We start from the raw sequence: 112665 nt of genomic DNA on the forward strand, positions 1-112665 counted from the left end.
GCCGCGGCGGCCTCGGCCGGGGCGTCCGCCTCATCGATGGTGCGCGGCGCGGGCAGGGCCGGTACGGGCGCCACCCGGGCGACGGGTCCGGCCACGCTCCCGCCCGCCTACCCCGATACCGGTCAATATTGCGGCAGTCACCGCTGCTCCTCGGCATCCAGGTCACGGGAGACCAGGGCGGCCAGCTCCGCTATCGCCGCTTCCGCGCCGTCGCCCTCGGCGGCGAGAAGCACTCGGTCGCCGTGCTGGGCACCCAAGGCGAGCACGGACAGCAGACTGCGGGCGTCAACCGGGGCTCGGCCGTCGCGGGCGACGGTCACCTTGACCGGTTGCCGGGCGGCGGCCTGGACGAACAGCGAGGCCGGACGGGCGTGCAGCCCGCTGCGGGAGCCGACAGCGACCGTGCGCTGAGGCATGAGATCAACTCCTCTATGAGGGGGTGGTGGCCAGGGGCTGACCGGAGTGGTGGGGCGGCTGAGGGCCTCTTGCCGCCTTCGTCCGTCGACACTTTCAGGCGACGGGCTGGTCCCGCAGCGGGCGCAGGGGTGTGCCGTTGGCGAGGGCGGTCGGGTCCAGGCCGAGGGCGGCTGCGGCGGTAGCGCCGATGTCGGCGAGGCTGTGCGCGTCCGGCAGGTGCTGGAGACTGTCGGCTTCCGGACGGTGGACGAGCACCGGGACGTATTCGCGGGTGTGGTAGGCGTGGCCGATGGTGGGGTCGTTGCCGTGGTCGCCGGTGACGATGAGGCGGTCGCCAGGGGTGTCGAGAAGGGCGATCAGTTCGGCCAGACCCGCATCGACCTGCTCCAGCAGCCTGCCGTAGCGGGCGGGGTCTTGCTGGTGGCCGGCCAGGTCGGTCTCTTGGACGTTGGCGACGACCAGGGCGTCACCGTCGGCCCGCGAGGCTTGGAGGGTGTGGGCGAGGACGTCGGCGGTCGGCACCGCGGGGCGTCGTACGGCCGCGTCGCAGGCGAGGATGTCGGCGGCTTTGCCGATCAGGGTGACCGGGATGCCCGCGCGGGCGGCGAAGTCGGGCAGTTGCCGGGTGTGGTCCAGCGACGCGCCCAAGTGTTGCACCTGCAGCCCTGCGTTGCGATAGAAGCCGGTGGCTGGAGTGTCCAGGCCGACGACGCCGCCGTCGCCGTCACGCACGTAGCGGAGCAGCGGGCCGTCTGCGTGACCGCCGACAGCGATAACGCGGGCGATGGGCGCGATCTGGCGGACGGTGCGGGCGATGGCGAGGATTTGCTCGAACCGCAGGTCCTCCAGGCGGCCGGAGGCGTTCCAATTGATGCCCGGGTCGGCCTCCAGGTTGTCGTGCACGAGGACCGCTTTGTCCACCAGAAGCAGCGGTCGGCCGTCGAGCCGCTCGACGCTGTGTCCGGCCGCGGCCAGTGCGGCGGCCACCTGATCAAGGCACTCGCCGAGCCGGGAGACGGTCACCTGGCTGAAGTCGGCGCCCATCATGGTCTGGTGGCCGGCGAAGGTGTCGGCGCCTGGGTAGCCGAGGGCAGCCCGGCCAACGGCGACGGGCAGCCGGGTGTGGCTGGCCAAGTCCGGATGCGGGCGCAGAAGGCCCAGTCCCAGCGCCCCGAGACTGGGCAGTCGCAGTGGCCGCCCACTGACGGTGTGACAGCGGTCGAGTGTGTGCCCGAGAGTGTCGGCGTACAGGTCGCCGGGGCGCAGCGCGCCCGCGTCGGGCATGGCCCCGACGCCGAGCCCGTCGACGACGACGATGACGGTCTTGCTCATAGCTGACTGCTCCTCACACGGCCCGGCCGAGCGGGTCGTACAGGCCGTTCAGTTTCGGTTGGCCGGTGGAGAGCCCGCTGACGACAGCGACGTTGCTGCGGGTGACAAAGATCTGGGTGCGGAAGGCCAGGACGGCGGTGTCGCCGACTCGTGCCGCCTGCGGGTGGTCGGGTCTGGCCAGCAGCCGGTAGTAGTCGATGTTTTCGGCCGGGGCGTGCTGTAGCGGCAGCCTTGTCCCCGAGCGCGGCAGGTAGGCGCCGGTGATGGCACCGCGCGGGTAGAAGCCGCCGCCGAAGAGGGCCGGGCGGCCATCGGCGAGAATGTGGGCGACCTCGCTGATGTAGACGTAGGCGGGCTTCTCGGGCTGGTCCACGTCGGTGGCGTGCAGCGGCGTGGTACCGGTCAGGGCGTGGCCCGGCTCGCCGTGCGTGGCGCCCAACTGGGCGAGCAGCGGTAGCGTGGCGGTGGAGGTGGCGCTGGGCGCGCTGAGCTTGAGGCGGGTGTGGCCGCGCTCGGCCAGCAAGGCGCGGGCCGCCAGGGCGCGGTCGAAGTTGGGGGTGGGCTGCGCCTTGCCGCTGACGGGGTCGCACAGCACGCAGGGGAACGCAGTGACGCCGGCGATGCGTACACCGGGTAGCTGCTCGATCTCGGCGGCGAAGGCGTCCAGTCGCTCCGGGGCGACGCCGCCCTCCTGCCCGGGGTAGACGGAGCCGGGCGCCCCTTCGATCCGCACCAAGATGTCTTGGACCATGCCCTGGCGCGCGGCGGCGTCGGAGACGGCGCGGGCGTTGGCGGTGTCGAAGACGGTGACAGCTTCCGGCCGCCAGGCGAGCATCTGCGGCAGTGCACGATGCGGGATCTGCACCAGGTGCCCCAGGTTGCCCGCCTGTGCGCCTGCCGCGTGCAGGATGCGGGCCTCGGGCGGGTCGATGGCTGCGAACTTCGGGATGTGCCGGGCGATGGCCTTGATCAGCTCAGGGTTGCGGCCGACTTGCTTGATGACGAACCACAAGGTCAAGCCCAGCCGATCGGCCTCGCGGGCCAGCAGTTGGGCATTTTCCTCGATGGCGTCGAGGTCCATCACGTACGTGTCGGGCGGGATGTGCCCGTCGCAGTGGAGTGCGGCGGCGGTCTCGGCGAGGCGCGAGTTGCGCGTGAGGACGGTGTCGAGGAACAACGGTCAGTCCTTGAGGGAACGCGGGCGGTCAAGGTCGCGTAGCGTGCGGCGCAGGATGTCCAGCACGAGGTCGGGACCGGACCGCATCGGGTTGATGCGCACCGTCCAGTCAGCCAGGTGGGGGGCGTCGGCCAGCGATGAGCTGGACAGTCGGTAGAACAGCGGGGCGATCTCGTAGCGGGAGTTGGAGCCAATGGGGTAGGGGGCGGCGCCGTGCCGGGCAGCAGCTCCCGGCACGGCGCGGGCGGTGGGCCGGTCGAGTCGGACGAGCACGCAGCGGTCTTGGGCGTTGGCGATGCGGACCTCGGCGACGCCGTCGACCTCGCCGGCTGCCAGCCGCTCGGCTATTTCCGTGGAGACCTGGGACTGCACCGACCACAGCACCGGCACATGGGTAAGGGCGCGTAGCGCATCCAGCGCCTGGTGGCCTTGGACCTGCCCGCCCCCGGAGTAGTTGTCGCGATGGATGAGTTCGACGAGGTCCGCGTCGCCGACCACGACACCGACGCCCTCGGGACCGTGCAGCTTGAACAGCGAGAAGCAGGAGGCGCCCGCGCCCAGTTCGACCCCGCAGGCCGGAACGCGAAAGGCAGCGTAGTTGTCGTCGACGATGGTGCGCACATCCGCGGCGCGGCAGGCCGCCAGCACCGCGGCTGGGTCGTAGGAGTCGGTGAGCCGCTGCCGGGTGTGCTGCACGTAGGCCCACCGAAAGCGGCCACTGGCCAGGGCCTGGTCGAGTGCCGCCGGGTCGTTGAAGTCGACTTCGACGGTCTCGACGCCCAGGCCGCGCAAGGTGGTGGCGGTGGTGCGGTAGACCGGGGCGCGGTGGATGAGCAGCGGGTCGCCCGGCTCGAGCGCCGTGGCCAGTGCGGCCCGGATGGCGCCGGTGCCGGCGCCTTGGACGAGAGCTGCGGCCTGAGCGCCGAAGAAGTCGGCGAGGACCGCTTCCACCCTCGCGGTGGTGCGGGGACGTCCGAGGTCGGGGACCACGCCGACGTCGGTGGCGAACAGTTGCCGGCCCTCGAAGTGGGCAGCGGTGCACTCCAGCAGCCTGAACTGCCGCGCCAGTGCCTCGGGCAGCGCAACAGTCGCCAGCGGAAACGTCTCCGGAAGCCGAACCTCCATCAGATCTCCCCTCCTTGGGAACCGGTCAGGAAGCGCAGCGGGTTGCGGCGCGTCAGCATGTCGACGAGGTCGTCATCGATGCCGGCTGCCCGTGCCTTGGGAAGGAACGAGCGGAACAGGTGCCCGTAGCCGTGGCCGCCTTCGTGGCGCAGATAGGCATGGCGGGAGATGTCGCAGCTAAGCAGCACCCGCTCGGCGTGCCCGGCATCCAACAGCGCCAGCAGCAGCCGCAGCCGCCGCTCGTCGCTTTGGTAGCCGTCCTTGCCGATGGTGTCGAAGGCGACGTACGCGCCCGCCGCCGCGAGCTTTCGGTGCACGTCCGGGTCGTCGAGCAGGTCTTGGTGCCCGATGCAGATCCGGTGCGCGGGCAGGCCCGCGCCAGTCAGCAGCTCTAGCTGGACCAGTCCGCCGCGGCCGAGGTGGGCGTGAGTGGCCAACGGAAGGCCCGCCTCGGTTGCGGCGCGGGCGGCGGCGAGCAGAGCCCGGCGCTCCGGCTCACTGGGCCGCTCACCGTGGCTGCCGACTTCCCCGATCAGCCCAGGGCGCATGCCCGTGGCGTCCAAACCACCCTCGATCTCCGTCAGTAGGATCTCGGTCAGTTCCTCGACGCCGGCCGCGGCCACCTCGGCGAGGTGGAACGGCTCGTAGTACCAGCCGGTGGACGCGACCACGGCGACCTGCGACCGCCGGGAGATCCGGGCCAAGGCAGCAGCGTCGCGGCCCATGCCCCGGCAGGTCTGCTCCACCACCAGTGACAGCCCGAACTCCCCGCGCAACTCAGCTAGTTCAGAGGTGACGGCACTGTGGTGGGTGCCGGACAGGACCGCTTCCTGGTCGCTGTCGCGGCGCAGGTCGAGCGCCAAGTGCTCGTGGGTGAGCACCGGTCCGGTCACTCGGTGAGGGGACAGGAGTCCGGTGACAGTGTGCACGTGGTTCATGAAAGTGCCTGCCTTCCCGGCGGGTCAGCTCTTGACCGGCGTGAACAGGTCGAGCCAGTACAAGACATTGAGGACGATGCCGCCCACGATCACCGCGGCCGGGGCCGCGGCCATGCGGACCACCACCCGGCCCATCACCTCGTTGAGCAGGTACAGACCGCCGACGATGAGGATGCCGAGCCCGCCGCCCATGGTGTTGGCGGCCATCAAAGAACCGAACAAGATCGCCAGACCGAGTGTGTCGGTGATCGCGCTGCGCAGGTGCTCGGAACAGTCCCGCACCGACGGCAGCCGACCCAGCAGCCGGCCGATGGACGACAGCGTCAGCACCTCACCGGCGAACACCAGCGCGCCGCAGATCACCGCGAGGTAGGGGTTCGGCAGCAGGTACCCGATCGGGTAGACCAGTGTGAACCCGGCGATGGCGTACGCGCCGGAGGCCAGCGCGGTCGTCGCGATCAGCGGGATGAAGCCGAACACCCGATAGAAGTCGACCTGGGCCGCCCCGCTGTAATCGCCCTTGGCTATCAGGAAACTGGTGGCCTCGCCGCCACCGAAGATGTGCATCTGCGCCAGCAGGCACACGCCCGCGCCCAGCAGCATGAACAACGGCAGGTGCTTACGCAGCCGCAGGGCACTGGAGCTGAACAACGACGCCATCGGGTCATCCGCATCCGGCGGGTCGGCCGCAGCCTGCATGGCAGAAGCCGCCGCCCGCTCCTCGCGGCGCTGCTTGACGTCCCTCGCCACGGCGAAGCCGATGAGCATCAGCACGCCCACCGCCATGGCCAGCGCACCCGCGAACATATTCGGCCACAGCTTCATCGTCATCACCACGAGCACCAGCTCGATGACAGCGGCGAGGCCGCCGCGTGCCCGCCCGAACTGCTTGGTGATGGCGAGCGCCGGGAACAGCGCGAACAAGAACAGGATCGGCGTCGACATCTGCTGCATGGCCGTCAGGAAATCGACCGGCAGCTTGTGGGCGGCGCTGTTGGCACCGCCCAGAGCGAAGACGACGACCGCGCCCCACGCCGCACCCAGGAGAGGCGCGAGCCACTTCTTGGGCGAGACGATGCCCAGGATGTCGGTGGGCAGGAACACCAGCCACGGGTTGAGGACACCGGTGGACAGTGCCATCGGCGCGCCCAGGCCGAAGATGAACCCGGCCGACAGCCCGAACGACACCGCCGTGGTGGCGTTGCGTGTCGACCGGCCCTGGATGAAGTCGAGCATGAAGGGGCGCACACCGTCGTTGAAGACGGCCAAGGCCAGGTGCGAGATGAACGCGGTGAGCGCACACAGGACGATGACGGTCAGCTCCTGCGGCAGCGTAAAGCTCAGGCTGCCGCCCGCTGCGAGTGTCGTTGAGCTCATGGCTTGTTCCTCAGTGGGGCCATGCCGGCGTTTCAGCCGGCGTGCGCGGCGATGGCTCGCGCGATGACGGGGGTAGCGGTGTCGATCTGGTCGATGGCGAAGCCGAAGACCTTGGTGCCCTCGGCCAGCAGAGCCTTGACCTCGGCCTCGGTCGGAACGGACCGCCCGAAGGTGTGGCAGGCCGCCTTCCCCATCAGACCGACGAGAACGCCGAGAGAGGCGCCGGCTCCGGTGTGGCAGGTGCCGAGGAAGTAACTGGCCTGCCCCGCGCGCAGCTTCATCGCCGCATCCATATCGCTACTGAGCGCAATCTCGACGCCGTCCAGCGCAAGCTGCTCGACGGTGCGCGCAACCTCGGCCTTGCCGACGCCACCGGTGAGGATCTGGATCATCGTGAGCTCTCTTTCGTGGGTAAGGGTGGGTTCAGCAGGCGGTCGGGCGCTGCGCCAGGACGGCAAGGTGCATGGCCAGGAAGTTGATCTCCGAGTCGGGCAGGGCGGCACCGAGCTGCCGCTCGGCCCGTTCGGCCACGGCGCGGGCGCCGGCGACAGCCTCAGGGTGGCTGTCGAGTTCGGCGGCGATCTGCTCATCGGCGGACGTCTTCTCGATGGACTCGCCGTCCAGCAACCGGGTCAGCGCCATCATCAGGTGACTGGTGAGCATCCCTGCGCTCTCCTCGGTGACGGGGCGGCCGTCGGCGGCCAGAGCCTCGAGCTCCGACGCCACGAACTCGGCGACCTCCCACCGCACTTGGCCGCTCTCGGTGAACAGCCGGATCCGCTGAGCGAGCTGGGCTTCCATGGGCATCCTTTCGACAAAGTCAGCCGTCACCAGGCGCCTGGCTGTCGTGCTGGCGATGCGGTTACGGAACAGATCAGTAAGAGGGCAGGCGCTCCCCGCACAGCACCTGGCGCTGCACTTCGGAGATCACGGCCACATCCAGGGCGTCTCGCACAGCCGCCAGTTGCCCGGCCCCATCGGCCCGCGTCAACAGCGCCGCGCTGGAGTTGCGCAGCGACAACTCACGGTTGATCTCATCGCGGAGCGGCAGTACTTGAACGCCCGGTCCGAGGCGGTCTTGGACCTCGTCCAGGTTCCACACGGTGGCGTCCACGTCCCCGCGCTCGAACAATTCACGCAGTTGCATGTATGACGCCTCGACCCAGACAACGTCGTCCTCGCGGTCGGCGAACGCGCGCTCGGCGAGCAGCCGCTGGTCCTGTGAGGCGGAGTCGACGGCTACCCGCAGACCGGGAGTGTCCACGGTCACACCATGCCGCAGCAGCAGGCCGTGCGCTCCGACATAGGTGGCCGGCCCCAAATCCGCCACTAGTTGAACGGGTTGGCTCGCGATGAGCCGGTCGGCGGCGAACCGCGAGGCCACGACCAGGTCGACCTTGCCTTCCAGCAGCGCGGCCGCCCGCGTCGCAGCACCCCGCATGAAGGTAATCGCGAACGGGACCCCGGCTGCCTCACACGCCTCGCGCAGCCCGGAGGCCAGGCCCTCATAGCGCCGCGAATACGGCAGCGGCATCGCCGCCAGCAAGGTGCCCAGGCCCGCCAGCCGCCACAGCGCGGCACGGTCCGCCCGCACCAAAAACGTCCCCAGGTGGCCGCGGGCGACCGTCTCGATCGCCCCAGCCTCCTCCAACATCTGAAGCGCGGACTGCACGGTGCCGTTACCCACGCCCAGCTTCTCGGCGAAGTCCCTCAGGCGCGGCAGCCGGGCATCCACCGCCTGCCCCAGAAGCACATCAGCCAGCCGTCGGGCCGCCAGCCCGTTGCTGGTCAAGAACCGCTCATCGATACCGTCGTCCATATCGAGACAGTAACCAGGATCCTGGATATTGCGCAATGCCCTACGTGCATATCGACGACACAAGAACCACCCACCTGTGCCGTTCGGAACCCGTCGCTGGCGGTCAGGCAGCGTATCTGTACTCGTTGATCACGCCGCCGAGTATTCGGGTGGGTAGGAGCCGGTGAGCAGTCGGGGCGCTCATGGGCTTCGGGCGCTCGTGGGTGAGGGGAGGGAGCCGTGCCCGAGCCTGGTGCGGGCGGTGTTCGTTGTAGAAGGCCTCGTACTCGCGCAGAGTGTGCAGGAGGTGGCTCTGGTTCCGGACCGGGGTCCGGTCCAGGAGTTCGGTGCGGCAGGTTTGTATCCAGCGCTCGATGAGGAGTTCATCCGGGGTATCCGAATGCCGGTGGTGACAACCTTGAGACCGGCATCGGTCATCAGGGCGTCGAAGGCGGTCAGGGAAGTGCAGGGGACGTGGACTGTCTCGCGGTGTACGTGCTCAAGTACCTCGGAAAGGACAACAAGCGCACTCCGCAGGAGCGGGTCACCAAGTGGATGCGAGCAATGAACGGCCTGTCTGCCGCAGGGCAGGCATGGGTGGAGGACGCCACCCGGACTGCATGGACCTTGGTCAAGCGCTATCAGCTTGCCACGCTGGCGGGCCTCCCGGAACACGCCCGGTGACGCCTGGCGCACAGCCTGACGACTGAGCCGCGAGACCTGCTCCGCGGACGCGGCCCGAGCGGATGGCGTCGTTCACCGGAGAATCCGGTACCGGCGCCTATGTTGGGTCGGTGAGCAGTTCTCCGGCCCCGGCGGGGCGACCCGCGCGCAAGGAGCGGGCCCGCACTCGTCGGACGGACTATGCGGGTGCGGTCTATGGTTCGCTGCTCGCGGCATCGGTGGTGGCCACCGCCGGTGCGGCCGGCGACTTCCCGCGGCTTCAGCTGATCGTGCTGCTGCTGGTGACGGGCGTGGTCTTCTGGGCAGCGCACGTGTACGCGCACGTAGCCGGTGAACGGATCGTCGGCAGGCCGATCAGCCGCCGGGAGGTGCGGCGCGTGGCCCGGCGCGAGTGGCCCATCGTGGAGGCCGCGGTGCTGCCTGCGGTGGCGGCGGCGCTCAGTCCGGTGCTCGGCCTGGGCCTGTCCGGCACGGCCTGGCTGGTGCTCGCCGTCGCGATCGCCCAGCAGGTGGCCTGGGCGACCCTCGGCGCGATCAACGCGGGCGCGTCCCGCCGGATGGCGGTCGGCGAGGGCGTCGTCAACCTGCTACTCGGTCTGGTCATCGTGGCCGCCAAGGCCGCTCTGGGGCACTGACCCCCGCCCGGTCTCAACGGCCATTCAATCTCGGCGGCACTTCCTCTACTGCAACTACTCACACCCGGCTATCGGGGCGGCCCCTCCCGCGACAGTGGAGCGGGGGTTGCGGTTCAGGCGGCGCTGGTCGACCGCGAGCGTGGCGCCGAGGCCGAGGATGCGGTCGACCTTGGGGCGGTTGCGCTGGGTGATGTACTGGCGTACGAAGGGCGAAAGGCCCTCCGGGTACCGCAGTTGGGCCTCGCTGTGCAGGGTGTCGATGGCGAGTGAGGTTTTGCCGCTGCCGCTGCCGCTGCCCCTGGTAAAGCTGCCGCTGGTAAAGGCGACGAGCCGGTCTTTGGGGATGCTGACGGACACGTCGCGCAGGTTGTTGGTGCGGGCACCCACGACGTCGATGGTGTCGCGGGTCTTGCCGGCCCCGGCGGCGTGTGGGGCCGGGAAGCGCATGTCCGGTGTCACGCCTCGTCCGCCTTCCCGCCGAGCTTGGCGAGATCGGGGGCGAACACGGCCATCCACTGCGGATGCAGCCGGTAGAAGACCACGTCGTTGTCCCAGTCGAAGGCGTCGTCGCCGTAGAAGTCCCGGAAGTACGCGAGCAGGTCCGGCCAGTCGGCAGCCGGTTCGCCGCCGTGGGGGTTGAGGGTCTCCGCGGTGCCGTGTGTGAACACGCCCAGGTCCTCCCCGCGCATGTGCGCGGCGCTGACGGCGGGCCGGGCGGCGAGGTGCCGGGCCTTGGCGGCGCCGCGCGCGGTGCCGAAGTGCCATTTTCCGTGCAGGAAGTGCCCGTCCACGCCGCTGATCCGCGGCTCGCCCTTCGCCGTCACGGTGGACAGCGCGAGCGTGCACATGCCGGTGAGCACGCGAGTGAGCTGCTCGGCGGTGAGTGTGCGCTTGCTGCTGATGATCGACCGCAGGTGCGCCGTGGAGCGGGAGAGCGAGGCGTCAAGGAGGGCTTGGAGCCGGTGGAGGTCGTCGGGTGTTTCGCGCATGAGGGTCCTTGTCTGTCCGTTGTCCCGGCCCGCGCCACCACGACACCGACCGGCGCCCCCACTGTCTCCACAAAAACCGACATCTTCTGTCGTATTTCTTGCGGTGTCCTCTACACCCTGCCGCCAAGCGACGACCGGCTGCGTACGCCGCGCCCCTACGCCGCGCCGGTGGGGGCCATTTCTGGACGCGGGCACCGGCCCCGGGACTGGTGAGCTCGCATGTTGAGGTGTCGCGTATTCGCGGCCGCTGGACGCCCCGCACACGGTGAGTGATCGATTCGGGCAACGTGGCAATAGGGCACTCCCAGGGCGTGAGCGCCGTATCGGGCTGTACGGCGCGGTCGTGAGACGGTCGGCTGGAGGGTCGGCTGGAGGGTCGGGGTGATAAATAGTGTGCCAACCATCGACCGGTGACTGGTCCGCCGCAGCGGGCACATGACGCTTCACAGTAGATCGACCGGTGGGGGCGCCGTGTCTCGGATCTCCTGGACCGGGCCGCAAGCTGCTCTGAGGCAGCACGCTGGCGGTGGTGATGCTGTGGGTGCCGGAATCTGTGTCACCCTATGCGACCTGCGAGTATTCGTGGATGAGGCCGCCGAGTCGATCGTGTCGACTGATGCGAGTGTGGTCCCTGGCGATGGGCGGCTTGGGGTCGGTGAGTCGGTCTGGTGCCCGTTGTCCGAGGGATCGATGCGGCCGGTGTCTGTTGTAGTGCTCCGTGTACTCGCCGACGCCAAGGCGCAGGTGGCGCTCTCCGGTGATCAGGACGCGGTCGGTTGCCTCGCGTCGGCATGATCCGGTCCAGCGTTCCGCGATGGCGTTCCGCGCCTGACCAATGGCCAGGGCCGTCTACGGCTGTCTAGAGCGGAAGCGGCGGCCACGCACCCCAGGGCTGGGACCACGTGTACGTGCGTTCCGCGTTGTCCGTCCGCCAGCGGCGCGGGGCCGTGGTCCCGAGCCAGTCCAGCGGTTCGACGCCGCCGGGCGATCCGCCGTCCAGCGCGAGCCGGACGGCCGCGCCGAGGTCGGCATCGGTCTGCGGGGTACGGGCGGCCGGGGCGACGGAGACGAACAGCGCGGTGCCGGAACGGGCCACCAGGTCCAGGAACTGACGGTTCAGGGGCCACTCGGTGGCCGGGGTACAGGGCACGCAGTCGGCATCCACCGCGTAGAAGCGGCTGTGCTGGGCCAGCCGGAAGGCGAGGGTGTTGATGCCCATCCGTCGGGTGCGCTCCCAGTGACGGCCCGAGGTGTCGTCACCGGTTCGCTGCACCTGCACCAGACCCGCCGCCAGATGTCCGACGGTGTTGCAGCCAAGCACCACGGCGTCCCCGGCCGCCTTGGCGATGGTCCGGTAGAGGCCCACCAGCACCTCGGCGGTGGTGCGGGTGCGGTCGGCGAGCCGCCATCCGGCACCGGCCATTTCGTGCGGTGTGTCGGGGTGGAAGCGGCCGAAGACGTCGTACGTGCTGAAGTCGTGCTTGATCAGCTCGAAACCCCAGGAGCGGAAGCGGGCGACATCGGCGGCGACGGTCGCCAGCGTCGCGTCCAGCGACGGGTCCAGGGGGATCCGGCCGGGAGCGCCGGTGTCCGTGCGCATCCCCTCCGTCGGCACCCGGGACAGCAGCGGCCGGAACCACAGGTCTGGCCGGGCGCCACGGTCGGCGATGCCCGCGGCCAGGCCCGCCATGTCGTCGAACAGCCCGGGCAGGCCGGTGTCCCACGGCCCTCCCGGGGCGCTTCCCCCGCCCTCCGTCCAGCCGTCGTCGACGACACAGAACGGCCGCACTGGATGGTCCCCGGCGAACTCGGCGATGGTGGCCGCGTCGCGCAGTACGGCGTCCGGGCCGAAGTCCTGGCCGTAGGCGTAGTACCAGTTGTTGCAGCCGACCACCGGCTGCGCGGGCAGCAGCGGATCGGGGGACATGGCGGCGCACAGCTCCTGGAGCGCCGCGTACGGGGTGGTGTCCGCAGCCGTCGCCACCCCGACCACCGTGGCGGCGGCGATCTCCCGGTCGCCCGGCAGCGCGGGCAGGCCGCCGGAGCGTACGTCCAGCCACAGCGTGGTGCCGTCCTCGTCCACCGTCCAGCAGCACAGCGCCCCGGCGCGGGTCCGCACGCCCAGCCCGGCACTGGTCCCGGTGGCCGGGTCGGTGCCCAGCCAGTACCAGGGCAGCGGGCGTTCCGGCTGGATGCCACGCCACTGCAACTCGCCGTACGAGCGCTCCCACGCATCGCCGAGCACCAGGGCGGGGCGGTGGCCGCCGGGGTGGTGGCGCCGGCGCAGCGCCACGGTCGACAGGCCCTCCGGACCCGGCGCGGCGAGCGTCAGCCGCAGGGCGCCGTACGGATCGTGTCGCGCCGTCACCTCGGCGCCGGGCACGGTCCAGCGGCCCGTCCCTGCCGGTGCGGCGGTGCGCGGGTCACCGGACGGACCGGTGAGCACATGGACGGAGTCGGGCAGCGGAACGTCGATCGTGGCCATCGCCCTCACCCCTTCACGGCGCCGGAGGTGAGCCCCTGCACGATGTGGCGGCTCGCGAAGGCGAAGAGCACCATGGTCGGCAGGATCGTGAACACGGCCGCAGCCGACATCGAGCCCCAGTCGATGTTGAAGCTGGAGATGAATCCGTTGAGGGCCGTGGGAACGGTCTTGTTGGCGTCGCTGTTCATCAGGGTCACCGACAGGAACAGCTCGTTCCAGCAGTTGACGAAGTTGAAGATGAACGCCGCCACGATCCCCGGACGCATTACCGGGAGCAGTACCCGGAACAGCGCCGAGAACCGGGAGAGGCCGTCGATCATCGCTGCCTCCTCCAGCGCGTCGGGGATGTTCTCGAAGAAGCCGCGGAGCATCACCGTGCAGAAGGGGATGCACACGGCGATGTAGACGAGGATGAGCCCGAGCCGGTTGTCGACCAGCTTCAGGTCGGTCATCAGCAGATACAGCGGGCCCAGCGCGATGAAGGCCGGGATCATCTGGGTGACCAGGGCGGCCGTCAGCAGCGCGGACTTGGTGCGGAACTCGAAGCGCGCCAGCACATACGCCGACAGCATCGAGATGGCGGTGGCGACCGCGCCCGCGACGGTCGCGACGATGAGGCTGTTGGTGAGATAGGTCCCGAAGTCGGCCTTGTTGAACAGCTCGCGGTAGTTCTCCAGCGAGAAGTGCTCGGGCCAGTAGGCGAGGGGGAAGGAGAAGATGTCGCCCGGCGCCTTCAGCGAGGTGATGAGGATCCAGTACAGCGGGAAGACGGTGAAGGCCAGCCACAGCACCAGGAAGACGATCCGGACGGCCCGGCCGGCCGCGGTCTCTTTGCCGATCACGACCTCACCTCTCGCTTCTCGCGCGTGGCCAGCAGGAAGAACACCGTGAACAGCAGCAGCCCCGCGATCACGAGGAGACCGAGCGCCGACGCCTTGCCGTAGTCGCCCTGCTGAGTGATCTTGATCATCCAGGTGGTCACGATGTGCGTTTCGTTGTTCGGCCCGCCACCGGTCATCCCGAAGATCAGATCGGGGAAGTTGAAGATCCAGATGACCCGCAGCAGCACCGTGAGCACCAGCGTGACCCGGATATAGGGGATGGTGATCTGGAAGAGCGTGCGCGCCTTCCCGGCCCCGTCCAGCGCCGCGGCCTCGTACAGTTCGTCGGGGACCGACTGGAGCGCGGCCAGGATCATGATGGCGAAGAAGGTGACGCCGTACCAGGTGTTGGCGATCAGCACGGCGATCATCGCCTTGTGCGGATCGGCCAGCCACGCCACCGGCTCGTCGATCAGCCCCGCCTTCTGGAGCAGGTCGTTCACGACGCCGAACTCGCTGTTGAACATCCAGCGGAACAGGATGCCGATGAGGAACCCGGAGATCGCCCAGGGGAAGAAGATCAGCGCCTGGTAGACGCCGCGGAAGCGGAACCGGCGGCGCAGCCACAGGGCGAGCGCGAAACCGATCACGAGCTGGGGCACGATCGATCCGATGACCCAGGTGCCCGTATTGCCCAGCACGGTGCCCCAGTTGGGGTCGGAGAAGACACGGTGGAAGTTGTCCAGGCCCACCCAGGAGGTGTCGGTGAGATCGTTCAGATCCCAGTGGCGGAAGGCCATCTGGCTGCCCGCGATCATGGGGTAGTACGTGAACACCGCCACGAAGATCGCGGCAGGCGCCATGAAGGCGGCGATGAGCAGGCCCCGGCGGGTCGTGAACTCCCGCTTCCGGCCGCCCCGCGGCCCGTTCCGGGCCCGTGGGGCGGCTTGCTTCCGGACGGGGCGCGAAGTCTTCGGCCCGGTCGTCGTTGCGGACGTGGCGGGCATCCCTACTTCTCCTGCTCCCACTTCTTGCTCCAGTACGCGTCCCAGCTCGTCAGCAGCTCCTTGGGCGACATCTTGCCGATCACCATCTTCTGCACGTCGGCGTCGGACTTCTGCTCCCACTCGCTCCACCAGGTCACGCCGCGCGGCTGGCTGACGTTGAGATAGGTGTCGGGGTGCTTGGTCATGGTGACGTAGGACGACCACGGGCCGGTCTTGTAGAACGGGTCCTCGGTCGCCGACTTGAGGATCGGCACCAGGCTGTTCTTCTTGGTGAAGTCCGTCGACGCCTTGCCCTGGGACAGGAACTCGATCAGCTTGACGGTCTCGGCCTTGTGCTTGCTGCCCTTCGCGATGCCCCACCCGGCGGTGGCCAGCGGCTGGACGGTCTTCCCGCTGGGTCCGGCCACCAGCGGAGCGGTGTCCCACTGCTCCTTCGAGATCGACTTGGACTCGGAGACCGTGGCGATGACTTCCGGATCCTGGAGCAGGAAGGCCGTGGAGCCGTTGGAGAACGCCTCGACCATCTCCGGATAGCCCCAGGACACGGACGACTTGGGCGATGCCTTCTTGAAGAGTGTGAGGTAGGTCTTGAGGGCGTCCAGGGCCTCGGGCGCGGAGAAGATCGTGCGCCCGTTCTTCAGCTTGTAGCCGTTGGTGAGGTCGACCTTGTCGGCCACGTACGCCTCGATGATGGCGGTGACGTTGCTGTTGGCGTTGGCCCCGCCGCGGAACGCGTAGCCGTAGCGGCGCTTCGCCGGGTCGTTGATGGCGGACGCCTGCTTCAGCAACTGGTCCCAGGAGGCCGGGGGCTTGCTGAACCCGGCGTCCTTGATCAGGTCCTTGCGGTAGAAGAGGCTCAGCCCGTAGAAGCCGTAGGGGACGAAGAAGGTACGGCCCTTGGCGTCCTCGGACGCCTTGACGGCGTTCTCCGTCATGGCGTTCCAGCCCTGCCAGCCCTTGAGGTCCTTCCCCATGTCGTACAGCCAGCCGTTGTTCGACCACGGGCCGACCGTGATGTCCCGTACCTCGAGCGCGTCCACGCCGCTGCCGGACTGGAGCATCTGCTGGATCTTCTGATCGGCCTGTTCGGTGGGCGGCGAGATCAGGTTGACCTTGATCTTGGGGTTCTGCTTCTCGAAGTCGGCTATGAGCCCCTTGAGCAGATCGGTGCGGGCGGGGTTGGTCAGGCTCTCGACCATGTTGAGCGTGACCGTGCCGTTCGCGTTCGAACTCATGGCGGAACAGCCGGTCAGGACCATCGCCGCGGCGGTGCCGAGGGCGAGGGCTGCCGTCCTTCTCCTCATCGTGCTGACCTCTTTCTTGGGTGCGGGCCGCGCTCGGAGCGGCTTGGGGAGTCGGGGGTGGGGAGGGGAGTACGGTGTCGCGCCGCTATGGCGTGCCGTGCCGCCCGCGAGCCGCGCGGGCCCACTCGGCCAGGACGGGGACGCAGGTCTCGGCGAAGTACTCGTAGTCGGCGGCGGTGTTGTAGACGTGGGCGGACACCCGCAGATAGCCGATGCCGCCGAAGCTGGTGAAGGCCGCCTCGACACCCAGCTCCCCGGCGACCCGGTCGCGCAGCGCGTCGGCCTCGACGCGGGTGGCGCCGAGCCCCTCGGGCAGCCGCACCAGACGCATCCCGGGGACCGGCATGCCGACGTCGACGCTGCTGTCGGCGCCGGTCAGCTCGGTGAACGCGGCACCGATGACCTGCGCGGCGTAACCGGCCAGGTGGTCCATATAGCGGCGGGCGCGCCTCCAGCCCCAGGTGTGCTCGATGAAGCCGAGCGCCGTCGGTGCCGCCAGATAGCAGGTGGCATCCACCGTGCCCTGCTGGTCGAAGCGGTCGGGGTACGGGTCCTCTGCACCCCATGAGTCGATCGGTGGGTAGAGCCGCTCACGCAGCGGACCACGGGCGACGAGCGCTGCGGTGCCCCGGGGCGCGCATCCCCACTTGTGCAGGTTTCCGACCCAGAAATCACAGGTCAGCTCCGAGAGCGGGGCGGGGAGCAGACCAGGTGCGTGCGCACCGTCCACGAGCAGCGGGATCCCGCGCCGCCGAGCCTCCGCGCCGATCCGCTCCACCGGCAGCCGGCGGGCGGTCGCCGAGGTGATCTGGTCCACCACGATGAGGTCCGTCGCCTCGGACAGTTCGGCGAACACGGCCTCGCACGCCTGCTCCTCATCCGCGTCGAGGGGTACCCGCGCGGTGCGGACCTCGCCATCCCAGCGGTCGCGCGCCAGCCGCTCGGCGCCCATGGTCACGGCGCCGTAACCGTGGTCGGTGACGACGATCTCCCCGCCGCGGCGGCGGTCGAGGGCGGCGTACACGGTGCTGATGCCCGCGCTCGCGTTCGGCACCAGGGCCAGGTCGTCGGCGGCCACCGCCAAGAAGTCGGCGATCTCGACCCTGGTGTCGGCGATCCGCTGAGGCAGCGCCGGGAACCACACCACCGGGGAGCACTCCATCTCCACCCGCAGCCGCTTCTGCCGCTCCTGTGCCACCAGGGGAACCGCGCCGAAGGAACCGTGGTTCAGGTGTCTCATGGCGGGGTCCAGCGTCCACGCCCGGTCGGCGGGACGGCCGTCGGCCAGCAACAGGGGGCGTGGCGCCGCGATGACATCGGTCTCGCTCACATGTGTCCCGATCTGCCGGGGTCCGGGTGTTCCGAGGGGCGTCAGAAACGAGAGAGATCTGATCGCAACCAGAACACGTATGATGACTCGGCATCCTGCATGACGGATCCCAGGCAATCAAGGGGTGTGGCAGCGTGGATCATCAGATGACTTCCGATCGATACCTCTGGCATGTCTGATGAATCGGTACAGTGCGGCGAAGGGCGTGGGATCGCGCCCCGCCCGTTCGGGAGGAATCGGATGTCCGCAGTCGACAAGGCGTTCCACGGCCTGCGCCACATGATCGCCACCGGGCGCCTCAGCGCCGGAGGGCGCATTCCGCCCGAGGGCGAGCTGTGCGAGGAACTCGGCGTGTCCCGGGGGTCGTTGCGCGAGGCCGTACGGATGCTCGCGGCCCTGGGGGTGATCGAGCCGCGGCACGGCTCCGGTACTTATGTCTCCCAGCTCAGGCCGGAGGACATCATAGGCAGCCTGTCGCTCACCCTGGAACTGCTGCCGCTCTCCGGTCTGCTGGAGGTGTACGAGATCCGGCGTGTCCTGGAGTCCCACGTCGCGGCGCAGGCTGCGGCCCGCAGCACCCCGGAGACGGTGCGGGAACTCTTCGCGCTCATCGAGGCCATGGACGCCACCGACGACCCCACCGAGGCATCGGACCTCGACCACCGCTTCCATGCCGAGATCGCCACCGCGGCCGGAAACCCCGCCGTCGGCTCCCTGCTCTCGGTCTTCCGCGCCCGCTCCCGCAAGTACCAGATCTTCACCCTCCCCGAGGGCGAGCAGATGCGGCGCAAGAGCGACGAGGATCACCGCGTGCTGGCCACCGCGATCGCCGACCGCGATCCGCGCGCCGCCGCCGGAGCGGCCGAGGCCCATGTCGCCCAGACGGAGCGATGGCTGCGCGCCCTCATGCCGCCCATGGAGGAGGACTCCCCGGCCTGACGCGTTGCGTTGCGTTTGACGCGTCAGACCATTGCGCGTTCGCAATGCGCCGAGCACTGCAACGCCGGACGAGCCCACCGCAGCCTGGGCCTACGTGCCCCAGTCGACGACCCGAACGTCATCCCCCTACCTGCTGGTGCAGTCAGACGCCGACAGGTACTTGGTGGACTGCTCGACGAGTACCACACCACGTCCCTCCGACTGCCTCACCATCTACAGGGAAGGCCCAGCTCAGCAGCCTGATCGGAATATTGACACCCTTCAGGCCGGGGAACTTCCGCAGGTCTGGAGCAAACCGGTCGCGCGCGGAAGGTTCAGGTCACGCCCGCAATCCGTCCACCGCCGTGTCGATCGCCGTCAGCGCCGAGCTCTGGTCGAGCCCCGCCCTCGATACGAGTGACAGGCCCTGGACGATGTAGAGCAGGAGCTGCGCCTGGGCCTCGGGGGAGGAGGCGTCCGTGACCTCGCCGGCGGCCTGTGCGCGGCGGAGTGCGCCGGCGACGATGTCGGTGAAGCGGCGGTACGAGCGGGTGACGATCTCCGTGGCTTCGCTGTCCTGGGGGACGAGTTCGGCGGTCGTGTTGCCGACCAGGCAGCCCTGCGGCACGCCCCTGTCGGAGATCAGCTCGTCCAGTCGCGCCGGATGGGTCAGGATCTCGCGCAGGGCGGGCAGCACCGGGGCGGTGTCGAGCGCGGCGGTCAGGTGCCGCTCGTACACCTCCCAGTAGAGCCTGACGGCCTCCAGGTAGAAGCGGCGCTTGTCGCCGAAGGCGCCGTAGAGGCTGCCACGCTCGACGGCCAGCGCTTCGACCAGGTCCTGGATCGACGTCGCCCCGTATCCCCGGGACCAGAACAGTTTGAGTGCGCGCTCCAGCGTCTGTTGTCTGTCGAACTCGCGGGGGCGTCCGGTTCGTGCCATGCGTCCAAGACTACGACTTCTTGACTCGACGTTCAAAAAGTCGTAGCTTCCGTTGCGGAACTTCTTGAACGGTCACACGGAAGTCGGTCGCTCACTGGCCGTCACAAAAGGCGAAACGATGGAATTTGCGGGCAAGACGGCGCTCGTCACCGGATCCGGCGCGATCGGCGGACTCGGGCACGCGACGGCCAGGGTGCTGGCCGCGGGCGGAGCCGACCTGATCCTGACCGGCACCGATCCGCAGCGCGGAGCCCAGGTCGTGGAAGACCTCCGCGCGGCCGATGGCGAGTCCATCGGGGTGGTGCGCTTCGTCGCGGCCGACGTGTCCGACCCGGCGAGCGTGCGGCAACTGGCCGAGGACGCCGGAGCCGTCGACATCCTGATCAACAACGCGAGCGTGATGACGTTCTCCCCGACCACCGAGCAGGGCCTCGCGGGCTACGACGCCGCCTTCGCGGTCAATGTGCGTGCCCCCGCCTTTCTCGCCAGTGACCGGGCCGGCTACATGACCGGGGCGATCGCCGCCGACGACGGTGGCCGCACCGCAATCTGAGGAGACAGAACAATGGACCGTCTTACGGGAAAGCACGCACTGATCACCGGAGGGACGAGCGGCATCGGCCTGGAAACGGCCCGCCAGTTCCTCGCCGAGGGAGCGACCGTCGCCATCACCGGCCGCTCACAGGAGAAGCTCGACGAGGCAGCCCGGCAGTTGGAGGGCCCGCTGCTGACCATCGCCAGCGACGCCGGCGACGTACCCGGCCAGGCGGCGCTCGCCGCGCGGCTGCGGCAGGAGTGGCCGAAGCTCGACATCCTGATGAGCAACGCCGCCGACATCACCCACCTCCCCGTCGAGGCATGGACCGAGGAGGCGTTCGACAGGCTCCTCGCGACCAATCTCAAGTCGCCGTTCTTCCTGATCAAGGACCTGCTGCCGCTCTTCTCACAGCAGTCCTCGGTCATCCTCGTCGGCTCGGTCTCCGCCTACATCGGACACGAGAACGCGACGGTCTACGGCGCGGCCAAAGCGGGCCTGCTCTCCTACACGCGCGGGCTGACCTATGAGCTGAAGGACCGGGGCATCCGCGTCAACGGACTGAGTCCGGGCCCGACGATCACCAACGCGTTCGCGCCCCTCGGCCCCGAGCGCCGGGCAGCCCTCTACGAGGAACTGCGGCAGACCGTGCCTCTCCATCGCCTGGGAACCGCTACCGAGCTGGCGAAGGCGGCGGTCTATCTCGCCTCGGACGAGTCCGCCTATACCGCGGGGACCGTGCTGCGCGTTGACGGGGGCATCGGGCAGCTCGCGTACTAACGGGATGAACCGGCCTGCCTGGTGCCACCGGCCGTCAGCATGATGCGTCGCTGAACGCCAATCACTATTTACGCCAACTGCGGGTAGTCGGTGTAGCCACGGTGGTCACCGCCGTAGAAGGTGGTGCTGTCGGGCTGGTTGAGCGGGGCCCCGGTCTGCCAGCGCTGTACCAGGTCGGGGTTGGCGATGAAGGCACGCCCGACCGCGACAAGGTCGGCCTGTCCGGTGGTGACCAGTTCCTGTGCGGCGGTGACGTCGGTGACGGGGTCCCAGCCGTTGCTGACGATGTGGGAGCCGCCGAAGCGCTCTGCGAGGTCGGTGAGCAGCGGGGAGGCGGGGTCGCCGATGGCGTGCAGGTAGGCCAGGCCCATCCCGGACAGCGCGTCGACGAGGGTGCGGTACGTGGCCGCGGTGAGGTGGGGGTCGGTCTCCAGCGCGCCGTGGAGGTTGATGGCGGGGGAGATGCGGATGCCGACGCGTTCGCTGCCGATGGCGTCGCTGACGGCCTGTGCCACTTCGATGACGAAGCGGGCACGGGCCTGGGGGGAACCGCCGTAGTGGTCGGTGCGCTGGTTGGCGGAGGGAGCGAGGAATTGGTGCAGGAGGTAGCCATTGGCGCTGTGCAGTTCGATGCCGTCCAGGCCGGCGGCAATGGCGGCAGTGGCGGCGCGGGTGAATTCGTCGATGACGGCAGGAATGTCCTCGGTGGCCAGGGCGCGCGGGGTGGGGTGGGGCTGGGGGCCGGCCGGGGTGAACATCTCGCCCGGTGCGGCGATGGCGCTGGGGGCGATGGTTTCGGCCTGGTGCTTGTTGTCGGGGTGGGAGATGCGTCCGGCGTGCATGAGCTGGGCCACGATTCGGCCGCCTGACTGGTGCACGCCGGCGGCGACGGTGCGCCAGGCTTCGATCTGTTCGCTGGTGTGCAGGCCGGGCGAGTTCATGTAGCCCTGTCCGACCGCGCTGGGCTGCACCCCCTCGGTGACGATCAGCCCGGCGGTGGCCCGCTGAGCGTAGTAGGTCGCCATGAGGCTGGTGGGGACACCGTCGGGGGTGGCCCGGTTGCGGGTCATGGGGGCCATGACGATGCGGTTGTTCAGCGTCCACTTGCCCACCGTGACGGGCGCGAAGAGGTCAGTCATGAAGGTAACTCCTGAAGCGGGGTTGTGAAGTGTGCGTGGGGTGCGGAAGGTCAGGCGAGGCGGCGTACGGCAACGACCGTGTCGGTGACGGTCGCGGTCTGACCACCGGGGCCGGTGGCCACCCGCTGCGGGGTGGCCAGGCGCTGGGGTGTCCACCGCGCCGTGTCACTGCTCTCGAGGCCGTTTCGGGCGGCGAGCCGGCTGGTGCGCTGCAAGGCGGTGGGGGCGATATCGACTGCGGTGACGTGCCATTCGTGGGTGGCGAGCCAGCGGGTGTCTCCGCCTTCGCCGCAGCCCAGGTCGAGGGCGTGGCCGGGTGTGAGGTGCCGGGCCGTCTCGGCGAGCAGAGGATTCGCGGTGTCCTTCCAGACGCTGCCCTTGCGGCGGTGGAGCTGCTCCCAGAAGCTGGCGGCATCGTTGGCGGCATGGATTTCGCGGATGCACTCGTCCATCGCGTGTGCCTCTCCTTCGGATAACTTCGGGGCGGATTGGGGCCGGGGCTCGGGTGAGCTCAGTGGCCCGGGTCGGGTGCGGCCGTGTCGCCGGCCGTGCTCTTGGGCGTCTTCACCAGGGCGAGTAGTGCGACCACGGCGGCGGCCAGGAGAGCGCCCGCCACGATGAACGCGATGCGGTAGCCGTGGAGGTAGGCCTCCAACCGCATGGCCTGGGGGGTCTGCCCGGGGCTTTCGCCGCGGGAGGTGAGGTAGCTGGTGACGGCGGAGACGTAGAGGGTGTTGAGCAGGGCGGGGCCCAGGGCAGCGCCGATCTGCTGGCTGGTGCTCAGGGCGGCGCTGGCGACACCGGCGTCGTGTGGATCAACGCCGGACAGGGCCACGTTGGGGCCGGCCAGGAAGAACAGGCCGACGCCGACACTGACGAGGATCTGGGTCGGGAGGACTTCGCCCGCGTAGCCGGACGCGGTGTCGAGCCGGGTGAGCCAGAACAGTCCCACCGTGGCCAGCGTGCTTCCTGCCGCCATCAGGGTCTTGGGGCCGAGGCGGATGACCAGCGGGGCACCGAGGGTGGTGGTGGCGATGATGCCGACGCTGAAGGGCAGGAAGGCGCAGCCGGCCTGCACGGGTGTGTAGTGGAGGTTGACCTGGAGGAAGTAGGTCATGAAGAGGTTCATGCCGAACATGCCGGCACCGATGAGGAGGTTGGCCAGGAACACGCCGGCACGGGATCGGTCGAGGATCACGCGCAGCGGGAGGAGCGGGTGGGCGCTGCGGTGCTCGACCACGACGAACGCAGTCAGAAGAACCACGGCGGCGGCCAGGAGCAGCAGTGTTGCCGGGGCGGCCCAGCCACCGCCGTCGGCGGCCCGGGCGAAGCCGTAGACGAGGGCGACGAGTCCGCCGGTCACCAGCACGGCTCCGGGGACGTCGTAGTGACGGTCACCCGCGGCGCGGCTTTCACGGATGTAGGGGAGGGTGGCGAGGGCTGCAACCAGGGCGATGGGGACGTTGATGTACATGCACCAGCGCCAGCCCGCGTATTGCGTCAGCACACCGCCCAGCAGCAGCCCGACGGCACCGCCCCCGCCCTGGAACGCGCCGAAGACGCCGAAAGCCCTCGCGCGTTCCTTGGGGTCGGTGAAAGCCACGGTGATCAGGGAGAGGGCGGCCGGGGCCAGGAGGGCGGCGAAGGTTCCCTGTAGGGCGCGGGCTGCGAACAGCATGCCCGGGTTGAGAGCGAGGCCGCCGAGCATGGAGGCGGCGGCGAAGCCGAGCAGGCCGATGAGGAGGATCTTCTTGCGGCCAACGAAGTCGGCGATGCGACCGCCGAGCAGGAGCAGGCCGCCGAAGGCCAGTGCGTAGGCGGTGATCATCCACTGGCGGCTGGCGTCACTCATGCCGAGATCGCTCTGGGCCTGGGGCAGAGCGATGTTCACGATGGACACGTCGAGGACGACCATCAGGGTCGCCACGGACGCCACGATGAGCGTCATCCACCGATGGGGATCCGGCGTGGTAGGGCCGGGCGCCCTCTGGGCGCGGTGGGCGGGGCTGGTCATTGAAATCTCTCCTGAGCCGGAACCGAAGATGGGGCGACGAGGCGGCGTGCGCCGTTGCATGGCCCGGAGGCTGAAACAAGTCGTGCCGAAGGTGCAAACCCTCATGCTCTTTTGGCAAGGTGGATGTCATGACGAATATCGATCGGGTCCTGACGGCGATCGGACCGAGACTGCGGGCGCTGCGCCTGCAGCGCGGTATCACGCTGGCCGCCCTCTCTCAGACCACAGGGATCTCCGAAAGCACGCTCTCCCGGTTGGAGAGCGGCGGCCGCAAAGCGAACCTGGAGCTCCTGCTCCCCCTGGCCCACGTCTACGAGGTCCCCCTGGACGAGTTGGTCGGGGCGCCCGAGACAGGCGATCCGCGTGTGCATCTGCGGCCCGTCACCCGCGACGGCATGACCTATGTGCCACTGAGCCGCCGCCCCGGCGGGCTGCACGCCCACAAACTCGTCATCAGCCCCAGCAGTGGCGAGCCTGAGCTGAACATCCACGAGGGCTACGAGTGGATCTACGTGCTGGACGGCCGGCTGCGCCTGCTCCTCGGCGAGCGCTCCCTGCTCCTCACACCAGGTGAAGTGGCGGAATTCGACACCCATGTGCCGCACTGGCTAGGCGCCGACGACGATCAGCCGGTGGAACTGTTGGTCATCTTCGGCAAGCAGGGCGAGCGGGCCCACCTCAGGGCCCGCCCGACCTGACCGCATCGCGGTCACCCCGTACCGGGCAGCAGGGAGTCGAGGCCATGCCGCCGTTCGCCCAGCACATGCTCGGTGACCTGCGCCTCGATTGCGGCACTGAAGTCCTCACGCGGGGCAGCGCGCCGGCGTACAAGGGCCTCGTCAGTGTCGGCGTTGACGAGGTCGGCGTTGATGGCCGCCGCGGCCGTCGCACCGCCGGCCTGCGCCTGGACGAGCCCGGCCATCACATCGGCAACATTGCCGGCCACCCAGACGCCGGGGACATCCGTTGCGCCGCCGGCATCGGATGGCACATAGGTGCCGACGCCCATTGGGTGCGGCGCCGGGCCTACGCCGAGGCCGGCCAGGACTTCGCCCTGCGCGAGAAACTGCGGGGCCACCGCCAGAGAATGCACGGGGACCACCAGCTTCGAGGAGAGCCGGACGCCTCGGAGCGTGTCGTCCACGACCTCCAGGCCGGTCACCTCTCCCTGCACAACCTCGATGTCACGGGCCGCCAAACGCTCCCACTGCTCCTCTTCAGGCTCCGGCCCCGTGTGCAGGAAGAGCGTCACCAGGCTGGACCACTGGCGAAACAACAGCGCCTGATGCACTGAGGCCGCACTTGTGCTGAGCACGCCGATCGGCGCGTCCCGCACTTCCCACCCATGGCAGTAGGGACAGTGCAGCACGTCTCTTCCCCACCGCTCGCGTAGCCCCGGCACTTGCGGCAACTCGTCCACCAGGCCCGTGGTCACCAGCAGCCGCCGGGCCCGGAAGCTTGCACCGCTCTGCGTGCCGACGACGAAGAGCCCTTCCACGCGCATGGCGTGCGTGGCACGGTCGGAGAGCACCTGCCCGCCGTACCGGCTCACCTCGGCCCGCCCAGCACGCAGCAGGTCCAGCGGCGCCACCCCGTCACGCGAAAGCAGGCCGTGAGCCGCAGCGGCGGGGGCGTTGCGAGGCTCCCCCGCATCCAGCACCAGCACCGAACGTCGGGCCCGCGACAGGGTCAGCGCCCCTGACAGACCGGCCACACCGCCGCCGATCACGACTACATCGAAAACGCCGGAATCCAGTTTGTCGTTCATGCGGCACACGGTGCGGGGCTCCGGCAGAGGAAGCAATCCCTCTTGCCGATCCGGCAAGGCAAGAGCCATCTTTCGCGTCTATATATTTTCAGCCAGCGCGGCTGCCCTTGCCGGAAACCTCGTCCGTGCAGGTCACGCTGCACGTTGGTATTCGTGGAGGATGCCGCCGAGGCGATCGTGTCGGCGTATGTCGAGGCGGGCACCATCGTCGGCGGTGCCTACGGCGCCGCCGACGATGGATTTGCGATGGGGCTGCTGCTCGGCTCATGTGGGGTAGGCGGTGAGCCGGGTCAGACTGCGGAACGGCCGCCGTCGGCGGCGACGATCGCCCCGGTTGTGAAGCTGGCCCGGTCACTGGCCAGGAAGGCGACCACCTCGGCGACTTCGGTCGGGTCGGCCACCCGGGCCAGCGGCACCGTGTCGCCGTATCCGCCGACATCTTGGCCGAGTGACTCGACCGCCTTCGCCGAGCGCATCGGACCCGGCGAGACGGCGTTGACGCGGACGTTCGCCTGGGCGAACTGGGCGGCCCAGGCACGGGTCAGGGACTCCAGCGCCGCCTTGGTCGCGCCGTAGGCGGCCATGGCGGCCATGCCGATGCCTGCGGGCCGACCGCGTCGGCGAGCCGCCGCACGTCCTCGACCTTGCTCAGATCAGCCAGCAGGAAGCGGAGTCGCCCGCCGAGATTCTCAACCACCTGGGCACCGCGCCGCGGGTCGCGTCCGGTGACCGTGACATCAGCACCGCCGGAGGCGAGGCTCCGCGCCACCGCGTACCCCAGCCCACCGATGGCACCGGCGCCGGTGACCAGTGCGTTCTTTCCCTTGAAATCCATGAGCGTGGCCTTCGTCGGGTCAGCGCGCCGCGGCGGCCGCGTTACGGATCCAACTGCGGAATTCGATCGCCAGGTGCTCGCAGTGACCCTCGATCATCGAGTCCGGGGCGGCCGACGGATAGACGACGCGCACCACCACGTTCGCGCCGGTCTCGGTGTCCCGCGCCTGGTGCAGGCAGTACGCGAAGGGAGTAGCGTCGTCCAGGCTGAGCAGGGCGTTCATCAGCGTCACCGGGTAGGACGCGTCGAGGAATGCGCTGACAGCGGCGGGCAGTTCGCGCGCTACCGAGACCTTGAACCGGGTGAGGTGGCCGCCGATCGTCTCCACCATGCCGCCCGTGTAGGTGGGCGGTTCGACGTAGTGCTCGGGGTGGGCGTTGAGGAGCAGTGACTTGTCCTGGAAGCGGCCGGTGCCGGCTTGCGCGGCGAACCAGTTGGCCAGGTCGGTGCCGCTGAGCCCGCGGACGGTGAACTCGGTGCGCGACTCACGGAAAGTGCCTCCTGAGGCCGCGACGAGCTCCTTGTGGTAGCGGTCGCCGGCGGCGATCTGCTCGGCGAGCAGGTCCATCATCACCTGGCCGCCTGCCACGTTCTTCAGGTTCATCAAGGCCCGGCGTGCGGCCTTGAGCTCCCACCGGTCGACTTCGGTCTCGTCGAAGGTGCGGCCCATGGTGTGCACATCGACGGTCACGAGGGTGGTCTGCCGTGCTTCGGTGTGGGTGTTCACGTGTGTTTCCTCATCAGTTTGGGGAGTCGGCCATCCGGCAGACTCCAGGTGGTAGCCAGCGGCAGGTGAGCACTCCTGGTTCCTGGACCGTTGAGTCCTGATGAAGGACCGTGCCCCTGCCGTTCGGCCCGGAGAGTTGATCGCTGATGGGATGTCGTGCCCGCCGCTGGCCGGCGTGAGCACTGCTTGATCAGGTCGCTGATGGTTCTCCGGCAGGCCGCTGAAGGTGATCGGCATCGAGAGCGGAGGACCGTTGCGACTGTTCGTGGGAGATGACTGGGCCGAGGACCATCACGACATCGAGGTGATGGACAGCGCCGGCGGACGGCTGGCCCGGGCCCGGCTGCCCGAGGGCGTGACGGGCATGGCCCGGCTGCCCCCGATCGTGGGTGAGCCGGCCGGGGAGGACGCCGACAAGGCCGAGGTCCTGGTGGGGATCGAGACCGGCCGCGGCCCGTGGGAGCGTGCCCTGGTCGCCGCGGGGCACACGGTGCTGGCCGTCAACTCGTCGCAGGCCGCCCGGTTCCGTGACCGGCTGGGGGCCTCCGGGGCCAAGAGCGACCCCGGGGACGCGCACGTGCCGGCCGACATGGTCCGCACCCACGGCCACGAGCTGCGGCCCGTCGCCGGGGACTCCGCCCAAGTCGAGGCGGTCAAGGTCATCACCCGTACCCACAAGACCCTGATCTGGGAGCGGACCCGGCACCCCCAGCGGCTGCGGCATGCCGGGTCCGCCCAGGCCCTGCTCGCGGTCCTGAACGTGCTGAACACCCAGATCAAGACCCTGTAAGGGCAGGTCGAAGCGCATTTTGGCCGGCACCCGGCCGCTGAGATCATCCTCTCCCAGCCGGTGGGCGTCGTCCTCGGTGCCCGGGTGCTCGCAGAGTTCCGCGACGACCCCGCCCTGCGCCAGCTCGCCAACCGGCTCGTGGGCATACTCCACGGATGCCTCAAAACTGGCACCCGCTACGACGAGGCAACCGCCTGGTCGCATCACGCGGAACTGGCTACGGGGTGACATCTACGCTCCTGGGATGTCTTTCATGGCAGGAGACGGGCAATGCAGATGCGGCGACGGTCCAGATGCGTACACGGAATGCGCCAGCCTGTTTGCTGCCCGCTCAAATCCACAATAAGGTGCAGCCATGCACCTTGCAAGCCCGGAGTCCGCCCCCCGCCGCCGTCGGCGCGGCGCAGAATTGCAGGCCGCTCTACTTGACGCCGCCTGGGAAGAGCTGATGGAACGCGGCTACGCGGGCCTCACCTTCGCCGCGGTAGCGGACGGCGCCGGCACCAGTCGCGGGGTCGTCAACCGTCACTGGGCGACCAAGGCCATGCTGGTCCGTGATGCCATCGGCCGTGCCAGCGACAAGTTCACGCTCACCGATCCCGACACCGGATCGCTGCGCGATGACACCATCGGGCTGCTCGAACAGCTCAACGGGGCGTTCACTGTGTTCGCTGTCGCCATGACCGCACAGTTGGCCGCCTACTTCGAAGAGACGGGAACAACACCCGCCGAGCTGCGTGCGTCCCTGATCGATGAGAGGTGGGCGCTGATCGAGTCCGTCGCGCAGCGCGCCGTCGAGCGAGGAGAGATCGATGGTTCGAAGCTGACTCCGCGAATCACACGGTTGCCCTTTGACCTGCTCCGACACGAAGTGCTCATGGACCTGGCGCCAATGTCCGCGCACGCCATCCAGGAGATCGTTGACACGATCTTCATCCCCCTGCTCACATAAGACCCTGCGCAGGGCGTGCAGATCTTTAACTCGTGGCTTTCCATTCGGTGGTTCGTTGGTCTGGCATGAGCGGGTTGGATGGGCAACGGGCCGTGCTGGCAGCCAATTCGAGGCGATTCTGCCGCACCTCGACGAGGGGCGGCGTCGCCTGCTGATAGGGGCGGAGGCCCAGTCCCTCGGCCACGGCGGGATCGGAGCAGCCGCCCGTGCCGCCGGTGTCCGTGAGGCCACCCTGTCTGGCGGAATGCGGGAACTCGACTCCGGAGAAGCCCCGTTGGGACGCATCCGCCGGCCCGGTGCCGGCCGCAAACGCGTGGTCGACCGGAGCCCGGCCGTTCGGGAGGCACTCCTCGCACTGGTCGAGCCCGACGTCCGCGGAGATCCCATGTCGCCGCTGCGCTTGACCTGTGCCGTTCGGAAACTCGTCGCGGCAGGTCAGGCCGCGTACCTGTACTCGTTGATGAGGCATCCGAGGACGCGAGTCCGGAGTAGTCGTCGCGGAGTGCTCGAGCTGCTGGGCTGCTTCCTCTTGCTGGGCCGGTCGACCGCCGCGAGCAACGCCGAGATCCTTGCCCTTCGCCATGAGGTCGCCGTTCTGCGCCGTCAGATGGAGCGCCCGCGGCTCTCATGGGCCGATCGTGCCGTGCTCTCCGCTCTCGCGCGGCATCTTCCACCCGTCTTGCGCCGCCACCGGCTGGTCACCCCAGGCCCGGGACAGCAAGTTCACCGCCGCGTTCGACGCCGTCTTCGTCGGCAACGGCACAGCCGTCATACGGACTCCGCCGCAAAGTCCCCGGTCCAACGCGTTCGCCGAACGATGGATACGCACAGCCCGCGCCGGATGCACCGACCGCCTCCTCATCACCGGCGAACGACACCTGCGCACGGTCCTCACCACGTACGCCGAGTACTACAACGCGGGACGGGCCCACCGCAGCTTGGACCTACGGGCGCCCGACGAGGCTCCGTTGCTACAGGTTGACGCCGCCGGTGACGTCGATCTTGGCACCGGTGATCCAGCGAGCGTCGTCGGAGGCCAGGAAGGCGACCGCGTCGGCGATGTCCGGGACCTGGCCGATCCGGCCGAGGGCGGTCAGGCTGATGTTGCGCTCCAGGTTCGCTGGGTCGGCCAGCACTCCGGCGGTCATGTCGGTGCGGGTGAATCCGACGACGACGGAATTCACGGTGATTCCGCGGGGGCCTAGGTGCTTGGCCAGGGTGTGGCTGAACACGTCGAGCGCGCCCTTGGTGAGTGGATAGCCGATGCCGTGGGAGGAGGCGATACGGGTGGAGACGGATGAGATGTTGATGATCCGGCCACCGTCGCGCAGTCGTGGCAGCAGCCGCTGGGTGAGGAAGAACGGTGCCTTGATGTTGACCGCGACCATCTGGTCGAACTCCGCAGGGGTGAGAACCTCGATCGGTCGCCCCATGAGGTTGAGCCCCGCGTTGTGAACCAGGATGTCGATCATCGATTCCCCGTGTGCGCGCAGTCCGGCCTCCAGGCCGGCCATGAGCGTGTCCACGTCGTCGGGAACGCCCAGTTCGGCACCCACGATGAACGCCCCACCACCGGCCTCGGTGATGGTCGCGGCAGTCTCCTTGGCCGCCGCCTCGTCACTGCCGTAGTGCACGGCTACCAGAGCGCCGTCCCGGGCCAGGCGTTCGGCGATGCCTCGCCCGATGCCCCGGCTGCTGCCGGTGACCAGCGCGACCTTTCCACTGAGGGTTCCCATGTTCACTCCTTGATCGTGTTCCGCAGGGTTCCACCTACCCAATCAAGCAAGGTTAGCCTAGCCTAAGTTCGCTGTTCAGTCGGTCGCCGGGGTTGGGTGCCCTTCTTGGCCATGGACGCGCCCACCTCTGGGTAGAGTCGGGGCCGTATGACGAGAGATCGTCACGTACGGATTGTGAGGGTCGAGGGGTGAAACTCCCCTCGGTACTCGGCGATCTTCCTGTCACCGACGACTTTCTGGGCCCAGCCGGAGATCCTGGCGCGGGTGGTCTTGCCGAAAGTGAACGGGCGGGGCTGGGTGGGCAGCAGTGTGGGGACGATGGTGGCGGTGGGGTTCCTCGGGGCGGGAGGCCGTCACCTCGGCGACGGTGCCGGGCAGGCGCAGTCGGCCGTGCCCTTGCCGGAAACCTCATCTGTGCAGGTCAAGCCGCATTCCTGTACTCGTGGAGGATGCCGCCGAGGCGATCGTCGACGTATGTCGAGGCGGGCTGACGCGTCGGGATCGTCGATCGGCGGAGGCAAGGGCTGCTCCGGATCCGCAGCGCTATCGATGTCGCCGTGGCGCTGGGCGGCGCTGATCTCCGTCCGCAGCAGGGTCAGCAGTGCCCTCATGGTCTCGGCCGACCGTCCGGCGACCGTCGGATCATGCTGGGCCAGTTCCGCCGCGCCCTTGGCCAACAGGCATCCGCGGCGCTCGGTGTCGGAGGCGGTGTTCTCCGCCATGAGGCGCACGTAGCGGCCGCGGCCCGGTGGCCGCGGCCGCGGTCGGCTCGGCGGCCCGTCGACGATCTGCCCGGCCGTCCGCCCCGCGGCCGGGGACGACGGCTCGGCCGCGCTCGTCCAGGGTGGTCGGTCCGGGCAGGCGTGAGCGTTTGCGCAGGCTCAGGGGGACGTGGTCCAGCGTGGCGCGGTCTCGGCCCACTTGGCGTCCCACTGGGCGAGATTGCGCCGACGCAGGACCACGGCGACGCCGCGGTAGGCGGCGGCACCGGCGAGGGCCACGGTCAGGAAGCCGACGAGCGCCCAGCCCATGGTCCGGCTGCGGATCTGCTCGGCGGGCATGGGCGGCTCGGCGATCGCTCCGTCCGCGTCGACCCACACGTCGACGGAGCTGCCCGCGCTGAGCCCGGGCAGGACGTCGGTCTCGGCGGTGCGGATCCGTCCGTCCGGGTCGGTGTAGCGGACCGTGGCCGGATAGCGGTTCTCTCTCGCCTCCGCCGATCCGGGCTCCGGATGGTCCGGGGCGTCGTGGGTGAGGACGGCGGCGGTGAGGCGCAGGGTCTGCCTCTGGTGCTCGGCGGCCGCGCGGTAGTGCCGGTGGGCGGCGTCACCGATGGCGAACATGGCACCGAGCCCCAGGATCGGTACGAGCAGCAACATGGCCAGGGCGATCCGGCCCTGGAGGCGGTCGGTGCGCCGGTACAGCGGATTGTGCCGCCAGCGCCACAGCGACAGGGGGTGCACGAGCTCGTGGTGCGGGGGATCCGGGGGCTGTGCGGGTGGTGGCACGCCGGACACAGGTTCTCCTTTCCGGGGCAGGGGGGTGGCGTACAGCAGACCCCGGCCGGTGAGGTGGCGGGGTCAGGGGGCAGCGAGGTCAGCGGAAGAGCTGGCCAGGCCCGGGTGGGGACGTGCCCCTGGCCGACGGATGTCCGTGCGCGGCCCGCAACATCGTGGCGGCGCCGCGGATCGCCGCGGTATGCGGTGTGGGAACCGCCCGCAGGGGCGCGTGCGTGCCGCCGGCGAGCCGGTGAGTGAGGTCGGGGCGCAGTGCGCCGCCACCGGCCAGGAGGGCACCCCGGCTCAGGGCCTCGGCGGTGAGGGACGTGCGGTCCTGCCGGAGCATGGAGGTGAACATGGTGCTGATGGCTTCGCTGATCTCCGCCGTGGCGTCGGCGTCTGCGAGGTCGGTGGTGCCGGGGAGGTCGGTGGTGCCCAGGGCGGTGCGGCGGGCGTCGAAGACCAGGCCGTCGACGAGGAGGACCACCTCGGTGAGATGGGCGCCGATGTCCACCACGAGCAGCGGCAGGGAGAGGTCGGCGCCCGCGGCCAGGGCGATGGCGCGCGCGGTGGGGACGGTCAGGACCGCGCGGGGGCGGAGCACTTCCACGGCGGCGCGGGCCCGTTCCCGGTAGGCGGGGCCGTCCAGTACCGGCGCGGTGACCACCACCAGCGGGCGGGTGAGGCGGGGCAGGCGGTGGCTGAGGAGCCGGTCGAGCATCCGGGCCGTTCCCGGAACGTCGACGATGGCGCCGCGCTGGACCGGATACACCGCCCCAGCACCGGGGAAGGTGATGGTGGGTACGTCGAGGACCATCCCGCGGCCGGCTATCCAGGCGCGGGTGCGGGCGCTGCCCAGGTCCAGGGCGAGGCCGCAGCAGTGCCGGCACAACGGCCAGGGCCGGTGCCGGTGCCCGGCGGGGGAGCCGGACCGGAAGCGGCGGCGGACGGTCATCGTCCGGCCTCCCGTACCTGCTGGCACCGTGCGCAGTAGCGGGCCTGTGGAACGATCATCAGCCGGTCGCGCTCGACCGGGCGACGGCACAGGTGGCACGTGCCGTAGCGGCCCTCGGCGATGCGTCGCAGCGCCGCCTCCACGTCGGCGAGGACCATGCGCGCGGAGGCGGCGACTTTGACGTGCACTTCGGCCTGTGCCGCGGAGCGGCGCCGGAGCAGGTCCTCGGCGCGGGGCGGCGCGGCGATCTGCCGTAGCTGTTCCTGGCGGAACAGGTGCTGTTCGTGGAGGTTCTCCCGCAGCGCGGCGAGGTCCTCGGGCGACAGGTGCGTGGCACGGTCGCCGATGGTCTGGTGGTTCACCACTTCACCCCTTTGAGCAGGGCGGAGACGAAAACAGGAGGCGGACGGGGCGGGTCAGGCGGTGGCGCGGCCCTGGCAGGCGACGCAGTACCGGGTGTAGGGGAGGATCTCCAGGCGTTCGGGGGGGACGGGCTTGGCGCAGCCCTGGCAGATGCCGTAGGTGTCGTCCTCCACGCGGGCGAACGCCTCGTCGATCTCGGTGAGGACTCGCTGGATCGCCTCCGTCTGCGCGGACACCAGATGGGCGTCCGTGCTCTGGGCGCTCTCGTCGAGGGCACGGAGCTGAGCCAGGCGGCTGTTGCGGGCGTGTTCGAGGCGCTGACGGGTTTCATGAGAGGTCAGCCGCCCGGGGCGGGGGCCGGTCTGGGCGGTGTCGAGCGGCACGATGAGGTCCTTTCGCGAAAGCGCGCCAGGCGCGGCAGTAGCCGCCCGGTTCCGCCGGCCGCGGTCTCCACGACCGCGCGCACTGGCCGTACCGGACGGCTCGAGCACCTTCGACTCTGCTCGACCCGGCGTCGGAAGCCCATCGGGCGCGGACCCCATTTGCCCGGGGCAGCGGTGACCACGGGGCGATGGCGGGGAAGGGCGCGTGGGTACCCGATGACCTCGGATATGGGTGACGGGCCCCATCGACCGCGCGCGGTGCGGGAGGCAGGCTGTGTCAGGCTCGGTCGTGATCGGTTGTGGCGGCTCCGCCGGGGTGTGATGGGCGACAGTAGAGCTGATCACACGCGGAGCGCAGAAGGAGGAACTTCCCCGGTGTCGTTGTTCTGGCGGATCTTCGGGCTCAACGCCCTGGTGCTGGGCACCGCTACGGCGCTGCTGCTGTGGGCGCCGGTGACCGTCTCCGTGCCGGTGGTGCTGACCGAGGCGATCATCCTGGTCGGCGGTCTCGCCGTCATGCTGGTCGCCAACGGCACCCTGCTGCGCTGGGGCCTGGCCCCGCTGGACCGGCTGACCAGGCTGATGACCACCGTCGACCTGCTGCGCCCGGGCCAGCGGCTGCCCGTGCCCGGCGCCGGCGGCGGTAGCGAGGTGTCCGAGCTGATCCGCACCTTCAACGCCATGCTCGACCGGCTGGAGCACGAACGCGCCACGTCCAGCGCCCGGGCGCTGCTGGCCCAGGAGGCGGAACGCCGCCGCATCGCCCAGGAACTGCACGACGAGGTCGGGCAGAGCATGACCGCGATCCTGCTGGTGCTGGGGCGCGCCGCGGACGACGCCCCCGAACCGCTGCGCGAGGACCTCCAGCAGGCCCAGGAGATCACCAGGGAGAGCCTGGACGAGGTCCGCCGCCTGGTGCGCCGCCTGCGGCCCGGCGTCCTGGACGACCTGGGCCTGGTCAGCGCACTGACCTCGCTCACGCAGGACTTCGCCACCCACACCGGGCTGCGGGTCGTGCGCCGCCTCGATTCCGATCCGCCCACCCTCGACCCGGAGAGCGAGCTCGTGCTGTACCGGGTGGCTCAGGAGAGCCTGACCAACGCGGCCCGCCATGCGGACGCGCGGCGGGTCGAGGTGAGCCTGCACCGGGTGGGCGAGGCGGTGGTGCTGGAGATCGCCGACGACGGCCGCGGCATCGAGGCCGCCTGCGAAGGCGCCGGGATCCGCGGCATGCGCGAACGGGCCCTGCTCGCCGGGGCCACCCTCGACATCACCTCGACGCCTGGCACCGGTACCCGGATCCGCCTCATCACACCCGCCCCCAGGAAGCAGCTCTGACCATGCCCGATCCGACCCCGCCCGGACCCACCACGGCCTCGGCACCGTCCGCCACGGCCGGGAAGCCGATCCGCATCCTGCTCGCCGACGACCACGCTCTCGTACGCCGCGGCGTACGCCTGATCCTCGACAGGGAACCCGACCTGGAGGTCGTCGCCGAGGCCGGGGACGGTGCCGAGGCCATCGAGGCGGCCCGGAGCCAGGAGATCGACCTGGCCGTGCTGGACATCGCCATGCCGCGCCTGACCGGTCTTCAGGCCACCCGGGAGCTGGTGGCGCTCAAGCCGGGTCTGCGCATCCTGATGCTGACGATGCACGACAACGAGCAGTACCTGTTCCAGGCACTCAAGGCCGGGGCCTGTGGCTATGTGCTGAAGTCGGTTGCCGACCGCGACCTGGTCGCCGCCTGCCGGGCCGCGATGCGCAACGAGCCGTTCCTCTACCCCGGCGCGGTCACCGCCCTCATCCGCAACTACCTGGAGCGCGTCCGCCACGGCGAGGAAGACCCCGACCAGTTCCTCACCCCTCGTGAGGAGGAGGTCCTCAAACTCGTCGCCGAAGGGCACTCCTCCAAGGAGATCGCCGAGATCCTGTTCATCAGCGTCAAGACCGTGCACCGCCACCGGGCCAACCTCCTGCACAAGCTCGGTCTGCACGACCGGCTGGAGCTGACCCGCTACGCCATCCGCGCAGGTCTCATCGAACCCTGACGCCCGCCCCGCACCGACGTCCGGGGCTCTGGTCGTCCACTCCCCGGCCGGAGCCCCGGACCGGCACCCCACGCCGAGCACACGGCAGGAGTCGAGCACCCCGCAGGAAGGGGACGGTGCATGCGCCCAGCACCCCGCAGCACCCCGACGGCAGTTCACCCGCTCGCGGGGACGCTCATCGCGCTCCTCGCCGTTCTGCTGGGGTTGGTTCCCGCCGATGCCGCGCGCGCGGCTTCCGTTCCGGTGCCCGCGGTTTCCGTTCCGGTGCTCGCGGCTTCCGTTCCGGTGCTCGATCCGGCCCCGGCGGCCACGGGCGCCGAGCGCCCCGACACCGGTCCCCACGCGGACGACCCGTGTGCCGTCGGCTGCGCGGCCCAGGCCAGGGTCCGCCACGACCACCTCGGCGAGCGCCCGTGCCCACCGGATCACCACGCCACCGACCCCCCTGACGCGGATGCCGGCCCGGCTGTCGGTACCCGTGCTTCAGCGCCTTCCGCGTGCGCACCCGCCTCTCCCGGCCGGTCGGCCCACGACCGCGGCCGGGCCCCTCCGGCACCCGCAGGTACCTGACGCGACCCATCACCCTTTCCTCCGTCGCGGCCGCGCGGGCCGCTGCCGCGGCGTGCCTGCCGGAGGCTCGTGTTGAAACGCCGGAACAACCGCCGGAACAACCGTCAGAACAACCGCCGGAACAACCGCACCAAGTCCTTGCGCGTGCGTGCGCTACTCGCCCTCGCCGTGATCGCCGGATCGCTGGCCATCGCCCTCACCACGCCCGTCCGCCTCGGCCTCGACCTGCGCGGCGGCACCCAGATCATGCTGGAAACCCGCTCCACCCCCACCACCGACGCCGACGCCGCGGCCACCGACCGCACCGTGGAAGTGCTGCGCGGCCGCATCGACGCGCTCGGCGTCGCCGAACCGACCCTCGTCCGCTCCGGCGACCACCGCATCCTCGTCGAGCTGCCCGGCGTGTCCGACCCGAAGAAAGCCGCCGACGTGCTGGGCCGCACCGCGCAGCTCACCGTCCACGCGGTCCTCGGCCCGGCCCGGACCGCCGACGGCGCCACCGCCCCGGCGACCGATCCGGCCAAGGAGCGCGTTCTGCCGGACGAGTCCGGACAGCCTCTGCGCCTGCGGGCCGCCGATCTGACCGGACGGGACGTCGAAGGCGCCGACGCCCGCTTCGACCAGCAGGGCGGTGCCGGATGGCACGTCGCGGTCGACTTCTCCAAGACCGGCCAGGACCAATGGCGGCAGATCACCGCACGGGCCGCCTGTCACCCGGCCGGTGACCCGCAGCGCCGGGTCGCCATCGTCCTCGACAACAAGATCATCTCCTCGCCGCAGGTCGACCCCTCCGTACCGTGCGGGACCGGCATCCCGGGCGGCACCACCCAGATCACCGGCTCCTTCGACGACACCGAAGCCCGCGAACTGGCCCTGCTCATCTCCGGCGGAGCCCTGCCCGTACCGGTCGAGACCGTGGAACAGCGCACCATCGGCGCCACGCTCGGCGATGCGGCCATCGAGGCTGCGGCCTGGGCCGCCGGCATCGGCACCGCGCTGACCGCGCTGTTCATCATCGCCGTCTACCGGCTCATGGGCCTGCTCGCGACCGCGGCCCTGGCCTGCTACGCCCTCGTCTCCTACGCCGCCCTGGCCGCGCTCGGCGCCACACTGACCCTGCCGGGCCTCGCCGGGTTCGTCCTGGCGATCGGCATGGCCGTGGACGCCAACGTCCTGGTCTTCGAACGGACCCGCGAAGAGTACGCGGCCCGCAGCCGCCCCACCCCCCGATCGGCACTGACGGCCGGGTTCCGCGGAGCCCTCAGCGCGATCGCCGACTCCAACATCACCACGTTGATCGCCGCGGCTCTCCTGTTCGCCTTCGCCTCCGGCCCGGTGCGCGGCTTCGGCATCACCCTCGCCGTCGGCGTCCTCGCCTCGATGGTCAGCGCCCTGGTGATCAGCCGGGTGCTCGCCGAGTACGCGGCCAACCACCCCGCGGTCTTCCGCCGGCCCCGCGTCACCGGCATCGCGAGCACCGGCTGGGTCCGCGACCGGCTGCTGCGCCGCGACCCGTTCCTGATGCGCCGTCCGCGCCGCTTGCTGGCCGCCTCCGCCGCACTCGCCGTCATGGCCGCGTCGGGCATCCTCGTCCGCGGCCTGGACTTCGGCATCGAGTTCACCGGCGGCCGGCTGATCGAGTACGCCACCAGCACCTCCGTCGACCCCGACCGGGCCCGCACCGCCCTCACCGACGCCGGATTCCCCCGCGCGGTGGTGCAGTCCTCCGGTGACACCGGGCTCACGGTGCGCGCCGAGAACCTGACCAACGCCGACGAGGCCACCGTCACCGAAACCATCAGCGACCTCGGCGGCGAGACGAAGAAGATCCGCGACGAGCTGATCGGCCCCAGCATGGGCGACGAACTGCGCCGCAACGCCCTCATCGCGCTCTCCCTCGCACTGGGCGCCCAACTGCTGTACCTCGCGGTGCGCTTCCGCTGGTTCTTCGGGACCGCGGCCGTCGTCGCGCTCGCCCACGACGTGGTGATCGTCATCGGCGCCTTCGCCTGGCTCGGCAAGCCCATCGACGGGGTCTTCCTGGCCGCCCTGCTGACCGTCATCGGCTACTCGGTCAACGACTCCGTCGTCCTCTTCGACCGCGTCCGCGAACTGCTCGACCGCGACCGCACCACACCGCTTCCCCGCCTGACGAACCGGGCGATCCTGCAGACCCTGCCCCGTACCGTCAACACGGGCATGGGCGCGGCACTCATCCTCACCGCCCTCGCCGTCCTCGCCGACGACACCCTCGCCGACTTCGCCCTCGCCCTGCTCATCGGCCTGGCGGCCGGCACCTGCTCCTCCGTCTTCACCGCCGCCTCACTCACCATCGAGCTGCACCCGCCCCGGAAGGCGTCGCGGCCGCGGCCGTCGCGGTTCACCCGGCGGCACTCCTCCTCGGGGCAGAACGTGGTGAGTCCTGGTGACCAGCGGTGACTGGTCCGGAGACGCCGACGGGCTCGTGTTCCGGAACACCGGGTCCCGCGCCGTCGACGTGGAATACACCACGTACACGAACGACGGGACCGTCCCGGTGGACGGCACGGTGTGCGTCACGATGAGCAAGGCGAGCAGACAGTGCTTCTACAACCCGACCACCGTGCACACGGTCACCTGGCGCGCCGACAACACGGGCTGACATGACCGCACCGCGGGCGCTTCCGGACCGGAGGCGCCCGCCTTTCCGTCAGCCCCGGCCGCCCGGCCACTGTGGTGCCTCATCGATTTCCGCTGCTCACGGGGCCGGGCTGAGTTCTGGAACCCCACAGGCCACGGGCACTGGCTCGGCCTATGTCATGACGACGTCCCGGTCGTAGCGCTGTCGCGCAGGAAGCCCGCGAAGGCCCCAGCGGCGGGGGTGAGGGCGTGGTCGGCCATGCGGACCAGGAGGATGCGGCGTACCGGGGCGGGGGGTTGCAGTGGCAGGACGCTGACGCCGCCTCGGGTTCCTTCCAGCGCCAGGGTGGGGGCGAGGGCGACGCCGATGCCGGCGGCGACCATGGCCTGCGCCTCCTGGTAGTCGTGGGCCTCGTAGGCGATCTGCGGCTCGAAACCGGCTGTGTGGCAGCTACGGGCGAGAGCCTCGGCCACCGGGTGGTTCTCGGCGCGGGTGATCCAGGGGTCGTTCGCGAAGTCGGCGAGGGCGGCCGAAGGGCGGCCGGCGAGGGGGTGGTCCTTGCTGACGAGGAGGGCCGGGGGATCGTCGACGAGTGAGGTGACGACGATGTCCTCGCGGTCGATGCGGTTCCAGTCGTAGTCCCACATCAGGGACATCTCGATTTCCCGGTTCTCCAGCATCGCCCACAGGCCCGCGATGCGGGCGCTGCGCACCGTCAGCCGTACGTCGGGGTGGGCTTTCCGGAAGGCGATCACGGCCCGGGGGAGGAGGGAAGCGCCGACGGTGGGGAAGGTGCCGATGCGGAGGATGCCCGCGCGTAGTCCCGCGAAGTCGGCGAGTTCGTTCTCGGCGGCCGTCAGTTCTCGCTCGATCCGCTCCCCGCGCTCGGCCAGGGCGCGTCCCGCGTCAGTGAGCGTGACACCCCGCGCATGGCGCTCCAACAGCGGCTGCCCAGCCTCCGCCTCCAAGCGGCTGACCTGCTGGGACACCGCTGAAGGCGTGTAGCTGAGAGCCCGCGCGGTCGCGGTGACCGAGCCCCGGCGGGCGACTTCGGTGAAGAGCAGGATGCGCCGCACATCGAGCACCGCGCCACCTCCAGCATTAATTCCAACTTAATACCCATGCAGATTTCCGAGATTGTACTTCATGCTCTCCGCGCCCACCGTGGATCACACCACGCACGGAAGAGCCGGCGGGGTTTCCACGAGGAGTCTGTTGTGTTGCGTCTCCAGGGCGAGATGATCCGCGGAGGAACCAGCAAGTGCTGGATCTTCGACCACCACGAGGTGGTCGCGACCGGCGTGGACGCCGACACCCTGCTGCTCGCCGCCTACAACGCCGCCGACCCCCGCCAGATCGACGGCGTCGGCGGTGCCTCCTCCACCACCTCCAAGGCCGCGATCGTCCGGAGACCGGCCGAGCCGGGCATCGACGTCGAATACGCCTTCGCGCAGGTCGGCATCGGTGACGAGCGCGTGGAATGGACCAGCAACTGCGGCAACTGCGCCACCGCCGTCGCCCTGTACGCCGTCCACAACGGCCTGGTACCGATCACATCGGACTCCACCACGGTGCGGATGCTCAACGTCAACACCGGGGCCCGCCTCACCGGCACCATCCCCACCCCGGGCAGTACGGCCCCCGACGAGGGCACGGCCGCGGTGCCCGGCACCGCGGCGCTCGGAGTGCCGGTCCTTCTCGGCTTCGAGGACCCGGCGGGTACGACCACGGGGCGCGCCCTGCCGACCGGCCGCGCCCTGGACACCCTGATCGGGCCCGCCGGTCCGGCCGAGGTGTCCCTGGTCGACGCCGGCGCCCCGGCCGCGCTGTTCGAGGCCAAGGCGTTCGGCCTCGACGGCACCGAGTCGCTCACCGAGTTCGCCGAGGCGGTGCCCGCGCTCACCGTGCTGCGCCGCGAGGCCGCCCTGGCCATGGGCCTGGCCGACCGGAACGACCCGGTCAGCCATGCTGTGCCGAAAGTCGGCGTCGTTGCCCGGGCCGCCTCATATCGCACCACTCATGGCACTCTGATCAGTCAGGACGAGTACGACCTGGCCGTACGCATGGTCTCCATGCACGCACCCCACCCGGCGATCGGCCTCACCTCGGCCGTCGCCCTGGCCACCGCGGCCGCCATCCCCGGCACGCTCGCCCACAGCGTCGCCCGGCAGACCGCCGACGGCACGCTGCGCCTGGGCACCCCGGCAGGTGTCATCACCGCCCAAGCCGTCCCCGCACCGGACGGCGCGTCCCCCACGGTGCTGCTGCACCGCGCCGCCCGCCGCATCGCCCGAGCCGAACTTCTCGTTCCCGTCCTGGAAGGACGCCCCGCATGAGCCGCAACGATGCCGCCCCGGGTACCGTCACCGCTCCACCACGCCGCACCCGTCGGCTGCTGTCCCTGCTCTACGTCCAATGCCTGATCGGTGTTCTCGCCGGTGCCGTCGTCGGCTGGCTGTGGCCTTCCTTCGGCGCCGAGCTGAAGCCTCTGGGCGACGGCTTCATCGCGCTGGTGCGTATGATGATCGCGCCGGTCATCTTCTGTACCGTCGTCCACGGCATCGCCTCCATGGGCAACGCGCGTGCCGTCGGCAGGGTCAGCCTCAAGGCGCTGCTCTACTTCGAGGTGCTGACCACCGTCGCCATGGTGATCGGCCTGGTCGTCGTCAACGTCGTCCAGCCCGGCAGCGGACTGCACGTCGATCCCTCCACCCTCTCCACCAAGGGGTTGCCGCCCGAGGCGACCGCGAGCCACGAGAGCTTCTCCGCCTTCGTCCTCGCCATGATTCCGGACACCCTGCTCAGCGCCATGACCGGCCACGAGATCCTGCCGGTGCTGGTGGTCTCGGTGTTGTTCGGCTTCGGCCTCAACGCCGGCGGCGAGGCGGGCGCGGGGATCGCCCAGGGCATCGAGAAGCTGTCCAGGATCCTGTTCACACTCATCCGCTGGATCATGCGGCTGGCCCCGATCGGCGCCTTCGGCTCCATGGCCTTCACCATCGGCAACTACGGCCTGGACACCCTGCGGCACCTCTTCCTGCTGATCGGCTCCTTCTGGCTCACCGCCCTGTTCTTCGTCCTGGTCGTCCTCGGTACGGTCATGCGCGTCAACGGCCTGCGCCTGCTGCCCTTCCTCCGCTACATCAAGGAAGAGCTGCTGATCGTCCTGGGCACCTCGTCCAGCGAGCCAGTGCTGCCGCGCATGATGGCCAAGCTCGAGCACGTGGGCGCCGCCAAACCGGTCGTCGGTATCACGCTGCCCGCCGGGTACTCCTTCAACCTCGACGGCACCGCGATCTACCTCACCATGGGCTCGGTCTTCCTCGCCCAGGCCCTCGGCATCGACCTCAGCCTCACCGAGCAACTGTCGATGCTCGCCATCATGCTGCTCACCTCCAAGGGCGCCGCCGGGGTCACCGGGTCCGGATTCGTAGCGCTGGCCGCCACCCTCAGCGCCGTTCCCCACGTACCCGTCGCCGCCCTGGCGCTCATCTTCGGCATCGACCGCTTCATGTCCGAGGCCCGCGCCCTGACCAGCGTGGTCGGCAACGGCGTCGCCACTCTGGCGGTGGCCAAATGGGAGGGACAGCTCGACGAGGACCGTGCCAAGGCCGTCCTCCGTGGCGATATCCCGTACACCTCCGCTCCCGAGCCCGGCCACACCCCCGAGCCGCAGGTCGATCCCGTACCTGGCGAGAAGCCCGCGGAAGCCGACCCGAAAGCAGCGGCCGGAGCGGACCGTGGCCCCGTGCCCGCCGTCGGCTGACGCACCGCACACAGCCGGTCCGGAGCCCGTGCTCCGGACCGGCCCTTCCCGTGATCAGGAGCACCCGCACTCATGGCAGCACCCTGGGACGTCATCGTGGTCGGCGGCGGAAACGCCGGCTTCTGCGCAGCGCGGTCCGCCCGGCAAGCGGGCGCCCGAGTCCTCGTACTGGAAAAGGCGCCACGGCGGTGGGCCGGTGGCAACTCCTACTTCACCGCCGGCGCCATGCGCACCAGCCACGGCGGATTCGCCGACCTCAAGAACCTCCTGGAACCGACACGAGATCCGCCGGGTTGTGCGCTCCTGCGTGCGCGGGTGCTGAACCGTCTGAGCGCCCGGCGCCAGCGGTCGCCCGGCCGAAGCGGCGGTCTTCTCGATCGATGCCCTGCCGGGCAGTATCGGTTGCATGCCCGTTTTCGCAGAGATGTCAGGACAGGGCGGTACGGGGCCGGTGGTGACGGTGGGCACCGACTCCGTCCCGGAGCCGGAGCGGTTTGGCTGGTGGTCCGAGATGGTCGGCCACGAAGTCATGCCCGTGACGGTACGCAGCGCGCACACGGCCGTCTTCCGGGGCCGGGCAGAAGCCGTCGAGCTGCCGCACAGCCAGGTGGCAGCCTTCGATTTCTCCCCGATGACAGCCCGCCGCTCGCCGGTCCACATCCGCCGTCACGACCCCGAGAACTACTACCTGTTCCTGGTCCAAGACAGCTCGGTCCGGCTGGAGCAGGCGCGCGGCGTCGCCTGCCTCCAAGCCGGCGACATGTCCCTGTTCTCCACCTCGCATCCGCTGGCTTGCGAGTTCCTCGACCACGGCTGCCAGACCCGCCTGACGCTGATGCGGCTGCCGCGTCCCATCCCGTCGCTCGCCGGCGGCCGGGCTGACCAACTGCTGGCCGAGCCGTTGCAGCCCCAGGCCGGGGCGGCAGCCCTGCTCGGCCTGTACCTGGCACAGATGCCGCAGGCCGCCCGCACCTGCTGCCCGACGGAACTGGCCCGGCTCGGCGCCATCGGGGTGGACCTGGCCGCCACCTTGCTGGCCGTCCGGCTCGGAGTCCAGGACACCCTGCCCGCCGAGACACGCAATGCGGTGCTGCTGGCCCGGATCAACGCCTTCATCGACCACCACCTGGGCGACCCCGAGTTATGCCCCACGGCCATCGCCGCCCACCACCACGTCTCCGTACGCACCCTCCACCTGCTGTTCCAAAGCGAACCGGAAACCATCAGCGCCTCGATACGCCGACGCCGCCTGGAACGCTGTCACGCCGACCTCACCAACCCACGGCTGCGGCGGCGGTCTATCAGCGCCATCGCCGCCCGGTGGGGGTTCCTGCGCCCGGCGGACTTCAGCAGGGCGTTCCGCGCCGCGTACGGCGTGACACCCAGAGAGCTCCGGCAGGCCGCACTGCGCAGCCTGCCGGATACGCAACGGGCTGCGCTGAGCGACAAGTAACACCGCACGCATCGCCAACTCCCAGCCCACGGCCCGCGCCACGATGTGAGGGCACCGAAGAGGAACACGGGGGCGCCAGCGCTACCGGAGGCGAAAGATGAAACCGCCTTCCGCTCGACGTTCACGCCGATTCTGCTGGCGGCCCTCACTGAAGGAATCTCGGCAGCTCGCGCTCAGGCTAGAGGGGAACAGATCATGAAACTTGCCAAGAAACTGTTGATGGTTGGCGCAGCCGTCGCAACCACCGCGGGTCTGAGCATCGTCCCGGCCGAAGCCAGCTCCAGCACCGCTGCGGCCTGCTGGACCTTCGGAAACTCGCCCAGTTTCGGCACGTACGGCGGCCAGGTCTGCGACAACAGCCACGTCATGGGCTGGGTCAAGGACACGAAGGCCGACGGCTACTGCGTCTTCTTGCGAGTGCACTACCCGAACGGGTACGCCGACGGCCCGTGGGCATGCCCGAAGAACGTACAGAAGAACTGGGACTGGTGGGCCCCGCAGGGCATTTCCAGCGTGAGTATCGAGAAGATCTATGCTCCGTAACAGATCGTAACCGCTCGCGCACCTGATCACGCGTGAGCGGGCGATAGCCAGATCCACCAATGAACAGGTCGCGGAGGACGAGCAGGGAGCTACCGAACGGAGCCCGGTCGACCGCGGTCGACCGGGCTCCGTTCGGTAGCTGATCTGCGATGTCACCGGCATCCCGCTCGCAGCCAGGCTCACCGGAGGCAACCGCAACGACATACGCCGATGTCGTCCGCGAGCCGCTTCGGCGACTTCAGCGACCGCTCGACCGTCCAGCGTCGCTCCGCCGACCCTATGCCGTTCAGGAATGCGTCGCTGCAAGGTCGTAGGTGGTCTGGCGGGGTCTGCGGACGTGCTGGGACCCATGTCCAGGTGATCGTCTCACTGGTGTATCAGGTCACACGGAAGCTGCTCTCGGTTCCAGCGGTGTTGCTGCGTCGGCAGACGGCCAGAGACGCTGAGTTGCTCGTGCTCCGGTACGAGAACGCGGTGCTGCGCAGGCAACTTGCGAGTCCGGTGTGGTTGCACTTGCCGAAAATATCATCCGCCCTGGTGGGAGGCGGTGTGCGCGGTGCACGGGAGGTCGACCGGCGCAGTCGCCCGGGCGGGCGCTCTCGCGAGGCTGGCGCTCGCGGCGGCAAGATGATCGACCGTGTTGTGGGTGGCACAGGCCGCGAAGAACCTTGTCATGGATCTTGAGGACGTGGGCTGCCGAGCGCGGTTCGTGATCAGGGACCGGGACGGGAAGTTCCCCGACCCTGTTCGATGCCATTCTGGCGGATGCGGGGATCGAGGTCGTCCTGAGCGGCGTTCAGATGCCGTGAATGAACTCGCTCATGGAAGGGTGGGTGCAGACCTGCCGACGGGAACTCCTGGACCGCACCCTGATCTGGAACCACCGGCACCTGCTCCACGCCCTGCGCGAGTTCGAGCAGTTCTACAACGGACACCGGCCACACGAGGGCATCGCCAACGCCCGCCCGCTGCACCCGTTACCGCCAGCGATCGCCGATCCGGAGAAGATCACCCGCCTCAAGATACGACGTCGTGATCGCCTCGGCGGCATCCTCCACGAATACCGACATGCCGCATGACCCGGGCGGATGAGGTTTCCGGCAAGCGCAAGGCCGTCTGGCGCCGGCTGGACAGTGCAGCGGGCTCATGATCTACGCGCCATCGATGACAGAGTTCCATCACCTGGTCCGCCAGGTCCACGAAAGAATCCGGCAAGGTTGAGGTCAGAGAACATGAGCCCAGATGGCAGGGGCGCCCACAGCAGGCGTTGGCTGATCCTGGCAACGGTCGCGGGGTGTTTTCTCCCGGTAGCGGCGGACGCGACGATCCTGAACGTCGCCGTGCCGTCGTTGACGGAGGCACTGGGAGCATCAGCCCGGGAACTGCTGTGGATCGTGGACGTCTACTCCCTCGTCATGGTGGGGCTGGTGCTGGTCACCGGCCCCCTCGGGGACCGGGTGGGGCACCAGCGGCTGCTCCTGGCCGGGCTCGGTGTCTTCGGCGTGTCCTCCGGGCTGTCCGCCCTGTCCACGGTCCCCGCCGCGCTGATCGTCGGGCGCGCCGCTCTGGCAGTCGGAGCGTCGATGATCATCCCTGCCACCCTGGCCATCATCCGGCAGGTCTTCCACGACCCCGGGGAGCGGGCCTTCGCTATCGGTGTCTGGAGTGCGATCGCCGCGAGCGGCGCCGCCGTGGGGCCTGTGGCGGGCGGTCTGATCCTGGCGCACTACTGGTGGGGCGCCGTCTTCCTGATCAACATCCCCCTTGTCGCAGCAGCCGTATTCCTCGTGCTCTCGCTGCTCACCAATCAAGTTCCCGAGGACAAGGACCCCTGGGAAGCCGCTTCCCCTGCTCTCGCGGTGGTGGGGACCGTCGGCATCGTGTACGCGGTGAAATCAGCCACGCACCAGGGGTCGGCGCTCGTCGAGACCTGGGTGCCCGGAGTGATCGGACTCGCCGCCACGGCATTCTTCCTGCGACGCCAGCTCCGCTCCGAACATCCCACGCTGGACCTTGCCCTGTTCCGTGAACTGCACTTTCGTATCGGTGTCATGGCGGCCACCCTCCCGGTCTTCGTACTCGTCGGCTTCGAACTCCAACTGGTGCAGCACCTGCAGTTCGTGACCGGTAAGTCACCCTGGGAGGCAGGCGTCTTTCTGCTCCCCATGCCGATCGCCGCGTTCGCCGCCGCGCCTGTGGCCGGTCTGCTCTCCTCCCGGTACGGAGTGTCGGTCATCATTCCCGCCGGTCTCGGGCTGGCAGCCCTGGGGTACGTGGGTATCGCTCTGTGGGCCGGCGGCAGGGCCTCACTGGCTCTCACCGGCTGTCTGATCCTGATCGGTGCGGGTCACGGAGGGGTCCAGGCGGTGGCCTCCGACGCGATCATGACCGGTGCCCCGCCAAACCGGGCCGGGGCCGCGGCCGCGATCGAATCGGTGTCGTACGAACTGGGTGCCGGGTTCGGCATCGCACTGCTCGGCAGCCTTATCACCGCGGTGTACGGCCACGCCTTCGCCCTGCCACCCACCACCGACGCAGCCGTCCCGGACAAGGCGTCGGACTCCATCGGCGAGGCCGTTTCCCTTGCTCACAAGGCCCAACCCGACGTGGGCCAGGCCATCACCGCCGCCGCCAAGGACGCCTTCATCCACGCCTACCGCCTCACAGCGGTCACCGCCGCGGTTATCATCGCCGCCACAGCGGTGGCGATCACCCTCATGCTGAAGCGGAGTACCTCTGTACAGGGCGAAGAAGAACAGTCCACCCACCGATCTGTTCCCGCGCCCGACAATCCTCGCTGATCCGTGGCACATCCCAACTGCCCAGTGTCTTCATACTGACTCCCATGGGCTGGTGTGCCCGGCAGTGAGCCAGTGGCTCGGCTCGCATCGTTGGCCGGGTCATCGACGTGCTGCTCGTCGGCCAGCAAACTGTCTCCAAGTCCTGATCTTGGAGGTGATCATGGGGCGTCGACCGAGTGCGTTCGTCAGGCCGGTTCGTATGGAGGAGGGCCGGAAGCTGTAGCAGATCAGCCGAACCGCCCAAAACCCGGTTCGGCTGCGCCGGGCGGTCGTGCTGCTGATGTCTGCCCAGGGCCAGACGGTCAAGGACATCACCACGCTGATGCAGGTCGGCGAGGACTACGTCCGCGATGTCAGCCACGCTTTCAGCGAGCGGGGGTTCGACGCGCTGGACCCGAAATGGAGCGCGGGACGACCCAGGACGATCAGTGAAGAGGTGCGCGAGCACATCTGCCTGATCGCCCGGACGTCCCCCGCCGGGGTAGCGATGGACTGCGCAGGGTCGTACACCATGCGGGCCCACCGCTCCGGATCGTCGTCCCGGCGGAACGGCCGGTAGACGCCGCGAGGGGTGTGTTGTCGGTGGCTGAGCCTCCAGGGCCGCGCAGCCAAGCCCTTCATGTGGCGAGGCCCACCACATGAAGGGAATACAGCCCGACCTCAGCGGTGCAGCGGGCCAACCACGTCCTCGACGACCCGCAGCGCCTCCCCGCTGCGCACGAGCTCGGCGATGTGCTCTATATCGCCGTGGAAGACCCGGTCCTCGTCGACGGTCGGTACGGTCTCCCGGATCCTGGCCCGCAGCGCCTGCGTTGCCGGCGAGGGCAGGAGCGGCGCGAGCAGGTCGAGCGCCTGCACGGCGCACATCACCTCGATCGCTACGACGTAGCCGAGCTTGCGTGCCGCCCGGTAGGCCTTCAGCGCCGCCAGATAGGCGTTGCTGATCGTGTCCTCCTGGTTGGCCGAGGTGGTAACGGTGTCCGCGGTTGCCGGCACCGCCATGCCGCGCAGCTCCATGGTCAGCGCGGCGGCCGTGTACTGCGCGATCATGTAGCCACTGTTGAGTCCTGGCCGGCGAACCAGGAAAGCGGGCAGCTCGCTGAAGTTGTTGTTGACCATGCGGTCGGTGCGGCGCTCGGACATCTTGGCCAGCACGGTCATCGCGTTCACCATGGTGTCGGCCTGGATGCCGACGTACGTGCTGTCGAAGTTTCCCCCGCTCAGCGCCACCCCGTCCGCGCCCTCGGGGTGAATGACCGGGTTGTCGCCCAACGAGTGCAGCTCCTCGACGATGACCTCCCGGGCCTGCGCGAGCGCCCGCTTCGCACCGCCGTGCACCTGCGGGATCCCGCGCAGGCTGTAGCTGTCCTGGAGCCGATGGTCGATGAACTCGGCGCTGATCTCGCTGGACTCGGTCAGCCGTCGCAGGTTCTCGGCGACCGCGGCCTGCTCGGGGTGCCGCTTGCGCTCCTGGATCCGGGCGTCGTAGGCGCGGACGGTGCCTTTGAGTGCCTGCACCGTCAGGCTCGCGGCGACGTCGGCGGTGCTCGCCGCGAGGCCGGCGTCATAGGTGGCGAGGACGGCGATCGCGGTGACCGAGTGCGTCCCGTTGGTGAGCGACAGACCTTCCTTGCAGCCGAGCCGTGTCGGCTGCTCCCCGATCCGGGTCAACGCCTCGGCCCCGGGCAGCAGTTCGCCGCCGTACCAGGCCCGGCCCTCTCCCAGCAGCACAAGGGCCATGTGCGCCTCCGGGGCCAGGTAGCCGACGGAACCCTCGCCGGGTACGTGCGGCGTGACCTGGGCGTTGAGCATCCGTCGAAGCAGGCTCAGGGTCTCGAACCGGATGCCGGAATAGCCTTCGCCGAGGCCGACCAGCTCCATCAGCGCGATGGCACGGACGATCTCGGTGGGCAGTGGTTCACCGACCGACACGGCGTGGGAACGCACAATATTGCGCTGTAGCTGCTCGGCATCCGCTGGGTCGATCACCTTCGTGACGTTGTCGCCGAATCCGGTGGTAACCCCGTACACCAAGCGGTTCTCAGCCAGGAAGCGCTCCACCAACGCGCGTGACTTGCGCACCCGGTCGACATAAGTCGCATCGAAATCGACCTGGGCCCCGTACCGGGCGACCGCGACGAACTGCTCGATGGTGATCGGCTCCTCACCCAAGGTGACAGCCGTGATCTCATGGGCAGGCATGGGGATCCTCTCAGGTCGGTCAGCAGCCAGCGGTGGGGTAGATGAACGGTGGCCCGCGTAGCCGGCGCCGGTCCCACCTCGGCGAGCGCGGTAAGGCTTGCCAGTCCCGATGGTGCTGCGGGAGCGGACGGCGGCTGGCTCCGTGCCGACCAGGGCGCGACCGTCCGCAGCGGGCTGCGTCAGCACGACGGCCACAGACATCCCCTTGCGCTTGACATGGTTCCATTCACTTGCCAGGTGAATGAATCATTTTATTTAAGGCTTGGCAAGGGCGGTGGGCCGATGACGGGCACGCACGACTGGGACGTCTCAACGCCCGCGCCGAGGACCGCATCCGCGCCGCCCATGACACCGGCCCGCGCAACCCGCGCCCGCGAACTGGCTCGTCAGGGATTCCACGTCCTGGCCGGTGTGCGACGGGACCGTGACGCCGACGCCATCCGATCGACCGGCATCGAGCCGGTCATCCTCGACATCACGCACTCCGAGCAGGTGGGGGCACTCGCCGCGCGGGTCGCCCGCGACTCGCGCGCTGCACGCGCTCGTCAACAACGCCGGCGTCCAGGTGAACGCCCCCTCGAAGCACTGTCGATGGCGCAGTGGCGGCAGGCGTTCGAAGTCAACCTGTTCGGCCACATCGCCGTCACTCAGGCGCTCCTGCCCGCGCTGCTGCGCAGCAAGGGCCGCGTGATCAACATCAGCTCGATCGGCGGCAAGGTCGCCATGGCCACCTACGGCGCGTACGCCGGAAGCGCTACGGCAACCTGGTCCAGGCGGCCAACACGCTGATGGCCGCGGGCACCGCATCGGGCCTGACCGCCGACGCCGCCGCCCTGCCCGCCGGCGGTCGCCCGGCGGTTCTCCGGTGACGCACGGCACCCGCTCACCGCCCCGTTCCCATCCCCAGGCGTGCCGTGTGCTCCATGAGGGAGACGGTGAAGGGGTGTTCCGGAGTGGTCAGTACGCGTGGGGCCGTCCCTTGCTCGACGAGTTCTCCGGCGTCGAGGACGGCGATGTGGTGGGCGAGGGCCGCGATGTCCAGATCATGGGTGATGAGGACCAGCGATAGGTCGTCGCGTTCACGCAGCAACTGGGCGAGGAGTTCCAGGAGGCCGCGGCGGTTGATGGTGTCGAGGCCGGAGGTGATCTCGTCGCAGACAAGGACGCGAGGCCGGGCGAGCAGGGCTCGGGCGAGGGCGGCGCGCTGGAGTTCGCCGCCGGAGAGCTGATCGGGGCGCCTGTCGGCCAGTTCCTTCGGCAGGCCGAGGCGGGTCAGGGTGGTCAGGGCCTTCTGCCGTGCCGTGCCCTTGTCGGTGCCGCGCAGGCGTACCGCGGTGCGGGCGACCTGGTGCAGGACGGGACGGTGCTCGTCGAAGGCGGCGCGCGAGTCCTGGAAGACGTACTGCACGGCCGCCAGTTGTGCGCCGTCGCGGGTGCGCAGCGTGCGGGGCAGAGCGGTGCCGTCGAGGAGGATCTCCCCTTCGTGGTCCCGGTGGAGTCCGGCCAGGCAGCGGGCGAGCGTGGTCTTGCCGCTGCCCGAGCGGCCGACGACGGCCAGGCATGTGCCGGAGTACAGGGCGAGTTCGGGGACGCGCAGCACCGTGGTCGGGCGGCCGTGGGCGCCGCCATCGCGGTGGCGGGCGATGAGGTCGCGTATCCGCAGGACCGGTTCCCCGATTCCGGTTGAGAGCCCGAGAGGCGTGAACTCCCTTTGGGCGGTGAGCAGTTCGCGAGTCCACGGATGGCGTGGTGTGTTCCATAGGCGTTCGGCGGGGCCCGATTCCACGACCCTTCCGGCGCGCATGACCAGGACGTCGTCGGCGAGGGCGCGGACCACGTCGAGGTCGTGGCTGAGCAGCACGACGGCGATGCCCCGTGCGGCGACGGCCGCCAGTTGGTCGACGATGCGGCTCTTGATCAGGGCGTCCTGGCCGGTGGTCGGCTCGTCGGCGACGATGACGCGGGCGCCGAGCAGGAGCGCCTGGGCAAGGACGACGCGCTGCTGCTGGCCGCCGGAGAGCTGGTGCGGGTAGCGCCGCAGCAGGGCCTCGCCGTCCGGGAGCTGGGCTTCCGACAGGGCGCGGAGGACGCGTTCGCGGGCCGCTGCCCGGCGCCGGCCGCGGGGAAGGTGGCATACCTGGGAGCGGGCGATGTCGGTCAGGAGGGCGGAGACGCGGCGGGCGGGGTTGAGGACTGCCGCCGGGTGCTGGGGGATGTAGCCGACCAGGCCCCCGGCGGCCGGATGGACCTCGCCGCCGATCCGCGCGCCGGGCGGGTACTCACCGAGCAGGGCGAGGCCGGTGGTGGTCTTGCCGCTGCCGGAAGCGCCCACCAGGGCGGTGACCTTGCCGGGCCGGGCCTCGAGGTTCACGCCGTCGACGATCGCCCGGCCGTCGATCTCCACGCGAAGGTCGCGGATCGCTGCGACAGGCCGGGAGGCGGGGCCGACGGGCCCGGCGCCGGGGCCGAGGAACGCGGCAGGGCCTTCGGGACCGAGAGGCGCGGCGGGGTCTGTGGTGTCGTTCTCGTGGTTCACGGACGTGGCTCTCCTGCCCGGTTCCGGTTGATCCCGCTCCCCGCGCCCCGGCCCCGTGTGGGCCGTCGGCTGCCCGCGAGTGCGGCGTCGAAGAGGAGGTTGGTGCCCATCGTCAGGGCGACGATCAGTACGGCGGGGACGACCACGGCCCATGGCTGGACGAACAGACCGGTGCGGTTGCGGTCGACCATGACCGCCCAGTCACCGGCGTCCGGCGCGACCCCGACGCCGAGGAACGCGGCCGTGGCGACCAGGTACAGCACGCCGGTCAGCCGGGTGCCGGCGTCGGCGGCCAGGGTGCGCAGCATGGAGCGCCCGACGTAGCCGACGGCCAGGCGCCACCAGGTCTCGCCCTGCATGCGCAGCGCCTCGACCGCCGGGCGGGCGGCGGCCTCGGCGGCGGTGGCCCGCACGATACGGACCGCGTCGGGCACGTTGACCAGCGCGACCAGCAGGGCGAGGCCGACGGCGCCGGGGGAGAACACCGAGGCGACGAGCAGGATCAGCAGCAGCGACGGCACGGCGAGCAGCACGTCCAGGGGCCGGATCAGCAGCTCCTCCAGCCAGCGGCGGTGGGTGAGCGCGCAGACCAGGCCCAGCGGGAGGGCGACGAGATAGGACAGCGCGGTGGCGGCGAGCGCGGTCAGCACGACCGGACGCCCGCCGTGCAGCACCTGCCGCCACACGTCCCGCCCCACGAAATCGGTGCCGAGCCAGTGGCCGCCTCCGAGGGTGAAGGACGCGGTCCGCGGGCCCGGGGCGCCCGCGAACACCGGCCCGAGAAGGGCGAGCACGAGGGGTACGGAGACGACGGCGACGCCGAGTGCGAAGCGGCCCGTACGCCCTTTCGCCGCACGGCTGGGCGGCGGCATCCGGCGGATACCTGCGCCCGGGGTGCGCGACGGCCCCCGCGACGGCCCCCGCGGGGGACCCGCGACAGGAGGGAAGCTCACGCGGCCACCCCCGCCCGGGGCACCAGCCGATGGGTCACCAGGTCCGCGCCCAGGTTCAGGACGACGGTCAGGACGCCGAAGACGACGGCGAGGCCCTGGACGACGGGCACGTCCCGCTCGGCGACGGCGTTGAGCAGGACAGTCCCCAGGCCCGGGATCACATACAGGGCCTCCACGACGACGACGCCGCACAGCAGCCAGTCGATCGTGCGGGCCAACTGCTGGGCGGCGGGAGCGAGGGCGGCAGGCAGGGCGTGGGCGTAACGGACCTTGGCCCCGGACACGCCGTAGCGCCGGGCCTGCGCCACATATGGAGAGGCGAGCGCGTCGACCATGCCGGCGCGCACCAGCCGGGACAGCGAGCACACCGGCCGGGACAGCAGGACGAGCACGGGCAGTACGAGCGCGGCCGGGTGGCCGAGCAGGTCGGTGCCGTAGCCGACGGCGGTCGGCGGCAGCCAGTCCAGCCGGAGCGCGAGGACGGTCACCAGCAGCACTCCGAGGGCGAATTCGGGCACCGCGTACACCGCGAGCGTCACGGAGCTGACCAGCCGGTCGACCAGGCGGCCTTCGTACCGTGCGGCCAGCACCCCGAGGCCGAAGCCGGCCGGGACGAGCAGCGCCACGGTGATCGCGGCCAGCAGCAGGGTCGGCCCGAAGCCGTCGGCGAGGTACGTGCTGACCGGGCGGCCGGAGGTGAGCGAGGTCCCGAGGTCGCCGTGGAGCAAGCCCACGGCCCAGTCGGCCAGCCGCTCGTGGGCGGGCCGGTCCAGGTGGAGGGCCGCACGGATGGCCGCGATGCGTGCGGGGTCGGGCTGGTCGCCGGCCAGGGCGACCGCGGCATCGCCCGGCAGCGCCTCGGTGAGCGCGAAGACCAGCAGCACCACGGCCACGGTCTGCGCGACGCCGAGCAGCAGCCGCCGGGCGACGAAGGAGCGCAGTCCGCTCACGCGAGCCACACCCTGTCGAAGCGTGCCCAGTCGAGGGTGTTGGCGGGTGCCTTGGGTTCAACTCCCCTGACCTTGCGCGCGGTTCCGAGGATCCAGTCGGCGAAGCCCCAGACCAGGAAGCCACCTTCGGAGTACAGGCGGCGCTGCATGCGTTCGTAGATGGCGGCGCGCTCGGCCCTGTCCTTCGTGGACTGGGCCCGCTGGTAGAGCGCGTCGAAGTCCTTGTGGTGCCACTTGGTGGCGTTCGTGGTGGAGCCGGTGAGCAGCCGCTGGGAGATGTGGGCCTCGATGGGCATGGCACCGGAGCGGTAGGAGCACAGGGTGCCGCCGTTCAGGATGTCGCTCCAGTACGAGTCCTTGCTGCCCATCTTCACGTCGATCGTGACGCCCGCCTTCGCGGCCTGGTCGCGGAAGATGCCGGCGGACTCGGTGAACCCGGCGGCCACCGCCGAGGTGTAGAGGGTGACCTTCAGCTTCTCGGCGCCGGCCGCCTTCAGCAGGGCGCGGGCCCGGTCGAGGTCCCGCTCGCGTTGCGGGAGGCTGTCGGCGTAGTACTCGTAGCCCTTGCCGAACAGATCGTTGCCGATCACCCCCGCGCCCGACAGGGCGCCGTCGAGGAGTTCCTTGCGGTCGGCGATCAGGAAGAACGCCTGGCGCACCCGCTTGTCGTCGAAGGGGGGCCGGTCGGTCTTCATCGCGAACCCCTGCATGTCGCTGCCCCGGAGCCGGACGATGGTGATCTGCCCCTTGCCCTCGTGGGCGCGGGCGGTGGTGGGGTGGAGTTCGTGGGCGTACTCCACCTGTCCGCCCAGCAGTGCGTTGACCCGGGCGGACTCCTCGTTGGCGACGATGAACTCGAGCTCGTCGAGGTGCGGGGCGCCGTCCCAGTAGTCCCCATTGCGGCGGAAGACGGCCGACCGGCCGGGGGCGAAGGACACGAAGCGGAACGGGCCGGAGCCGATCGGCTTCGTGTCGAAGTCGGTGGCGTCCTGGGGCACGATGTACGCGCCGAACGCGGCCAGCACGTTGGGGAATTCGGCGGTGGGCCGCTTGAGGACGAACTCGATGCCCCGTTCGCCGGTCGCGTGGCTCGCGTCGAGGTCGATGGGTTCCAGGGACGCCTTGGCGCGGAACGCCTTCTTGGGATCGGTGATCCGGCGGTAGCTGTGGAGCACGTCCTTGGCGGTGACCGGCCGACCGTCGTGGAACGTGGCCCTGCGGAGGGTGATCTGCCACCGGTCCAGGGTCTTGTTCGCCTCCCACTTCTCGGCGAGGCGGGGCTGGGCGGACAGGTCGGGGCCGTAGTCGGCGAGTTTGTCGTAGAGGGCCTTCGCGCGGGCGACGTCGGCGAAGAGGTTGGCCAGGTGCGGGTCGAGGGTCTCGCTCGCACCGCCGCCGGCGAACGCGGCGCGTAGCCGTCCGCCACGCTGTGGGGTACCGGTGCTGCCGCCCCCTCCCGCGGTGTCGTCGGCGCCGCCGCATCCGGTGAGGGCGAAGGCGCCGAGTGATGCGGCGCCGGCGGCGAGGAAGCCGCGGCGGCGCAGGCCGGGGAAGTGGTGCTCGTCCACGTGATCGCCCACGGGGCGAAGGTGGCGGGCGGGTTCGTCATGCATGCGGGTGTCCTCGGGGTGTGGGAAGTGCCGGTGGGATACGGGGTGGGCGTCGGGTGTGGCCCTCAGGGCGTCGAGGGGGCCGGCTCGGTGACGCGGGCCACCAGGTGCAGCCGGTCGGCGTCGGTCGTACGGCCGGGGGAGTGGCCCTCGCGCCAGGGCGGCTCGGTGCGCGGACCTGGCCCGTCGTGCAGCTCCAGGACCTCGAAGCCATGGACGGCCAGGAGGTGGCGCAGCTCCTGCGGGAAGAGCAGCCGCCACGCGGAGCGCTGTTCCACGGGCGCGGATCCGTCGTCCGCGGTCCATACGCGGGTACGGCGCAGGAGCTGGGCCGTGCGGTCCACCGTGAGCGTGGTGGTGGACCGGTAGGCGGTGCCCTGCCAGGTGAACTCGCTGACCGTGGGCGCGTCGAGCAGGTCCGTACGGCCGAGGAAGCAGGCGCCGTTGCGCATCTCCGCGATGAGCAGCCCGCCCGGGACGAGGGCGCGTCGGCAGGACGACAGGAAGCCGTCGAGCTGGGCGTTGGTGTGGCAGTACAGCAGTGCGCTGTCCAGGCACACCACGGCGTCGGACACGCCCCGGCCCAGGTCGAACGCGTGCAGGTCGGCGCGGACGTACTCGGGTCCGGGGTGGTGCCCGCGGGCGTGTGCGAGCATCGCCTCGGAGAGGTCGGCGCCGGTCACCTCGCGGCCCGCGCCGTGGAGGTGGGCGGCGTCGCGGCCGGTGCCGCAGCCCAGGTCCAGGACGCGCGGTCCGGCGCCGTGCCGGCGCAGGCAGTCCTCCGTCCAGCGGCCGGCCAGCCGCTGGGGGTCGGGAAACCTGGCCTCGTACAGCTCGGGGTTGTCGGTGAGCAGATTGTGCGCGTCCGCGCCTGCCGTGGTGGTCGTCATGTCGTCTCCCTCGTCACACCGCGTCCGGTGTGGCCGGACGCCGCGTTCGGTGTGGCGGGTTTCGGCGTCGTCGGCAGTGAGCCCAGCCGGTGCAGCCAGGCCACGCCGAGTGCGGAGGCGAGCCCGAACAGCGCGCAGCACGCCCAGGGCAGCCAGTCGGCGTCGCCCCGCTCGCCGGCGTCCATGGCCCAGCCGACGACGGTGTTGCCGAGGGCGGCGGCGATGCCCGAGACCACGTAGAAGATGCCGAAGTAGGTGCCGGTCAGTTCGGGTCGGCCGAAGCCGGGGACGAGCTCCATCACGAATGGCTGGGCGACCATCACCCCGAGGTAGAGCAGCAGGGCGCCGATCAGCACGGGCAGGGCGCGCAGTACCGCGTCGGCGGTGCCGTCCGGGCCGCCGGAGCCGCCCGCGGCCAGCGCGGGCGGCACGAACGCCAGCGCCATCAGACCGAGCCCCGCGGCGATCCAGCGCGCCCGGTCACCGCTCGCCTTCAGGGCGCTGGTGATGCGCAGTTGGAGTGCGAGGTTGGCGAGGGTGCCGACGAGGAAGACGAGCCCGGCGGCGCCGTCCCAGCCGGTGGCCCGGCGTGCTCCGTCGGGCAGCAGCAGATAGAGCTGGTTCTCCAGGGTGAACATGCCGACCATGGCGAGCGCGAACGCCAGGAAGGCGCGGTGGCCGAGCACCTCGCGCCAGTCCGCGAGCACCGTGCCCCTGCTCGGCTCCACCTCGCGCGCGGGCAGCACCAGAGCCTGCGCCACGGTGAGGACCGCGAAGATCCCGGCGGCAGTGAGGGCCGAGGTGCGGAAGTCCACCAGGAGCAGCGCGCTGCCGAGCAGCGGACCGATCAACGCGCCCGTTGTGGCATAGACGTTGAACAGGGCGAACGCCTCGGCCTTGCGCTCTCCCGCCTCCTGCGCGATGTAGGCGCGCACGGCCGGGTTGAACAGCGCCCCGGCGAACCCGCTGAGCACGGACGCGGCGATCAGGACGGAGAGGCTGTCGCCGAGCGCGAACAGCCCGAAGCCGACCGTGCGCAGGGCGCATCCGGCGATGATGACACCGCGTGCGCCGAGCCGGTCAGCGGCCGAGCCGCCGATGATGAACAGGCCCTGCTGGCTCAGGTTGCGCACGCCGAGGACGATGCCGACGACGGCGGCCGACATACCCAGGTTCTCGCCGAGGTGGGTGGCGAGATAGGGGATGAGCAGGTAGAAGCCGGTATTGACGCCGAGCTGGTTGACCAGCAGCAGTTGGATCGCGAGCGGGAAGCGGCGCATTTCATGCCACGTCTGCACGGCTCACCTCCCGGGGCTGGACTCCCAGTCCGGGAAGGGTGCTCGCGCGTATGAAGCCGTCGGCGCCGCCGATGCCCGACCACGGGTCGTGGGCCAGCAGCAGGTGTCCGTCGAGGTCGGCCCAGCGGGCGCGGTCGGCGAGGTGGACGGCGGGCGCCAGGCCGAGGCTGCTGGCGGTCAGACAGCCGAGCATCAGCGCGGTGCCGCTGCCCTCGATCGCCTCGGCGATGCGCAGGGCGGCGTGCACCCCGCCGCACTTGGCGAGCTTGACGTTGACGCCCTGGACGCGCCCGGCCAGACGGCGTACGTCCTCCAGGTCCACGGCGTCCTCGTCGGCGATGACCGGTACGGGTGAGCGCTCGGCGAGGGCCCCCAGCGTGTCCGGGTGGCCGGGCACGAGGGGCTGTTCGACGGCCTCCAGGCCGAGTTCGGCGAACCGCGGCAGCAGCGCCATGGCCTGCGCCACGGTCCAGGCGCCGTTGGGGTCGAGGAGCAGCCGGACGCCGGGTGCCGCGTCGCGGATGACGCGTACGCGTTCCACATCGTCCTCGGGATCGGGAGTTCCCGCCTTGACCTTGAGGACCTGGAAGCCGCGTGCGGCCAGGCGGCGGGCCTCGGCCGCGGCACGGCTCGGCGAGGTGATGCCGATGGTGCGGGCGGTGGCGGCGACGGGAGGTTCCGGGGTGCCGAGGAGGCGGTGCACGGGAGTGCCCGCGCGCTTGCCGACGAGGTCGAGGAGGGCCGCGTCCAGGGCGGCGGCCACGGCCGGGGGAGTGTTCGCACCGGCCAACTCGCCCGCCCGCAGGGCCTCCAGGGCGCTCTCGGGGTCGCGATGGCGGACGAGATCCGTGCCGACGGCCGCGAGGAGGCGTCGCAGGGTGGCGGCGTCGAGACCGTAGTAGACGCTGGTGACGGCCTCGCCGTGGCCGCTGACCCCGTCGTGTTCGATGCTCAGCCATACCGCGTCGCGGGCGGCCATCGTCGAGCGGGAGATGCGCAGCGGCTCGGTGAGTCGCAGATGGACGGTGCGCTGACTGACCTTCATCGGCTTTCTTCCAGGTGGTGGGCGGGGACGGCCCCCAGTGGGGCGGGCCCCAGCAGATCGGCCCGCAAGGGGTCGGTGACCCTCGTACATCGGGTCCAGCCGGTGGCCTCGGCCGCGCCGGGGTGCGGGATCTCCACGGGCCGGGTGGCAGCCGTGGCCGGGTCGAGGCCGTGGGCGGTGGCGAAGTCGTCGTCGTAGACGCTGCCGAGGTAGCGGTGCGGGCCGTCGGGGAAGACGGTGGCGACGACCGCTCCGGGGTGGACGCGGGCGGCCCAGGCGGCGACCAGCGCGACCGCGCCGGTGCTCCAGCCGCCGCTGACGAAGCTCCCCCGGGCGAGCCTGCGGCAGCTATCCACGGCCTCTGCCGGGCCGACCCAGTGGACCTCGTCGAAGGCGTCGTAGGCGACGTTGCGTGGGTGGATGCTGCTGCCCAGGCCGCGCATCAGCCGGGGCCGCGCGGGCTGGCCGAAGATCGTGGAGCCGGTGGCGTCGACGCCGATCAGCCGTAGCGCGGGCCAGTGCCGCCGCAGCGGACCGATGATCCCCGCGCTGTGGCCGCCGGTGCCCACGCTGCACACCAGGATGTCCAGGTGGTCGAGCTGGGCGGCGAGTTCGGCGGCCAGTGAGGCGTAACCGGCGGTGTTGTCGGGGTTGTTGTACTGGTCGGGCCAGTACGCGCCGGGCAGTTCGGCGAGCAGCTCCCGCAGTCGGGCGAGACGGGCGGCCTGCCAGCCGCCCCTCTCCGCCGGACGGTCCACCAGCTCCAGCCGCACTCCGTGGGCGCGCAGCAACTGCCGCATGGACGGCTCCAGTTCGCTGTCGCCGACCAGCACGACGGGGTGGCCGAGGGCCTGCCCTGCGAAGGCGAGCCCGATGCCGAGGGTGCCGGAGGTGGACTCCACCACCGGTGCGCCGGGCCGCAGTTCCCCCCGCTCGCGGGCGCCCAGCAGCATCGACACGGCGGCCCGCGCCTTCATGCCGCCCGCCGCGAGCCCTTCGAGCTTGGCCCAGAAGCCGGGTTGCGGCCCCGGCAGATCGGAGGCGACGCGGACCACGGGGGTGCGGCCGAGCAGGGCGAGCAGTTCCCGGCGGGCGGTGGGACGGACGGCTGTCGTGGTCATCGGGCACCTCCGGGGCGGTCGGCGCGGTAGTGGTGGACGGTGCCGGGGCCGCCGTCCAGCCAGAAGAACGGGTACGGTTCGGCGCACACCGCGCTCACCCCGCGTCCCAGGAGCCGGGGCAGTACGGCGCTGCCGGTCTGCGCGAACAGCACCAGCCGCTTGCCGTGCCGCAGCGCGTGCTCCCGCAGTGGCTCGAAGGTCCCGTTGCCCAGGGTCATCCCGGAGACGAGCAGGGCGTCGCAGCGGGCGGCCGCGGCGAGCGCGTTGGTGACGACCGGCTCGTCCCACTCCGTCACCCCGCCCTTGAGGTCACACGGCGCATAGCCGATTCCGTGCGAACGAAGCTGCTCCAGAAGGGAGTTGACGACGCCGACCACGAGCACCGTCGCCCCCGGCGGCAGGTCGAGCAACTCGACGACGGCCCGCGCCCGCGCCCGGGACTTCTCCAGCGACGTCCCGGCGGGGAGCGCGACCGGACGGGCCCCGTGCTCCGGAGTGTGCGGAGTGATGTGCATCAGGTAGGCGTCGAGCGCGGCCACGCGCACCGGGAGCAGCGGATGGTCCAAGAGCTCGGCCACATCGGCGCCGACACACTCCTCCACGGCGCTGTCGGACAGGGCGCCGGGCTCGACCGCGCACGACCCGACGGCCCCGGCGAGCCGCAGGCTGAGCACCTCGTTGCGGTAGCCGGTGCCGCGCCCGTCGTGCCGTACGGCCTGCCGCGTGGTGAAGGCCACGGCGATCCGCCGAGTGCGTGGGTCGGGCCCGAGTTCGCCGGCCCGGACACGTGTCACGAGATCGTCGTACGTCCGCGCGCGGGCCGCGGAAGGGACCCGGGCGGAGTCGACGGCGGATATGCCGGAGGGGTCGGATATGCCGGAGGTGTCGGAGGTGGCGGCGGTCATCGGATCACCAGTCCGGATCGCACCTCGGCGAGCAGCGCCTCGACCCGGTCCCGGGCTCCGGCCCCCTCCCGGTCCCCGGCCATCACATGCCCGAGGTACTCGTTGTTGCTGCCCGCCGCCTTCACCTGCCTGCCGGGCTCCGCGAGTTGCACCTCCAGCACGCCGGGAGCATCCCGCAGCCCCGCGCCGTCCAGCGAGGCGAGTGTGCCCGTGCGCTCCGGCACGAGGAATCCGATGGCGGCGCTGCGCAGCCCGGTGTCCGTGCGCCGTAGATCGGGGGCGCGCCCCAGGGCCACGTCCACGCAGGCGGCGGCGAGGTCGGTGCCGGTGACGTGGCGGACGAGTTCGGTGATGCGGTTCCCGGCGGGGCGCGGGTTGACCTCGACCACGCGCGGCCCGGCGGAGGTGAGCTTGATCTCGGTGTGCGCCACCACACCGTCGGTCAGCCCGAGCGCCTTGAGCGCACCCACCGCGGTCTGCTCGGCCGCCGCCGTGTCGACGGCCGTCAGCGCGGCGGGGAACATATGCCCGGTCTCGATGAACGCGGGCGCCCCGCCGACGCTCTTGTCGGTCACGCCCACCACATGGACCGCGCCCCCGTACGAGACCGTCTCGACACTCACCTCGGGGCCGTCCAGCAGCTCTTCGAGCAGGACCGCGGGCGTGCGTCGCTGGCCGCGCGCGTTGACCGGAAAGTCGGCCAACGCCGCGAAAGCGGAGGCGAGTTGGGACTCATCGTCCACGCGCCGTACGTACATGCCCGCACACAGGTCGACGGGCTTTACGACCAGCGGGTAGCCGATCTCCCCCGCGGCCCGGGCGATGTCGGCCCACTCCTCGTGCACGGCGAAGCGGGGCCCGGGCACTCCGGCCTCAGCGAGGACGCGGCGCGTGGCGTCCTTGCGGCAGGCGTTCTGGACCGCCTCGGGGGCCGGGCCGGGCAGGCCGAGGTGCCCGGCTATCCGCGCGACCGTCGGCAGGTAGTAGTCGCAGGACGTGATCGCCCCGTCGAAGCCGAACACCGCGTGCAGCCGCTCGACCTCCGGCAGCAGCGCCTCGGTGTCATTGGTGTCGGCAGTGATCACGTTGCGCGCCCCGAGCAGCGGGTGCGCCGTGCCCTCGGGGGCGGAGCGCAGGTAGTGGTGCAGGTCGCGGGTGAGGAAGGTGAACTCGTGCCCGCTCTCGCGTATCGCCCGTGGCAGCAGTCTGCTCATCGATCCGACCCAGCTCTCTACCACCAACAGATGAGCCACGGCTCCCCTTTTCCATTCGTGTGGGATAACGTGGCGAACACGGTATCGATAATCGTTTTCATTGTCATCTGACTCCGTGTGCACCGAGGAAGAAATCGTTGTGACCTCACCCACGCACCGCACGGCCCCGCTGTGTGCCCTGGCGGCCATCGCCGCGACCCTCGCCCCCGCCGCGCCCGCCCAGTCCGCCGCCCGTGTCCCCGCCGCCGGTTCGGTATCCGCACTCCGCTTCGGCGCCTGCCCCGCATCCGTACCCGAGCCGCCCGAACCGGAGCGCGTCGAATGCGGGCGGCTGGGCGTGCCGCTGGACTGGAACCGCCCCCGCGGACCACGCATCGAGATCGCCGTCTCGCGCGTCCGGGCCTCGGGGGCACCCGCCGAGCGGCGCGGCATCCTGCTGGTCAACCCCGGTGGGCCGGGCGGCTCCGGGCTCCCCTACGCGGTCACCAAGCGGGCCAAACTCCCGGTGAGCGTGCGCCGTTCGTACGACGTCATCGGCTTCGACCCGCGCGGCGTCGGGCAGAGCGCCCCCGTCGACTGCGGCCCGATGGGCGGTCTCTTCGCCGCCCCGGGCGCGGACCCCGTGCCCGTCGGCCCGACGGCCGAGCGGGCCCACCTGGTGTCACTGCGCAACCTGGCCGACGACTGCGCGGCGGGCGCCGGGGACGTATCGCGGTACCTGTCGACGGAACAGACCGCCCGGGACATGGACGCGATACGCGCCGCGCTCGGCGAACGGCGGACGAACTTCCTCGGCGTCTCCTACGGCACCTACCTCGGCGCGGCCTACGCCGCCGCCTTCCCGCACCGCACGGGCCGGATGGTCCTGGACAGCGTCGTAGGGCCCTGGAGCTGGTACCGATTCGACGTGATCCAGAGCCGGGCACTGCTGCGCCGGCGTGACACCTTCTTCGCCTGGACCGCCGCCCACGCGGACCGCTTCCGCCTGGGCGACAGCGCGGCGGCCGTACGCCGGGCCTACCTGCGCGTACGCGACGGACTCACCGCCGGTCCCGTGGACGGCTTCGGCCCCGCGGAGTTCGACCGGGCCGTGTACCGCGCCCTCGGCCGCACCGAACGCTGGGCGGGCCTCGCCGACGGCCTGCGAACCCACCTGCGCGACGGCAGCCCCGACGGACTCCGTCCCGCCAAGGACTTCGCCGACCCGGACTCACGCAACTACGAAGCCGCCAACCGCATCGTCAAGTGCGCCGACGGCCCCGGCCCCACGCCCCGGCGGATCGTGACGGACATCCGCCGCACCCGACGCCTCGACCCCCAGCCGGTCCTCACCGGCATGGAGGCGACCACCTGCGCCTACTGGCACCACCATCCCGCCCGCCACACCCCGCTCGGCAGCCCCGACGCGCCGCCCGTTCTCCTGGTGGCCTCCGCCCACGACCCCGTCACGCCCATCGAGGGCGCGCGCCAACTGCGCCGTCTGCTTCCCGGCTCGCGCCTGGTAACGCTCGACAACGACTACTCGCACGGGGTGTTCGCCAGCCGGGGCAATGCCTGTGTGGACGACGCCACGGCCGCCTACCTCGTCGACGGGACTGTGCCGACGGCGGATGTGCGCTGTGCGGGGCCCGGCCTGCCCGGACCGCCGCCCGCCGAGAGCAGGTCCACGCCTCGATGACGCCTCGGGCGTCATCGGTGCGTTGCGGTGCCCGACAGATCCGGGCCATCACCCCAGCCGGAGCAGGCGCGTCTGCTCACCACCGGTGGCCGGGACCGCTGCGAGGCGCCCCGCTCCGCTCGGCCCCTTTCTGCTGCTCGGCACTCTGGTGTCGGCCGCGATCAGCGCCTTCGTACCGGCGTGGGTCTTCACTCGGGTGCTTCCGCGCAACCCGGCGCTCGCCGTGCCGGTCGCGGGGGTGGCCGGAGCGGTGCTGCCGGGATGTGAGTGCGTGTCGGTCCCGGTGGCGGGCAGCCTGATGCGACGGGGGGTGACCCCGGCGGCGGCCCTGGCCTTCCTGCTGCCGGCGCCCGCCCGGGCGACTGCGCCGGTCGACCTCCCGTGCCCCGCGCACCGCCTCCCACCAGGCGGATGGGTTTTTCGGCAGGCGCAGCGTCATTCCTCTCGCATCGGCGCCCAACCGCCCACCGGTGCAGTTCTGCGCCGCGGCGGTGCACGGTCCGCTCAGCTCTGGGCGCCGGTGTTCGCCCTCTTGCGCAGGTAGGCCCGCCAGGTCATGGCCCAGCGCGCGGGGTCCTCCATCGCGTCGTGATCGAGGCGGTGTACCGCCTGGTTGTGAGGCGCGGTCTTGACGATCTCGGGGTCGGAGTATGCCTCGTCGGAGATCTGGGCAAGGACCGCGATCCAGGTGTCGAGTGCTTCCTTGCCGTACATCTCGCCGGCTTCGGGTGTGAACGGTTCTGGGACGAGCCATGGTTCGTGGCTGGTCCACATGGCGTCCACCCCGAAGTCCGTCATGCGGTTCTGCACGTCGTGGACGCCGACGCCGGTTTCCTCCTTCATCTGAGCCAGGCTGTAGCGCGTCATTTCCAGGCGCGGGCTGGTCGCGTCGGGGTGCGAACGGGTGACGCCGCGGATGGCGAGCAGGCCCCGCTCCATGTAGTTGTTGGCGAGGACGGAGATGTCGGAGGCCTCGGCAACACCCTCCGCTCCCATGGCGCGGATCCAGGCGTAGGCCTTCAGCACCACGGGCACGTTGCCCCAGAACTCGCGGATCTTGCCGCAGCTCTCCGGCCGGTCGTGATCGAGGTAGTACCGGTCGCCGTCGTGGGCGACAACCGGAGTCGGCACGAAGGGCGCCAGTTCCGCCGAGCAGCCGTAGGCGCCGACAGCCGGTCCCCCCACCCCGCTCTTGGGAGCGCCGAAGGTCTTGTGGAGCATGAACATGCAGGCGTCGAAGCCGATCTCGCGGGCACGGATCTTGCTCATCATGCCGTTGAAGTTGGCGCTGTCGTAGAAGCACAGGCCACCCGCTTCGTGCACCACCCGCACCCACTCGCGCATCTCCGGGTTGTACACACCCATGTCGTCCGGGTTGTTGACCATGAGAGCGGCCGTACGGTCGGACACCGCGGCCTTCAGAGCGTCCAGCGAGGGGTAACCGTTCTCGTCGAGCATCAGGGTGATGACCTTGAAGCCCGCGGCGGCGGCGGTCGCGGCGCTCGAAGGGTGGGTCTGGATCGTGGTGATGATCTCGTCGCGCTGCTCCGGTTCGCCGCGGGACGCGTGGTAGGCACGTGTCACGGCGCAACTGGTGTACGCGGCGTCGGCGCCGCCACCGGCCTGGAAGATGAACTGGTCCATGCCGGACAGCTCGCGCAGAATGGCGTCGAACCTGTGCACGATCTCGAGAGTTCCCTGCAAGGTGTCGTCGTCCTGGTAGGGATGTGCCTCAGTGACCTCGGGGCGCCATGCGATCGCCTCGTTCACCTGCGGGTTGTACTTCATCGTACAAGTGCCGAAGAGGCTGACGCCCATCATGCCCAGAGTCTGCTGCGACAGCCGCAGGTAGTGGTAGAGCACCTCCGGCTCCGATACCTCGGGCAGTGACGGTCTGTCATGTCGTCGCAGCGCGACGGGGATCAGGTCGGCGGCGTCCCCCACCTCGGCTTGCACCGCCTCCTCGGCTTCAGGTACGGCGAGGCCGCGGCGGCCGGGATAGCCCATCTCCAGGATGACCGGCTCGTTCCACACCGGGGCGTGGTATTCGCGAAGCTTGGCGCTCATCGTGCTACTACCTCCGAGAGTGCGTCGGCAAGACGCAGTAGGTCGGCTTGGGTGTGTACTTCGGTGACGCAGAAGAGGGCACTCTGCCCGAGCTCGGGGAAGTCGCGCGACAGGTCCTTGCCCCCGAATATGCCGTGTGCGCGCAGTGCCTTGTTGATGTCCGCGACGCTGCGCCCCGTGCCGCTGAAGTCCACGACGAACTCCTTGAAGAAGCCCGACGGGAAGGCCACCCGTACGCCTTCGATGGAGGCGATGCGCCGCGCGGCGTAGTGGGCGCGCTGTAGGATCAACTCGCCCACGTCCTTGAAGCCCTCGGGGCCCATCAGCGCCATGTAGACGGCGTTGGCGATGGCCCACATGTAGACCGAGTGACCGGTCCAGTCCTTGCCCTTCTCGCGCAGACCGTAGGAGCTCTGCTCGAAGAGGCTGAGGCCGAAGCCGTATTCGCCTTCCTTCGTTGTGTCCGTGATGCTGATGAACAAGGTCGGGTACTGGCGGGCGTAGCGTTCCTCGTCGCGCGAGGCGATGAAGCCGCCCACTCCACCGCCCGTGTTCATGTGCACGCCGAGCGGCTGGGTGGTGCCGATGACGATGTCGGCCCCGTAGTCGATGGGCGCAGCCAGCACGCCGAGGGAGATGGGATCGACGCCGACGATCGTCTCGGCCCCGGCGGCATGGGCGATGGCGGCGATCTCAGCCCCCTGGTGCTCGATCACGCCGAGGTAGGAGGGGGTCTCGAAGTAGACCGCGGCCGTCCTCTCGCCGACGACCTTACGCAGGTCGTCGAGGTCCATCAGACCCGTCTCGGGGTCGAATTCGACGAGGCGGACCGTGAGGTGGCTCGGCATCTCGATCGGTTCGCAGTAGTTACGGATGACGGAGAGCCGTTCCGGGTCGATCGCCCGGACCACCGCAACCTCGTCCCGCCCGGTGATGCGTGAGGCCATCCGAATCGCGTGCCCCGCCGCGACTCCCCAGCTACGGACCGGCATGCCGACCAGGTCCATCTTGAGGAGTTCACCGAGCTGACTACAGAACTCGAACCAGGCCTGGTTGCGTCCGTGATCGGAACTCGGCTCGCCGAACACCGAGGTGAGCCACTCATTGCGGCGCACCACCTCGTCGACGGCCGCCGGCACATGGTGCTGCCAGCAGCCGGCGCCGAGGAAATTCAGATACTGCTCGGTGGTCTGGTTCTTCGACAGCGTCTCGATGAGGTGACGTCGAAGCTCACTCTCGGACAGCGCGGGGGGAAGATCGAGCGGACGCGAGAGACGGTGCTCGGTCGGCACCTGGCTGAACAGTTCCGCCACGGAACCGACGCCGATCGCGTCCAGCATTTCCTGCTTGATCGCCGGCACGGAATTGGCCATGTACCTGTGTGCTACATGTTCTTTCATTGGATTCTCCTTGTATGGATAACCATTGGGCTTCCGGCTCTGCCCTGCGCCGGATCGGCCGGTTGGGGTCAGGCGCTCACCTTGTAGAAAACGCTGCGGTCCGGGCCGGTGTGGAGCCGCATGTAGCCGGCAAGTAGCGCGTCGACCTCGGCGTCGCCGGTATCGACGCGCAGACTTGCCGCCTCAAGAGCGACGAGCTTGTCCAGCGGGGTGACCACGATGATGCCCTCGCGGCCGACCTTCCGGATGACCTTGGCGCTGATCTGCTGGTTGCCGCGCCCGAACAGGTAGCCCTGGCCGCCCAACACGCCCACGACGACGCGGGTCTCGCGCCCCTCCATGAGGTCGAGCAGCGCCCGCTCGTCGAGGTCGGATCCTATGAGCGCACCGTCCAGCACGGCGTCGACGCCGAGCAGCGTGGAGGGCAGGCCGAGCGACTTCATGACGCGTCGCATGGTGGTGCCGGGCCCCACGATGTAGAGGACCCCCTCCCGCATCCGTGCCGCGACGCGCCGGCAAGCCGCTTCCAGCGCCGCGTTGTCGTCCGCTCGGGATCCCGCTTTGGCGTTCTGCGCGAGATGGCGCTCGTAGGGACTGCGGGCGTAGCCGTATAGGCGTGCCGAGAGCCGGTCCTCGCGGAAGGCGGTCTCGTCGAGGTCCATGACCTCAGCGTCTCGTAGTCGGGCCGTAGGACTGCCGTCGAGGAACAGAGCCGCGAGGCCGCCTGCGCTTTCGGGGTTCGCGCCGAACACCGCCGAGTGCATCTTCACCCCCGCCGGGATGCCGAGCACAGGCACGCGGTCGCCAACCGCGCTCAGAATGTCACGCGCCGTGCCGTCGCCGCCTGCGAACAGGAGAAGGTCGACCGCCGAGAGTGCCATCGCCGCAGCGGCCGCCTTGGTGTCCGCAGGCCCGCTGGCACCCGGCTCTGTCCGGTGCACGACGACAGGGTCCAGTCCGGCGGCCAGAGCGCTGTGTTCGCCCAGGTCACCGGAGGCCGTCAGGAGGCGGAACGGCGTCTTCGAGGCGGTGAGACGAGCGAGCGCGCGGACAGTTCGTTCGCCCGACAGAGGACGCGCGCCCCGCCGCTTCGCCTCTTCCAGGATGTCCGGTCCGTCGGTCCCCTTGAGGCCCACGCTGCCGCCCATGCCCGCGAGCGGATTGACGATCAGGCCCAGTTTCCTGCCCGTCCGCCGCCCCGCGACCTCGCCGGCGAGGGGACGATCCGGTTCCGCCGTCGCTGCCCCGGCAGCACCGAGCGTCGCATCATCTCGGTCCGGGTTATCCGACATAGGGCTGAACTCCTACTTGTAGATCAAAAGGGTTTTCTCAAAGCGGCGGAGTATCACCGCAAGGACTCAGGGCGGCTGAATCGTTGCTTGCGGTGTGACTATGCGCATGTGGTCGGGACGTTTCCAGCAGGGGCGGCTCAGGCCCGCCGCACGTCAACGACGGGCCGGCTGCGCTGGGACGCTGATCCGTTGGGTTCAGCCAAGCACCCCTCAGCGGCAAAGAGAAACAAAACTTCGGCCGCATCTACGCCGTGTAGTTGTTAATAGGCTTCTCACGCAGCCTGTGAATCGTTCCATTACCGGCTCGCATGACAGGAGCCGTGCGCGACGGGTCGACTGAGCGGGTGCTCAGAACTCCTCGGGCCTACCAGTTGCCGTCTCGATGCGTGACACCAGGTCACTTTCCCGATCCCGTACCTCGACCGCTGTGGCGCGGAACGCGTCGATCAGGGGTGTCGCAGGCCCGCGCCATGCCAGAACCAATTCGGATCCGGCGACATCGGTGATGGGTCGGTACACGATCGATGGACGAGGGGCGAATCGGGACATGCTGATCGCGGTGACCGTGATCGCTTCTCCGGACGTGACTTTCTCCAGCTCTCCCTCCATCGAGCCGACCATGGGCCCGATCCGAGGAAGCAACTGTTCATCCAGTCCGGTGTCGCGCAGCGTCCAAAATCTCGACCATGCCCTGTCGTCGGTACGTGGCGCGAGAATCCGCTCACCGACAAGATCGTTCAGGGTCACGGCTCGAGCGGCTGCCAGCGGATGACTCTGGTCGACGCCAATAGCGCGGGGTTCGACGAACATTGGCTCGACGTGGAGGTCGGGGCATTCGATCGGCGTCCGCACAAATGCGATGTCGGTGGTGTTCGAGCACAGGCCACAAGACGGGTCGCCCCATTGGAACGTCTCCAGCTCGATCGCGACATCAGGATGGCTCGCACGAAAGGCGCGGAGGATCGGCGAATCGAGTTCGAGCAGTGAGGACACGCTGAAACCGATGCGGAGCGGTGCCTCGATTCTGTCGCGGGTGGCACGGGCGGCCAGTGCGCCCTCTTCCAGGGCGTTGAGTGCCGTGCGAACGCTGCTGAGGAACAGTTCCCCGGCTTCGGTCAGGGCGACCGAGCGGGTGGTGCGCATCAGGAGCGGGACCCCGACCTGCTCTTCCAGCTCGGCGACGCTGCGGCTGAGTCCCTGCTGCGAAATGTGAAGGATCGCGGCCGCGCGCGTGAAGTGCAGCTCTTCGGCGAGGGTCGCGAAATGACACAGTCGGCGCGTGTTGACGTCCACATCACCAAAGGTAGGGCGTGTACAAGTGTTCGGTAACCAGGCGCCGGCCAGCGCGACGTTCAAACGTGAGACGCTCCAGGGCCGCAAGCAGTGGTCCAGCGGGCGCGAGGTCCCCCTCGACGCGTTCCGCCGGCTGCACTGCTGCAATCGCTGTCACTCCCGCCTGAGGCAACGCAGGAAGTGCTGGGGGAGCAGCTCGTCAGTACTGGTAGAACCCCTGCCCGGACTTGCGGCCCAGTTGGCCCGCCTCGACCATGCGCTGAAGTACCGGAGGCGGGAAGTAGAGGGGTTCCTTGAACTCGTCGTACATGGCCTTTGCGGCGGCCCGCACTGTGTCCAGGCCCACCAGGTCGGCCAGCCGCAGGGGACCCATGGGGTGTGCGCATCCCATCTGCATGCCGGTGTCGATGTCCTTGGCGCCGGCGAAGCCCGACTCCAGCATGCGGATCGCGGACAGCAGGTAGGGGATCAGCAGTGCGTTGACCACGAAGCCGGCGCGGTCCCCGGCGGTGATGGCCTGCTTCCCGAGCGCCTCGACCGCGAACCGCTCGGCCCGCTCCCGGGTCCGTGCCGCGGTGAGCAGCGAGGGCACCAGGCCCCTCGTGCTCCGCTACGGCCTCGACCACCAGCTCACGGTCGGCGAACTCGTCCAGGTCGGTGGTGAAACGGAGTCGTGCGAGGGCGTGGCCGGCCGACTCCGCGTCGACTTTGCCGGTCGTCACAGCACGGCTCAGCGACTCGCGGACCCGGACTCTGCCGCGTTCGACGCCCGCCCGGTCCGCGTCGGCCACCACCACGTCGAGGCCCGCGCGGGCACACACCTCGGCGATGCCCGCCCCCATCAGGCCACAGCCGACGACTCCGATCCGCTGTGGGTCGGTCATGGTTCCGCCTCTCTTCGTACGTGGCTCTCGGTGTTCTCCTCGGGGCGCTTCCCGGTCAGCCACGGATCCGGCGCTCCTGATCGGACCACTCCTTGGCCCGCAGCTCGAACTTCTGAATCTTGCCGGTGGCGGTCTTGGGCAGTTCGGTGACGAACTCCACGATGGCTGGGGCCTTGTAGCGGGCGATCAGCGTACGGACGTGCGCGATCAGGCTGTCGCCGTCAAGGGCGGCGCCGTCCTTGAGGATGACGAATGCCTTGGGGCGTTCACCCCATCGCTCGTCCGGGACGCCGACGACCGCCGCCTCCTGGACCTCGCGGTGGGAGAGCAGCGCCTGCTCGACCTCTATGGTCGAGATGTTCTCCCCGCCCGAGACGATGACGTCCTTGGCACGGTCGGTCAGTTCGATGTAGCCGTCGTCGTGCCAGACGCCCAGATCGCCGGAGTGGAACCAGCCGCCCGTGAACGCCTCCGCGGTGGCCTCGGGATCGTCCAGGTAGCCCTTCATCACCGTGTTGCCGCGCATCGCGATCTCGCCGACCGTTCGCCCGTCTCTCGGTACGTCCTTCATATCAGTGCCGACGACCCGCACCGGATCGGCCTGGAACATGGCCACACCCTGGCGGGCCAGCAGTCGGGCGCGCTCGTCCGGGGTGAGGTCGCGCCAGGCGTCCTTCCGCTCGCAGACCGTGTAGGGGCCGTAAGTCTCGGTGAGTCCGTAGACGTGGACGATGGAGGCGCCCAGCTCCTCCATATGTCCGATGATGGCGGGGCTCGGTGCCGCTCCCGCCGTCGTCACGACCAGCGGCTTGGAGAGAGGCTTTGCCGCGGGGGAGTTCGCCAGCATGGCCAGAACCGTCGGCGCCCCGTTGAGATGGGTGACGCCCTCGCTCTCGAGCAGATGCCAGATGTTCTCCGGATCCACGGTGCGCAGACAGACGTGCGTGCCGCCGACCGCGGTGACGGCCCAGGCTGTGCACCATCCGTTGCAGTGGAACATCGGCAGGGTCCACAGGTAGACGCTGTCAGGGGTGTGCCGTGAGTGGATCACCTCGCCGAGGGCATTGAGGTACGCGCCCCGGTGGCTGTACATCACCCCTTTGGGCCGTCCGGTGGTGCCGGAGGTGTAGTTGACCGAGATGGTGTCGAGTTCGTCGTCCACGGTCCATGCCGCGTACGGGGCATCGTCACCGCGGCTCAGCAACTGCTCGTAGTCGGGTCCGGACAACAGCGGACGGGCACCGGCGCCCAGGCCCGTGCCGGTGAGATCCACGAGGGAGACGATTTCGCGAACGGAGGCCAGCCGGTCTGCGATCGGCAGGACCATCTCCTGTAGTCCCGTGTCCACCACGAGGAGCTTCGCGCCGGAATGGTCGCAGATGTATCGCACCTCCTCCGATGACAGGCGAGTGTTGACGGCGACCAGGGAGGCTCCGGCCAGCGGCACCGCGAAATGCGCGATCAGCAGCTCGGGCGTGTTCGGACACAGGTAGGCCACCCGGTCGCCCGCTTCCACGCCGGACGCGCGCAGTGCGCCGGCGAGCCGCATGGTGTGGTCGGCGAACTCGGCATAACTCAGGCTGCGGTCCCCGTAGCGGATCGCGGTCTTGTCCGGATGGACGGCGGCAGCGCGCTCGAGATAGGCCAGCGGGGTGAGCGGGGTGATGTATGGCGGCTGGGTCATCACTGCCTCCGGAAGGCGAGTGGGCTGCGGCGTAGGGCGCGGGACGGACAGGCCGCCCACCCGGTTCGGGGGAAAAAGAACAGCGCGCCACGAGATGCCGGCAGCGGAGATCGACGTGGAATGGTGGGTACCGATGGCTGAACGGGGTGACACCAGGATGCGGGACCGGTGCCAGTCCTCGTTAGTGGCAGGATCACAAATGCGGTTGTGGCTGACTCACAAACCGTGGGTCCGGCCTCGCCGACCGCCCAGCAGTCGTACCGCGACCAGGATCTCCAGCACGTCGGCGAAGCGCCTCAGGTCGCAGCCGGTGCGCTCGGCGATCCGCTCCAGCCGGTAGTAGGCCGTGTTCGGATGTACGTGCAGGCGCTGCGCCGTGGTGCGGGCGTTCAGGTCGCTCGCGACGTACTCGAGGAAGGTGGCGACCAGATTGCTCCCGTTCGCGAGGTCCTCCGTCACGAACCTGGAGATATCCGGACGGATGAGGCGTCGTGCCGTGTCGCCGTGGCGGAGGAACAGGTAGTCCAGGCTGGACAGCAGCGGCAGCGCGATCACTCCGGCCTCGTTGCCGAGTCCCTCTCGCGCGGCGCACGCCTCGGCGTATGCCTCAGGGATCTTGCCGAGGCCGGCGTGGTACGTACTGATGCCCACCGAGAGGCCCTGACGCCGCAGTTCCGGGAGCAGATGCCCAAGGGTTTGAGTGAACGCCGCCGCGCCGCCCGTCTGGGCCGGTGCGACGCCCACCACTTCGTCCTGGCGGGCGACCGCGAAGCCCTGCGGCGCGAGTCTGCGTAGCGTGGCGACGACATCTTGGAGCGTCTGCTGGGCCGATCCGCCCGCCGGAGTCAGGACTGGAGTGGCCGAGAGCACGACCAGGCGAGTATCAGCTTCGAGTCCCACCATCCGCAGCAGAGCCTGTTTCGGACCGGCGGAGATGTCCCGCGCGGCCAGCAGGTCCTCCAGCAAGTCGCGGCGGATCCGGTCGCTTTCCGCGAGATCGTGCTGTTGGGCGGTCAGGTAGGCCTCGGCGGCCAGCGAGCTTCCCACCTCGATGACGCGCATGACCTGCCCGACGAGGGCGAGCGCCGCGTCGCGCGAGTCCGGGTTTTCCCCGCCCACCTCGAGCAAGCTCTCCCAGAGGGTAAGCTGCGCGACCCGGAAGGCGTGGAGGAAGTCGGCGAGGGAGATGCCCTGCCGGACTCTGCGCCCGGCCTGCGTCTCGGTGGGCGGAAAGTCTTCCCGCCGCGCAGGTCTGCCGAGCCGCACACTGGTGAGCAGTGCCCGGAAGATGGCTTCGACGTGTACCGTCACGTCGCTGCGAAGTTCCGGCGCCGTACAGGCCGCGTACGCCGGAACCTGGTCCCAGATGGCCTCGACGGCGCTGGTGACCACACGGTCGAGGGACGCCTCGACCGTGTCGACGACACCTTCTACCGCGTCATTGTCCGCCGTGGTCATGTCTGTTCCCGTCGGCCGATCGGGTCGCGCAGACAGGCGCTGCGCGCTCCTGCCAGGTTAATGTGGGCTTGTGAGATGCTCACACATGACCTCACTCCGGGAAGGTGGGAGGAGCAGGGGCGCAGCGACCCCGGTGATGCCGTCACCTTTCTGGTTCACAGTGGTCCGAAGCATGACCAGCCGCGGGCGGACGGGCGTGCCCTGTCCAACTCTGCCATCGTGCCTTCGGGCTTGCGTTCGCGGGCGCGCCCGGGGTGACCAGCCGGTGGCGGCGTAGGGCGGGTGGCAGGTGCCGTGCGAGAGCGGAGAGCACGGCGCGATCAGCCCATGAGAGCTGCGGGCGCTCGATCTGTCGGCGCAGGACGGCGACCTCATGGCGAAGCGCGAGGATCTCGGCGTTGATCAGGTAGAGCAGTCGCAGACTAACGATCAGTGATCGTGCCCCTACTTGGGCGAACGAAAGCTCCAGGTCAACCAGCGCGCGGCGATAAAGACACCCTTCAGGGCAGGTGCAGGCGTCCGTCGTGGACTTCGGCGATCTGGTCGACGGCGGTGAGGTGGGCGCGGTCGTGGGTGACCAGGACCGTGGCAGTGGCCTGTTGATGGGTGAGGCGGGTGATGAGGTCGATGACGGCGGCGCCGCGTTCGTGGTCGAGGGCGCTGGTGGGTTCGTCGACCAGGAGGACGGTGGGGTCGTTCATCAGGGCGCGCGCGATGTTGATGCGCTGGCGCTGGCCGCCGGAGAGCTGGTGAGGGCGGCGGCGAGCCTGGTCGGCCAGGTCGACGGCGTCGAGGAGTTCCATGGCCCGGTCGCGTGCGGTGCGGGGCTTGCGGCCGTCGATCTGGGCCATGACCTGGAGCTGTTCGGCGGCGGTGAGGGAGGGCAGCAGGTTGGGCTGCTGGAAGACGATGCCGATCTTGTGGCGGCGCAGGTCGGTGAGTTCACCGCGGGTCATGCCCGTGGTGGCCTGGCCGTCGATGATGACGGTGCCGGTGTCGGGGGTGATGAGGGTGGCGGCGACCGCGAGGAGGCTGGACTTGCCGGAGCCGGAGGGGCCGACGACGGCGGTCAGGGTGCCCTTGGGCACGTCCAGGGTGACCTGGTCGAGGGCGGTGAGGCGCGAGTCGCCGTCGGGGTAGGTGAGGGTGATGTCGGTCAGGTCGAGGCTCATCGGGCGCTCCCCAGGGCGGTCAGCGGGTCGACGGAGGTGATGCGGCGGATGGACAGGGCGGCGCCGAGCGCGCCGAGCGCGATCGTCACGGCGGCCGGGACCAGGACGGTGGCGGGGGTGAGGAGGAAGGGCACGGCGCTGCCGGAGACGAGGGCGCCCAGGGCGGCGGCGATGCCGGTGCCGGTCAAGGTCCCGCCGGCCAGCAGGATGACGGCCTGGCCGAGGGCGTCCTTGAGCAGGTTGGCGGTGGAGGCGCCCAGCGCCTTGAGGACGGCGACGTCGCCGCTGCGCTGAATGGTCCACACGGTGAAGAAGGCGCCGATGACCAGGGCGGAGATGGCGAACAGGAAGCCGCGCATGAGCTGTAGGGAGCCGTTTTCGGAGGTGTAGGAGCCGATCGCGGACAGCGAGTCGTCCTTGGAGACCGTCTTGGTGTCCGCTGCCTCATCGGTGGCCTTCACATCGGCGCCGGAGGTGGTCTTCAGGGCGATGACGGTGGCGGTGGGCCCACTGGTCTTGCCGGTGGGGGGTGCGGTCTTCTGCCAGGTGTCGAGGCTGGTCCAGACGACCGGGGTGTGGCTGAAGGAGGCATCTCCGCTCACTGCGGCGACGGTGATCTTCTGTCCGGCCAGGGTGAAGGTGTCGCCGGCGCTCACCCCGAGGTCGTCGGCGGCGGTGGTGGAAAGCACAGCGCCATGGCCGTCGATCTTGTTGCTGTCGGGGGCGAGTGCGGAGCCGGGCTGCACGCCGAAGGAGGAGACGCCGGTGCTCTTGTTTCCGGCGCTGGCCTTGGTGGTGGTGATGCCCAGCGGTTCGGCGCTGCGCACGCCGGGCGTCTCGGCCCACTGCCGCCACTGCTTTTCGGTGACGGTGGAGTTGGCGTACGACAGGTCCTCGCCGCTGCCGGGCGCACCGAAGGCGATTTGGTTTGCGGGCAGGGACGTGATCGCGGAGATGTTCTGCCGGCCCAGGCCGGCGGTCAGCCCGGACAGCAGCCCGACCAGCAGGGTGATCAGCACGATGACGGTGCCCATCAGGGCGAAGCGACCCTTGGCGAATTTCAGGTCTCTCCAGGCGACGAACACGGCGTGGACCTGCCCTTTCAGGTGGGAGAAGCGGTATGTCCCCACCCTTGCCGCCAGATACCCGGCCGGCATCTGGCCCAGGAGAGCACTTGCCGCACCGAAAGGCGGCACGCCGGTTGTAACTTTCGATGGAGGCCCGGCGGGGGGCTTCTTCATAGGCTGGAGGGACTGTGAACACCACCGCCCCCACCCTGACCCCCACCAGCCGCGCTCTGGCCTGGTGCCTGCACCTGCTGGTCGTCGGTCTCCTAGCCCTGGCCGCAGGCCGGGCCGTGGCCGATCACCCTCCGCACACCGGCTGGGTCCTCGCCGCGGCCGTAGCATGCGGCCTGGTCTATGCGGCCGGCCCGGTACTGCCTCGGGTAAGCCGCTCACGGCGGGCCGCCGCACTGTGGCTGGCCGCCGTGAGCATCCTCTGGCTGGTGCTGCTGGCCCTGTCCGCCAACGGAGTATGGGTGGCTTTCCCGCTGTACTTCCTCCAGCTCCACCTGCTGCCCCGCCGCGCTGGACTGGCCGCGGTGGCGGTCACCGCGGCGGCGGCCATCGCCGGTTTCGCCGTACACCAGCGTACCTTCAACGCGGCGATGGCGATCGGGCCGGCCCTCGGCGCTGCCGTGGCGGTCGCGGTGGTGTGGGGGTATCAGGCCCTGTACCGGGAGAGCGAACAGCGCAGGCGCCTGATCGAGGAACTCACCGCCACTCGCGCAGACCTGGCCACTGCTCAGCACACCGCCGGGGTACTGGCCGAACGCGAACGCCTGGCCCGCGAGATCCACGACACCCTCGCCCAGGGCCTCTCCAGCATCCAACTGCTGCTGCGCGCCGCCGAACGCGCCCTCCCCCAGACTCCGGAGAGTGCTGCCCGCTACGTCGACCAGGCCCGCCAGACCGCCGTCGACAACCTCGTCGAAGCCCGCCGCTTTGTCGCCGCCCTCGCCCCACCCGCCCTGGAAGGCACCACCCTCGCCGCCGCCTTGGAGCGGCTGTGCGCCACCACGAGCACCCGTCACCGGATCACCGCACGCTTCCACCTCACGGGCGAGCCCGTACCACTGCCGACCGCGCACGAGGTCGCGCTGCTGCGCATAGCCCAGTCCGCCCTGGCCAACACCGTCCGCCACGCCGAGGCCACCACCGCCGAGGTCACCCTCAGCTACCTCGGCGATCACGTTGCCGTGGATATCGTCGACGACGGACGCGGCTTCGACCCCGCCCACCTGCCCGTCCCCGACCCCGAGGCCGGCGGGTTCGGACTGGCCGCCATGCGCGCCCGCACGCAGGCCCTCGGCGGCACCCTCGCCGTCGAATCCGCCCCCGGCCACGGCACCGCCCTGGCCGCCCAACTGCCCCTCGACCCCACCCCCGACCCCGACACCCCATCCCATCCCGCACCCGAGGCGTGACCGTGACCGACACCCCCATCCGCCTGCTCCTGGCCGACGACCACCCCGTCGTACGGGCCGGACTGCGCGCCGTACTGGAGACCGAGCCCGGCATGACCGTGGTGGCCGAGGCCACCACCGCCGAGGACGCCATCGCCCGCGCCGCCCAGGGCGACATCGACGTCGTCCTCATGGACCTCCAGTTCGGCAAGGGCATGAACGGCGCGCAGGCCACCGCCGCGATCACCGCCCGCGCCGGTGCGCCCCGCGTGCTGATCGTCACCACCTACGACACCGACGCCGACACCCTGCCCGCCATCGAAGCCGGCGCCACCGGCTACCTCCTCAAGGACGTCCCACCCGAGGACCTGGCCGTCGCGGTACGCACCGCCGCCACGGGCCGCACCACCCTGGCACCGGCCGTCGCGGACCGGCTGATGAACCGCCTGCGCACCCCGGGCACCGCCGTGACCCGCCGCGAGAGCGAAGTCCTGGCCCTGGTCGCGGAGGGCCTGTCCAACCAGGCCATCGGCGCCCGGCTCCACCTCACCGAAGGGACCGTCAAATCCCATCTGGCCCGCATCTACGCCAAGCTCGGTGTCGACTCGCGCACCGCCGCCGTCGCCACCGCCACCGAACTCGGCCTCATTCGCCGCCAGTAAGTCCCGCCCCGCACTGATCACTCGGTGGAAGGCAGCGCGCTCACCGGGACCGGACCACCGAATCGGTGACATCCAGCACGTCCACCATGCGGTTCAGCCTGCCGCGTGCACGTGCCACGTGGGCCCGGGGCAGCCGGATCTCAGCGGTGGCCCTGGAGGCGTCCGCCACCCCGTAGGACAGGGCCAGCACTGGCATGCTGCTCAGTGTGGCGGCGATCCGGCCCAGCGCTCCGCGGCTGTCGCGGAGCGACACGTTGAGCGTGCATGCCGCATCATCCGGCTCCAGCCGGCGCATCGCCCGGTCGAGGGCGTTGACCGGTCCGTTGCCCTCGTCGGTAGCGACGGTCCTCTTGCCCTGGGCGCGGGTTTTCACCTGCATTTCCGAACCGGTAGTCACGCTGCCCCGCGCAGATCCTTCAGGGGTTCGGTCTCGTCGACCTCCACGCCGGGGCCTCGGGGGACGACTTCCACGAGGGCGCCGAGGATGGTGGACAGATCTGTGTGATGGCCATATGGGTGTTCTCTGGGGCGGCGAAGCTACCGGCGATCTCGCTTGCCGGAAACCTCATCCATGTAGGTCACGCGACACGTCGACATTCACGGAGGATGCCGTCGAGGCGATCATGTCTTGAGCAGGCCGGTGGGTGGGGGGTGTCAGGCGAGGGCGGTGACGACGCGGGAGGGGCTCGGGCGGCCGAGGTGCTGGGCCATCCACCGGCTGGTGGCCGCCAGCGCGTTCAGGTCGACCCCGGTGTGGATGCCGAGTCCGCGCAACATCCACACCAGGTCCTCGGTGGCGAGGTTGCCGGTGGCGCTGCGGGCGTAGGGGCAGCCTCCGATGCCGCCGGCCGAGCTGTCGAACTCGGTGACACCCGCCGTCAGCGCGGCATGCACATTGGCGAGGGCCTGGCCGTAGGTGTCGTGGAAGTGAAGGGCGGTCCGGTCCAGAGGGATGCCCGCCCCCCGTACGGTGTCGAGGAGTTCCAGGACGTGGCCGGGGGTGCCGGTACCGATCGTGTCTCCCAGCGACAGGGACGTGCAGCCCATGTCGAGGAGCCTGCGGGCGACCGAGGCGACCTCACGGGGCTCCACATCGCCCTCCCAGGGGTCGCCGAAGCACATCGACACATAGCCGCGCACCGGCAGACCCGCGGAGCGGGCCCGGGACACGACGGGTTCGAACATCGCCAGCACCCCCTTCATGTCCCGGGCCAGGTTGCTCTCCGCGAAGGACTCCGTCGCGCTGGCGAAGACGGCGATCTCCCGGGCACCGGCGGCCAGTGCCCTCTCCAGACCCCGGTCGTTGGGAACGAGCACCGGGAGGCGGATGCCATCGAGGGGGCCCACGGCGGTGAGCACCTCGTGCGCGTCGTCGAGTTGGGGTATCCACCGGGGGGAGACGAAGCTGGTGACCTCGATGGTGGTCAGACCCGCCTCGACGAGCCGCCGGACGAACTCGGCCTTGACGGGGGTGGGGACGCGTACGGCTTCGGCCTGGAGGCCGTCGCGGGGGCCGACCTCGTAGATGCGGACCTGTTCGGGCATGCCCTGCTGGGGGGCGACGCGGGGCAGTGCTTCGGTGGACGAGGTGGTCTCGGATGTCATGGCGTCCTCGTCAGGCGGTGGGAAGGGCGAAGGGTGCGGTCACGCGGAACGGCGCGGCGCCGGACGTCCGGCAACGGTGGACCGGAGGGCGATGTTCCTGTGCGGATCCGTCATACGGGGGGCTTGCCGACACTCCGGCGGGAGGGAAAGTCGGGCGGACGGCGTTCGGCGAACGCGGCCAGTCCCTCATGGGCGTCCGGGGAGGTGAACGCCCGCTGCCCGTACCGCGCCTCACGGTGGAATGCCTGGTCCTGCGGGAGGTCCCCGAGGCGCAGCACCGACTCCTTGATCGTCTCCAGGGCGGTGCCGCTGCGGGCGGTGAGCCGGTGCGCCCGGTCCATCGCCGCCTCGAGCAACCGGTCGGCCGGCACCACGGCGTTGAGCAGGCCGTACCGCAGGGCGGTGGCCGCGGTGATCCGGTCTCCGAGCAGCATCAGCTCCATGGCCCAGACGTAGGGGATCTGCCGGGTCAGCCGCGTCAGGGTGCCGCCGGCCGGGACGACTCCGACACCGCTCTCGGGGAGCCCGAACTCGGCCGTTTCGGCGGCGATCCGCAGGTCCGTGGAGAGCATGATCTCGAACCCGCCACCGAGGCAGAGCCCGTTGACCGCCGCGATGACCGGCTTGAACAAGGTGGTGTGTTTCTGGTGGGCACCGTCCCATCGGGAGATGTCGAACCGCCCCTCGGCGAGCGCGGGGATCGATTCGGTGAGATCGGCGCCGACGCAGAAGGCACGGTGCCCCGCGCCCGTGAGGACCGCGACGCCGATCGACTCGTCGTCGCGGACCTCTTCGAAGGCCGCTCCCAGCTCCTCGTACATCGCCAGGGTCAGTGAGTTCAGTTTCTCCGGCCGGTCGAACCGGATCAGCGCTACCGGTCCGTCACGGTCGAGGGTGATGCCGCTCATCTCAGACCACCCCCGACTCGCGCAGGGCGCGGATGCGTTCCTCGGAGAGGTCCGCGAAGGCGCGCAGCAACTGGTCGGTGTGTTCGCCGACCCGGGGAGCCAGTCCCCGGGGCCGGGCCGGGGTGACGTCCAGTTTGACCGGTGTGCCGACCATGCGCAGTGGACCGAAGTCCGGGTACTCGACGTCGACGACCATGTCCCGGGCCTGGATCTGGGGATCCGCGATGACCTCCCCGATGTCCTTGATGGCGCTCAGCGGCACGAGGTCACCGGCGAGTTCCTCCAGTTCGAGCTTGGCGCGATCGGCGAACCACCTGTGCAGCAGCGGCCGCACCCGGCGCTCGTAGACCTCCGGGGTGAACCGCTTGGCCATCGTGTCGATCTCCGGGTCGGCCGCCAGTTCGGGTTCGCCGAACATCTCGCACGTCAACCGCCAGAACTTGTCGGTGTAGCCGCCGAAGAAGACGAAACCGTCCCTGCACGGATAGAGCTCATAGGGCTTGACGAACGGATGCTCATTGCCGAGCGGAGCCGGCACCTTGCCCTCGACGGTGTGCGACACGACCGCGTTCTCGGTCAGGCTGAGCACCGAGTCCTGCTGGGAGATGTCCACCAACTGCCCTTCACCGGTGCGCTCGGCGTGCCGCAGCGCGGCGAGCGTGCCGATCACGGCGTAGAGCGTGGCCGACAGGTCGCCGATGATGGTGCCGACCCGGACCGGCGGGCGGTCGGGGAAGCCGTTCATCGACCACAGACCGCCCGTGGCCTGCGCGCTGTTGTCATACGCGGGCTTGCGCCGGTACGGGCCGGTCTGGCCGTAGCCGGAGATCGCGGTGTAGACCAGCCGCGGATTGACCTTCCGCAGCTCGTCGTAGCCGACGCCCAGCTTGTCCATGGTCCCGCCACGGAAGTTCTCGACCAGGACATCCGCGCGGCTGACGAGCGTGCGCAGCAGGTCCTTGCCCTCGGGCCGGGACAGGTCCAGGGTCATGCCGAGCTTGTTCCGGTTGTACTGGGCGAAGAACGCGCTGAACGCCTCGCCCTCGGGCGATGTCAGCAAGGGGGGAAACTCGCGCGCATAGTCCGGGTCCTTCGGATTCTCGATCTTGATGACCGTCGCTCCGAGATCCGCGAGCATCATCGAGCAGAACGGCCCGGCGACCACCCGAGTGATGTCGAGGACCACGACCCCGCGCAGCGCCCCGTGTGCGGGACCGCCCGGCAGGACGGCAGCGAGGTCGAACCCGGTGTTGAACTCCGTCACGCGACCACACCTCCTTCTTCGAATACCGCTGTGGAATCAGCGGGTGGTGGCGGCTTCGACCCGGATGCGTGCGTCGAGCAGGGTGCCGCAGCGCGGGCTGTAGAACTCATCGAGGAGCACCCGCTGCCCGTCGCCCCGGGGGCGTACCCGGACGCCGTACTCGCCCAGCCGGTCGGCGGCCACCCGCGTGGTGACGATGGCGTCCTGCCGCCAGTCGTCCTTGGTGCTGATCAGGGCGCCGCTGGCCGGGCAGTACCAGCCGTCCGCGGCACGGCGGGGCGCGGATGCCCCGGCGGCGGCGTCGGCGTCGACCGGCGCGGTCGGCTCCCCGCCGATCCGGGCGGCACGCATCGCCTCGCGTGTGCGCGCGGTCGCGGCGGCGTCCACGGCACCGTCGGCGAGCACCACCCCGTAGACGGCGGATGCCGTGCGGTCGGTGATGTACGCGTCCCGGACGTCCTCGGCGACGCGCCGCGGGTCACGCAGGAGCGGGTCTCCGTACCCGCCGCCACCGGCGATCCACTGGACGAAGACATCGCCGGCCGAGACCCGCACCGAGGACTGGTTGATGGCCAGTAGGTCCCGCGTGACGCAGTCGAGGCTGTCGTCGGTGGGCACCGTGCCCGCGGCGAGCAGGCCGGCGACATTGGACCGGCGCAGGATCTCGTGCCCGCTTCCCCCGCCGGGAAGCCCGCCACCGTATCCGTCGGCGACCACCTGGGCGCTGGGGGCGAACACGGTCTGCGTGGCGGAGGGCGCACCGTGCAGGGCCCAGGCGAACTCCAGTCCCAGACCGCCGCGGTGGGCCCCGTGCCCGGCGCTGGCGATGTTGAGCCGCTTCCACAAGTAGAGGACGGGATAGAGCATCTCGTTCATCTCGACGTCCGGGAGCATGTTGTTGACCTGCGTCATCATCCCGGCGCAGTCCAGACCGTCGGTGTCCGGCTGGGCTCCCGCCCCCATTCCACCGCCATCCATGTTGAACAGCACGAAGTACTCGCCGTCGTCCGAGGTGCCGGCCGAGATGCCGCCGGTCCACGAGTCGGCCCACACACCCTGGGTGCGGCCACGGACGGTCTCGTCCGCGCTGCCCCGGCAGGCGTCGTTCATCAGCTTGGTGACCAGCCGGCTGACGCGGGCGCCGGTCGTCAGGTGTCCGTTGCTGATCGGGGCCGGGGGAGTGGGGTTGACGATGGAGCCCGGCTCGGCGATGACCTCGAAGGCGGTCATGACGCCCTCGTTGAACGGCACGTCCCAGGCGAGGATGGGCACGACCGCCGTGGCGACGCTTCCGACGAGGGCTCCGTAGCTACAGTTGACGAAGCCGTCGGTTTGCTCGCTGGATCCGGTGAAGTCGAACGTGATCTGCTCGCCCCGCTTGGTCATGGCGCAGGCGACGCGGTACAGCTCGTCGGCATGGCCGTTGTGCTCGGTCCACTCCTCGGCCGTGTACGTTCCGTCGGGGATCTTCGCGACACGGTCCCGGACCACCTGCTCCGCCAGCTCGAAGCTGAGCCGCGTGTACTCGCGGAAGTCGTCGAGCCCGAATTCCCCGATCGTGGCGAGAAGCCGCTGGATCCCGGTGTTGTTGCTGGCCACCAGGGAGCGCACATCGTTCCAGAACAGCGCGGGCACCCGGACGTTGTTGAGCAGGATGCGTCGCACCCATTCGACGGGCTCGCCCTTGTCGAAGATCTTCACTCCCGGCGGGAGCCGGAGCGCCTCGCTGTAGCAGTCATAGGCCGCGGGGGCGAAGCCGCCCGGTGTCATACCGCCGACGTCGACGAGATGGGCCTGCGACTGCGCCCACCCGATCAGCTCGTCACCGTGGAAGATCGGCGAGATCACATTGGTGTCCGGCGGGTGGCTCGCACCGGCGGTGTGCGGATCGTTGCAGATGAAGGCGTCGCCGGGGGCGAGTGGCTCACCGGCGATCTCCCGGACCAGATTCTGGACGGCGACGCTGCCGGAGCCGATGTGGAACTGGACGTAGTCGGAGTAGGCGTAGATGCGGCCGGTCGGGTCGAACAGCGCGGTGTTGAAGTCGCCGGCCTCGGTGATCACCGGCGAGCCGGACGAGCGGATCATCGCGATGCCCATCTCCTCGACGATGGAGTCCAGACGCATACGGATGACCTCGAGCGTGACGGGGTCGAACCCGGCGGGAAGGCGGCCGGTGGCGGATTCGGTCATGTGGGTCTCCTGGATCGGGCCGTGGCGTTCAGACGGACGGCTGGAGCCGGATGAGGAAGTGGCCGGCGTCGGTCAGCTCCACTGTGGCTCCGGTGGGCACATAGACGGTGGTGTCGGGCTCCTCCAGCAGGCACGGCCCCTTCGCCCGCGCCAGCGCGGCGAAGCCGCGGTGCACATCCACCTCGGTCCGAGCCCCGGTCACCGGTTCGAGGATGGTGCGGCGCAGCAGGGTATGGCACTCCCCGTCGGTCTCCACGATCTGCCGGACCTGCTGGACGTCACTGCGGCCGACCGCGCGCACCCGGGAGTTGACCAGCAGGATGTCGGTCTCGGTCCAGGCCGTCCCGGCCCCGAACTCGGTCTCGTAGTCGGCGATGAACCGCGCGCGCAGTTCGTCCTTGTCCGCCTCGGTGAAGGTCCCGCCCTTCAGCCGTGTGGTGACCTCGAAGATCTGGCCGACGAACTTCATATCGGCCTCGCGGAACAGCTCCCGCCGGTCCTCGGGGATGCCCTCGTCGTCGAACCACGCCCGGGCGCGCCGCTCCAGGGCCTGGAACTCGCGGTCCAGGTCGGCGGCCGGCTGCCGCATCGTCCAGGGGCTGGTCCGCACGGCGGAGAAGACGGAATCGGCGTGCATGAGCCCGTAGGCCGAGAACACCGCGGCGTTTCGGGGGATGACGAGTTCGCTCACACCGATCTCGGCGGCGATGCTCGCGGCGAACAGGCCGCAGGCGCCGCCGAAACCGACGAGGGTGAACTCCCGCGGGTCATGGCCGCGGTTGACGGTGATCTTACGCAGCGCGTTCGCCATCTGGGAGGTGGCGAGCCGGTACACCCCCTCGGCCGCGGCGTCCTCGGTCAGTCCGAGCGGCTCCGCGACATGTGCGCGCAGCGCCTCGCGGGCCAGGTCCTCGTACAGCTCGACTGTCCCGCCGAGGTAGTAGCCGGGGTTGATCAGGCCGAGCACAAGCGCGGCGTCGGTGACCGCCGGGCGGGTTCCGCCCCTGCCGTAGCAGGCGGGACCGGGAGTGGAGCCAGTGCTGTGCGGACCGACCCGGAGCAGCCCACGGCCGTCCACCCAGGCGGCGCTGCCGCCGCCGGCGCCGATCGTCTCGATGTCGACAACGGTCAGACTCGTCGGCAGACCGCCGATCTCGGCCCGCGGGAGCAGCCGGAACTCACCATCCATGATCGCGGCGGCATCCAGGCTGGTGCCACCCATGTCGGCGGTCAGCACCCGGCGCCTGCCCAACTGCTGCCCGAGCAGGCGGGCGCCGGTGACGCCGCCGACCGGCCCGGAGTTGAACATGGAGATCGGCGCCTTGCTGGTTTCCTCGACCGACAGGAACCCGCCGTGGACCTGCATGATCTGCACACGAGCACGCAGGCCGCGGGCGCGCAGCTCCTCGGCGAGGTGGTCGAAGTGGGAGGCGACGAGCGGTTTGACCGCGGCGTCGAGCGCCGTGGTGACCATGCGCTCGTACTCACGGTAGACCGGTGTCAGGCCGCTGGAGAGGGTGAACGGGACGTCCGGGTGGTTCTCCCGCAGATACCGGCCGATGGCCTGCTCATGGGCGGGGTTGCGGAACGACCACAGCAGGCATACGGCGATGGCCTCCGCGCCCGTGGCGAGCGCGGAGTCCACCGCGGCGGCGATGGCCTCCTGCCGCAGCGGCACAAGGACCTCGCCGTGGGCATCGACGCGTTCGGCGACCTCGATGACGCGGCCGCGCTCGACGATGCCGGGCGGTGGCAGCATCTTGTGCGGGTCGCGCTCCTCGGTCCGCGCCGACCGGGCGATCCGCATCGTGTCGCGGAACCCCTGCGTCGTGAGGAGCGCCACCGTGGCGTACTTCTGCTCGTCGACCGCGTTGGTGACGATCGTGTTGCCGAGCACGAACCGGTCGACGGCCGGGTAGAACTCCTCCTCGGACATGCCGGCGCGCTCCTGGAGCACGGCCAGCGCGCCCAGGATGCCGGTGGTGACATCCTTCGTCGAGAACGCCTTCCCGCGGACCGCGTGGCCGTCGAGGACCGCGACCGCGTCGGTGAATGTGCCACCGACGTCGATACCAACCTGTAGTGCCATGTCTCAGCGTCTCCCTTGGCTCGGATACATGCGGGCGGTGAGGCGAGGCATCAGCCCTCGCCGCGCAGCTCGGCGAGGACTTTTTCGGCATGGTCGGCGCGCACGGCCCGGTCGGTGATCAGCCGGGCGACCACGCGCGGCAGTTCCTCGGGGGTGGCGCCGGCGGTGACGGCGACGTTGCGGGCGTGCAGCGACATGTGGCCGCGCTGGATGCCCTCGGTCGCCAGGGCCCGGACCGCGGCGAGATTCTGCGCCAGGCCGACGGCGGTGATGACTTCGCCCAGCTCGCGGGCCGTCGTGACGCCGAGCAGGGCTACGGCGGCCCGCGCGACCGGGTGCACCTTGGTGGCCCCGCCGACCAGGCCGACCGCCATCGGCAGCTCCAGCGCGCCGACCAGGTTGCCGTCGGAGTCCTTCTCGAAGTGCGACAGGGACGTGTACCCACGGTACCGGCCGGTCGCATGCGAGTGGGCGCCGGCTTCGACGGCGCGGGTGTCATTGCCGGTGGCCAGCACGACCGCGATGACGCCGTTCATGATCCCCTTGTTGTGGGTGGCGGCGCGGTACGGGTCCGCCTCGGCCAGGGCCGCGGCGTGCACGATGTCGTCGACCACCTCAGGCCCTCCGAGCGCCTCGGCGTCGAACACGGCACGCGCCCGGCACAGCCGCAGGTCGGCCTTGTTGCTGAGGATCCGCAGCAGCGTGCGTCCCCGGGCGATCTCCCCGACCCGCCCGGCGATCGCCTCGGCCATGGTGTTGACGGCGTTGGCGCCCATCGCGTCGCGTACGTCCACGATCAGGTGCAGCACCACATAGGTGCCCCCGGGAGCGTCGACCAGATGTACCTCCACGTCCCGGACGCCGCCGCCGAACCGGAGGAGCTGAGGGTCCTGTGCGTCGGCCAGCGCGATGAGCTCCTCGCGCGCTTCGAGCAGCCGTAGCCGGGCAGTGTGCGGATCGCCGACATCGAGGACCTGGAGCTGCGCCCGCATGAGCGGTTCGGTGGTCGAGGCGGTGAATCCGCCGGTGACGCGGGCGATACGGGCGGCGTTACTGGCCGCGGCGATCACCGATGGCTCCTCGGTGGCCATGGGGATCAGATAGTCGCGGCCGTTGACGGTGAAATTGGTGGCCACGCCCAGCGGGACGCCGAGGACACCTATGGCGTTCTCGACCATGTGGTCGGCCTGCTCGAGGGTGAGGCCGCGCTCGGGATCGAGCACCTCCAGGCTCTCCGGCTCGACCGCGGCACCGCGCGCGATACGGGCGCGGCGCTCACTGACCGACAGGTCCTTCACGCCGGAAAGCCTGCTGTTGACTGCCATGGATCCTCCTGCTTTCGGTGACGAGCTCAGGGGAGACAGGCCCCGCGGCGGGCGAGCGGCGACGTGGCTCCCGGGGCATGACGGCCAGGACGCCGCCGGGCGCCGCGAGCCGTCCGTTTCAACACCCGGTCGGCGATCGGCGGCCGGGCAGCTCCCGCGGCTGTCCTCGCTGAGCGGGAAGCGGAATCAGCAGCTCGGCACGGACGGCCGTGCCCTGCGAGTCCCGCTGGACCCGACACGTTGTGGCGTAGGCGTGGACCAGGCCCAGCCCCCGCCCGTCCACCATCTGGTCGGGCGTCCCCGTGCCGGGGCACCGTTCCCGCCAGGTGCCGGCGTCCCTGACTTCGACGGAGGCCGCGCAGTCGTCGACCGTCAGCAGCAGGCTCACCTCGGGGCTTCCGCTGTGCAGCACGCTGTTGGTGACCAGTTCCGTGGCGATCACGCGCAGTGCGTCAACGGTCTCCTCGGGCGCCCCCCACCGTGTCGCCACGTCGCGGGTGAAGGCCCGCAGAGCGGGAACCGCCCGGGGCTCCACGCCCATGGAGCACATGGCGGACCGCTGCCGGGACGCGGCCCCGCCGCATCGGCGGCGGTGGGTGGGCTGGATGAGCTGTTCATCGATCACGATCATGTCCTGCGGTGAAGAGTCCGTCGTCACGCCGGAGAGTCGCACTACGGTCGAGGTGGGCATCGGGGCCCTGCGTTGGGCCACTGTGACCAGCGGATCTTCAGTGGATGACGCCGCTGTCACACCTCAGACTTTAGATACGCGATGTAACAGCGCCCATGTACCATCAGTACACGGTGCAAAGTTTTTAATGGGTGATTCACACAGGGCGGACAGGGTGGTGGACATGGGAGCGCCCCGGGACACCGAGCGAGCGGCACCACGGGCCGACATCCCGGTGACCGCTGTCCTGACCCTGCTCGACCTCGCCGCGAAAGGACCCCCGGACGAACCCGACGCCGTGACCGACCTGCTGCTCACCGAGCATCTCGACACCGCCACGGCCACCCAGGTGGGCCGCCGGGTTCGCGAGCTCCAGGGCGCGATGGCCCGGTCGCACCGGCGCGGACAGGAACTGGCCGCTCTGTTCTCCAGCGCACGGGAACTCGCCGAACTGCACGATGTGGATCTGCTGATCACCCGGCTGGTACGGCGCGCCCATGACCTGGCCGGGACCGATGTCACCTATCTGTCCGAGTTCGACGAGACCACCCATGAGCTGAGGGTCCGCTCCACCGCGGGAGCGGTCGCCCCGTCCTTCCAGAAGCTGAGGGTGCCGCCCCATATCGGTCTGGCCAGCAAGATCGTCGAGTCCCGCGCCCCGCAGTGGACCTCACGCTACGAACATCTGCGCGACGTGCCACATGACGACAGCATCGACAACGCCGTCCGCGCCGAGGGCCTCGTCTCCATCGCCGGCGTCCCGCTGATCGCCGGGGGCAGGGTCCTGGGAGTGCTGTTCGCCGCCAATCGCACCGAGCACACCTTCTCCCCCGAAGAGGTCTCACTGCTGTCGGCCTTCGCCGACAACGTCGCCGTCGTACTGCAATCGGCCCGTCTGCTCACCCAGGCCCGGGACGCGGCCGCCGAGACGCAGCGCGCCTATGACGCGCTGGCCGACCACGTCGAGGCGATGGAACGCGCCAGCCGGGTGCACGAGGAGCTGACCGCCGCGGTTCTGCGCGGAGGCGGTGCCGCGGACGTCGCGCGGACTCTGGAAGCGGCACTGGAGCGGCCCGTGGTCATCCTCGACGAGACCTACGCCGTGCTCGCCGCATCGGACGACCGGAGCACCGCCTCGGTGATCGACCCGCCCGCCGTCCGGGCGGCCATCACCGGCAGCCTGCGCTCCGGGCGCTGCACTCCGCTGGACCCGCCGACCGGCGAGTTTCACACCGCGGTCGCCGTGCTCGCCGGAGAGATGATGCTCGGCGGCCTGCTCATCGGCGACGGCACGGTCGAACTCGGCGCGGTGGAGCAGCGGACCATCGAGCGCGCCGCACAGATCACCGCGCTCCTCACTCTGAAACAGGACGCGGTCCTCCACGCCGAGGACCATGTGCGCGGTGAGCTTCTCGGTGACCTCGTCAGTCCCGACGCCCGGCGGCGCGCGAGCCTGCCCGCCCGGCTGCGCGCCCGCAGACTGCGCCCGGAGGACCTGCGGACCGTCGTCATCACCGTGGTGGCACCCGAACAGCGCCGCGCCGCGCTGCGGGCCACTCAGACCGTGGCCGCGCCGTCCGGCCTGGCGGGCGAAGTGGACGGCGTCGTCACACTCGTCGTGCCGGAGAGCGATCCGCAGCGCGCGGCGACCGCCGTCCGTGACCGCCTGTGTGCCGCGACGGGGGCCGGCGCGGTGCTGACCGTGGCCGCGCCCCCTGCGGAGAGCCTCGACGAACTGAGCGCGCGTTTCACGACGGCCCGGGATTGCGGCCGGGTTTTGACCGCCCTCGGCATCGAGGCGGCCGCGGTCGCGGCCGACGCCTACCTGCCGTACACGACGCTGTTCGCGCACGACCCCACCAGCGTGCGGCAGTTCATCGATCGCACCATCGGCCCCGTCCGGCGCTGGGACGCCGAACGGGGGACCGATCTGCTCGCCACCCTCCACCGCTTCGTGGACTGCAACGCCAGCCCCGCCCGCGCCGCGCGGCTGATGGGCGTGCACAGCAACACCGTGCTCCAGCGGCTCGACAGGATCACCCAACTGCTCGGCGACACATGGCGGGACCCGGAGTCGTTCTTCCGCGTCTCGGTGGCGGTCCGCCTGCACACTCTTTCGGAAGCCCTTCGGAGCTCCGCACACCCACTCCGGCGTCCCTGACAAAGCGGCTCGATCTCCCGCCCGTCCCTGTACCCGGCCCTCGTCGAGCAGTGCTCAGCGCGTCGGACGGTAGGTCGCGATGATCACTCCGCTGCTGGTCGGCTGAGCGCTGACCAGCTCCAGCTTCTTCAGGGGGGCGTCGTCGGCGAACAGCTTCTTGCGGCCCTCGCCGGCCACCACCGGGTGGATCAGCAGTACCAGTTCGTCCAACAGGTCCTGCTCCAGAAGCGAACGCACCAGCGTGGGGCTGCCCGCGACGGTGATGTCCTTCCCCTCGCGCGACTTGAGCTCCTCGATCGCGGCCGGCAGATCGCCGTTGACAAGCGTGCTGTTCGCCCAGTCCTCCACGCTGTCCAGCGTGGAGGAGACGACGTACTTGGGCGAATCATTGATCCACTTGGCGAAGCCGGCGTCCTCGCCGTCGGTCACCGTCGGCCAGTACCCGGCCCACTCGGTGAAGGTCGCCCGGCCCAGCAGAATCGTGTCGGCCGTCTCCAGCGTCTTTCCCAGCGCCGCGCCCATCTCCTCGTCGAAATCGAACTGCCACTCGTTCGGCGACTGGGCGACACCATCGAGCGAGACGAACAGACCCGAAACAACCTTGCGCATGATTCCTCCGTGATGAGTTCGGGGTCGTCTGCCCGGTCCCGGCCGAATAGCGCTCCGGCCGGGGCGGGCCGACCCCGTCGGCTACGTCGGGAAGGCTATGCGGGCACCGGGGAGGAGGGCTTGTACAGAAGCGACAGCGGCTCCGCCCGGCCCGGAGCACTCAGCCGAGTGGCGGTCCGGCCGATGAACCGGGTCAGGGACCGCGCCAGGTGCGGCTGGTCGAAATAGCCCAGATGGTGCACGACGTCCTGCGCCGGCACCCCCTCCTGGATCAGAACCGCCGCCTCGCGGGCACGGTGGATCTGCCGGATGGCACCCCGGGTGAGGCCCGTCGCCGCCACGAAACGCCGCTGGAGGGTCCGCTCGGAGACATCGGGGGCCGCGCCGCCGAGCACCGCGGGCACGATCGGGTCGCACTCCACGATGCCCTCACGCACCATGCGCCGCACGAACGCCTCCGCATTGTCGTAATCGGGCACGTGCCAGGCGGAACCCTTCAGCCACACGGAGCGCCGCGTCACGTCGGGGATCTCCGCGCTGCCACCCACAAGCCGGCTGATCGGCACGTGAGGCATCGAGGTGCCGAGAGCGAAGCTGATACCGAAGAACGTGGCGTCCTTGGGAACGGGAGCCAGACAGGCCCTGGGCTCCGGGCCCAGCACGGCCGCCTGCACCTGGCCGTCGTGCTCCCAGAAGACAAGCTCCCAATGCGACGCCGCGATCGACGTCATCCGGCCAACCGCGATGCTGCGGCTGCGCCATACCCTCTCGATGGACGGCAACTCCGACGGCCGACTCTCGATCTCCAGACCCAACCGGATCGCCCCCGTTCACCGCCGCCTGCGCCGCCAGTGTGCCACGTCGCACGGACGGCCAAAGCTCGTGCGAGATGCGCGGGAGGACCCGCGCGACTCGGCCCGAACGCGGCCAGCGGCCCGATGCCCCAGGGTTCATGATGATCGACCCCATCGCGCCGGCGCTTCACACAGGCGTTCATCTGGACGGATCTGCCACCGCGCGCTCCGCTCCCGGCCGTGGTTTCGTTCCTTGCGGAACCCCTTGCCCGTCCGAGCGCGCGATACGCAGAGACGAAAGTACGCAATGCGCGCGTTGAATCGAGGAATCAATGACGACGTACAGGGTCGGCTACTTCGTGGGAAGCCTGGCGACTCACTCCATCAACCGGACGCTCTCGAAAGCTCTGATCCGGTTGGCTCCATCCGATCTGGAATTCTTTGAGATCCCGATCAAGGATCTGCCCCTCTACAGTTATGACTACGACAGCGACTACCCTGCCGCGGGCAAGGAGCTCAAGGGTGCCATCGCTTCCGCCGACGCCGTCATCTTCGTGACACCAGAGTACAACCGATCCATTCCGGGCGCCCTCAAAAACGCCATCGACTGGGCCAGTCGCCCATGGGGCAGCAACTCGTTCGCAGACAAACCCTCGGCCGTGATCGGAGCATCCCCCGGCACCCTCGGCACCGCCCTCGCCCAGCAGAGCCTGCGCGCTGTCCTGAGCTTCTGCAACTCGCCGCAAATGAACGCACCAGAAGCATATGTCAGATTCAATCCCGATGTTTTCACCAGTGACGGTGAAGTCACCGAAGAGAAGACAGAAAATTTCCTACGGAACTTCATGAAGGAATTCCGCGATCACGTGGTCCGGGTTCTCACTGTGCTACCGCGAAAACCCTGAAGCGCGCGGGTTGGAGTGCGCCACCCTCAGAGAGAAGCACATGAGGAACCTCCCATGGGCTTCTCGGCCATTTCATGTGTGGGCTGGAGGGAATGCCGAAGCAGTTCGACCTCGTGCTCGGTCAGGAGCTCGGTCGCCCGCACCCTTGTCGCCCAGAAGAGCATCGGGGCGCCGGCGTGGACGGCCTGGCTTGCCGGCCACGGGCGGGATGCCGTCGACCAGAGCCGGAGTCTGGGTCACGTCGTTGACGTTGGCCGCGATGGTGATGACCTTGAACGGGGTGCCGTTACCGTCGCAGATCAGGTGGTGTTTGCTGCCCGCCTTCCCGCGGTCGACCGGTGACGGGCCGATGGCCTCGCCCCCTTTCTTCGCGCGGATGTGGGAGGCATCCACGCAGGCCCGAGTCCAGTCCAGGGCGTCGGCCGCGTGCAGTTCGCCGAGCAGGAGACGGTGCAGTTTCTCGAAGACGCCGGCCTCATGCCACCGGCCCAGCCGGCGCCAGCGAGTCTGTCCGGGCCCGAACCCGAGTTCCAGCGGGAGCAGTTGCCCTGCCCCCGACGACGGACAGTGCGGCGTCCAACCCGCAGTAGAACCCACGCTCAGTCATCTGGACATACCCTTCCGTCCGCCACCACCTGGAGGCACTTACCCCAAAGTAGGTACTTGCCGGCGGAGAGGACTTGTTGTTGGCCGATCATCGGAGTGAGCCACCGGACCGCGGTCGAGGACTCAACCGTACGCACGCTCGTGCGGCCGCCGCCGTACCGCTCGTTCACCGCCCGCCGCGCGAAACGGCCCGTGCCTCGGCGACGGTGACGGACAAGGAACCGGGGTTCCAGAACGGGAGCCGGACCGGGGTGGCGGGCATCGAGAAGCTGCTGGACCGGCTGGAGCGGGACGAGTTCGACCGGATCGCGATCGGCCGGGCAGGCCGACGGAGCCGACGCTGATGGTGGCCTTGCCGGTGAGCTTCTTGGTCCAGCCCGCGAGATTCAGGTCCGAGACCTCGAATTCCGGCACCCAGTACCGGCGGGTGGAGGAGTGGAAGGCGTCCACCCCGGCCTCCGCGAGCGGGGTGAGGACCGCCTCCGGCTCCTGCGGGGTGGTGGCCAGCCGCGCGTCGTAGTTGTTCACCTTCCACTGCGAGGTGCGGAAGACGATCGGGAAGTCGGCGGAGACGGCGTTCCGGCAGGCGGCCACGATCTCGGCGGCGAACCGGGTACGGGCGACCGGGTCACCGCCGTAGCCGTCGGTGCGGCGGTTGGTGCGCTCCCACAGGAACTGGTCGATCAGAAGGCCATGGGCGCCGTGCAGTTCGACGCCGTCGAAGCCGGTGCGCTCGGCCGCGGCGGCGGCCTCGGCGAAGGCGGCGATCACCGCGTAATGTCGGCACCGAACTTGGTGGCCAGGACCACGTCGTCGCGGAAGTCCCTGACCGCCTTGCCGACCAGGATCTCGTTGGATCCGCTGCCCCAGCCAGGCCCCCTCGTCGGTGGGTCCGTAGGCCATCGTCAGGCCCATCGCGCCGTAGCCGAGCGCCGAGACCTCAAGGCCCTGGCTTCCCAGTGTCCGGTGCTGCATGGCTCACTCCTCTGAAAGGAACCAGAAGGTAATTTTTGGCGGACCGTTGTGTCAGTGCGCTGCGGCGGTCAGCCCGGCGCGGTGGATGCGGGTGTGCTCGGCGACGCGTCGGCCGAGGTGGCGAGCGGTGTTCAGGTCTGCGTCGTGGACCGCGGGGGTGTCGTTGAAGCTTTGTGCGCCGGCGCCGAGGTAGAAGCCGAGGCGGTTGTCGTCCTGGGGGCTGGCTGTGGTGGTGTTCCAGCCCGGCAGAAGGTTCAGGCTCACCCAGAGCATTCCGTGCTGGGCCGCCAGGAGCGCCAGGTACTGCAGGGTGTGCAGCTTGTCGCCGCTCATGGAGCCGGAGTTGGTGAATCCCGCCGCGAGCTTGTCGCTCCAGGCGCGGGTCATCCACCGCTTGCTGCTGGCCTCGGCAAAGGCGTGGAACGCCCCCGACGCGGTGCCCATGTAGGTGGGGGTGCCGAAGATGATGGCGTCCGCGGCGTCCATCAGTTCCCAGTCGGTGTCGCTGAGGGAGGCGACGTCCACGCGATGGACGTGCGTCCCGGCGATGGAGCGCGCGCCGTCGGCCACGGCCGTGGCGATCTGTGCGGTGTGGCCGTAGCCGGAATGCGACGCGATGACGATCGAGGTATCGGACATGGGTGTTCCTCTTCTGCCGCGATGGCGGCGTGTTCGGTGGTGGTGCCGGCGGACGATGAGCTGCCCGCTGCGGCGGTCGGCGGCACTGCTCCACGGGTAGGGGGCCGGCGGCTCGGGCCAGGGTGTGGCGCATGCCCGGGTGTCGCGGGCATGCGTCGGCCACCAGCGGCGTGGATCGACGTTCCGCTTTTGAGCGTAGCACTGATAGAGCGGTGCTATGCGAAATGGGATATCGTTGTTCCATGAACGAGGGACGACGCGCCGCGCGGCGCCAGGTGCTGCGGGTTGCCGCCAAGCTTTTGGAGGAGGGCGGCAGCGAAGCGGTCTCCACGCGCGCTGTCGCCGCAGCCGCGGGCATCACGGCCCCCGCGCTCTACCGGATGTTCGACGACAAGGACGGACTCCTGGCCGAGCTGGCCGCCTACGGGTTCGAGATGTACCTGGCCGAGAAACGGGAGGCGCTGGCGCTGACCCCCGACGACCCGGTGGCAGACCTCTACCGCGGCTGGGACCTGCACGTCGACTTCGGAGTGCGGCACCCCGCGTTCTACATGCTCATGTACGGCACTGCGCGGCCCGGGCGGCGGCCCCCGGCCGCGGACGAGGCGCACGCCCTGCTGGTGAGACTGCTGGGCCGGGCGGCCGACGCCGGGCGCCTTCGGGTTCCGGTGGAGCAGGCGACCCGCGTCATCCACGCGGCGACAACGGGTGCCACACTGGCGCTGATCGGCGAAGAGCCCTCGGAGCGGGACCTGACCACGTCGGCACGGCTGCGGGACACCGTCATCGCCTCGGTCATCACGGACTCGCCCGCCTCATCCGGGTCGGACCTGGCCTCGCGCGCACTCGCCCTCGATGCCGCACTTCACACCGCGCTCACCACCGGGCCCCCGGCCGCGGGCGCGGGCGCCGGGGTGCCTCTGCGAGACACGGAGACGGCTCTGCTGCGCGAATGGCTGCGGCAGTTGGCAGGCTGAACCCACCGCCTGCTCCGCAGGCGTTACGATCCTCCGTCTTGCGATCGCAGGCACCGGGCGCCGCCCAGCGTGGCCGGACGGCAGCACCTTGTCGAAAACGCTCTAGTGGCGGGGCGATGTGCCGGCTTGCACCAGGGCTCGTGCCAGGTCGGTGCTCTCCGGAAGGCTGTCGAGCGGGAGGGGTTGCGTGGCGACAGCACCCTCGTGCAGCACGAGGAGTTGGGTGGCGAGGGTGGCCGGGTGTGGACAGCCCGCTGTGGTGGCGAGTTCCTTGAACAGGTTCAGCAGCCAGAGCTTCTGGTTCGCGGCGATGCGGTGTGCGGGATGCGAGGGGTCCGGGAGTTCGGCGAGTGCGTTGATGAAGGCGCACCCGCGGGTGTTGGTTTCGCTCCAGGTCCGCAGTGCCTCGAAGGGTGCGGTGACGGCCTCGGCGGGAGTGTCGCCGGCGTCGACGGCGGCACGGACGAGTGACCGCCAGCGCTGGTCGCGGCCCGTGAGATAAGTCGCCACGAGGTGGTCTTTCGAGCCGAACTGGTTGTACAGGGTCCGCTTGGTCACCCCTGAGTGCTCGGCAATCAGATCCACGCCGACCGCTGTGATTCCGCGGTTGTAGAACAACTCCTCTGCGGCCGCCACGATGCGGCGGCCGGCCGGCGTCATAGGCCGCGCTTCCTGCACTGCGGACCCCTTCACTGATCGGTGTACGGTGGGGGATGTTTACAGATCAGTATACCTGCGAGGAGGTTCAAGCGATGGGTGTGTCCGATTTCATGCGAGCGGTGCGCATCACCAGGCACGGAGGACCGGAGGTCCTTGAGCTGACGGAGGTCGCCGTCCCCGCCCCTCGGGCAGGGGAGGTGCTGGTCCAGGTCAGCGCGGTAGCGCTGAACAACACCGACCTGTGGACTCGGGAGGGCGCCTACGGCCGTCCGGGAGACCCGAAGGCGATGTCGGGCTGGCGCGGCCCGATCGACTTCCCGCGTATCCAGGGCGCCGACGTGGCCGGCCGCGTCGTGGCCGTCGGGACCGGAGTGGAGGGGGTCCTCGTCGGACGCCGAGTGGTCGTCGACCCCGCGATCTACGACACCGAAGGGCCGGACGCCCACCCGGTGGGCCTGATGGGGAGTGAACGCGACGGGGGATACGCCGAGTACGTGACGGCGCCGGTGGAGCGTGTACATGACGTGACGGAATCGCCGCTCACGGACGAGCAGCTCGCGACGTTGCCGACCGCCTACGGCACGGCGCTGGGCATGATCGAGCGAGGCCGGCTGCGGAAGGGGGAAACCGCCCTGGTCTCGGGGGCGTCCGGCGGCGTCGGCCTCGCGCTGGTGCAGATCGCCCGTGCGCGCGGCGCAAGGGTGCTGGCCATCAGTAGCGGCCCCAAGGCCGATGCGGTGCGCGAAGCAGGCGCGCACGAAGTCATCGACCGCGCAGGAGACGTCGCCGAGCAGATCCGCACTGCCGCCCCGGAGGGCATCGACGTCGCACTCGACGTCTTGGCCGGCGAACTGGTCAGCGAGGGGCTGCCGCTGCTGCGCGAAGGGGGCCGGTGGGTCATCGCCGGCGCACTCGGTGGCTACGACGTGACCTTTGACGTGCGCCGTCTCTACCTGCACAACGCCCAGGTCATCGGGTCCGCGATGCACACGCCCACACACTTCGACCTGCTCATGGACCTGGCTCGTCGGGCAGAGGTCCAGCCCGTCATCGCGGCGACCTTCCCACTGGACCAGGCCGCTCAGGCCCAGGAAGAACTCTCCCGCAGGGAGCACGTGGGAAAGATCGTCATGCACCCCTGAGTTCCATCCGGCGGATCACGGGCAGAGCCATAAGCGGCCAACCCCATACTTGGCCGACAAAGCCCTGCTGGTTCAGGCTGCCTGGCCGAGGCGGGCGGTGGTCAGGTCCTGGTCGCGGAGCTGGGTGAAGTCGACGTCGACCTTGGGGTCGTACGCCTCCGGCTGGATGCCGAGTTCGTGGGCGGGGTACTCGCCGAACCGGTTGATGTGCTCGGTCAGGTACGGCGGTGGGGCAGTCCGGCGAGGGCGGCGCGATCGCTGTCGGTGAAGGCGGGCTTGCCGACCTGGCGCTGCGGGGCGGGCAGTTGATGCCGAAGCACGAGTCACCGCGGCGATCGCGGCCGTCCCCTCGCAGGCGCGCGTGCGCACCCCGGATCCCGGCGGCACCGCCACCACCGACGAGTTCGCCGAGGCCCTGATTGCCTTCCTGTGAACGGCGAGCGCGGGCACCGGAGCGAGTGCATGGCAATGACCGTAGTCAATGTCATAGACTAACTTCGTGAGGTGAGCTTTGGGGGTGGGCTCTGTCGAGAGGGCCGGCAGCCTCGGCACGCCCCTCCCGCAGGACCCCACCTCGTCCCCAGGCCCCCGCGCGAAGGATCTGCTGTGAAACCAGCCGCAGGACACAAGCCCGAGCTGTTCCTCACCCGGCTACGTCAACTGGTCGACATCGAGACCCCAACAGGCCACTCACCGGGGCTGGACGCGACCTATGAGCTGCTGACGGAGTGGTCCGACGGTCTACTCGGAACGCTCCACCGCGAGGTCCGCGAGGGCGTACCCCACTTGTACCGGGAGGAGAAGGACCGTTCCGGGGCCCCACCGGTCCTTCTCCTCGGACACGCCGACACCGTGTGGCCGCTCGGTACTCTCGCCGACTGGCCGTTCCGCGTCGACGGCGCGCGGGTCACCGGACCTGGGGCGTTCGACATGAAGTCCGGGCTGGTGCTCGCTCTCGAGGCGCTGGAGCTCGCGGGCGACACCGACCACGTCCGGCTGCTGGTGACGGGCGATGAGGAGCGCGGCTCCCTCACCTCGCGCGACCTGATCGAGGACGTGGCGCGGGACTGTTCCGCCGTGTTTGTCCTGGAACCCAGCTTGGACGGGGCGCTCAAAACCGCACGCAAGGGCGGCGCCATGTTCGAGGTCACGGTGAAGGGGCGGGCGGCCCACGCCGGCCTGGAACCGGAGCGCGGGGTGAACGCCTTGGTCGAGCTGTCCCACCAGGTGCTCGCGATCGATGCCCTGGGCGACCCCGCTCAAGGGACGACCGTTACACCGACCGTCAGCAGGTCCGGTAGCACCAGGAATACGATCCCGGAGAGCGCGACGGTCGAGATCGACGTACGGGCATGGCATCGCGAGGAGCTCGTACGGGTGGAGAAGGATCTGCGGACCCTGCGGTCCCGGACCCCCGGTGCGCGGCTCGAACTCGCGGGCGGCATCAATCGCTTCCCCCTGGAACGCAGTATGTCCGCCGACCTGCTGGAACTGGCGCGGGCACTCGCACGGGCGGAGGGGCTGTCACCTGTGACCGAAGTCAAGGTCGGCGGCGCGTCCGACGGGAACTTCACCGCGGCGCTCGGCATCCCCACCCTCGACGGACTGGGGCCGGGCGGCGGCGGGGCGCACGGGCGCGACGAATGGGTGGACGCCGACTCCGTGGGGGAGCGGGCTGCCCTGGTCGCCGCCCTGATCTGTGCCCACGCCTGCCCGAGGTAGGGGCGGGAGAGGGTCCGTCGGCCGGAGCGGGAGCGACGGCCGACGGACCCTCGGACGGCGTACGGGAGCGAACCCAACGGCCCGTTCGGTACGTCAGGACGTCGACGCGGACAGGACGGCCACCCGTGTTTCGACGGCGTCGAGAAGCATTTCCACCGCCTGGTCGAAAACATGCGGGTCGCCGATGGAGGTCAGGTGGTCGGACATCGAGGCGATGCGCGGATAGGCCTCCGGGGAGAGGCTGCGGTACTCGACCTCCCAGGCCAGCGCGTCACCGCGCCGGGTGTTGTCGTCGAGAGCGTGCAGCCCCGACTCCATGCTGGACAGCGCGCGGATGACATTGCCGAAGACGCGCATCGTCGACGTGGCTTCCTCCGGCGGCAAGCCCGCCCGTACCAGCGCGTCCAGCGCGAACTCCACGTTCTTGAACTCGGCGGGCCGGCGCGTGGTGCGCGCGGCCATTTGGAGAGCGAACTGGGGGTAGCGCAGGTAGTGGTCGTGGATATGCCGGGCCATGACGCGCAGGTCCTCGCGCCAGGAGTCGGTGGCCTCCAACTGCCCGCCGTAGGAGCCCGCACGCAGGCTGTCGATCAGTTCGAGAACCAGCTCGTCCTTGTCGCGGAAGTGCCGGTAGATCGAGGTCGGATGGGCTTCGAGTTCCTTACCCAGGGCCTGGAAGGTCAGCCCATCGAGACCGTCCCGCACGGCGATGGTCTCCGCAGCCTCCAGGATCATTTCACGGCTCAGGCTGTGCCGGGCCCGCCGCCGGGGCCTCGGCTTCTTCGCTGTCGAGCGCTTCCCGTCCTGGCTCGTGCTCATCAGGGCCTTCCCTCCGTCCGGCGGGGCGATGAAACCCCATTGGGGACGACTCTGCCCGAAGCCTGACTCACGAAGCAAGTCATCGCCATTGACTATAAGGTTGTCGACACCTCTTGCTGTGGCTGGATCCGCTCCCTACGATGAGGCCGCACAGCGCCCGCCAGGGCCGTACGGAGGGAAGGTGATGGCGATGGGCCAACACGAGAACGGCCGCACGCGGACACTCGTGGGAACCCGGAGGGCTACCGCCGCAGCCGCCCTGTCGGTGGGCGCCGTGCTCGCGGGATGCACGTCCTCCGGCGTCGGGCAGGCCGGGGCCACGCAGAACCCGGTGGTGCCGGTCAAGGAGGGCGGGAGCCTGGTCATCGGCGCAGAGCAGGAACCGGACTGCGCCGACTGGATCTCCGTATGCAGTGGCTCCATCTGGGGCGACTACCTGATGCGGACGACCACGATCCCGAAGGTATTCGACACCCGGCGCTCGGGTGACGCCTGGGTACCGGTCGCCTCCCCGCTGATGGCCGATGAACCGACCACGACCACCAGCGGCCCGCAGCGGATCACGTACCGGATCTCGCCCGACGCGGTCTGGTCCGACGGCGAGCCGATCACCTCGGCCGACCTGAAATACACCGCCCTACAGATCCGCGACGGCAAGGACGTCCTGGACAAGACCGGCTACGACAAGATCAGCAAGATCGAGACGCCCGACGCCAAGACCGCCGTGGTCACTCTCCGTGAGACCTACGGCGGCTGGCGCACCTTGTTCAGCTCGATCTACGGCGTCCTGCCCGAGCATCTGCTCAAGGGCAAGAACCGCAACGCGATCATGAAGGACGGCTACTCCTTCAGCGGCGGCCCGTGGAAGATCCAGTCCTGGAAGAAGGGCACCTCAGTCACTCTCATCCCCAACGCCCGCTACTGGGGCCCCAAGCCCAAGCTCGACAAGGTCACCTTCCAGTTCACCACCGACACCGCCGCGGCCTTCCAGGCTTTCAAGAGCGGCCAGCTCGACGCCCTCTTCCCGACGCCGCAGCTCGATGTCGTCGAACAGCTCAACCAGACAGCCGGGGGCACCCGACGGCAGATCGACGCCGAGACGGGCAACCTGGAGGCGATCTGGATGAACAACGAGAAGTTCCCTTTCGACTCCGTCGACGTGCGCCGCGCCGTCGCCTACGCCATCGACCGCACCGCCATCGTCAAGAAGCTCTACGGCTCCCTCGGCGTGGGCAAGCCCGCCCAGAGCTTCCTCACCCCGGTCCTTTCCTCCTACGCCGGCACCGACTTCTCCCACTACACCCGAGACCTCAAGGCCGTTGACAAGGCAATGCGGGGGGACGGCTGGGCCAAGGGCAGTGACGGCATCTGGGCCAAGGGCGGACGCCGGGCAGAGTTCACCATCGTCTCCCTCGCCGGCAACAAGCGGCGCGAACTCACCGAGCAGATCCTCCAGACCCAGCTAGAGCAGGCCGGCTTCCGGATGACCATCAAGAACACCACTCCGGCCAACCTGTTCGGTAAGCAGGCACCAGCCGGCACCTTCCAAATGGGGCTGTGGACGCTCATCGACACCTTCCCCGACCCCACGCAGAGCAACAGTTTCAGCAGCACCTCCATCCCCACTGAGGCCAACGGCCGCTCCGGCCTCAACTTCGTCCGCGCCCGGATCGACGGCCTCGATCCGCTGCTCGCCACCGTCGACCGCGAGACCGACCCGAGGAAACGCGTCAAGGCCTCCCGCCAGGCGGACAAGATCATCGCCGACCAGGTGCCCGCGATCCCGATCAGCACCGTCCCGAACATCCTCCTGTGGAACGACCGCGTCGGCGGCCCGCTCAGCAACAACCCGAGCGAAGGCCCTTGGTGGAACCTCGCCAAATGGGGAGTGGCAAAGTGACGGAGGCTCTGCGGGCCGCCCCCGCTCCCGAGGGCCGGCACTCCGAAGGCCGCGGCGCGCAGGGCCGTGGCCGCGTGGGCCGGTCCCGGCAGATGCTCCGCTACGCGGTCCGCCGGTTGGCCTACTCGGTTCCCGTCGTCCTGGTCGCCTCGTTCGTCTTCTTCTGGGCCGTCCGCTCCACCTTCGACCCGCTCACCAAGCTGCGCCAGGCCCGCGACCCCGGCGTCCTCGCCCGCGAATCCGCCCGCCTCGGCCTTGAGCGGCCGGTCCTCGAACAGTACGGACTGTGGATGAAGGCCTTCGTCACCGGCGACTGGGGCGTGAGCACCCGCACCGGCGACCGCGCCCAGGCCATGATCGGCTCCGCCCTCGGCACCACCCTCCAACTAGTCGGCTGGGCCGTGCTGTTCGCCGTGGTCGTCGCCCTCGCGATCGGCACCTACTCGGCAGCCCGCCAGTACTCGGCGGGCGACCACCTGCTCACCGGGTTGTCCTACCTGGGCGTGGCCATGCCTGCCTTCTGGCTCGGCCTCCTGCTCATCCAGGTGTTCGCCATCTGGCCGCGCGAACAATTCGGGCTCGAACAACCCCCGCTGTACTTCGTGGGCCTGCACTCGCCGGGCATGAGCGGTGTCAACGCCGACTACTTCCGGCACCTGGTCCTGCCGGTCATGACCCTCACCGTCGGGCTGATCGCCAGTTGGTCCCGCTTCAGCCGGGCGTCCATGCTTGAAGCTCTGAACAGCGACTACGTCAAGACCGCTCGTGCCAAGGGGGTGCCCCCGCGCCGGATCTTCCTCCGGCACGCGCTGCGCAACTCACTGGCGCCCTTCGTCACCGTCGTCGCTGCCGACACAGCCCTGCTCATCGGCGGCCTCGTCGTCACCGAGCAGATCTTCGCCATCTCCGGCATGGGCCGGCTGTTCCTCGACTCCCTGCTGGCCGGCGACGTGTACGTACTCCTTCCCTGGATGCTGATCGTGGCGCTGGCGATGGTCCTGTTCAACCTGGCGGCCGACCTCGGATACGCGCTGCTCGACCCGAGAGTGACCTTGCGATGACCGTACCCAGTCACCACCCCGCGGAGCGGGCGCTCCCGCCGACGCCGCGGCCCGCGGACAAGAGCCGGCGGCGGATCCTCGTCGAACGGTTCCTGCGCCACCGCCTGGCCGTGATCGGCCTGCTGATCCTGCTGGCGCTCATGATCTGTTGCTATGGAGCGGCGTGGGTGGCGCCCCATCCACGCAACGCCCAGGACATCCTCACCGGAGCCCTGCCCCCCTCCTCGGAGCACTGGCTCGGCACCGACGACCTCGGCCGCGACTACCTCACCGAACTCCTCTACGCAGGACAGGTCTCGTTGACCGTCGGCCTCGGTGTCGCCTTCCTGTCGACCGCCGTCGGAACCCTCGTCGGAGCGGTCTCCGGTCTCCTCGGCGGCTGGATCGACGAGGTGATCATGCGGATCACCGACCTCTTCCTCATCATCCCGGCCATCGCCCTCCTCGCGCTCGCCATGCAGACGCTCAGCCCCTCACCCGTGACCATCGTGCTCGTCCTCGCCGGACTCGGCTGGACCGTGATCGCACGCGTCGTCCGTTCCCAGGTCATCAGCCTCCGGGAGAAGGAGTTCGTGCAAGCCGCGCAGGTGCTCGGCTCCTCGCGGACCCAGATTGTCCTGCGGCACCTGCTGCCCAACCTGGCCGGTGTGATCATCGTCAACGCCTCCATCGCGGTGGCCGCCGCGATCATCCTGGAATCCACACTCAGCTTCCTCGGCTTCGGCATCCAGCCGCCCCAGTCCAGTTGGGGCAACCTCCTCAACCAGGCCGCCGGGCTCGTCGGCACGCCCAAGGACTACCTCCTGTACGCGCCCGGCGTAGCCATCCTCCTCACCGTCCTCGCAGTCAACTTCCTGGGCGACGGACTGCGAGACGCCTTCGACCAGCAGAGCAGGCAGTCATGACCTCTCTCACTTCCGACACCGGCAACGACCGGCCGGACACCGCCACCGACCTGCTCTCCGTCCGTGACCTGACGGTCGAGTACCGAACCGACACGGGGCACGCCGCCGCCGTGGAACGCCTCTCCTTCGACGTGCACGAAGGCGAGACACTCGCCCTCGTCGGGGAGTCGGGCTCCGGTAAGAGCGCGGCGGCCATGGCCCTGATGGGCCTGCTCCCGCCGTCCGCGCGGGTCAGCGGCTCGCTCCGCTTCCGGGGGCGGGAACTCCTCGGACTGCCCGAGCGGGAACTGCGCGCGGTGCGGGGTCGGCAGATCGGCATCATCTTTCAGGACGCACTGGCCGCGCTGAACCCCATGATGACGGTCGGCGACCAGATCACCGAGGCCGTCGCCGTCCACGCCCCCGGCCTCGGCCGCGATGCCCTCACCGAGCGTGCCATCGACCTCCTCGGACTCGTCGGCATCCCCGCACCCCGATCCCGGCTGCACGCCTACCCACACGAGTTCTCCGGCGGCATGCGCCAACGCGTCATGATCGCCATCGGCATGGCCAACGAACCCGACCTGCTCATCGCAGACGAACCGACCACTGCCCTCGACGTGACCGTACAGGCTCAGATCCTCGACGTCCTGCGCCATGTGCAGGAACGCACCGGCACCTCGGTGCTGCTGATCACCCACGACCTCGGCGTCGTCGCGGGCGTCGCCGACCGCGTCATGGTCATGTACGGCGGTCGCAACCTGGAGTGCGGCGACGCCGAGTCGGTCTTCTACCGGCCCGCGCACCCGTACACGCGGGCCCTGCTGGACGCGCTCCCGCGAATCGACCGGCGCGTCCCCCGGCTCACTCAGATCCCGGGCCAGCCCGACCCGCCCGGACGCCGCCCGCGCGGCTGCCCGTTCCAGCCCCGCTGCTCCCACGCCCTGCCCGAAGTCTGCGGCACCGAGATCGGGGCCGCGGTCCGGCTTTCCGACCTGCATACCACCGGGTGCGTCCGGACGCACGAGATCGCACTCGCCACCGACAGGGACATCGCACTCGCCACCGACCGGGAAGGGGACGCGCGATGAAGACGAAGACGTCGACGGTCGCGGTACCGAAGACGGACGCGCCCGCCGTGCACGTCCAGGCCCTGGCCGCCGAGTACCGCACCGGCCGCCGCGCCGGCACGGTCCAGGCCGTGTCCGGCGTCGACCTCACCATCGGCCGTGGCCGCACCCTCGGCCTGGTGGGGGAAACCGGCTGCGGCAAGAGCACCCTCGGCCGCTGCCTGGTCCGCCTCGTCCAGCCGGTCGGCGGCCAGGCCCTGATCAACGGCCTCGACATCGCCCGGGCCCGAGGCGACGAAATCACCCGGCTGCGCAAGCAGATCCAGCTCGTCTTCCAGGATCCGTACTCCTCGCTCGACCCCCGGATGACCGTCGAGCAGATCCTCGTCGAACCCCTGCGCATCCACCGCCTGCACCGCACCCGCCGGGCCGAGCGGGTCCGCGAACTCCTCGAACAGGTCGGCCTCGACCCCGACCACGCCCGGCGCTACCCCAGCCAGTTCTCCGGCGGACAACGCCAGCGCATCGGAATCGCCCGCGCCCTCGCCGTCGAACCGGACGTCCTCGTCCTCGACGAACCGGTCAGCGCGCTGGACGTCAGCGTGCAGGCGAGCGTCATCAACCTGCTTCAGGACCTCCAACGGGAGCTGGCACTCACCTACCTCTTCATCGCCCACGACCTGTCGGTGGTGCGTCAGATCAGCGACGAGGTCGCCGTCATGTACCTCGGCCGGATCGTCGAGAGCGGTCCCGCCGACGCACTGTACGGCGCCCCGCACCACCCCTACACCCAGGCGCTGCTGTCGGCGGTCCCGATCCCGGACCCACGCGCCGAGCGGGCCCGCCGCCGCATCGTGCTCCAGGGTGACGCCCCCAGCCCGCAGAGCCCGCCGTCCGGCTGCCGGTTCCGCACCCGCTGCTGGAAGGCACAGGAGATCTGCGGTCAGCAGACGCCCGTCCTCCGGCACACTGCCACGGGCCACCGGGTCGCCTGCCACTTCCCCGAGCCCGCGACGCCCGTGGTTTCCGCCGGCCGCCCGCCCACTGCAACGTGACACCGGCGAACCGCTCGATCTTCTGACGGCACGATCCCCGACTTATCCGCCCCTACCCGTACGACCTCCGGCGTACGGCGATATCCAAGGAGTCCGGCAGTGACTCACGACTGGCAGCGGTTCTTCGACGCCCGGCAGTGCCTGTCCTCCCGCCGGGGACGCGGCATGGGGGACGACCTCGAACTCATGGTGCACGACGGCCCCGACGGAGCCTTCCTCACCGTCTGGGACGTCGTCCGCGACGTCACCCGGCCCGTGGCGGGCGCCTACGGCGACCCCCGCAACGCGGTCCTGTCCGGCGACGGACGAGCCGTCCTCAACCTCCTCGACGACAACGGTTCGGAGATGGGCCACCTGTGGTCCGTGCCGATCGACGGCGGCTCCGGCACCGACCTGACGCCTGGCCTCCCGCCGTACACGCTGCGAGGCATCGACGTCGCCCGCACCGGCGCCCTCGCCGTGCTGTCCGCGGTGGCCGAAGACGGCTTTACGCTCTGGCTGGTCGACACTGACGGAGGCCGCCCGCCCCGGCGCCTGTTCGGCTCGACGGCAGAGGCATGGAACGCACGTGTCTCCGCCGACGGCCGCTGGGCGAGCATCGACACCACGGACCACAACCCCGGCCTGCGGCGCTTCGCCGCGACGGTCCTCAGCACCACCGCCGATGCCCCCGGGGAGACGATCCGCACCCTGTCCGACGGACCCGAGGCCCCCGTCCGCGGCATCCGGTTCTCGCCCGTGCCCGGTGACAACCGACTGCTCGTCTCCACCGAGCGATCCGGTCACCAGCGGCCTTGCGTCTGGTCCTTTACCGACGGCTCCCGCATCGACCTGGACGCCGAGCACCTGGACGGCGACGTCGTGCCGCTCGACTGGTCCGATGACGCCGCGTACGTACTGCTGGTCCACGTCGACCACGGAGTGCACCGCGTCCTGGAGTGGGAGCCGGACAGCGGGCGGCTCCGCGCTGTCGACCACCCGGCAGGCGCCTTCTTCGAAGCCGACATCGCCGACGCCCACCCCGACTACTGGGCCTCCCACTACGGCGCCGACGGTCAACCGCGACTACTCCACCAGCGCTTCGACCTTCCCCTCACCCTCCTGCGCGAGGACAGGGGCGACGCCACCGTCACACCCGTCTGGACACCGTCCCTGCGCCCGGCCGGCGTCGCCCTGACCTCCCACATCGTGCGCTCCATCGACGGCACACCCGTACAACTGTGGGCGGGCCGCCCTCCGGGCCGCAAAGGGCCCGCGCCCACCCTGCTCAGCATCCATGGCGGCCCCCAACTGGTCACCGTAGACCGCTACACCCCCGAGGCCCAGGCCTGGCTCGCCGAAGGATTCGCCTACGCCGCCGTCAACTACCGCGGCTCGCAGACCTTCGGCCGCCGCTTCCGCGAGGGGTTCTGGCACACGATCGGCGAGCGGGAACTGGAGGACATCGCGGCCTCCGTTCACTGGCTGGTCCACGAAGGGATCGCCGACCCCAGGCAGATCTTCATCACCGGTGCCTCCTACGGCGGATACCTGTCCCTGCTATCTCTCGGCCGCCTGCCCGACCTCTTCGCCGGAGCGCTTGCCTTCGTCCCGATGGCGGACTGGCTCGCCGCATACGCGGACATGAACCCCGCACTGCGCAGCGCCTGGCGCTCCTTCTTCCACGCCGATCCCGACGACGACCCCGAGGTTTTCCATCGCGCGTCGCCCATCTCCTACGTCGACGGGGTGCGCGCCCCCGTATGGATCTCGACCGGCACGCACGACACGAGGACACCACCGCGCCAGGTCCACAGGTACGCGCAGGCCCTGGAGAAGGCGGGCGGGGATGTCACCGTGGAGTGGTTCAGCGGCGGGCACGAGACCAACAGCCGCAACTCCGAACTCGCGGATCAGCGGCGGATGATGGAGCTGATCACGAAGGCGATGCACGGCGAGCGCTGGGCCGAAGGGCCGGTCACTCCGCCGCCACCAGGCTCAATCGGCTACATGTGATCCTCGCCCACAGAGCCCTCCGCCCGTGCGGGCTCACCTCGTGGCCTCACCCGTCGGTTGTACGACCTGTCCGTACCGACTACCGAGCACGCCGCTGCGCCTGCGGAGCCCTGTGCGGGCCCGGGTCATGCCAGGCCGGCCGCAATGGCGCGGCGGACGGCGTCGGCGCGGTCCTGGATGCCGGCTTTGGCGAACAGGTTGTTGATGTGGGTCTTGACCGTGGCCTCGCTGATGAAGAGTCTCTCGGCGATGGCCTGGTTGGGCAGGCCCTGGCCGATAAGGGTGAGCACCTCGCGTTCGCGGCGAGTGAGGTCCGCAGGGAGCGGCCGCGCGTCGACCGGCGGGCGCGTGCGGACGGTGGCCAGGAGACGGTTCTGCACCTCGTGGTCGAGTACGGACTGTCCCGCGGCGGCGGCCCGGATCGCGCGGACGATGTCCTGGCGCCCCGCGTTCTTCGTCAGATAGCCGCGGGCGCCGGCGCTCAGGGCGGCCAGGATCGAGTCGTCGTCGGCGAAGGTGGTCAGCACGACCACGGCCGTTCCCGGGTGTTCCTCGCTCAGCCGGCGGGTGGCCTCGGTGCCGTCCATGACAGGCATGCGCAGGTCCATCAGGACGACGTCGACCGGTGTGGCGGCCACGGCGGCGAGCACCTCGGTACCGTCCGCGGCGGCGGCCACGACGTCGATGTCCTCGGTCATGTCGAGCACCGCGGCCAAGGGCTCGCGGACGGTGGCCTGGTCGTCGGCGACGATCACCTTCAGCGAGCGCTCGGTCAGCGGGTCCTGCGGGTTCCGTGGCTCCTGGGCCGGTTCGTTCGTCGTCATCCTCGGATCACTGCCTCCACCTGCCAGCCGCCCCGGTCCGGTCCCTCGGCGAGCGGACCCGCGGTGAGGGTGCCGCCCAGCAGGGCGACGCGTTCGCGCATTCCTATCAGTCCCATGCCGCTGCCGACACCCGCGGTCGCCTCACCGGTCGCGGGCCCGTTGCGGACGGCAAGGCTGGTCGAGGCGGCGTCGAATGTCAGCTCCACCGCGATCTCGGCCCCGGGAGCGTGCCGGGCCGCGTTGGTCAGCGCCTCCTGCGCGATGCGCAGCAGGTTCTGGGTGACCTGTGCCGGCAGCTCTCGGACGGCCCCGGTGACGGTGAGCACCTCGCGGTGGCCGGACGACTCGATCATGGCGGTCAGGCTCTCGAGCAGCGGAAGGGAGTCCTCGCGCAGCGCGTGCACGGTCCACTGGGCCTGCTTCAGGCTCTCCCTGACAAGGTGCTGCGCCTTGTTGTGCGCCGCGCGGACCTTCTCCAGGTCGCCGGTGTCCATCAAGGCGTCCGCCAGTTCCAGGTGCATGTTGATCCCGGCCAGCGAGTGCGCCAGCACATCGTGGACGTCGCGGGCGATGCGGCCGCGTTCGGTGAGCACGGCCGTTCGCGCCTCGGCCCGCGCGGCCCGCTCGGCGGACTCGGCGGCCTGGAGCCTCGCCTCCACTGCCTGTTGCCTGCCGCGGCCCAGGATTCCGGCCACGACCGGGATGCCGGTGCTGAGGCCGAAGGTCCAGGTGAGCACCTGGTGATCGGGGCCGACGTAGAAATAGAAGACAGCGCCGCACAGCAGACTGGACAGGGCCGCGACCGCCAGGGCCGGCTTGAGGGCGAGGCGGTAGCCGGCGTGGCCGACGAGGAAGTAGGCGAAGAGGTAGCCGGAGCCGCTGCTGCTCACCTCCAGCAGGCCGGCGGACGCCACGACACCGGCGGTCAGCCAGACCAGCGCGGCCCGGCGTGGGAAGGCCGGCGGCAGGTGTCTGGCCAGCAGGGCGACGGAGTTGACCGCCAGCAGGGCGACCACGGCCAGGCCGCGGCCGCTGACGCCCACCGGCCGGACGGTGATGACCGCGATGGCGATGATCAGCAGGGTGACGGCCCACTGGAGAGCGGCGTCGTGCCGGTGGAGAGAGGCGTCGTGCCGGAGCAGGACCCGAGGGCCGGGCTCCCGTTCGGAAGCCGGCCCGAGGGCTGGGGGATTGTCGGAAGCGGACACGGCGCGACGATAACCCGTACTCAGACCGTCCGGTCCGCGGCGACCGCCGCGACCCGTCCGTCCACGGCCGGCTGCCGCTGCTCCCGGGTGGCCACGCGGCCGCGGAGAAATATGGTGCCCAGCCGCGTGACCACCTCGGTGAGCGCCATCAGTACGAACGCGGCCACCCACGCGTCCCCCGTGGTGATCTGGTGGGCCAGGCTGAAGCGGGCCAGGTCATCGGCGCCGCCGTGGTCGACCCACAACTGGAAGCCCATCCGCGCCCCCATGCCCAGCACCCACAGGGTCGCGGAGACCGCGCCCGCCTTGATGAAGAGATGCGCGCCGACCTTGCGTATACGGGTGTAGATGCCGCCCGCGACGCCGAGGGCCGCGCCGACGGCGACGAGCGCGCCGATCAGCACCAGGTCGTTGCCGGCCGTGGGCACGGTGTTCAGGTAGCTGTGCGCGACGAAGGCCACGATCCCCAGGGGGATCACGTACGACTTGGTGTCGAGGCGGCCCTCCCGCAGTTGCCGGAAGACGACGAGGAGCAGGGCGATGTCGGTGATCCAGTCAGTCGTTGTCATGCCTCAACCCTGCTGGCACGGGCCCGTACGCGCCTGGACCCACGGGTGGAACTATGGGTGGAGTCCGGTCGGCCGGTGATCTCCCGGACTCACGGGAGCAGCAGTCGTTCCAGCAGGATGACGAGGTGGAAGAGCAGCACGCCACGCACATGATGCTGAGCAGGGCCATCGCCGCGAAGGCGAGAGGGGTGTCGGCGCTGCCGCCCGAGGCGACGATCACATGGCCGAGCCCCGCCCCTGACCACCCATGACCCGAGAAACCCTGGAGAACCCGACCCGCGCGTCGGGCCCCGGCCACGCCCGCCCGGCCACAAGCAACCGAAACCACCGCTTCACCACGATCCGACCAACTCGGCCAGGCGAAGCGAAACGGGGAGGCTGATCGTCTGGACTGTTCACGCGCCTGGCAGCGCAGGATCTCCTGGATTCGCTGGTCGAGGCCGTCCTGGCGCCACAGGGTGAAGTAGTGGAACACCGCCGATCAGGCCGGGAAATCGTGCGGCAGGAGCCGCCACTGACGGCCGGTCCGGTTCTGGCAGAGCAGCGCGTTCACGACCTCCCGCAGATCACAGGAGCCCGGGTTCCCGGTCGGCGATCGCGCCACCCGCGCCTGCTTCCACCCGGTGACCAGCGGTTCGATTAACGCCCACTGCTTGTCGGTCAAGTCGGTTGCGTACGGGCTCCGTTCCATGCCTGCGACCCCATCATGCACACGGCGTGACACCAGGACGGAACCATCCCATCACCCACGAACGAGCAACACCAGATCATCCGGACAGCCGTCAGTGTGGTCCACGTGCGGGGAGGGACGGGGCGTCATCCGCGAGGCGCATCCGTCCTCCCTCGCGTGGCGGAGGCGGTGCGCCCCAGGACGGATGCGCCCGCCGCCCCTACGGGACAGGCTTGACTGTCGGCACCGCGAAACTGGAGGTCACGGTGACTGTTTCCGCGCAAACCCCGCCCCGCCCCGGTCCCGGGCTGCCGTCCCCGGAGGCCACGTGGCGGGCGTGGCCGCGGCGGTGGCCACGGTGGGCACCCCATGCCACCGCGGTGTGGGGCGTGGGGTACGCCGCAGTCCAGGTGGTCTGGGCCGCCACGGGCACCACCGTGCCCTGGTCGCCGCATATGGCCTACGCACCCGGCGTCCAGCTCGCGCTGGCCGCGCTCGCCCTGCTGGCCGCCGGTGCCTGCCTGGCCACCCCCCGGCCACTTGCGCGGCGCGGCCGGGTGGCGGTGGCGGCGGTACTGGTCGTGGCGATCCCCCTCTTCGCGATGGGCATGGCGAGCCTGCCCGCGTACGTCGTCACCTTGGCGTCGTTATCGGGCGTGGAGAGCGCCACCGGCTTCGCCCATGTCCTGCTGAACACCGTGGGCCTGGCCCTGCTGCTGGTTGGCCTCTCCCACCGGCGGCGGCTGCGGGACCGGTGTCCGCGGTGCGGGGCCGGGCACACCGGCGACGGCGGCGGGCCGCTGGTCCATCCGCCCGCCTCCGTGGCGTCCCGGCGGACCCGGGTCCAGGTGTACGTGCTGATGAGCGGGCTTGTGCCGTGGGCGGTCGTCAAGACCATCTGGACGCTCGGCGGCGACGCGCTGAGCGTCACGGCGGAGAAGTGGCGCGAGGAGAACGCGGGCGGCTCGGACGTGGCCAAGGCGCTCGCCTCGGTGGGCATCGACGTCACCGTCCTGGCCGCGCTGGCCGGG

104 protein-coding genes and 10 pseudogenes (1 of these 114 only partly in view) are annotated in these 112665 nt (G+C 70.0%); 40 read left to right on the forward strand and 74 right to left on the reverse strand.

What is annotated here, in order from left to right; genetic code table 11:
* Nucleotides 1–137: 137 nt before the first annotated feature.
* The 10 genes from KN815_RS01100 to KN815_RS51795 all read right to left on the reverse strand — a co-directional run bounded on the left by KN815_RS01100 (nucleotide 138) and on the right by KN815_RS51795 (nucleotide 8633).
* Entirely contained in the window at nucleotides 138–416 is a 279-nt protein-coding gene (locus tag KN815_RS01100; protein WP_216339259.1) for an HPr family phosphocarrier protein, read from the reverse strand.
* Between the two features lie 94 nt (nucleotides 417–510).
* Entirely contained in the window at nucleotides 511–1749 is a 1239-nt protein-coding gene (locus tag KN815_RS01105; RefSeq protein ID WP_216339261.1) for a phosphopentomutase, read from the reverse strand.
* A 13-nt stretch (nucleotides 1750–1762) separates the two neighbouring features.
* Nucleotides 1763–2926, reverse strand: a complete 1164-nt coding sequence (locus KN815_RS01110; protein ID WP_216339262.1) for an alanine racemase — start codon at nucleotides 2924–2926, stop codon at nucleotides 1763–1765.
* A 3-nt stretch (nucleotides 2927–2929) separates the two neighbouring features.
* Nucleotides 2930–4051: an aminotransferase class I/II-fold pyridoxal phosphate-dependent enzyme gene (locus tag KN815_RS01115; protein ID WP_216339264.1), complete on the reverse strand. Its 1122-nt coding sequence runs from the start codon at nucleotides 4049–4051 to the stop codon at nucleotides 2930–2932.
* A complete protein-coding gene (locus KN815_RS01120) occupies nucleotides 4051–4989 on the reverse strand; it encodes a phosphotriesterase family protein (protein ID WP_216339266.1) in 939 nt (312 codons plus the stop codon). The genes KN815_RS01115 and KN815_RS01120 overlap by 1 nt, the downstream gene beginning before the upstream one ends.
* A gap of 24 nt (nucleotides 4990–5013) precedes the next feature.
* Nucleotides 5014–6366 (reverse strand): YhfT family protein, encoded by a 1353-nt coding sequence (locus tag KN815_RS01125; protein WP_216339268.1) that lies wholly within the window; start codon nucleotides 6364–6366, stop codon nucleotides 5014–5016.
* Between the two features lie 32 nt (nucleotides 6367–6398).
* The gene (locus KN815_RS01130) at nucleotides 6399–6758 is read right to left on the reverse strand and encodes a DUF2620 domain-containing protein (RefSeq protein WP_216339270.1); all 360 of its coding nucleotides are present in this window, start codon (nucleotides 6756–6758) and stop codon (nucleotides 6399–6401) included.
* Nucleotides 6759–6789: 31 nt separating this feature from the next.
* Complete coding sequence (locus KN815_RS01135; RefSeq protein ID WP_216339272.1) at nucleotides 6790–7167, reverse strand: PRD domain-containing protein; 378 nt, start codon at nucleotides 7165–7167, stop codon at nucleotides 6790–6792.
* 73 nt (nucleotides 7168–7240) lie between these two features.
* Nucleotides 7241–8185 carry a GntR family transcriptional regulator YhfZ gene (gene yhfZ / locus KN815_RS01140; protein ID WP_216339274.1) on the reverse strand — a complete coding sequence of 315 codons (945 nt, stop codon included), beginning with the start codon at nucleotides 8183–8185 and terminating at the stop codon, nucleotides 7241–7243.
* Nucleotides 8186–8288: 103 nt separating this feature from the next.
* Entirely contained in the window at nucleotides 8289–8633 is a 345-nt protein-coding gene (locus KN815_RS51795) for an integrase core domain-containing protein (protein ID WP_308403624.1), read from the reverse strand.
* 5 nt (nucleotides 8634–8638) lie between these two features.
* On the opposite strand from KN815_RS51795, the gene KN815_RS01150 reads away from it, so the two are divergent.
* Nucleotides 8639–8848, forward strand: coding sequence for a hypothetical protein (locus tag KN815_RS01150; protein WP_216339276.1), 210 nt, complete (start codon nucleotides 8639–8641; stop codon nucleotides 8846–8848).
* 110 nt (nucleotides 8849–8958) lie between these two features.
* Nucleotides 8959–9483 carry a hypothetical protein gene (locus KN815_RS01155; RefSeq protein WP_216339278.1) on the forward strand — a complete coding sequence of 175 codons (525 nt, stop codon included), beginning with the start codon at nucleotides 8959–8961 and terminating at the stop codon, nucleotides 9481–9483.
* A gap of 54 nt (nucleotides 9484–9537) precedes the next feature.
* Here the strand turns inward: KN815_RS01155 and KN815_RS01160 are convergent, their stop codons facing one another.
* The 8 genes from KN815_RS01160 to KN815_RS01195 all read right to left on the reverse strand — a co-directional run bounded on the left by KN815_RS01160 (nucleotide 9538) and on the right by KN815_RS01195 (nucleotide 17419).
* A complete protein-coding gene (locus KN815_RS01160; protein WP_253208666.1) occupies nucleotides 9538–9942 on the reverse strand; it encodes a P-loop NTPase family protein in 405 nt (134 codons plus the stop codon).
* Nucleotides 9939–10472: a pyridoxamine 5'-phosphate oxidase family protein gene (locus tag KN815_RS01165; protein WP_216339280.1), complete on the reverse strand. Its 534-nt coding sequence runs from the start codon at nucleotides 10470–10472 to the stop codon at nucleotides 9939–9941. The genes KN815_RS01160 and KN815_RS01165 overlap by 4 nt, the downstream gene beginning before the upstream one ends.
* A gap of 561 nt (nucleotides 10473–11033) precedes the next feature.
* Nucleotides 11034–11315: an integrase core domain-containing protein gene (locus KN815_RS01170; protein WP_308403625.1), complete on the reverse strand. Its 282-nt coding sequence runs from the start codon at nucleotides 11313–11315 to the stop codon at nucleotides 11034–11036.
* A gap of 16 nt (nucleotides 11316–11331) precedes the next feature.
* Nucleotides 11332–12957, reverse strand: a complete 1626-nt coding sequence (locus KN815_RS01175; RefSeq protein ID WP_216339282.1) for an alpha-amylase family protein — start codon at nucleotides 12955–12957, stop codon at nucleotides 11332–11334.
* Nucleotides 12958–12962: 5 nt separating this feature from the next.
* Nucleotides 12963–13799, reverse strand: a complete 837-nt coding sequence (locus KN815_RS01180; RefSeq protein WP_216339284.1) for a carbohydrate ABC transporter permease — start codon at nucleotides 13797–13799, stop codon at nucleotides 12963–12965.
* Nucleotides 13796–14785 (reverse strand): carbohydrate ABC transporter permease, encoded by a 990-nt coding sequence (locus KN815_RS01185; protein WP_216339285.1) that lies wholly within the window; start codon nucleotides 14783–14785, stop codon nucleotides 13796–13798. The genes KN815_RS01180 and KN815_RS01185 overlap by 4 nt, the downstream gene beginning before the upstream one ends.
* 2 nt (nucleotides 14786–14787) lie before the next feature.
* Nucleotides 14788–16089, reverse strand: coding sequence for an ABC transporter substrate-binding protein (locus KN815_RS01190; protein ID WP_216339287.1), 1302 nt, complete (start codon nucleotides 16087–16089; stop codon nucleotides 14788–14790).
* 85 nt (nucleotides 16090–16174) lie between these two features.
* Nucleotides 16175–17419 carry an aminotransferase class V-fold PLP-dependent enzyme gene (locus KN815_RS01195; RefSeq protein WP_216339289.1) on the reverse strand — a complete coding sequence of 415 codons (1245 nt, stop codon included), beginning with the start codon at nucleotides 17417–17419 and terminating at the stop codon, nucleotides 16175–16177.
* 240 nt (nucleotides 17420–17659) lie between these two features.
* Here KN815_RS01195 and KN815_RS01200 point away from each other — a divergent pair, with 240 nt between their 5' ends.
* Complete coding sequence (locus tag KN815_RS01200) at nucleotides 17660–18358, forward strand: FadR/GntR family transcriptional regulator (protein ID WP_216339291.1); 699 nt, start codon at nucleotides 17660–17662, stop codon at nucleotides 18356–18358.
* A gap of 319 nt (nucleotides 18359–18677) precedes the next feature.
* Here KN815_RS01200 and KN815_RS01205 read toward each other — a convergent pair whose 3' ends face one another.
* Complete coding sequence (locus tag KN815_RS01205) at nucleotides 18678–19277, reverse strand: TetR/AcrR family transcriptional regulator (protein WP_216339293.1); 600 nt, start codon at nucleotides 19275–19277, stop codon at nucleotides 18678–18680.
* Between the two features lie 64 nt (nucleotides 19278–19341).
* On the opposite strand from KN815_RS01205, the gene KN815_RS01210 reads away from it, so the two are divergent.
* Both KN815_RS01210 and KN815_RS01215 read left to right on the forward strand, forming a co-directional pair.
* The gene (locus KN815_RS01210) at nucleotides 19342–19830 is read left to right on the forward strand and encodes an SDR family NAD(P)-dependent oxidoreductase (RefSeq protein ID WP_253208667.1); all 489 of its coding nucleotides are present in this window, start codon (nucleotides 19342–19344) and stop codon (nucleotides 19828–19830) included.
* Between the two features lie 12 nt (nucleotides 19831–19842).
* Nucleotides 19843–20592 (forward strand): SDR family oxidoreductase, encoded by a 750-nt coding sequence (locus tag KN815_RS01215; RefSeq protein ID WP_216339294.1) that lies wholly within the window; start codon nucleotides 19843–19845, stop codon nucleotides 20590–20592.
* 68 nt (nucleotides 20593–20660) lie between these two features.
* On the opposite strand, the gene KN815_RS01220 is transcribed toward KN815_RS01215, so the two are convergent.
* The 3 genes from KN815_RS01220 to KN815_RS01230 are packed head-to-tail and all read right to left on the reverse strand — an operon-like array spanning nucleotide 20661 to nucleotide 23679.
* Nucleotides 20661–21731 carry an alkene reductase gene (locus KN815_RS01220; protein WP_216339297.1) on the reverse strand — a complete coding sequence of 357 codons (1071 nt, stop codon included), beginning with the start codon at nucleotides 21729–21731 and terminating at the stop codon, nucleotides 20661–20663.
* A gap of 50 nt (nucleotides 21732–21781) precedes the next feature.
* Nucleotides 21782–22183, reverse strand: a complete 402-nt coding sequence (locus KN815_RS01225) for a class I SAM-dependent methyltransferase (RefSeq protein WP_216339299.1) — start codon at nucleotides 22181–22183, stop codon at nucleotides 21782–21784.
* A gap of 59 nt (nucleotides 22184–22242) precedes the next feature.
* On the reverse strand, nucleotides 22243–23679 hold the full coding sequence (locus KN815_RS01230; protein WP_253208668.1) for an MFS transporter: 1437 nt from the start codon (nucleotides 23677–23679) through the stop codon (nucleotides 22243–22245).
* A 194-nt stretch (nucleotides 23680–23873) separates the two neighbouring features.
* Here KN815_RS01230 and KN815_RS01235 point away from each other — a divergent pair, with 194 nt between their 5' ends.
* Entirely contained in the window at nucleotides 23874–24443 is a 570-nt protein-coding gene (locus KN815_RS01235; protein WP_216339301.1) for a cupin domain-containing protein, read from the forward strand.
* 11 nt (nucleotides 24444–24454) lie between these two features.
* Here KN815_RS01235 and KN815_RS01240 read toward each other — a convergent pair whose 3' ends face one another.
* The 4 genes from KN815_RS01240 to KN815_RS01250 all read right to left on the reverse strand — a co-directional run bounded on the left by KN815_RS01240 (nucleotide 24455) and on the right by KN815_RS01250 (nucleotide 27075).
* Nucleotides 24455–25513 (reverse strand): NAD(P)/FAD-dependent oxidoreductase, encoded by a 1059-nt coding sequence (locus KN815_RS01240; RefSeq protein ID WP_216339303.1) that lies wholly within the window; start codon nucleotides 25511–25513, stop codon nucleotides 24455–24457.
* 290 nt (nucleotides 25514–25803) lie between these two features.
* A complete protein-coding gene (locus KN815_RS51800) occupies nucleotides 25804–26106 on the reverse strand; it encodes an SDR family oxidoreductase (RefSeq protein ID WP_308403622.1) in 303 nt (100 codons plus the stop codon).
* Entirely contained in the window at nucleotides 26055–26348 is a 294-nt protein-coding gene (locus KN815_RS51805; RefSeq protein ID WP_308403623.1) for an SDR family NAD(P)-dependent oxidoreductase, read from the reverse strand. Before KN815_RS51805 ends, KN815_RS51800 begins: the two co-directional genes overlap by 52 nt.
* A gap of 19 nt (nucleotides 26349–26367) precedes the next feature.
* Nucleotides 26368–27075: a hypothetical protein gene (locus KN815_RS01250; protein WP_216339305.1), complete on the reverse strand. Its 708-nt coding sequence runs from the start codon at nucleotides 27073–27075 to the stop codon at nucleotides 26368–26370.
* Nucleotides 27076–27328: 253 nt separating this feature from the next.
* On the opposite strand from KN815_RS01250, the pseudogene KN815_RS01255 reads away from it, so the two are divergent.
* The 4 genes and pseudogenes from KN815_RS01255 to KN815_RS01270 form a co-directional block, all read left to right on the forward strand.
* Nucleotides 27329–28093 (forward strand): annotated as a pseudogene (locus KN815_RS01255) (IS110 family transposase).
* Nucleotides 28094–28220: 127 nt separating this feature from the next.
* On the forward strand, nucleotides 28221–28817 hold the full coding sequence (locus KN815_RS01260; RefSeq protein WP_216339307.1) for a TetR/AcrR family transcriptional regulator: 597 nt from the start codon (nucleotides 28221–28223) through the stop codon (nucleotides 28815–28817).
* 55 nt (nucleotides 28818–28872) lie between these two features.
* Nucleotides 28873–29250: pseudogene (locus tag KN815_RS01265) on the forward strand (ISAzo13 family transposase); the annotation flags it as partial.
* Nucleotides 29251–29398: 148 nt separating this feature from the next.
* Nucleotides 29399–29761, forward strand: a pseudogene (locus KN815_RS01270) (integrase core domain-containing protein); the annotation flags it as partial.
* 27 nt (nucleotides 29762–29788) lie between these two features.
* On the opposite strand, the gene KN815_RS01275 reads toward KN815_RS01270, so the two are convergent.
* The 6 genes from KN815_RS01275 to KN815_RS01305 all read right to left on the reverse strand — a co-directional run bounded on the left by KN815_RS01275 (nucleotide 29789) and on the right by KN815_RS01305 (nucleotide 33753).
* Nucleotides 29789–30553 (reverse strand): SDR family NAD(P)-dependent oxidoreductase, encoded by a 765-nt coding sequence (locus tag KN815_RS01275; protein ID WP_216339310.1) that lies wholly within the window; start codon nucleotides 30551–30553, stop codon nucleotides 29789–29791.
* A 353-nt stretch (nucleotides 30554–30906) separates the two neighbouring features.
* Complete coding sequence (locus tag KN815_RS49865; protein ID WP_253208669.1) at nucleotides 30907–31275, reverse strand: TetR family transcriptional regulator C-terminal domain-containing protein; 369 nt, start codon at nucleotides 31273–31275, stop codon at nucleotides 30907–30909.
* A gap of 159 nt (nucleotides 31276–31434) precedes the next feature.
* Nucleotides 31435–32070 carry an Rv1733c family protein gene (locus KN815_RS01290; protein WP_216339312.1) on the reverse strand — a complete coding sequence of 212 codons (636 nt, stop codon included), beginning with the start codon at nucleotides 32068–32070 and terminating at the stop codon, nucleotides 31435–31437.
* Between the two features lie 79 nt (nucleotides 32071–32149).
* Nucleotides 32150–33007 (reverse strand): rod shape-determining protein, encoded by an 858-nt coding sequence (locus KN815_RS01295; RefSeq protein WP_216339314.1) that lies wholly within the window; start codon nucleotides 33005–33007, stop codon nucleotides 32150–32152.
* Nucleotides 33004–33372, reverse strand: a complete 369-nt coding sequence (locus KN815_RS01300) for a TraR/DksA family transcriptional regulator (RefSeq protein WP_216339316.1) — start codon at nucleotides 33370–33372, stop codon at nucleotides 33004–33006. The genes KN815_RS01295 and KN815_RS01300 overlap by 4 nt, the downstream gene beginning before the upstream one ends.
* 51 nt (nucleotides 33373–33423) lie before the next feature.
* Nucleotides 33424–33753 carry a TraR/DksA family transcriptional regulator gene (locus KN815_RS01305; protein WP_216339318.1) on the reverse strand — a complete coding sequence of 110 codons (330 nt, stop codon included), beginning with the start codon at nucleotides 33751–33753 and terminating at the stop codon, nucleotides 33424–33426.
* 375 nt (nucleotides 33754–34128) lie between these two features.
* Here KN815_RS01305 and KN815_RS01310 point away from each other — a divergent pair, with 375 nt between their 5' ends.
* The 4 genes from KN815_RS01310 to KN815_RS01325 all read left to right on the forward strand — a co-directional run bounded on the left by KN815_RS01310 (nucleotide 34129) and on the right by KN815_RS01325 (nucleotide 39012).
* A complete protein-coding gene (locus KN815_RS01310) occupies nucleotides 34129–35091 on the forward strand; it encodes a HAMP domain-containing sensor histidine kinase (protein WP_216339320.1) in 963 nt (320 codons plus the stop codon).
* Between the two features lie 2 nt (nucleotides 35092–35093).
* Nucleotides 35094–35801 (forward strand): response regulator, encoded by a 708-nt coding sequence (locus tag KN815_RS01315; RefSeq protein WP_055554920.1) that lies wholly within the window; start codon nucleotides 35094–35096, stop codon nucleotides 35799–35801.
* A gap of 714 nt (nucleotides 35802–36515) precedes the next feature.
* Nucleotides 36516–38810, forward strand: coding sequence for a protein translocase subunit SecD (secD, locus tag KN815_RS01320; RefSeq protein ID WP_216339437.1), 2295 nt, complete (start codon nucleotides 36516–36518; stop codon nucleotides 38808–38810).
* On the forward strand, nucleotides 38797–39012 hold the full coding sequence (locus KN815_RS01325) for a hypothetical protein (protein ID WP_216339321.1): 216 nt from the start codon (nucleotides 38797–38799) through the stop codon (nucleotides 39010–39012). The genes secD and KN815_RS01325 overlap by 14 nt, the downstream gene beginning before the upstream one ends.
* Before the next feature lie 155 nt (nucleotides 39013–39167).
* On the opposite strand, the gene KN815_RS01330 is transcribed toward KN815_RS01325, so the two are convergent.
* A complete protein-coding gene (locus tag KN815_RS01330; RefSeq protein WP_119985929.1) occupies nucleotides 39168–40076 on the reverse strand; it encodes a LysR family transcriptional regulator in 909 nt (302 codons plus the stop codon).
* Between the two features lie 132 nt (nucleotides 40077–40208).
* Here KN815_RS01330 and KN815_RS01335 point away from each other — a divergent pair, with 132 nt between their 5' ends.
* From KN815_RS01335 to KN815_RS01375, 9 genes and pseudogenes are all read left to right on the forward strand, one after another.
* Entirely contained in the window at nucleotides 40209–41327 is a 1119-nt protein-coding gene (locus KN815_RS01335) for a PrpF domain-containing protein (protein ID WP_216339323.1), read from the forward strand.
* Nucleotides 41324–42757, forward strand: coding sequence for a C4-dicarboxylate transporter DctA (dctA, locus tag KN815_RS01340; RefSeq protein ID WP_253208670.1), 1434 nt, complete (start codon nucleotides 41324–41326; stop codon nucleotides 42755–42757). The genes KN815_RS01335 and dctA overlap by 4 nt, the downstream gene beginning before the upstream one ends.
* 72 nt (nucleotides 42758–42829) lie before the next feature.
* A pseudogene (locus KN815_RS01345) lies at nucleotides 42830–43003 on the forward strand (FAD-dependent oxidoreductase); the annotation flags it as partial.
* Nucleotides 43004–43163: 160 nt separating this feature from the next.
* Entirely contained in the window at nucleotides 43164–44210 is a 1047-nt protein-coding gene (locus KN815_RS01350) for a helix-turn-helix domain-containing protein (RefSeq protein ID WP_253208671.1), read from the forward strand.
* A gap of 195 nt (nucleotides 44211–44405) precedes the next feature.
* Nucleotides 44406–44753, forward strand: a complete 348-nt coding sequence (locus KN815_RS01355; RefSeq protein ID WP_216339325.1) for a hypothetical protein — start codon at nucleotides 44406–44408, stop codon at nucleotides 44751–44753.
* A 100-nt stretch (nucleotides 44754–44853) separates the two neighbouring features.
* Nucleotides 44854–44973 (forward strand): annotated as a pseudogene (locus KN815_RS01360) (IS5/IS1182 family transposase); the annotation flags it as partial.
* A gap of 414 nt (nucleotides 44974–45387) precedes the next feature.
* Nucleotides 45388–45832 (forward strand): annotated as a pseudogene (locus KN815_RS51810) (integrase core domain-containing protein); the annotation flags it as partial.
* A gap of 153 nt (nucleotides 45833–45985) precedes the next feature.
* Complete coding sequence (locus KN815_RS01370) at nucleotides 45986–47554, forward strand: MFS transporter (RefSeq protein WP_216339328.1); 1569 nt, start codon at nucleotides 45986–45988, stop codon at nucleotides 47552–47554.
* A 256-nt stretch (nucleotides 47555–47810) separates the two neighbouring features.
* Complete coding sequence (locus tag KN815_RS01375; protein ID WP_301184536.1) at nucleotides 47811–48113, forward strand: helix-turn-helix domain-containing protein; 303 nt, start codon at nucleotides 47811–47813, stop codon at nucleotides 48111–48113.
* Between the two features lie 101 nt (nucleotides 48114–48214).
* Here the strand turns inward: KN815_RS01375 and KN815_RS01380 are convergent, their stop codons facing one another.
* The gene (locus KN815_RS01380) at nucleotides 48215–49951 is read right to left on the reverse strand and encodes an HAL/PAL/TAL family ammonia-lyase (RefSeq protein WP_253208672.1); all 1737 of its coding nucleotides are present in this window, start codon (nucleotides 49949–49951) and stop codon (nucleotides 48215–48217) included.
* A gap of 87 nt (nucleotides 49952–50038) precedes the next feature.
* On the opposite strand from KN815_RS01380, the gene KN815_RS01385 reads away from it, so the two are divergent.
* The gene (locus KN815_RS01385; RefSeq protein WP_216339332.1) at nucleotides 50039–50545 is read left to right on the forward strand and encodes an SDR family NAD(P)-dependent oxidoreductase; all 507 of its coding nucleotides are present in this window, start codon (nucleotides 50039–50041) and stop codon (nucleotides 50543–50545) included.
* A 94-nt stretch (nucleotides 50546–50639) separates the two neighbouring features.
* Here KN815_RS01385 and KN815_RS01390 read toward each other — a convergent pair whose 3' ends face one another.
* The 10 genes from KN815_RS01390 to KN815_RS01435 all read right to left on the reverse strand — a co-directional run bounded on the left by KN815_RS01390 (nucleotide 50640) and on the right by KN815_RS01435 (nucleotide 62317).
* A complete protein-coding gene (locus KN815_RS01390) occupies nucleotides 50640–52175 on the reverse strand; it encodes an ABC transporter ATP-binding protein (protein WP_372458225.1) in 1536 nt (511 codons plus the stop codon).
* A 113-nt stretch (nucleotides 52176–52288) separates the two neighbouring features.
* Entirely contained in the window at nucleotides 52289–53164 is an 876-nt protein-coding gene (locus tag KN815_RS01395; protein WP_253208674.1) for an ABC transporter permease, read from the reverse strand.
* Nucleotides 53165–53241: 77 nt separating this feature from the next.
* Nucleotides 53242–54195, reverse strand: a complete 954-nt coding sequence (locus KN815_RS01400; protein WP_216339336.1) for an ABC transporter permease — start codon at nucleotides 54193–54195, stop codon at nucleotides 53242–53244.
* Nucleotides 54192–55808 (reverse strand): ABC transporter substrate-binding protein, encoded by a 1617-nt coding sequence (locus KN815_RS01405; RefSeq protein WP_216339338.1) that lies wholly within the window; start codon nucleotides 55806–55808, stop codon nucleotides 54192–54194. The genes KN815_RS01400 and KN815_RS01405 overlap by 4 nt, the downstream gene beginning before the upstream one ends.
* A 62-nt stretch (nucleotides 55809–55870) precedes the next feature.
* Complete coding sequence (locus KN815_RS01410) at nucleotides 55871–56695, reverse strand: class I SAM-dependent DNA methyltransferase (RefSeq protein WP_216339340.1); 825 nt, start codon at nucleotides 56693–56695, stop codon at nucleotides 55871–55873.
* Entirely contained in the window at nucleotides 56692–57993 is a 1302-nt protein-coding gene (locus KN815_RS01415; protein ID WP_216339342.1) for an MFS transporter, read from the reverse strand. Before KN815_RS01415 ends, KN815_RS01410 begins: the two co-directional genes overlap by 4 nt.
* Nucleotides 57977–59038: an enolase C-terminal domain-like protein gene (locus KN815_RS01420; RefSeq protein ID WP_216339344.1), complete on the reverse strand. Its 1062-nt coding sequence runs from the start codon at nucleotides 59036–59038 to the stop codon at nucleotides 57977–57979. The genes KN815_RS01415 and KN815_RS01420 overlap by 17 nt, the downstream gene beginning before the upstream one ends.
* Nucleotides 59035–60159 (reverse strand): PLP-dependent cysteine synthase family protein, encoded by a 1125-nt coding sequence (locus tag KN815_RS01425; RefSeq protein ID WP_253208675.1) that lies wholly within the window; start codon nucleotides 60157–60159, stop codon nucleotides 59035–59037. The genes KN815_RS01420 and KN815_RS01425 overlap by 4 nt, the downstream gene beginning before the upstream one ends.
* Nucleotides 60156–61064 carry a Rossmann-like domain-containing protein gene (locus tag KN815_RS01430; RefSeq protein ID WP_216339346.1) on the reverse strand — a complete coding sequence of 303 codons (909 nt, stop codon included), beginning with the start codon at nucleotides 61062–61064 and terminating at the stop codon, nucleotides 60156–60158. Before KN815_RS01430 ends, KN815_RS01425 begins: the two co-directional genes overlap by 4 nt.
* Nucleotides 61061–62317: an ATP-grasp domain-containing protein gene (locus tag KN815_RS01435; protein ID WP_216339349.1), complete on the reverse strand. Its 1257-nt coding sequence runs from the start codon at nucleotides 62315–62317 to the stop codon at nucleotides 61061–61063. The genes KN815_RS01430 and KN815_RS01435 overlap by 4 nt, the downstream gene beginning before the upstream one ends.
* Nucleotides 62318–62417: 100 nt before the next feature.
* Here KN815_RS01435 and KN815_RS01440 point away from each other — a divergent pair, with 100 nt between their 5' ends.
* Entirely contained in the window at nucleotides 62418–63956 is a 1539-nt protein-coding gene (locus KN815_RS01440; protein ID WP_253208676.1) for an alpha/beta hydrolase, read from the forward strand.
* A 124-nt stretch (nucleotides 63957–64080) separates the two neighbouring features.
* Nucleotides 64081–64311: pseudogene (locus tag KN815_RS01445) on the forward strand (permease); the annotation flags it as partial.
* 149 nt (nucleotides 64312–64460) lie between these two features.
* Here KN815_RS01445 and gcvPB read toward each other — a convergent pair.
* From gcvPB to KN815_RS01490, 9 genes and pseudogenes are all read right to left on the reverse strand, one after another.
* On the reverse strand, nucleotides 64461–66023 hold the full coding sequence (gcvPB, locus tag KN815_RS01450) for an aminomethyl-transferring glycine dehydrogenase subunit GcvPB (RefSeq protein WP_216339351.1): 1563 nt from the start codon (nucleotides 66021–66023) through the stop codon (nucleotides 64461–64463).
* The gene (gene gcvPA / locus KN815_RS01455) at nucleotides 66020–67396 is read right to left on the reverse strand and encodes an aminomethyl-transferring glycine dehydrogenase subunit GcvPA (RefSeq protein WP_216339353.1); all 1377 of its coding nucleotides are present in this window, start codon (nucleotides 67394–67396) and stop codon (nucleotides 66020–66022) included. Before gcvPA ends, gcvPB begins: the two co-directional genes overlap by 4 nt.
* Before the next feature lie 95 nt (nucleotides 67397–67491).
* On the reverse strand, nucleotides 67492–68715 hold the full coding sequence (locus KN815_RS01460) for an ATP-NAD kinase family protein (RefSeq protein ID WP_216339355.1): 1224 nt from the start codon (nucleotides 68713–68715) through the stop codon (nucleotides 67492–67494).
* A 348-nt stretch (nucleotides 68716–69063) separates the two neighbouring features.
* Nucleotides 69064–70008, reverse strand: coding sequence for a LysR family transcriptional regulator (locus tag KN815_RS01465; RefSeq protein ID WP_216339357.1), 945 nt, complete (start codon nucleotides 70006–70008; stop codon nucleotides 69064–69066).
* Nucleotides 70009–70207: 199 nt separating this feature from the next.
* Nucleotides 70208–70892, reverse strand: a pseudogene (locus KN815_RS01470) (3-hydroxyacyl-CoA dehydrogenase family protein).
* 55 nt (nucleotides 70893–70947) lie between these two features.
* Nucleotides 70948–72576, reverse strand: a complete 1629-nt coding sequence (locus tag KN815_RS01475; RefSeq protein ID WP_216339359.1) for an acyl--CoA ligase family protein — start codon at nucleotides 72574–72576, stop codon at nucleotides 70948–70950.
* A gap of 216 nt (nucleotides 72577–72792) precedes the next feature.
* Nucleotides 72793–74034 (reverse strand): PucR family transcriptional regulator, encoded by a 1242-nt coding sequence (locus tag KN815_RS01480; protein WP_216339361.1) that lies wholly within the window; start codon nucleotides 74032–74034, stop codon nucleotides 72793–72795.
* Nucleotides 74035–74534: 500 nt separating this feature from the next.
* Nucleotides 74535–75206, reverse strand: a complete 672-nt coding sequence (locus KN815_RS01485; protein ID WP_216339363.1) for an ABC transporter ATP-binding protein — start codon at nucleotides 75204–75206, stop codon at nucleotides 74535–74537.
* The gene (locus tag KN815_RS01490; protein WP_216339448.1) at nucleotides 75203–76291 is read right to left on the reverse strand and encodes an ABC transporter permease; all 1089 of its coding nucleotides are present in this window, start codon (nucleotides 76289–76291) and stop codon (nucleotides 75203–75205) included. Before KN815_RS01490 ends, KN815_RS01485 begins: the two co-directional genes overlap by 4 nt.
* A 170-nt stretch (nucleotides 76292–76461) precedes the next feature.
* Here KN815_RS01490 and KN815_RS01495 point away from each other — a divergent pair, with 170 nt between their 5' ends.
* The gene (locus tag KN815_RS01495; protein ID WP_216339365.1) at nucleotides 76462–77694 is read left to right on the forward strand and encodes a sensor histidine kinase; all 1233 of its coding nucleotides are present in this window, start codon (nucleotides 76462–76464) and stop codon (nucleotides 77692–77694) included.
* 2 nt (nucleotides 77695–77696) lie between these two features.
* The gene (locus KN815_RS01500; protein ID WP_216339366.1) at nucleotides 77697–78335 is read left to right on the forward strand and encodes a response regulator; all 639 of its coding nucleotides are present in this window, start codon (nucleotides 77697–77699) and stop codon (nucleotides 78333–78335) included.
* Nucleotides 78336–78375: 40 nt separating this feature from the next.
* Here KN815_RS01500 and KN815_RS52005 read toward each other — a convergent pair whose 3' ends face one another.
* From KN815_RS52005 to KN815_RS01540, 8 genes are all read right to left on the reverse strand, one after another.
* Nucleotides 78376–78714, reverse strand: a complete 339-nt coding sequence (locus KN815_RS52005; RefSeq protein WP_216339368.1) for a hypothetical protein — start codon at nucleotides 78712–78714, stop codon at nucleotides 78376–78378.
* Between the two features lie 275 nt (nucleotides 78715–78989).
* Nucleotides 78990–79940, reverse strand: coding sequence for a hydroxymethylglutaryl-CoA lyase (locus KN815_RS01510; protein ID WP_216339370.1), 951 nt, complete (start codon nucleotides 79938–79940; stop codon nucleotides 78990–78992).
* A 110-nt stretch (nucleotides 79941–80050) separates the two neighbouring features.
* Nucleotides 80051–80848, reverse strand: coding sequence for an enoyl-CoA hydratase/isomerase family protein (locus KN815_RS01515; RefSeq protein WP_216339372.1), 798 nt, complete (start codon nucleotides 80846–80848; stop codon nucleotides 80051–80053).
* A gap of 1 nt (nucleotide 80849) precedes the next feature.
* Nucleotides 80850–82112, reverse strand: coding sequence for a CaiB/BaiF CoA transferase family protein (locus tag KN815_RS01520; RefSeq protein ID WP_216339374.1), 1263 nt, complete (start codon nucleotides 82110–82112; stop codon nucleotides 80850–80852).
* 36 nt (nucleotides 82113–82148) lie between these two features.
* Nucleotides 82149–84305: a hydantoinase B/oxoprolinase family protein gene (locus tag KN815_RS01525; RefSeq protein ID WP_216339376.1), complete on the reverse strand. Its 2157-nt coding sequence runs from the start codon at nucleotides 84303–84305 to the stop codon at nucleotides 82149–82151.
* A gap of 28 nt (nucleotides 84306–84333) precedes the next feature.
* Nucleotides 84334–86394, reverse strand: coding sequence for a hydantoinase/oxoprolinase family protein (locus KN815_RS01530; RefSeq protein WP_216339378.1), 2061 nt, complete (start codon nucleotides 86392–86394; stop codon nucleotides 84334–84336).
* Nucleotides 86395–86444: 50 nt separating this feature from the next.
* Nucleotides 86445–87719 (reverse strand): hydroxymethylglutaryl-CoA reductase, degradative, encoded by a 1275-nt coding sequence (locus KN815_RS01535; protein WP_216339380.1) that lies wholly within the window; start codon nucleotides 87717–87719, stop codon nucleotides 86445–86447.
* Nucleotides 87720–87837: 118 nt separating this feature from the next.
* On the reverse strand, nucleotides 87838–88377 hold the full coding sequence (locus KN815_RS01540; protein WP_216339382.1) for an ATP-binding protein: 540 nt from the start codon (nucleotides 88375–88377) through the stop codon (nucleotides 87838–87840).
* Nucleotides 88378–88573: 196 nt separating this feature from the next.
* Here KN815_RS01540 and KN815_RS01545 point away from each other — a divergent pair, with 196 nt between their 5' ends.
* Complete coding sequence (locus tag KN815_RS01545; protein ID WP_216339383.1) at nucleotides 88574–90550, forward strand: helix-turn-helix domain-containing protein; 1977 nt, start codon at nucleotides 88574–88576, stop codon at nucleotides 90548–90550.
* A gap of 54 nt (nucleotides 90551–90604) precedes the next feature.
* On the opposite strand, the gene KN815_RS01550 is transcribed toward KN815_RS01545, so the two are convergent.
* Entirely contained in the window at nucleotides 90605–91159 is a 555-nt protein-coding gene (locus KN815_RS01550) for a dihydrofolate reductase family protein (protein WP_216339385.1), read from the reverse strand.
* A gap of 95 nt (nucleotides 91160–91254) precedes the next feature.
* Nucleotides 91255–91890, reverse strand: a complete 636-nt coding sequence (locus KN815_RS01555) for a helix-turn-helix domain-containing protein (protein ID WP_253208677.1) — start codon at nucleotides 91888–91890, stop codon at nucleotides 91255–91257.
* Between the two features lie 395 nt (nucleotides 91891–92285).
* Between KN815_RS01555 and KN815_RS01560 the strand changes: the two genes are divergently transcribed.
* On the forward strand, nucleotides 92286–92858 hold the full coding sequence (locus KN815_RS01560; protein ID WP_216339389.1) for an NADPH-dependent FMN reductase: 573 nt from the start codon (nucleotides 92286–92288) through the stop codon (nucleotides 92856–92858).
* A 72-nt stretch (nucleotides 92859–92930) separates the two neighbouring features.
* Here the strand turns inward: KN815_RS01560 and KN815_RS01565 are convergent, their stop codons facing one another.
* From KN815_RS01565 to KN815_RS01580, 4 genes and pseudogenes are all read right to left on the reverse strand, one after another.
* Nucleotides 92931–93251: a transposase gene (locus KN815_RS01565; protein ID WP_216339391.1), complete on the reverse strand. Its 321-nt coding sequence runs from the start codon at nucleotides 93249–93251 to the stop codon at nucleotides 92931–92933.
* Nucleotides 93252–93779: 528 nt separating this feature from the next.
* Nucleotides 93780–94235, reverse strand: a pseudogene (locus tag KN815_RS01570) (oxidoreductase); the annotation flags it as partial.
* Nucleotides 94236–94237: 2 nt separating this feature from the next.
* Nucleotides 94238–94439 (reverse strand): annotated as a pseudogene (locus KN815_RS01575) (aldo/keto reductase); the annotation flags it as partial.
* A gap of 51 nt (nucleotides 94440–94490) precedes the next feature.
* Nucleotides 94491–95078, reverse strand: a complete 588-nt coding sequence (locus KN815_RS01580; RefSeq protein ID WP_216339393.1) for a flavodoxin family protein — start codon at nucleotides 95076–95078, stop codon at nucleotides 94491–94493.
* Nucleotides 95079–95320: 242 nt separating this feature from the next.
* Here KN815_RS01580 and KN815_RS01585 point away from each other — a divergent pair, with 242 nt between their 5' ends.
* The gene (locus KN815_RS01585; protein WP_216339395.1) at nucleotides 95321–96055 is read left to right on the forward strand and encodes a TetR/AcrR family transcriptional regulator; all 735 of its coding nucleotides are present in this window, start codon (nucleotides 95321–95323) and stop codon (nucleotides 96053–96055) included.
* A gap of 102 nt (nucleotides 96056–96157) precedes the next feature.
* Here the strand turns inward: KN815_RS01585 and KN815_RS01590 are convergent, their stop codons facing one another.
* A complete protein-coding gene (locus KN815_RS01590; protein WP_216339396.1) occupies nucleotides 96158–96715 on the reverse strand; it encodes a TetR/AcrR family transcriptional regulator in 558 nt (185 codons plus the stop codon).
* Nucleotides 96716–96807: 92 nt separating this feature from the next.
* Between KN815_RS01590 and KN815_RS01595 the strand changes: the two genes are divergently transcribed.
* Nucleotides 96808–97857, forward strand: a complete 1050-nt coding sequence (locus tag KN815_RS01595; protein ID WP_216339408.1) for a zinc-binding dehydrogenase — start codon at nucleotides 96808–96810, stop codon at nucleotides 97855–97857.
* A 72-nt stretch (nucleotides 97858–97929) separates the two neighbouring features.
* On the opposite strand, the gene KN815_RS01600 is transcribed toward KN815_RS01595, so the two are convergent.
* Nucleotides 97930–98226, reverse strand: a complete 297-nt coding sequence (locus KN815_RS01600; RefSeq protein ID WP_216339409.1) for a hypothetical protein — start codon at nucleotides 98224–98226, stop codon at nucleotides 97930–97932.
* A 237-nt stretch (nucleotides 98227–98463) separates the two neighbouring features.
* On the opposite strand from KN815_RS01600, the gene KN815_RS01605 reads away from it, so the two are divergent.
* Nucleotides 98464–99579, forward strand: a complete 1116-nt coding sequence (locus tag KN815_RS01605; protein WP_216339411.1) for a M20/M25/M40 family metallo-hydrolase — start codon at nucleotides 98464–98466, stop codon at nucleotides 99577–99579.
* A 93-nt stretch (nucleotides 99580–99672) separates the two neighbouring features.
* On the opposite strand, the gene KN815_RS01610 is transcribed toward KN815_RS01605, so the two are convergent.
* Nucleotides 99673–100398 carry a TetR/AcrR family transcriptional regulator gene (locus tag KN815_RS01610; protein WP_216339413.1) on the reverse strand — a complete coding sequence of 242 codons (726 nt, stop codon included), beginning with the start codon at nucleotides 100396–100398 and terminating at the stop codon, nucleotides 99673–99675.
* Between the two features lie 190 nt (nucleotides 100399–100588).
* Here KN815_RS01610 and KN815_RS01615 point away from each other — a divergent pair, with 190 nt between their 5' ends.
* From KN815_RS01615 to KN815_RS01640, 6 genes are all read left to right on the forward strand, one after another.
* A complete protein-coding gene (locus KN815_RS01615) occupies nucleotides 100589–102298 on the forward strand; it encodes a peptide ABC transporter substrate-binding protein (protein WP_216339415.1) in 1710 nt (569 codons plus the stop codon).
* Nucleotides 102295–103359 (forward strand): ABC transporter permease, encoded by a 1065-nt coding sequence (locus KN815_RS01620; protein WP_253208678.1) that lies wholly within the window; start codon nucleotides 102295–102297, stop codon nucleotides 103357–103359. The genes KN815_RS01615 and KN815_RS01620 overlap by 4 nt, the downstream gene beginning before the upstream one ends.
* The gene (locus KN815_RS01625; protein WP_216339417.1) at nucleotides 103356–104264 is read left to right on the forward strand and encodes an ABC transporter permease; all 909 of its coding nucleotides are present in this window, start codon (nucleotides 103356–103358) and stop codon (nucleotides 104262–104264) included. Before KN815_RS01620 ends, KN815_RS01625 begins: the two co-directional genes overlap by 4 nt.
* Complete coding sequence (locus KN815_RS01630; RefSeq protein ID WP_216339419.1) at nucleotides 104261–105334, forward strand: ABC transporter ATP-binding protein; 1074 nt, start codon at nucleotides 104261–104263, stop codon at nucleotides 105332–105334. The genes KN815_RS01625 and KN815_RS01630 overlap by 4 nt, the downstream gene beginning before the upstream one ends.
* Complete coding sequence (locus KN815_RS01635) at nucleotides 105331–106368, forward strand: ABC transporter ATP-binding protein (RefSeq protein WP_216339421.1); 1038 nt, start codon at nucleotides 105331–105333, stop codon at nucleotides 106366–106368. Before KN815_RS01630 ends, KN815_RS01635 begins: the two co-directional genes overlap by 4 nt.
* A gap of 99 nt (nucleotides 106369–106467) precedes the next feature.
* The gene (locus tag KN815_RS01640; protein WP_216339424.1) at nucleotides 106468–108363 is read left to right on the forward strand and encodes a S9 family peptidase; all 1896 of its coding nucleotides are present in this window, start codon (nucleotides 106468–106470) and stop codon (nucleotides 108361–108363) included.
* 125 nt (nucleotides 108364–108488) lie between these two features.
* Here the strand turns inward: KN815_RS01640 and KN815_RS01645 are convergent, their stop codons facing one another.
* The 4 genes from KN815_RS01645 to KN815_RS52010 form a co-directional block, all read right to left on the reverse strand.
* Complete coding sequence (locus KN815_RS01645; RefSeq protein WP_216339426.1) at nucleotides 108489–109187, reverse strand: response regulator transcription factor; 699 nt, start codon at nucleotides 109185–109187, stop codon at nucleotides 108489–108491.
* Nucleotides 109184–110395 (reverse strand): sensor histidine kinase, encoded by a 1212-nt coding sequence (locus tag KN815_RS01650; RefSeq protein ID WP_372458224.1) that lies wholly within the window; start codon nucleotides 110393–110395, stop codon nucleotides 109184–109186. Before KN815_RS01650 ends, KN815_RS01645 begins: the two co-directional genes overlap by 4 nt.
* A gap of 20 nt (nucleotides 110396–110415) precedes the next feature.
* Nucleotides 110416–110964 (reverse strand): hypothetical protein, encoded by a 549-nt coding sequence (locus KN815_RS01655; RefSeq protein ID WP_216339428.1) that lies wholly within the window; start codon nucleotides 110962–110964, stop codon nucleotides 110416–110418.
* Nucleotides 110965–111445: 481 nt separating this feature from the next.
* Nucleotides 111446–111628, reverse strand: coding sequence for a transposase (locus KN815_RS52010; RefSeq protein WP_253208679.1), 183 nt, complete (start codon nucleotides 111626–111628; stop codon nucleotides 111446–111448).
* A gap of 395 nt (nucleotides 111629–112023) precedes the next feature.
* Here KN815_RS52010 and KN815_RS01665 point away from each other — a divergent pair, with 395 nt between their 5' ends.
* Nucleotides 112024–112665 carry the 5' portion of a hypothetical protein gene (locus tag KN815_RS01665; RefSeq protein ID WP_216339430.1) on the forward strand. 375 nt of this gene lie beyond the right edge of the window, so the window shows 642 of its 1017 coding nt (coding positions 1–642); it begins with the start codon at nucleotides 112024–112026; its stop codon lies beyond the right edge, outside the window.

The organism is Streptomyces niphimycinicus, assembly GCF_018883605.1.
In the GTDB taxonomy this organism is placed as follows: domain Bacteria; phylum Actinomycetota; class Actinomycetes; order Streptomycetales; family Streptomycetaceae; genus Streptomyces; species Streptomyces niphimycinicus.

What these genes read in the sequence shown, in the direction of transcription:
- KN815_RS01100 (WP_216339259.1), bottom strand. Translation starts at nt 416, where the DNA reads ATGCCTCAGCGCACGGTCGCTGTCGGCTCCCGCAGCGGGCTGCACGCC.
- KN815_RS01105 (WP_216339261.1), bottom strand. Translation starts at nt 1,749, where the DNA reads ATGAGCAAGACCGTCATCGTCGTCGTCGACGGGCTCGGCGTCGGGGCC.
- KN815_RS01115 (WP_216339264.1), bottom strand. Translation starts at nt 4,051, where the DNA reads ATGGAGGTTCGGCTTCCGGAGACGTTTCCGCTGGCGACTGTTGCGCTG.
- KN815_RS01120 (WP_216339266.1), bottom strand. Translation starts at nt 4,989, where the DNA reads ATGAACCACGTGCACACTGTCACCGGACTCCTGTCCCCTCACCGAGTG.
- KN815_RS01125 (WP_216339268.1), bottom strand. Translation starts at nt 6,366, where the DNA reads ATGAGCTCAACGACACTCGCAGCGGGCGGCAGCCTGAGCTTTACGCTG.
- KN815_RS01130 (WP_216339270.1), bottom strand. Translation starts at nt 6,758, where the DNA reads ATGATCCAGATCCTCACCGGTGGCGTCGGCAAGGCCGAGGTTGCGCGC.
- KN815_RS01135 (WP_216339272.1), bottom strand. Translation starts at nt 7,167, where the DNA reads ATGGAAGCCCAGCTCGCTCAGCGGATCCGGCTGTTCACCGAGAGCGGC.
- yhfZ (WP_216339274.1), bottom strand. Translation starts at nt 8,185, where the DNA reads ATGGACGACGGTATCGATGAGCGGTTCTTGACCAGCAACGGGCTGGCG.
- KN815_RS01165 (WP_216339280.1), bottom strand. Translation starts at nt 10,472, where the DNA reads ATGCGCGAAACACCCGACGACCTCCACCGGCTCCAAGCCCTCCTTGAC.
- KN815_RS01175 (WP_216339282.1), bottom strand. Translation starts at nt 12,957, where the DNA reads ATGGCCACGATCGACGTTCCGCTGCCCGACTCCGTCCATGTGCTCACC.
- KN815_RS01185 (WP_216339285.1), bottom strand. Translation starts at nt 14,785, where the DNA reads ATGCCCGCCACGTCCGCAACGACGACCGGGCCGAAGACTTCGCGCCCC.
- KN815_RS01190 (WP_216339287.1), bottom strand. Translation starts at nt 16,089, where the DNA reads ATGAGGAGAAGGACGGCAGCCCTCGCCCTCGGCACCGCCGCGGCGATG.
- KN815_RS01200 (WP_216339291.1), top strand. Translation starts at nt 17,660, where the DNA reads ATGTCCGCAGTCGACAAGGCGTTCCACGGCCTGCGCCACATGATCGCC.
- KN815_RS01205 (WP_216339293.1), bottom strand. Translation starts at nt 19,277, where the DNA reads ATGGCACGAACCGGACGCCCCCGCGAGTTCGACAGACAACAGACGCTG.
- KN815_RS01215 (WP_216339294.1), top strand. Translation starts at nt 19,843, where the DNA reads ATGGACCGTCTTACGGGAAAGCACGCACTGATCACCGGAGGGACGAGC.
- KN815_RS01220 (WP_216339297.1), bottom strand. Translation starts at nt 21,731, where the DNA reads ATGACTGACCTCTTCGCGCCCGTCACGGTGGGCAAGTGGACGCTGAAC.
- KN815_RS01225 (WP_216339299.1), bottom strand. Translation starts at nt 22,183, where the DNA reads ATGGACGAGTGCATCCGCGAAATCCATGCCGCCAACGATGCCGCCAGC.
- KN815_RS01230 (WP_253208668.1), bottom strand. Translation starts at nt 23,679, where the DNA reads ATGACGCTCATCGTGGCGTCCGTGGCGACCCTGATGGTCGTCCTCGAC.
- KN815_RS01235 (WP_216339301.1), top strand. Translation starts at nt 23,874, where the DNA reads ATGACGAATATCGATCGGGTCCTGACGGCGATCGGACCGAGACTGCGG.
- KN815_RS01240 (WP_216339303.1), bottom strand. Translation starts at nt 25,513, where the DNA reads ATGAACGACAAACTGGATTCCGGCGTTTTCGATGTAGTCGTGATCGGC.
- KN815_RS51800 (WP_308403622.1), bottom strand. Translation starts at nt 26,106, where the DNA reads ATGGCCGCCATGGCCGCCTACGGCGCGACCAAGGCGGCGCTGGAGTCC.
- KN815_RS51805 (WP_308403623.1), bottom strand. Translation starts at nt 26,348, where the DNA reads ATGGATTTCAAGGGAAAGAACGCACTGGTCACCGGCGCCGGTGCCATC.
- KN815_RS01260 (WP_216339307.1), top strand. Translation starts at nt 28,221, where the DNA reads ATGCACCTTGCAAGCCCGGAGTCCGCCCCCCGCCGCCGTCGGCGCGGC.
- KN815_RS01275 (WP_216339310.1), bottom strand. Translation starts at nt 30,553, where the DNA reads ATGGGAACCCTCAGTGGAAAGGTCGCGCTGGTCACCGGCAGCAGCCGG.
- KN815_RS49865 (WP_253208669.1), bottom strand. Translation starts at nt 31,275, where the DNA reads ATGGCGGAGAACACCGCCTCCGACACCGAGCGCCGCGGATGCCTGTTG.
- KN815_RS01295 (WP_216339314.1), bottom strand. Translation starts at nt 33,007, where the DNA reads ATGACCGTCCGCCGCCGCTTCCGGTCCGGCTCCCCCGCCGGGCACCGG.
- KN815_RS01315 (WP_055554920.1), top strand. Translation starts at nt 35,094, where the DNA reads ATGCCCGATCCGACCCCGCCCGGACCCACCACGGCCTCGGCACCGTCC.
- dctA (WP_253208670.1), top strand. Translation starts at nt 41,324, where the DNA reads ATGAGCCGCAACGATGCCGCCCCGGGTACCGTCACCGCTCCACCACGC.
- KN815_RS01350 (WP_253208671.1), top strand. Translation starts at nt 43,164, where the DNA reads ATGCCCGTTTTCGCAGAGATGTCAGGACAGGGCGGTACGGGGCCGGTG.
- KN815_RS01355 (WP_216339325.1), top strand. Translation starts at nt 44,406, where the DNA reads ATGAAACTTGCCAAGAAACTGTTGATGGTTGGCGCAGCCGTCGCAACC.
- KN815_RS01370 (WP_216339328.1), top strand. Translation starts at nt 45,986, where the DNA reads ATGAGCCCAGATGGCAGGGGCGCCCACAGCAGGCGTTGGCTGATCCTG.
- KN815_RS01385 (WP_216339332.1), top strand. Translation starts at nt 50,039, where the DNA reads ATGACGGGCACGCACGACTGGGACGTCTCAACGCCCGCGCCGAGGACC.
- KN815_RS01395 (WP_253208674.1), bottom strand. Translation starts at nt 53,164, where the DNA reads ATGCCGCCGCCCAGCCGTGCGGCGAAAGGGCGTACGGGCCGCTTCGCA.
- KN815_RS01405 (WP_216339338.1), bottom strand. Translation starts at nt 55,808, where the DNA reads ATGCATGACGAACCCGCCCGCCACCTTCGCCCCGTGGGCGATCACGTG.
- KN815_RS01410 (WP_216339340.1), bottom strand. Translation starts at nt 56,695, where the DNA reads ATGACGACCACCACGGCAGGCGCGGACGCGCACAATCTGCTCACCGAC.
- KN815_RS01420 (WP_216339344.1), bottom strand. Translation starts at nt 59,038, where the DNA reads ATGAAGGTCAGTCAGCGCACCGTCCATCTGCGACTCACCGAGCCGCTG.
- KN815_RS01425 (WP_253208675.1), bottom strand. Translation starts at nt 60,159, where the DNA reads ATGACCACGACAGCCGTCCGTCCCACCGCCCGCCGGGAACTGCTCGCC.
- KN815_RS01430 (WP_216339346.1), bottom strand. Translation starts at nt 61,064, where the DNA reads ATGACCGCCGCCACCTCCGACACCTCCGGCATATCCGACCCCTCCGGC.
- gcvPB (WP_216339351.1), bottom strand. Translation starts at nt 66,023, where the DNA reads ATGAGCGCCAAGCTTCGCGAATACCACGCCCCGGTGTGGAACGAGCCG.
- gcvPA (WP_216339353.1), bottom strand. Translation starts at nt 67,396, where the DNA reads ATGGCCAATTCCGTGCCGGCGATCAAGCAGGAAATGCTGGACGCGATC.
- KN815_RS01460 (WP_216339355.1), bottom strand. Translation starts at nt 68,715, where the DNA reads ATGTCGGATAACCCGGACCGAGATGATGCGACGCTCGGTGCTGCCGGG.
- KN815_RS01475 (WP_216339359.1), bottom strand. Translation starts at nt 72,576, where the DNA reads ATGACCCAGCCGCCATACATCACCCCGCTCACCCCGCTGGCCTATCTC.
- KN815_RS01480 (WP_216339361.1), bottom strand. Translation starts at nt 74,034, where the DNA reads ATGACCACGGCGGACAATGACGCGGTAGAAGGTGTCGTCGACACGGTC.
- KN815_RS01485 (WP_216339363.1), bottom strand. Translation starts at nt 75,206, where the DNA reads ATGAGCCTCGACCTGACCGACATCACCCTCACCTACCCCGACGGCGAC.
- KN815_RS52005 (WP_216339368.1), bottom strand. Translation starts at nt 78,714, where the DNA reads ATGCAGGTGAAAACCCGCGCCCAGGGCAAGAGGACCGTCGCTACCGAC.
- KN815_RS01510 (WP_216339370.1), bottom strand. Translation starts at nt 79,940, where the DNA reads ATGACATCCGAGACCACCTCGTCCACCGAAGCACTGCCCCGCGTCGCC.
- KN815_RS01515 (WP_216339372.1), bottom strand. Translation starts at nt 80,848, where the DNA reads ATGAGCGGCATCACCCTCGACCGTGACGGACCGGTAGCGCTGATCCGG.
- KN815_RS01525 (WP_216339376.1), bottom strand. Translation starts at nt 84,305, where the DNA reads ATGACCGAATCCGCCACCGGCCGCCTTCCCGCCGGGTTCGACCCCGTC.
- KN815_RS01530 (WP_216339378.1), bottom strand. Translation starts at nt 86,394, where the DNA reads ATGGCACTACAGGTTGGTATCGACGTCGGTGGCACATTCACCGACGCG.
- KN815_RS01535 (WP_216339380.1), bottom strand. Translation starts at nt 87,719, where the DNA reads ATGGCAGTCAACAGCAGGCTTTCCGGCGTGAAGGACCTGTCGGTCAGT.
- KN815_RS01545 (WP_216339383.1), top strand. Translation starts at nt 88,574, where the DNA reads ATGGGAGCGCCCCGGGACACCGAGCGAGCGGCACCACGGGCCGACATC.
- KN815_RS01550 (WP_216339385.1), bottom strand. Translation starts at nt 91,159, where the DNA reads ATGCGCAAGGTTGTTTCGGGTCTGTTCGTCTCGCTCGATGGTGTCGCC.
- KN815_RS01555 (WP_253208677.1), bottom strand. Translation starts at nt 91,890, where the DNA reads ATGACGTCGATCGCGGCGTCGCATTGGGAGCTTGTCTTCTGGGAGCAC.
- KN815_RS01560 (WP_216339389.1), top strand. Translation starts at nt 92,286, where the DNA reads ATGACGACGTACAGGGTCGGCTACTTCGTGGGAAGCCTGGCGACTCAC.
- KN815_RS01580 (WP_216339393.1), bottom strand. Translation starts at nt 95,078, where the DNA reads ATGTCCGATACCTCGATCGTCATCGCGTCGCATTCCGGCTACGGCCAC.
- KN815_RS01585 (WP_216339395.1), top strand. Translation starts at nt 95,321, where the DNA reads ATGAACGAGGGACGACGCGCCGCGCGGCGCCAGGTGCTGCGGGTTGCC.
- KN815_RS01590 (WP_216339396.1), bottom strand. Translation starts at nt 96,715, where the DNA reads ATGACGCCGGCCGGCCGCCGCATCGTGGCGGCCGCAGAGGAGTTGTTC.
- KN815_RS01595 (WP_216339408.1), top strand. Translation starts at nt 96,808, where the DNA reads ATGGGTGTGTCCGATTTCATGCGAGCGGTGCGCATCACCAGGCACGGA.
- KN815_RS01610 (WP_216339413.1), bottom strand. Translation starts at nt 100,398, where the DNA reads ATGAGCACGAGCCAGGACGGGAAGCGCTCGACAGCGAAGAAGCCGAGG.
- KN815_RS01615 (WP_216339415.1), top strand. Translation starts at nt 100,589, where the DNA reads ATGGGCCAACACGAGAACGGCCGCACGCGGACACTCGTGGGAACCCGG.
- KN815_RS01625 (WP_216339417.1), top strand. Translation starts at nt 103,356, where the DNA reads ATGACCGTACCCAGTCACCACCCCGCGGAGCGGGCGCTCCCGCCGACG.
- KN815_RS01630 (WP_216339419.1), top strand. Translation starts at nt 104,261, where the DNA reads ATGACCTCTCTCACTTCCGACACCGGCAACGACCGGCCGGACACCGCC.
- KN815_RS01635 (WP_216339421.1), top strand. Translation starts at nt 105,331, where the DNA reads ATGAAGACGAAGACGTCGACGGTCGCGGTACCGAAGACGGACGCGCCC.
- KN815_RS01645 (WP_216339426.1), bottom strand. Translation starts at nt 109,187, where the DNA reads ATGACGACGAACGAACCGGCCCAGGAGCCACGGAACCCGCAGGACCCG.
- KN815_RS01655 (WP_216339428.1), bottom strand. Translation starts at nt 110,964, where the DNA reads ATGACAACGACTGACTGGATCACCGACATCGCCCTGCTCCTCGTCGTC.